The 112,710-nt window shown below is 65.5% G+C and carries 104 protein-coding genes, 2 tRNA genes, 1 pseudogene and 2 riboswitches (1 of these 109 cut by a window edge); of the genes and pseudogenes, 53 read left to right on the top strand and 54 right to left on the bottom strand.

Going from position 1 to position 112,710, the window contains the following annotated elements:
* The 4 genes from SJY20_RS11235 to SJY20_RS11220 all read left to right on the top strand — a co-directional run.
* Nucleotides 1–1,792, top strand: partial view of a TonB-dependent receptor gene (locus SJY20_RS11235; protein ID WP_380787014.1) — the 3' portion only. Its footprint begins 1,394 nt before the window's first position; 1,792 of the gene's 3,186 nt are visible here — the last part of the coding sequence; its start codon lies off the left edge, out of view; it ends in the stop codon at nt 1,790–1,792.
* 120 nt (nt 1,793–1,912) lie between these two features.
* Nucleotides 1,913–2,632: a SapC family protein gene (locus tag SJY20_RS11230; protein WP_380787013.1), complete on the top strand. Its 720-nt coding sequence runs from the start codon at nt 1,913–1,915 to the stop codon at nt 2,630–2,632.
* A gap of 5 nt (nt 2,633–2,637) precedes the next feature.
* Complete coding sequence (locus SJY20_RS11225) at nt 2,638–3,669, top strand: cupin-like domain-containing protein (RefSeq protein WP_380787012.1); 1,032 nt, start codon at nt 2,638–2,640, stop codon at nt 3,667–3,669.
* A gap of 13 nt (nt 3,670–3,682) precedes the next feature.
* Nucleotides 3,683–5,164: a tryptophan halogenase family protein gene (locus SJY20_RS11220; RefSeq protein ID WP_380787011.1), complete on the top strand. Its 1,482-nt coding sequence runs from the start codon at nt 3,683–3,685 to the stop codon at nt 5,162–5,164.
* Here the strand turns inward: SJY20_RS11220 and SJY20_RS11215 are convergent.
* Genes SJY20_RS11215 through SJY20_RS11205 form a run of 3 tightly spaced genes read right to left on the bottom strand, consistent with a single transcriptional unit; the run spans nt 5,146 to nt 7,734 of the window.
* Nucleotides 5,146–5,535 carry a VOC family protein gene (locus SJY20_RS11215; protein ID WP_380787010.1) on the bottom strand — a complete coding sequence of 130 codons (390 nt, stop codon included), beginning with the start codon at nt 5,533–5,535 and terminating at the stop codon, nt 5,146–5,148. The two genes, SJY20_RS11220 and SJY20_RS11215, sit on opposite strands and share 19 nt — an antisense overlap.
* Before the next feature lie 40 nt (nt 5,536–5,575).
* On the bottom strand, nt 5,576–6,610 hold the full coding sequence (locus SJY20_RS11210; protein ID WP_380787009.1) for an SMP-30/gluconolactonase/LRE family protein: 1,035 nt from the start codon (nt 6,608–6,610) through the stop codon (nt 5,576–5,578).
* Nucleotides 6,607–7,734, bottom strand: coding sequence for a Gfo/Idh/MocA family protein (locus tag SJY20_RS11205; RefSeq protein ID WP_380787008.1), 1,128 nt, complete (start codon nt 7,732–7,734; stop codon nt 6,607–6,609). Before SJY20_RS11205 ends, SJY20_RS11210 begins: the two co-directional genes overlap by 4 nt.
* Before the next feature lie 200 nt (nt 7,735–7,934).
* On the opposite strand from SJY20_RS11205, the gene SJY20_RS11200 reads away from it, so the two are divergent.
* From SJY20_RS11200 to SJY20_RS11190, 3 genes are all read left to right on the top strand, one after another.
* Nucleotides 7,935–9,011 carry a LacI family DNA-binding transcriptional regulator gene (locus tag SJY20_RS11200; RefSeq protein WP_380787007.1) on the top strand — a complete coding sequence of 359 codons (1,077 nt, stop codon included), beginning with the start codon at nt 7,935–7,937 and terminating at the stop codon, nt 9,009–9,011.
* A gap of 88 nt (nt 9,012–9,099) precedes the next feature.
* Nucleotides 9,100–10,878 carry an IlvD/Edd family dehydratase gene (locus tag SJY20_RS11195; protein ID WP_380787006.1) on the top strand — a complete coding sequence of 593 codons (1,779 nt, stop codon included), beginning with the start codon at nt 9,100–9,102 and terminating at the stop codon, nt 10,876–10,878.
* A 52-nt stretch (nt 10,879–10,930) separates the two neighbouring features.
* Entirely contained in the window at nt 10,931–12,352 is a 1,422-nt protein-coding gene (locus SJY20_RS11190) for a sugar porter family MFS transporter (protein ID WP_380787005.1), read from the top strand.
* Between the two features lie 67 nt (nt 12,353–12,419).
* On the opposite strand, the gene SJY20_RS11185 is transcribed toward SJY20_RS11190, so the two are convergent.
* Entirely contained in the window at nt 12,420–14,534 is a 2,115-nt protein-coding gene (locus tag SJY20_RS11185) for a GDSL-type esterase/lipase family protein (protein WP_380787004.1), read from the bottom strand.
* Nucleotides 14,535–14,554: 20 nt separating this feature from the next.
* Nucleotides 14,555–16,651 carry an alpha-glucuronidase family glycosyl hydrolase gene (locus SJY20_RS11180; protein WP_380787003.1) on the bottom strand — a complete coding sequence of 699 codons (2,097 nt, stop codon included), beginning with the start codon at nt 16,649–16,651 and terminating at the stop codon, nt 14,555–14,557.
* A gap of 135 nt (nt 16,652–16,786) precedes the next feature.
* Here SJY20_RS11180 and SJY20_RS11175 point away from each other — a divergent pair, with 135 nt between their 5' ends.
* Genes SJY20_RS11175 through SJY20_RS11165 form a run of 3 tightly spaced genes read left to right on the top strand, consistent with a single transcriptional unit; the run spans nt 16,787 to nt 21,683 of the window.
* Nucleotides 16,787–19,162: a glycoside hydrolase family 3 N-terminal domain-containing protein gene (locus SJY20_RS11175; protein ID WP_380788667.1), complete on the top strand. Its 2,376-nt coding sequence runs from the start codon at nt 16,787–16,789 to the stop codon at nt 19,160–19,162.
* A complete protein-coding gene (gene manD, locus SJY20_RS11170) occupies nt 19,162–20,373 on the top strand; it encodes a D-mannonate dehydratase ManD (RefSeq protein WP_380787002.1) in 1,212 nt (403 codons plus the stop codon). Before SJY20_RS11175 ends, manD begins: the two co-directional genes overlap by 1 nt.
* 38 nt (nt 20,374–20,411) lie before the next feature.
* Nucleotides 20,412–21,683, top strand: coding sequence for an MFS transporter (locus SJY20_RS11165; protein ID WP_380788665.1), 1,272 nt, complete (start codon nt 20,412–20,414; stop codon nt 21,681–21,683).
* Here the strand turns inward: SJY20_RS11165 and SJY20_RS11160 are convergent.
* From SJY20_RS11160 to SJY20_RS11145, 4 genes are all read right to left on the bottom strand, one after another.
* Complete coding sequence (locus tag SJY20_RS11160; protein ID WP_380787001.1) at nt 21,680–22,474, bottom strand: DUF2189 domain-containing protein; 795 nt, start codon at nt 22,472–22,474, stop codon at nt 21,680–21,682. The genes SJY20_RS11165 and SJY20_RS11160 overlap by 4 nt on opposite strands.
* Before the next feature lie 81 nt (nt 22,475–22,555).
* Entirely contained in the window at nt 22,556–23,038 is a 483-nt protein-coding gene (locus SJY20_RS11155) for a TspO/MBR family protein (protein WP_380787000.1), read from the bottom strand.
* 77 nt (nt 23,039–23,115) lie between these two features.
* Nucleotides 23,116–23,826: a CbtA family protein gene (locus SJY20_RS11150; RefSeq protein ID WP_380786999.1), complete on the bottom strand. Its 711-nt coding sequence runs from the start codon at nt 23,824–23,826 to the stop codon at nt 23,116–23,118.
* Between the two features lie 13 nt (nt 23,827–23,839).
* Nucleotides 23,840–24,055, bottom strand: a complete 216-nt coding sequence (locus tag SJY20_RS11145; protein WP_380786998.1) for a CbtB-domain containing protein — start codon at nt 24,053–24,055, stop codon at nt 23,840–23,842.
* Between the two features lie 66 nt (nt 24,056–24,121).
* On the opposite strand from SJY20_RS11145, the gene SJY20_RS11140 reads away from it, so the two are divergent.
* A complete protein-coding gene (locus SJY20_RS11140) occupies nt 24,122–24,664 on the top strand; it encodes a histidine phosphatase family protein (protein ID WP_380786997.1) in 543 nt (180 codons plus the stop codon).
* On the opposite strand, the gene SJY20_RS11135 is transcribed toward SJY20_RS11140, so the two are convergent.
* Both SJY20_RS11135 and SJY20_RS11130 read right to left on the bottom strand, forming a co-directional pair.
* Entirely contained in the window at nt 24,661–25,437 is a 777-nt protein-coding gene (locus tag SJY20_RS11135) for an ABC transporter ATP-binding protein (RefSeq protein ID WP_380786996.1), read from the bottom strand. The two genes, SJY20_RS11140 and SJY20_RS11135, sit on opposite strands and share 4 nt — an antisense overlap.
* Nucleotides 25,431–26,438, bottom strand: a complete 1,008-nt coding sequence (locus SJY20_RS11130; protein ID WP_380786995.1) for a FecCD family ABC transporter permease — start codon at nt 26,436–26,438, stop codon at nt 25,431–25,433. The genes SJY20_RS11135 and SJY20_RS11130 overlap by 7 nt, the downstream gene beginning before the upstream one ends.
* A gap of 96 nt (nt 26,439–26,534) precedes the next feature.
* Here SJY20_RS11130 and SJY20_RS11125 point away from each other — a divergent pair, with 96 nt between their 5' ends.
* On the top strand, nt 26,535–27,362 hold the full coding sequence (locus tag SJY20_RS11125; protein WP_380786994.1) for an ABC transporter substrate-binding protein: 828 nt from the start codon (nt 26,535–26,537) through the stop codon (nt 27,360–27,362).
* On the opposite strand, the gene bluB is transcribed toward SJY20_RS11125, so the two are convergent.
* The 6 genes from bluB to SJY20_RS11095 form a co-directional block, all read right to left on the bottom strand.
* Nucleotides 27,359–27,985, bottom strand: coding sequence for a 5,6-dimethylbenzimidazole synthase (gene bluB, locus SJY20_RS11120; protein ID WP_380788664.1), 627 nt, complete (start codon nt 27,983–27,985; stop codon nt 27,359–27,361). The genes SJY20_RS11125 and bluB overlap by 4 nt on opposite strands.
* The gene (gene cobO, locus SJY20_RS11115; protein ID WP_380786993.1) at nt 27,979–28,587 is read right to left on the bottom strand and encodes a cob(I)yrinic acid a,c-diamide adenosyltransferase; all 609 of its coding nucleotides are present in this window, start codon (nt 28,585–28,587) and stop codon (nt 27,979–27,981) included. The genes bluB and cobO overlap by 7 nt, the downstream gene beginning before the upstream one ends.
* Nucleotides 28,587–32,360 (bottom strand): cobaltochelatase subunit CobN, encoded by a 3,774-nt coding sequence (cobN, locus tag SJY20_RS11110; RefSeq protein WP_380786992.1) that lies wholly within the window; start codon nt 32,358–32,360, stop codon nt 28,587–28,589. Before cobN ends, cobO begins: the two co-directional genes overlap by 1 nt.
* The gene (gene cobW / locus SJY20_RS11105) at nt 32,360–33,403 is read right to left on the bottom strand and encodes a cobalamin biosynthesis protein CobW (RefSeq protein ID WP_380786991.1); all 1,044 of its coding nucleotides are present in this window, start codon (nt 33,401–33,403) and stop codon (nt 32,360–32,362) included. Before cobW ends, cobN begins: the two co-directional genes overlap by 1 nt.
* Nucleotides 33,404–33,438: 35 nt before the next feature.
* A complete protein-coding gene (locus SJY20_RS11100) occupies nt 33,439–35,364 on the bottom strand; it encodes a TonB-dependent receptor plug domain-containing protein (protein WP_380786990.1) in 1,926 nt (641 codons plus the stop codon).
* A gap of 181 nt (nt 35,365–35,545) precedes the next feature.
* Nucleotides 35,546–35,770, bottom strand: a riboswitch (cobalamin riboswitch).
* A gap of 78 nt (nt 35,771–35,848) precedes the next feature.
* Nucleotides 35,849–35,925: transfer RNA gene (locus SJY20_RS11095), tRNA-Arg, on the bottom strand.
* A gap of 59 nt (nt 35,926–35,984) precedes the next feature.
* Here SJY20_RS11095 and SJY20_RS11090 point away from each other — a divergent pair.
* On the top strand, nt 35,985–36,713 hold the full coding sequence (locus tag SJY20_RS11090) for a queuosine precursor transporter (protein ID WP_380786989.1): 729 nt from the start codon (nt 35,985–35,987) through the stop codon (nt 36,711–36,713).
* 162 nt (nt 36,714–36,875) lie between these two features.
* Here SJY20_RS11090 and paoC read toward each other — a convergent pair whose 3' ends face one another.
* The 6 genes and pseudogenes from paoC to SJY20_RS11060 form a co-directional block, all read right to left on the bottom strand.
* On the bottom strand, nt 36,876–39,083 hold the full coding sequence (gene paoC / locus SJY20_RS11085; RefSeq protein ID WP_380786988.1) for an aldehyde oxidoreductase molybdenum-binding subunit PaoC: 2,208 nt from the start codon (nt 39,081–39,083) through the stop codon (nt 36,876–36,878).
* Between the two features lie 4 nt (nt 39,084–39,087).
* Nucleotides 39,088–40,050, bottom strand: a complete 963-nt coding sequence (locus SJY20_RS11080) for an FAD binding domain-containing protein (protein WP_380786987.1) — start codon at nt 40,048–40,050, stop codon at nt 39,088–39,090.
* Nucleotides 40,047–40,691 (bottom strand): aldehyde dehydrogenase iron-sulfur subunit PaoA, encoded by a 645-nt coding sequence (gene paoA, locus SJY20_RS11075; protein WP_380786986.1) that lies wholly within the window; start codon nt 40,689–40,691, stop codon nt 40,047–40,049. The genes SJY20_RS11080 and paoA overlap by 4 nt, the downstream gene beginning before the upstream one ends.
* A 153-nt stretch (nt 40,692–40,844) precedes the next feature.
* A complete protein-coding gene (locus SJY20_RS11070) occupies nt 40,845–42,146 on the bottom strand; it encodes a cell wall hydrolase (RefSeq protein ID WP_380786985.1) in 1,302 nt (433 codons plus the stop codon).
* Nucleotides 42,147–42,169: 23 nt separating this feature from the next.
* A pseudogene (gene cysK / locus SJY20_RS11065) lies at nt 42,170–43,091 on the bottom strand (cysteine synthase A).
* On the bottom strand, nt 43,088–44,440 hold the full coding sequence (locus SJY20_RS11060; RefSeq protein WP_380786984.1) for an MFS transporter: 1,353 nt from the start codon (nt 44,438–44,440) through the stop codon (nt 43,088–43,090). Before SJY20_RS11060 ends, cysK begins: the two are co-directional and overlap by 4 nt.
* Nucleotides 44,441–44,715: 275 nt before the next feature.
* Here SJY20_RS11060 and pdhA point away from each other — a divergent pair, with 275 nt between their 5' ends.
* Nucleotides 44,716–45,777, top strand: coding sequence for a pyruvate dehydrogenase (acetyl-transferring) E1 component subunit alpha (pdhA, locus tag SJY20_RS11055; RefSeq protein ID WP_380786982.1), 1,062 nt, complete (start codon nt 44,716–44,718; stop codon nt 45,775–45,777).
* Nucleotides 45,777–47,198, top strand: coding sequence for a pyruvate dehydrogenase complex E1 component subunit beta (locus tag SJY20_RS11050; protein ID WP_380786981.1), 1,422 nt, complete (start codon nt 45,777–45,779; stop codon nt 47,196–47,198). The genes pdhA and SJY20_RS11050 overlap by 1 nt, the downstream gene beginning before the upstream one ends.
* Nucleotides 47,199–47,252: 54 nt before the next feature.
* Here the strand turns inward: SJY20_RS11050 and SJY20_RS11045 are convergent, their stop codons facing one another.
* From SJY20_RS11045 to SJY20_RS11035, 3 genes are read right to left on the bottom strand one after another with little or no spacing between them, the layout of a single operon-like run.
* The gene (locus tag SJY20_RS11045; RefSeq protein ID WP_380786979.1) at nt 47,253–47,981 is read right to left on the bottom strand and encodes a TadE/TadG family type IV pilus assembly protein; all 729 of its coding nucleotides are present in this window, start codon (nt 47,979–47,981) and stop codon (nt 47,253–47,255) included.
* Entirely contained in the window at nt 47,981–48,589 is a 609-nt protein-coding gene (locus SJY20_RS11040; RefSeq protein ID WP_380786977.1) for a TadE/TadG family type IV pilus assembly protein, read from the bottom strand. The genes SJY20_RS11045 and SJY20_RS11040 overlap by 1 nt, the downstream gene beginning before the upstream one ends.
* Nucleotides 48,586–50,439 (bottom strand): TadE/TadG family type IV pilus assembly protein, encoded by a 1,854-nt coding sequence (locus SJY20_RS11035; protein ID WP_380786975.1) that lies wholly within the window; start codon nt 50,437–50,439, stop codon nt 48,586–48,588. Before SJY20_RS11035 ends, SJY20_RS11040 begins: the two co-directional genes overlap by 4 nt.
* Nucleotides 50,440–50,501: 62 nt before the next feature.
* Between SJY20_RS11035 and SJY20_RS11030 the strand changes: the two genes are divergently transcribed.
* The gene (locus SJY20_RS11030) at nt 50,502–51,191 is read left to right on the top strand and encodes a squalene/phytoene synthase family protein (RefSeq protein ID WP_380786974.1); all 690 of its coding nucleotides are present in this window, start codon (nt 50,502–50,504) and stop codon (nt 51,189–51,191) included.
* A gap of 48 nt (nt 51,192–51,239) precedes the next feature.
* Nucleotides 51,240–51,710, top strand: a complete 471-nt coding sequence (locus tag SJY20_RS11025) for an EF-hand domain-containing protein (RefSeq protein ID WP_380786972.1) — start codon at nt 51,240–51,242, stop codon at nt 51,708–51,710.
* On the opposite strand, the gene trmFO is transcribed toward SJY20_RS11025, so the two are convergent.
* On the bottom strand, nt 51,649–53,037 hold the full coding sequence (trmFO, locus tag SJY20_RS11020) for a methylenetetrahydrofolate--tRNA-(uracil(54)-C(5))-methyltransferase (FADH(2)-oxidizing) TrmFO (protein WP_380786971.1): 1,389 nt from the start codon (nt 53,035–53,037) through the stop codon (nt 51,649–51,651). The genes SJY20_RS11025 and trmFO overlap by 62 nt on opposite strands.
* A 58-nt stretch (nt 53,038–53,095) precedes the next feature.
* Here trmFO and SJY20_RS11015 point away from each other — a divergent pair, with 58 nt between their 5' ends.
* Nucleotides 53,096–53,527: a DUF488 family protein gene (locus SJY20_RS11015; protein WP_380786970.1), complete on the top strand. Its 432-nt coding sequence runs from the start codon at nt 53,096–53,098 to the stop codon at nt 53,525–53,527.
* Nucleotides 53,528–53,933: 406 nt separating this feature from the next.
* Here SJY20_RS11015 and rpoD read toward each other — a convergent pair whose 3' ends face one another.
* The 4 genes from rpoD to SJY20_RS10995 all read right to left on the bottom strand — a co-directional run bounded on the left by rpoD (nt 53,934) and on the right by SJY20_RS10995 (nt 58,870).
* The gene (rpoD, locus tag SJY20_RS11010; protein WP_380786968.1) at nt 53,934–55,967 is read right to left on the bottom strand and encodes an RNA polymerase sigma factor RpoD; all 2,034 of its coding nucleotides are present in this window, start codon (nt 55,965–55,967) and stop codon (nt 53,934–53,936) included.
* Nucleotides 55,967–57,826: a DNA primase gene (dnaG, locus tag SJY20_RS11005; RefSeq protein WP_380786966.1), complete on the bottom strand. Its 1,860-nt coding sequence runs from the start codon at nt 57,824–57,826 to the stop codon at nt 55,967–55,969. The genes rpoD and dnaG overlap by 1 nt, the downstream gene beginning before the upstream one ends.
* Before the next feature lie 126 nt (nt 57,827–57,952).
* A complete protein-coding gene (locus tag SJY20_RS11000) occupies nt 57,953–58,417 on the bottom strand; it encodes an endonuclease domain-containing protein (protein ID WP_380786964.1) in 465 nt (154 codons plus the stop codon).
* On the bottom strand, nt 58,418–58,870 hold the full coding sequence (locus SJY20_RS10995) for a GatB/YqeY domain-containing protein (RefSeq protein WP_380786962.1): 453 nt from the start codon (nt 58,868–58,870) through the stop codon (nt 58,418–58,420).
* Nucleotides 58,871–59,009: 139 nt separating this feature from the next.
* Between SJY20_RS10995 and carA the strand changes: the two genes are divergently transcribed.
* From carA to SJY20_RS10970, 5 genes are all read left to right on the top strand, one after another.
* Complete coding sequence (gene carA, locus SJY20_RS10990; RefSeq protein WP_380786960.1) at nt 59,010–60,281, top strand: glutamine-hydrolyzing carbamoyl-phosphate synthase small subunit; 1,272 nt, start codon at nt 59,010–59,012, stop codon at nt 60,279–60,281.
* On the top strand, nt 60,278–60,595 hold the full coding sequence (locus SJY20_RS10985) for a hypothetical protein (RefSeq protein ID WP_380786958.1): 318 nt from the start codon (nt 60,278–60,280) through the stop codon (nt 60,593–60,595). The genes carA and SJY20_RS10985 overlap by 4 nt, the downstream gene beginning before the upstream one ends.
* Nucleotides 60,595–63,927 carry a carbamoyl-phosphate synthase large subunit gene (gene carB / locus SJY20_RS10980; RefSeq protein WP_380786956.1) on the top strand — a complete coding sequence of 1,111 codons (3,333 nt, stop codon included), beginning with the start codon at nt 60,595–60,597 and terminating at the stop codon, nt 63,925–63,927. The genes SJY20_RS10985 and carB overlap by 1 nt, the downstream gene beginning before the upstream one ends.
* A gap of 74 nt (nt 63,928–64,001) precedes the next feature.
* Nucleotides 64,002–64,478: a transcription elongation factor GreA gene (gene greA, locus SJY20_RS10975; RefSeq protein ID WP_380786954.1), complete on the top strand. Its 477-nt coding sequence runs from the start codon at nt 64,002–64,004 to the stop codon at nt 64,476–64,478.
* Between the two features lie 2 nt (nt 64,479–64,480).
* Nucleotides 64,481–65,119 (top strand): rhomboid family intramembrane serine protease, encoded by a 639-nt coding sequence (locus SJY20_RS10970; protein WP_380786952.1) that lies wholly within the window; start codon nt 64,481–64,483, stop codon nt 65,117–65,119.
* A gap of 146 nt (nt 65,120–65,265) precedes the next feature.
* Here SJY20_RS10970 and SJY20_RS10965 read toward each other — a convergent pair whose 3' ends face one another.
* The 5 genes from SJY20_RS10965 to SJY20_RS10945 all read right to left on the bottom strand — a co-directional run bounded on the left by SJY20_RS10965 (nt 65,266) and on the right by SJY20_RS10945 (nt 67,194).
* Nucleotides 65,266–65,496, bottom strand: a complete 231-nt coding sequence (locus SJY20_RS10965) for a DUF4170 domain-containing protein (RefSeq protein WP_380786951.1) — start codon at nt 65,494–65,496, stop codon at nt 65,266–65,268.
* Nucleotides 65,497–65,559: 63 nt separating this feature from the next.
* Nucleotides 65,560–66,003 (bottom strand): hypothetical protein, encoded by a 444-nt coding sequence (locus SJY20_RS10960; RefSeq protein WP_380786949.1) that lies wholly within the window; start codon nt 66,001–66,003, stop codon nt 65,560–65,562.
* Between the two features lie 45 nt (nt 66,004–66,048).
* The gene (locus tag SJY20_RS10955) at nt 66,049–66,354 is read right to left on the bottom strand and encodes a DUF3618 domain-containing protein (RefSeq protein WP_380786947.1); all 306 of its coding nucleotides are present in this window, start codon (nt 66,352–66,354) and stop codon (nt 66,049–66,051) included.
* Nucleotides 66,351–66,704, bottom strand: coding sequence for a phage holin family protein (locus SJY20_RS10950; protein WP_380786945.1), 354 nt, complete (start codon nt 66,702–66,704; stop codon nt 66,351–66,353). The genes SJY20_RS10955 and SJY20_RS10950 overlap by 4 nt, the downstream gene beginning before the upstream one ends.
* 4 nt (nt 66,705–66,708) lie before the next feature.
* Entirely contained in the window at nt 66,709–67,194 is a 486-nt protein-coding gene (locus tag SJY20_RS10945) for a hypothetical protein (protein WP_380786943.1), read from the bottom strand.
* A gap of 191 nt (nt 67,195–67,385) precedes the next feature.
* On the opposite strand from SJY20_RS10945, the gene eno reads away from it, so the two are divergent.
* Both eno and SJY20_RS10935 read left to right on the top strand, forming a co-directional pair.
* Nucleotides 67,386–68,666 carry a phosphopyruvate hydratase gene (eno, locus tag SJY20_RS10940; protein ID WP_380786941.1) on the top strand — a complete coding sequence of 427 codons (1,281 nt, stop codon included), beginning with the start codon at nt 67,386–67,388 and terminating at the stop codon, nt 68,664–68,666.
* Between the two features lie 28 nt (nt 68,667–68,694).
* On the top strand, nt 68,695–69,018 hold the full coding sequence (locus tag SJY20_RS10935; protein WP_380786939.1) for a septum formation initiator family protein: 324 nt from the start codon (nt 68,695–68,697) through the stop codon (nt 69,016–69,018).
* 3 nt (nt 69,019–69,021) lie between these two features.
* On the opposite strand, the gene SJY20_RS10930 is transcribed toward SJY20_RS10935, so the two are convergent.
* Entirely contained in the window at nt 69,022–69,561 is a 540-nt protein-coding gene (locus tag SJY20_RS10930) for a hypothetical protein (RefSeq protein ID WP_380786937.1), read from the bottom strand.
* A gap of 274 nt (nt 69,562–69,835) precedes the next feature.
* Complete coding sequence (locus tag SJY20_RS10925; RefSeq protein ID WP_380786935.1) at nt 69,836–70,660, bottom strand: alpha/beta fold hydrolase; 825 nt, start codon at nt 70,658–70,660, stop codon at nt 69,836–69,838.
* Between the two features lie 132 nt (nt 70,661–70,792).
* On the opposite strand from SJY20_RS10925, the gene SJY20_RS10920 reads away from it, so the two are divergent.
* A complete protein-coding gene (locus SJY20_RS10920; RefSeq protein ID WP_380788662.1) occupies nt 70,793–72,517 on the top strand; it encodes a DUF885 domain-containing protein in 1,725 nt (574 codons plus the stop codon).
* Between the two features lie 139 nt (nt 72,518–72,656).
* Here the strand turns inward: SJY20_RS10920 and SJY20_RS10915 are convergent, their stop codons facing one another.
* Nucleotides 72,657–74,054, bottom strand: a complete 1,398-nt coding sequence (locus SJY20_RS10915) for an MFS transporter (protein WP_380786933.1) — start codon at nt 74,052–74,054, stop codon at nt 72,657–72,659.
* A 57-nt stretch (nt 74,055–74,111) separates the two neighbouring features.
* Here SJY20_RS10915 and SJY20_RS10910 point away from each other — a divergent pair, with 57 nt between their 5' ends.
* Nucleotides 74,112–76,241, top strand: coding sequence for a prolyl oligopeptidase family protein (locus tag SJY20_RS10910; protein WP_380786932.1), 2,130 nt, complete (start codon nt 74,112–74,114; stop codon nt 76,239–76,241).
* Nucleotides 76,242–76,299: 58 nt separating this feature from the next.
* On the opposite strand, the gene SJY20_RS10905 is transcribed toward SJY20_RS10910, so the two are convergent.
* The 6 genes from SJY20_RS10905 to SJY20_RS10880 form a co-directional block, all read right to left on the bottom strand.
* On the bottom strand, nt 76,300–76,854 hold the full coding sequence (locus tag SJY20_RS10905; RefSeq protein WP_380786930.1) for a glycine zipper 2TM domain-containing protein: 555 nt from the start codon (nt 76,852–76,854) through the stop codon (nt 76,300–76,302).
* A gap of 60 nt (nt 76,855–76,914) precedes the next feature.
* Nucleotides 76,915–77,196 carry a hypothetical protein gene (locus SJY20_RS10900; RefSeq protein ID WP_380786928.1) on the bottom strand — a complete coding sequence of 94 codons (282 nt, stop codon included), beginning with the start codon at nt 77,194–77,196 and terminating at the stop codon, nt 76,915–76,917.
* Nucleotides 77,197–77,299: 103 nt separating this feature from the next.
* On the bottom strand, nt 77,300–77,992 hold the full coding sequence (locus SJY20_RS10895; RefSeq protein WP_380786926.1) for an inner membrane-spanning protein YciB: 693 nt from the start codon (nt 77,990–77,992) through the stop codon (nt 77,300–77,302).
* On the bottom strand, nt 77,989–78,924 hold the full coding sequence (gene ftsY, locus SJY20_RS10890) for a signal recognition particle-docking protein FtsY (protein ID WP_380786924.1): 936 nt from the start codon (nt 78,922–78,924) through the stop codon (nt 77,989–77,991). Before ftsY ends, SJY20_RS10895 begins: the two co-directional genes overlap by 4 nt.
* On the bottom strand, nt 78,921–80,174 hold the full coding sequence (mtaB, locus tag SJY20_RS10885) for a tRNA (N(6)-L-threonylcarbamoyladenosine(37)-C(2))-methylthiotransferase MtaB (protein ID WP_380786922.1): 1,254 nt from the start codon (nt 80,172–80,174) through the stop codon (nt 78,921–78,923). The genes ftsY and mtaB overlap by 4 nt, the downstream gene beginning before the upstream one ends.
* Nucleotides 80,175–80,222: 48 nt before the next feature.
* A complete protein-coding gene (locus SJY20_RS10880) occupies nt 80,223–81,839 on the bottom strand; it encodes a putative bifunctional diguanylate cyclase/phosphodiesterase (RefSeq protein WP_380786920.1) in 1,617 nt (538 codons plus the stop codon).
* Between the two features lie 318 nt (nt 81,840–82,157).
* On the opposite strand from SJY20_RS10880, the gene ffh reads away from it, so the two are divergent.
* The 4 genes from ffh (at nt 82,158) to rimM (ending at nt 84,962) form a co-directional block, all read left to right on the top strand.
* Nucleotides 82,158–83,684 (top strand): signal recognition particle protein, encoded by a 1,527-nt coding sequence (gene ffh / locus SJY20_RS10875; protein WP_380786919.1) that lies wholly within the window; start codon nt 82,158–82,160, stop codon nt 83,682–83,684.
* Between the two features lie 116 nt (nt 83,685–83,800).
* The gene (rpsP, locus tag SJY20_RS10870; RefSeq protein WP_380786917.1) at nt 83,801–84,265 is read left to right on the top strand and encodes a 30S ribosomal protein S16; all 465 of its coding nucleotides are present in this window, start codon (nt 83,801–83,803) and stop codon (nt 84,263–84,265) included.
* A gap of 51 nt (nt 84,266–84,316) precedes the next feature.
* On the top strand, nt 84,317–84,469 hold the full coding sequence (locus tag SJY20_RS10865; RefSeq protein ID WP_380786916.1) for a hypothetical protein: 153 nt from the start codon (nt 84,317–84,319) through the stop codon (nt 84,467–84,469).
* Between the two features lie 16 nt (nt 84,470–84,485).
* Entirely contained in the window at nt 84,486–84,962 is a 477-nt protein-coding gene (gene rimM, locus SJY20_RS10860; protein WP_380786915.1) for a ribosome maturation factor RimM, read from the top strand.
* Between the two features lie 106 nt (nt 84,963–85,068).
* Here the strand turns inward: rimM and SJY20_RS10855 are convergent, their stop codons facing one another.
* On the bottom strand, nt 85,069–85,974 hold the full coding sequence (locus SJY20_RS10855; RefSeq protein ID WP_380788660.1) for an NAD(P)/FAD-dependent oxidoreductase: 906 nt from the start codon (nt 85,972–85,974) through the stop codon (nt 85,069–85,071).
* A gap of 86 nt (nt 85,975–86,060) precedes the next feature.
* Between SJY20_RS10855 and SJY20_RS10850 the strand changes: the two genes are divergently transcribed.
* From SJY20_RS10850 to rplS, 4 genes are read left to right on the top strand one after another with little or no spacing between them, the layout of a single operon-like run.
* Nucleotides 86,061–86,333, top strand: coding sequence for an AbrB/MazE/SpoVT family DNA-binding domain-containing protein (locus SJY20_RS10850; RefSeq protein ID WP_380786913.1), 273 nt, complete (start codon nt 86,061–86,063; stop codon nt 86,331–86,333).
* Between the two features lie 10 nt (nt 86,334–86,343).
* Nucleotides 86,344–86,709, top strand: a complete 366-nt coding sequence (locus SJY20_RS10845) for a type II toxin-antitoxin system VapC family toxin (RefSeq protein ID WP_380786911.1) — start codon at nt 86,344–86,346, stop codon at nt 86,707–86,709.
* The gene (gene trmD, locus SJY20_RS10840) at nt 86,706–87,437 is read left to right on the top strand and encodes a tRNA (guanosine(37)-N1)-methyltransferase TrmD (RefSeq protein WP_380786909.1); all 732 of its coding nucleotides are present in this window, start codon (nt 86,706–86,708) and stop codon (nt 87,435–87,437) included. The genes SJY20_RS10845 and trmD overlap by 4 nt, the downstream gene beginning before the upstream one ends.
* Nucleotides 87,434–87,826 carry a 50S ribosomal protein L19 gene (gene rplS / locus SJY20_RS10835; RefSeq protein WP_380786908.1) on the top strand — a complete coding sequence of 131 codons (393 nt, stop codon included), beginning with the start codon at nt 87,434–87,436 and terminating at the stop codon, nt 87,824–87,826. The genes trmD and rplS overlap by 4 nt, the downstream gene beginning before the upstream one ends.
* A 154-nt stretch (nt 87,827–87,980) precedes the next feature.
* Here the strand turns inward: rplS and hspQ are convergent, their stop codons facing one another.
* The gene (gene hspQ, locus SJY20_RS10830) at nt 87,981–88,370 is read right to left on the bottom strand and encodes a heat shock protein HspQ (RefSeq protein ID WP_380786906.1); all 390 of its coding nucleotides are present in this window, start codon (nt 88,368–88,370) and stop codon (nt 87,981–87,983) included.
* A 134-nt stretch (nt 88,371–88,504) separates the two neighbouring features.
* On the opposite strand from hspQ, the gene SJY20_RS10825 reads away from it, so the two are divergent.
* Nucleotides 88,505–88,594 (top strand) — tRNA-Ser (locus SJY20_RS10825).
* A 166-nt stretch (nt 88,595–88,760) separates the two neighbouring features.
* On the opposite strand, the gene SJY20_RS10820 is transcribed toward SJY20_RS10825, so the two are convergent.
* Complete coding sequence (locus SJY20_RS10820; RefSeq protein WP_380786903.1) at nt 88,761–89,135, bottom strand: DUF3768 domain-containing protein; 375 nt, start codon at nt 89,133–89,135, stop codon at nt 88,761–88,763.
* Between the two features lie 38 nt (nt 89,136–89,173).
* Nucleotides 89,174–89,752, bottom strand: a complete 579-nt coding sequence (locus tag SJY20_RS10815; RefSeq protein WP_380786902.1) for a tyrosine-type recombinase/integrase — start codon at nt 89,750–89,752, stop codon at nt 89,174–89,176.
* A 601-nt stretch (nt 89,753–90,353) separates the two neighbouring features.
* On the opposite strand from SJY20_RS10815, the gene SJY20_RS10810 reads away from it, so the two are divergent.
* From SJY20_RS10810 to SJY20_RS10785, 6 genes are all read left to right on the top strand, one after another.
* Nucleotides 90,354–90,917, top strand: a complete 564-nt coding sequence (locus tag SJY20_RS10810) for a hypothetical protein (protein ID WP_380786901.1) — start codon at nt 90,354–90,356, stop codon at nt 90,915–90,917.
* Nucleotides 90,918–91,041: 124 nt separating this feature from the next.
* Nucleotides 91,042–91,383 carry a hypothetical protein gene (locus SJY20_RS10805; protein ID WP_380786899.1) on the top strand — a complete coding sequence of 114 codons (342 nt, stop codon included), beginning with the start codon at nt 91,042–91,044 and terminating at the stop codon, nt 91,381–91,383.
* A 646-nt stretch (nt 91,384–92,029) separates the two neighbouring features.
* On the top strand, nt 92,030–92,521 hold the full coding sequence (locus tag SJY20_RS10800; RefSeq protein WP_380786898.1) for a hypothetical protein: 492 nt from the start codon (nt 92,030–92,032) through the stop codon (nt 92,519–92,521).
* Nucleotides 92,522–92,705: 184 nt separating this feature from the next.
* On the top strand, nt 92,706–93,578 hold the full coding sequence (locus tag SJY20_RS10795) for a hypothetical protein (RefSeq protein ID WP_380786897.1): 873 nt from the start codon (nt 92,706–92,708) through the stop codon (nt 93,576–93,578).
* Between the two features lie 109 nt (nt 93,579–93,687).
* Nucleotides 93,688–93,993: a hypothetical protein gene (locus SJY20_RS10790; protein WP_380786895.1), complete on the top strand. Its 306-nt coding sequence runs from the start codon at nt 93,688–93,690 to the stop codon at nt 93,991–93,993.
* Between the two features lie 252 nt (nt 93,994–94,245).
* A complete protein-coding gene (locus SJY20_RS10785; protein ID WP_380786893.1) occupies nt 94,246–94,713 on the top strand; it encodes a hypothetical protein in 468 nt (155 codons plus the stop codon).
* Nucleotides 94,714–94,773: 60 nt separating this feature from the next.
* Here SJY20_RS10785 and SJY20_RS10780 read toward each other — a convergent pair whose 3' ends face one another.
* A complete protein-coding gene (locus SJY20_RS10780; RefSeq protein WP_380786891.1) occupies nt 94,774–95,331 on the bottom strand; it encodes a hypothetical protein in 558 nt (185 codons plus the stop codon).
* Between the two features lie 818 nt (nt 95,332–96,149).
* Here SJY20_RS10780 and SJY20_RS10775 point away from each other — a divergent pair.
* Both SJY20_RS10775 and SJY20_RS10770 read left to right on the top strand, forming a co-directional pair.
* Nucleotides 96,150–96,866 carry an IS6 family transposase gene (locus tag SJY20_RS10775; protein ID WP_380786890.1) on the top strand — a complete coding sequence of 239 codons (717 nt, stop codon included), beginning with the start codon at nt 96,150–96,152 and terminating at the stop codon, nt 96,864–96,866.
* A 386-nt stretch (nt 96,867–97,252) separates the two neighbouring features.
* Nucleotides 97,253–97,504 (top strand): alpha/beta fold hydrolase, encoded by a 252-nt coding sequence (locus SJY20_RS10770; protein ID WP_380786888.1) that lies wholly within the window; start codon nt 97,253–97,255, stop codon nt 97,502–97,504.
* A gap of 290 nt (nt 97,505–97,794) precedes the next feature.
* On the opposite strand, the gene SJY20_RS10765 is transcribed toward SJY20_RS10770, so the two are convergent.
* Nucleotides 97,795–98,631, bottom strand: coding sequence for a helix-turn-helix transcriptional regulator (locus SJY20_RS10765; RefSeq protein ID WP_380786886.1), 837 nt, complete (start codon nt 98,629–98,631; stop codon nt 97,795–97,797).
* Nucleotides 98,632–98,728: 97 nt separating this feature from the next.
* Here SJY20_RS10765 and SJY20_RS10760 point away from each other — a divergent pair, with 97 nt between their 5' ends.
* The 4 genes from SJY20_RS10760 (at nt 98,729) to pnuC (ending at nt 104,010) form a co-directional block, all read left to right on the top strand.
* The gene (locus SJY20_RS10760) at nt 98,729–99,622 is read left to right on the top strand and encodes an SDR family oxidoreductase (protein WP_380786885.1); all 894 of its coding nucleotides are present in this window, start codon (nt 98,729–98,731) and stop codon (nt 99,620–99,622) included.
* A 231-nt stretch (nt 99,623–99,853) separates the two neighbouring features.
* Nucleotides 99,854–99,963: riboswitch (TPP riboswitch) on the top strand.
* 62 nt (nt 99,964–100,025) lie between these two features.
* On the top strand, nt 100,026–102,302 hold the full coding sequence (locus tag SJY20_RS10755) for a TonB-dependent receptor (RefSeq protein WP_380786883.1): 2,277 nt from the start codon (nt 100,026–100,028) through the stop codon (nt 102,300–102,302).
* Between the two features lie 8 nt (nt 102,303–102,310).
* Complete coding sequence (locus tag SJY20_RS10750) at nt 102,311–103,441, top strand: phosphotransferase enzyme family protein (RefSeq protein ID WP_380788658.1); 1,131 nt, start codon at nt 102,311–102,313, stop codon at nt 103,439–103,441.
* Nucleotides 103,441–104,010 carry a nicotinamide riboside transporter PnuC gene (gene pnuC, locus SJY20_RS10745; protein ID WP_380786882.1) on the top strand — a complete coding sequence of 190 codons (570 nt, stop codon included), beginning with the start codon at nt 103,441–103,443 and terminating at the stop codon, nt 104,008–104,010. The genes SJY20_RS10750 and pnuC overlap by 1 nt, the downstream gene beginning before the upstream one ends.
* A gap of 737 nt (nt 104,011–104,747) precedes the next feature.
* Here pnuC and SJY20_RS10740 read toward each other — a convergent pair.
* Nucleotides 104,748–104,921, bottom strand: coding sequence for a hypothetical protein (locus tag SJY20_RS10740; protein WP_380786880.1), 174 nt, complete (start codon nt 104,919–104,921; stop codon nt 104,748–104,750).
* A gap of 458 nt (nt 104,922–105,379) precedes the next feature.
* Here SJY20_RS10740 and SJY20_RS10735 point away from each other — a divergent pair, with 458 nt between their 5' ends.
* The 5 genes from SJY20_RS10735 to SJY20_RS10715 all read left to right on the top strand — a co-directional run bounded on the left by SJY20_RS10735 (nt 105,380) and on the right by SJY20_RS10715 (nt 109,216).
* On the top strand, nt 105,380–105,901 hold the full coding sequence (locus tag SJY20_RS10735) for a sterol desaturase family protein (protein WP_380786878.1): 522 nt from the start codon (nt 105,380–105,382) through the stop codon (nt 105,899–105,901).
* 14 nt (nt 105,902–105,915) lie between these two features.
* Nucleotides 105,916–106,683, top strand: coding sequence for a fatty acid desaturase (locus SJY20_RS10730; RefSeq protein WP_380786876.1), 768 nt, complete (start codon nt 105,916–105,918; stop codon nt 106,681–106,683).
* Nucleotides 106,680–107,441, top strand: a complete 762-nt coding sequence (locus SJY20_RS10725; RefSeq protein ID WP_380786874.1) for a sterol desaturase family protein — start codon at nt 106,680–106,682, stop codon at nt 107,439–107,441. The genes SJY20_RS10730 and SJY20_RS10725 overlap by 4 nt, the downstream gene beginning before the upstream one ends.
* 97 nt (nt 107,442–107,538) lie before the next feature.
* Nucleotides 107,539–107,973 (top strand): pyridoxamine 5'-phosphate oxidase family protein, encoded by a 435-nt coding sequence (locus SJY20_RS10720; protein ID WP_380786873.1) that lies wholly within the window; start codon nt 107,539–107,541, stop codon nt 107,971–107,973.
* A gap of 127 nt (nt 107,974–108,100) precedes the next feature.
* On the top strand, nt 108,101–109,216 hold the full coding sequence (locus SJY20_RS10715) for a Gfo/Idh/MocA family protein (protein WP_380786871.1): 1,116 nt from the start codon (nt 108,101–108,103) through the stop codon (nt 109,214–109,216).
* A 54-nt stretch (nt 109,217–109,270) separates the two neighbouring features.
* Here SJY20_RS10715 and SJY20_RS10710 read toward each other — a convergent pair whose 3' ends face one another.
* Both SJY20_RS10710 and SJY20_RS10705 read right to left on the bottom strand, forming a co-directional pair.
* Complete coding sequence (locus SJY20_RS10710) at nt 109,271–110,119, bottom strand: GyrI-like domain-containing protein (RefSeq protein WP_380786870.1); 849 nt, start codon at nt 110,117–110,119, stop codon at nt 109,271–109,273.
* Nucleotides 110,120–110,274: 155 nt separating this feature from the next.
* Nucleotides 110,275–112,530: a TonB-dependent receptor gene (locus SJY20_RS10705; protein WP_380786868.1), complete on the bottom strand. Its 2,256-nt coding sequence runs from the start codon at nt 112,528–112,530 to the stop codon at nt 110,275–110,277.
* Between the last annotated feature and the right edge of the window lie 180 nt (nt 112,531–112,710).

Raw genomic sequence — 112,710 nt, 5'->3', positions numbered from 1 at the left:
CGGGTTCCCGCAGCAGTCGGAAACCATCAACGACTGCACCGCAACCAATGGCGGCCGCGGCGGCAACTGCAACAACCAGCTGGATCTCGGCGATCTTGGCACGCAGATCGCGCGCCGGATCACCTCCAAGCAGGAAGCCAGGATCAACCAGTTCAACGGCGAACTGGGCTGGGATCTGGGCGAAGGCAGCCGTTTCGTGGTCGGCAGCAACTACATCGATTCGAAGACCCGCTCGGCCAGTTTCAACTCGCAGCAGCTGTTGGGCGATTGGGGCATCACCGACACCGGGCTTGTCAGCAAGCTCGCGGGCGACCTCGTCAAAACCTATTGCATGACCTGCAAGTTCGACAAGTACGATCCGGCGTCGACCGGGTCGGCGCTGGTCGCATTCCGGGCCGATGCCGTCGACCTGTTGAACGTCTTCGGGCCTTATTATGCGAACGTGCCGGGCCGGGCCGACGTCTTGCAGGGTTCGTCGGACGATACGGTGGGTGAGAAGACCTTAGCGGCCTATGGTCAGCTTGCCTGGGCCGGCGATCTCGGCGGACGCAAGGCCAATGTCCTGATCGGGGTTCGCTACGAACAGACCTGGGTCAAGTCGCTCAGCCTCCAGTCGATTCCGACCGCGCTTGCATGGCAGTCGGACAACGACTTCACCGTCCTCGGCGGACCCGCCGGTGGTGCGGTCGTCGTGAAGTCGAAGTACAATAATCTGCTGCCGTCGCTCGATTTCAACGTCGAAGTGCTCAATAACGTGGTGGCGCGCACCTCGTTCAGCCGGACGCTGGCACGTGCGGACTATGGCAATCTGTTCGCGTCCGTAACGGCCAACGCGCCGAACCGTCCGACCGCACTCGGTGCGGCTCCGGCGCCGGCAACCCGGCAGGATCCGTCGCTGTTGCCGCTGGAATCCGACAATTTCGATGTGTCGTTGGAATGGTACTACAAGCCTACGAGCTTTGTCTCGGCCGGCTTCTTCTACAAGAACGTGCGCAACTTCATCGGCAACCAGATCACCAACGGGAACCTGTTCGGGCTCCGCGATCCTGGGTCGGGCGCGGCGGGGTCGCGGTCGGGTGTCGCGCAGGCCTATCTGCGGAACAACGGGATCACGCAGACCGACCGTAACCTGTTCGCCTATACCGCACTGCTTCAGCAGAATGGTGGAAACCAGGCAGCGGCTACCGCAGCGTTCCGCGGTGCGCTTGATCCTGCCACGGGCGAAATCAACGATGCGGTCTACAATCCGCTCGCGCTCGCGGTCGACCTGGTCGGCGATGCCAACGATCCGCTCGTCAACTTCGCGATCAGCGGTCCGGTCAACAACAAGGAAGGCAAGATCCACGGGTTCGAAGTCGCCTGGACCAACTTCTTCGGTGACACCGGCTTCGGCTTCGCGGTGTCGTATACGAAGGTCAACGGCGACGTGAACGTCGATCCCTATGCCGATCCGAACGTCAACATCTTCGCGTTGACCGGCCTCGGCGACAGCGCCAACCTGACCGCGATCTATGACAAGCACGGTATCTCCGCCCGCGTGTCGTACAATTGGCGCGACAAGTATCTCGCCGCCACGAACCAGGGCGGCAACCGCAACCCGTTGTTCACCGCGGCCTTCGGTACCCTGGATGCGAGCCTGAGCTACGACATCACGCAGGACTTCTCGTTGTCGCTCGAGGCGGTCAATTTGACGAGCGAACCGTTCCGTCAGTACGCCCGCACCGAAACCAACCTGGTCTATGTGCAGGAGCTCAAGCCGCGCTTCTATCTCGGCGCGCGCTACCGCTTCTGATCAAGCTGAGCATCGGACTGGACCTCGGGTCCGAAAAACTAAGGCCGCCGCGCGATATGCGGCGGCCTTGTCCCTCGCCACCACGCTGGTAGAGTTGACGACCAACCAGGACCGGAGCGGATGACCCCCGTACAGATCAACAATATCGACCACGCCGACTTGCGCGTCAGCCCGCGGGCGGGCGGCGCGTTTGGCGACTCCGCCAACCAGGCGGTGGTGTTTCCGGCAGAGTTCGAAGAATTGCAGCGCGAATTCGCGATCATCTTTCGCCGTCGGGACGAGGGGCTGCAGGCCTATGCCCTGCTAGGGCTCGACCGCGACGAGAACCTGTATCTTTCGGGCGACTATTGGACGAGCCGCTATGTCCCCGCCAGCCATCAGCGGGGTCCCTTTTCGATCGGCATGGTCCGATCCGACGAGGATGACGCCAGCGAACCGATGCTGCATGTCGACATCGACGACCCGCGCGTCGGCGATGACACCGGGCTGCCGCTGTTCCTCGAACATGGCGGCAATACGCCGTATCTCGACCACATCGCCGGCGTGCTGCGCTTGCTGTACGAGGGGCTGGAGACCGCGTCGGCCGCGTATGCGGCGCTCGATGAGGCCGGCCTGCTCGCGCCGGTGACGCTCACCGTCGATGTCAGCGAGGAGCGCCGCTATACCGTGCCCGACGTGCTGGTGGTCGATATCGAACGGCTCGCCGCGCTGACCGGGGAGCCGCTCGAGCGGCTGCACAGCTCGGGCGTGCTCCGTCTCGCGATTCTCGCCGCCGCGTCGCTCGGCAACATCCAGCACCTGATTGCCCGCAAGCAGACGCTTGTGGCCGCGGACGGCTGATCGCGATGTCCACGGTTACCCGCCGTACGCGCGTGATCGAGGCGGCCGACGCGCGGACGTTGCCCGTCGCGGCGCTGATCGCGGAAGGTCGCCCGGCGATCCTGCGCGGTCTGGCGCGCGATGTGCCGCTGGTTGCCGAGGGGCATCGCGGTGCCGATGCGGCGATCGCCTGGCTCAAGCAGTTCGACGGCGGCCGGCCCGTGACGGCCTATCTCGGCGACCCCGCGATCGGTGGCCGCTTCAGCTACAACGCCGATTGCACCGCGCTCAATTTCGTCCGCGAGCGCGGCTCGCTCTCGGCGTATCTCGACCAGATCCTCGCCAGTCTGGACGATCCTGCTGCGCCTGCCGTCTATATCGGCTCCACCGACATCGATCAGTATCTGCCCGGTATCCGCGCGCAGGCCGCGCTTTTGTTCGGCGATCCCGAACTGGTGGAGCATCCCCCGCTGGTCAGCATCTGGATCGGCAACCGGACGATCGCGTCGGCGCATTACGACATGTCGAACAACATCGCGGTCGCCCTGGTCGGGCGCCGGCGCTTCACGCTGTTCCCACCCGATCAGGTCGCCAACCTCTATCCGGGCCCGCTCGATCCGACGCCCGCGGGGCAGGTCGTCTCGATGGTCGATTTCGACGCCCCCGACTTCGCACGCCACCCGGGTTTTGCCGATGCGTTGGCTGCGGCCGAGGTGGCGGAACTGGAGCCCGGCGATGCGCTGATCTACCCTGCTTTGTGGTGGCATCAGGTCGAGGCGCTCGATCCGTTCAATGCGATGATCAACTATTGGTGGAACACGTCGCCGCGGTTCATGGATACGCCGCAGAATACGCTGCTGCACGGCCTGCTCAGCCTGCGCGACCGGCCGGATCACGAGAAGCAGGCCTGGCGCGCGATGTTCGAGTATTACGTGTTCGGTTCGCCCGACCGGCCGACGGCGCATTTGCCAGAGGTTGCGCGCGGCGATCTCGCGCCGATGGATGCGCAGCGCGCGCGCGGCCTGCGCGCCAACCTGCTGCGTCGACTCAATCGCTGATCCTGGAGGACCTATGACCGAGACTGGGGTGAAACGGGTGGTGATCGCCGGCGGCGGGACGGCGGGCTGGCTCGCAGCCGCGGTGCTGTCGAGACAGCTGGGAATGATCCTCGACATCACATTAGTCGAGTCCGAGGAGATTGGCACGATCGGCGTCGGCGAGGCGACGATCCCGACGATGCGCGCGTTCCAGGGCCTGCTCGGCGTCGACGAGCAGGAGTTCATGCGCGCGACCAAGGCAAGCTTCAAACTCGGCATCGCGTTCGAGGGCTGGACGAGACCCGGAGACCGCTATGTCCATTCGTTCGGGACCGTCGGCAAGTCGACCTGGATGGGCGATTTCCAGCATTTCTGGCTGGAAGCGCAGGCCCGCGGCGATGCCGGCGACATCGGCGACTATTGCTTCGAACTGCAGGCCGCCGAGGCGGGCCGGTTCGCCACCGACGATCGATCGCAGCTCAATTACGCCTATCATCTCGACGCCAGCCTGTACGCGCGATTCCTCCGGACGCGCGCGGAAGCCGACGGGCTGAAGCGCGTCGAGGGCAAGATCGCCAAGGTCGAGCAGGATCCGGAAAGCGGCAATATCCGCGCGCTGGTGCTCGAGTCCGGCACCCGGATCGAGGGCGACCTGTTCATCGATTGCACCGGCTTCGCGGCACTGCTGATCGGCAAGACGCTCGACGTAGGCTTCGAGGATTGGGGCCATTGGCTTCCGACCGACAGCGCGTTCGCGGTGCAGACCACCGCGGTCGCGCCGGCCCGCCCCTATACGCGGGCGATTGCGCACGGCGCGGGGTGGAGGTGGCAGATCCCGTTGCAGCACCGGGTCGGCAACGGCCTCATCTACGCGAGCGCACATCTGTCGGACGACGAAGCGCGCGCGCAATTACTGCGTGAGGTCGAGGGTGAGGTGCTGATCGAACCCAGGAAAATCCGCTATCGCACTGGGCGTCGGCTGCGCGCGTGGGAGAAGAACTGCATCGCGCTGAGCCTGGCCGGCGGATTCGTCGAGCCGCTCGAATCCACCACGCTGCACCTGATCATGACCGGGCTGACGCGGTTGATGCAGCAATTTCCGTCCGAGGGGATCAGCGCGGCGGTGGTCGACCGCTACAATGATCAGTCACGCCGCGAACTGGAGGCGGTGCGCGACTTCATCGTCCTTCACTATCATCTCAACCAGCGCGACGAGCCGTTCTGGCGCGAGCGCCGCGAGATGACGATTCCCGATGCCCTGCAGACCAGAATCGCGTTGTTCGAGGACGCAGCGCAGACCTATCAGGGCGGGGACGATCTGTTCCGTACAGATTCATGGCTGCAGGTCATGCTGGGGCAGGGGCTACGTCCGCGCGCGCACCATCCGATGGCGCGGATCATGCCGCGGGAGCAGCTCGGCAGGGCGCTGGGCGATATCAAACGCAATATTACCGCAGCGGTGGCGAAGCTTCCGCAGCATCAGGCGTTTCTCGACCGTTACTGCGCCTCGGGCTGATCCCCGTCCTGATCGGAGTCCTGATCGGGCTCCCATAGCTCGATCGGATTGCCTTCGGGATCGTGAATGCGTGCGAAGCGACCGACGCCCGGCATGTCCCATTCGGCGTTGGTCGTCACTTCGATGTCGGCCGAACGTAGCGTCGCGCACAGTCCGTCGAGATCGTCGACGCGCAGGTTGAGCATCCACTGCCGACCGGCGGGAAGTTGGTCGGTGTCCGCTGCGAACGGCGCGAAGACGCTGGGGCCGGCCTGCGTGTCCCATGACCCGTAGGGCGCGGACCCGACGCCGAGATGTTCGACATACCAGTCGCGCATAGCGTCCGGGTTTGCCGCGCGGAAGAAGAAGCCGCCTATCCCTGTGACGCCCATGAAAGCCTCCTGATGGTTCGAAGAAATCGGTCGTTCGGGTTCAGCGTAGCAGGCCGCTCGTGCGCGTCTTCACGCAGGCGAGCATATCGTGCGAGGTCAGGAACAACGTTGCGCCATCCGCACCGCCGAAACAACAATTGGCGATCGTCTGGCCGGTCGAGATGATGCCAAGCAAGCGACCTGCGGGCGTGAGCACGTGGACGCCGCCGGGGCCAGCCACGAAGACTCGGCCGGCGCGGTCGGTGACCATGCCATCGGGCAGCCCCGAACCGCCCGCCTTCTGCTGCGCGCGCATGTCGCTGAACAGGCGAGGTTTGCCGACGGCGCCGCGGGCGTCGAGCGGATAGGCGAGGACTTCAGGGCGGGTTTCGTCAGACAGCGCCAGATACAGCGTGCGCTCGTCCGGCGACAGCGCGACGCCGTTGGGTCGGCGATGCGTGCCGTCGAGCAGCGCGAGCGTGCCGTCGGGATCGAGCCGGTAAACGCCCTGGAAATCGAGCTCGCGCAGCGGCGAATGATCCTGGTCCTTCAGGCCATAAGGCGGATCGGTGAAATAGATCGTGCCGTTGCGCGAGACGATGACCGTGTTCGGGCTGTTGAACCGCTTGCCATGATAGCGACCGACCAGGATGGTCTTGCGCCGCGTATCCAGATCGACGCGGGCGATCGCACGGTTGCCGCTGTCCGCCATCACCAGCCGCCCGGCCGGGTCGATCGCCAGCGCATTGGCGCCGGCTTCGTTGAAGGCGTCGGGGATCGGGCCTTCCAGCCCCGAGGGCCGCATGAACACGTCGATGCCCTGGTCGGGGCGCCATCGCCACATCGTGTTGCCGGGGACATCGCTGAACAGCAGCCAGTTCTTGCGGCGGACCCAGACCGGACCCTCTGCCCAGCGATAGCCTTCGCCGAGGACCTCGACGGGTGCGGTCGCGTCGATGATCGCATCGAGCGCCGGATCGAGCCGCTGGATGCCGCCAACGCGGCGCCGCGCGGGCACCGCCGCACGGGTTGCTGCTGCCACGGGAAGCGCGGCGGCCGCGGTTAGGATCTGGCGGCGGGAGAGGGGGGCGGTCATGCGGCGGCCAGCGTAACGGTGCGGCCTTCGCGCGCGGCACGGTAGATCGCTTCGATGACGCGCATGTCGGCAAGTCCCTCCTCACCGGGGACGATCGGGGTGCGACCGGCCTTGATGCAGTCCGACAGATGGTCGAGCTGCCCGACGAACTGGTTCGCCAGCGGCGCCGGCAACACCCGCGGTGTGGTCTGGCCGTCCTTGCGGATCGTCATGCGCTGGCCCTCATAGGGGGTGGCGGGTTCCATATCGATATACCCCTTGGTGCCGATCACCCGGTAGCCATTATGGTTCGAGCTGTAGCTAGACACGCAGTTCGCGATGATCCCGGACGGGAAGCGCAGCATGAAGTCGATGCGGTCCTCGACGGTGCGGAAGCGCGGATCGCTGCGATCGGTCGATTCGATCGCGCTGACCTGCACCGGTTCCTCGCCGGCCAGATAGCGTGCGGCATTGAGGCTGTAGATGCCGATGTCCATCAGCGATCCACCGCCCGACATCGGCTTGTCCAGCCGCCACTGGTTCGGTTGTGCATCGAAGCCGTGCTCGGCGGTGATGATCCGCGTCGGTCCGACATGGCCGCCGCGAGCCAGTTCGATCGCGAGGCGGTTGTAGGGTTCGAAGCGCGAGCGGTATCCGATCATCAACAGTCGCTTTGCCTTGTGGCAGGCGGCGATCATCGTCCGCGCTTCGGCGACGCTGGTGGCCATCGGTTTCTCGCACATCACGTGCTTTCCCGCCTGTGCGGCGCGGACGACATATTCGGCGTGGAGACTGTTGGGCAGCACGACATAGACGATGTCGATGTCGGGATTGTCGCGGATCTTGTCGAAATCGGCATAACTGTACCGGTTTCGCTCGGGAATGGCGTATTCGGCACCGTATCGCGCGAGCTTCTCGGGGGTGCCGCTGACCAGGGCGACCAGCCGCGAATGCGCGCAGTTCGCGAACTGCGGCATGATCTGGCGGGTCGCATAGCTGCCGAGACCGACGATCGCATATCCAAGTTTCCGCTGCGGGCCGGATTGTGCGGGGGCCTGCGCCGAGGCGGTGCCGGTGTTCAAGGCGACCAGTCCGGCGCCCATCGCCAGCAATATGTCGCGACGGTTGGTATCTTCGATGCGCATGCGTCTCTCCCCTAAGGTCGGCGCCGGCTTTACCGGTCGCACTCTACGATAGCGCTATCGCAGACCAACACCACGCCTTTTCGCTGCGAAGTTGCAATGGCCGTTTCCTTGCTCCGGAAACTGTTGCGTGCGGATACGAATAACTGCTCGAAAGTCTCTGGGGCTTGCCGATCATCGCGGTTACGCTAACGTCACCAGATATGAGTGCGTCCTCGACTACCGCCATCAAAACCTCCCGCCGTGCCGGCAGTGCCCCGACGATCAGCGACGTCGCGCGGCTTGCCGGGGTTTCGCCGATGACCGTGTCGCGCGTGATCAACGGCGAGAGCAACGTTCGCCCGGCAACGCGCGAACTCGTCAACACCGCGATCTCGACGCTGAGCTACGCGCCCAACTCGGCCGCGCGGAGCCTGGCGGGTGCTGGCCAGATTCGTATCGGCCTGCTCTACAGCAATCCGAGTGCTGGTTTCCTTAGCGAGTTCCTGCTCGGCAGCCTGGACCAGGCCGCGCGCAGCGACGTCCAGATCATCGTCGAGAAATGCGAACTGGGCGAGCACGAGATCGAGGTCACGAAACACCTGATCGCGGGCGGGATCGACGGCATCGTCCTGCCGCCGCCGCTGTGCGAAGCGAGCGCGGTGCTCGACCTGCTCGAGGCTGCCGACATACCGACCGTCTCGGTGGCCAGCGGGTTGCCGTCCGAGGACATCCTGGCGATCCGGATCGATGACCGCGAGGCCGCGCTGACGATGACCCGGCATATCATGGCGCTCGGTCATCGACGGATCGGCTTCATCACCGGCAATCCCAATCTGTCCGCCAGTGCACGACGGCTCGAGGGCTATGCCGCGGCGTTGCAGGAATTGGGGATCGGCGTCGACGACGCGCTGATCACGAACGGTCTCTATACCTATCGGTCGGGCCTCGACGCGGCGGAGCAGCTGCTGGCGTTGTCGGACCCGCCGACCGCGATCTTCTCGTCCAACGACGACATGGCCGCGGCCACCGTCGCGGTCGCGCACCGCCGCGGGCTCGACGTGCCAGGCGACCTGACGGTCTGTGGGTTCGACGATACCACGCTGTCGACCGCGATCTGGCCCGAACTGACCACCATCCACCAGCCGATCGCCGACATGTCGCGTGAAGCCGTCCAGATGCTGGTCGCGGCGATCCGCCGGCCCAAGGGCGTCGACCTGTCCGAACGACATCGATTGCTCGACTACACGCTGATCCGCCGCCAGTCGGACGCGGCGCCGCGGCGGCGTCCTACCGACTGACGCGCTTGACGCGACCGATATAGATGGTAGCGATAACACCTAAAGCGTAGGCCGATCATCCGTCATGAGCCTGCCAGGAGAGTTTCGCGTGCAGCGTCAACCGGTTCGCCCCTTCCGTTCCCGCGACTGGTTCGCCGATCCGTCGCGGTCCGACATGACCGCGCTCTACCTCGAACGGTTCATGAATTACGGGCTGACTCCGGCCGAGCTGCGATCGGGACGGCCGATCATCGGCATCGCGCAGACCGGCAGCGACCTATCCCCCTGCAACCGCATCCATATCGATCTCGCCCGGCGGGTGCGCGACGGGATCCGCGATGCGGGCGGGATCCCGATGGAGTTTCCGGTTCATCCGATCTTCGAGAATTGCCGCCGGCCGACCGCGGCGCTCGATCGCAACCTGGCGTATCTGGGGCTGGTCGAGACGCTGTACGGCTATCCGATCGACGCGGTCGTATTGACCACCGGGTGCGACAAGACGACGCCGTCCGGGATCATGGCGGCATCAACGGTCGATATTCCCGCGATCGTGCTGTCGGGCGGGCCGATGCTCGACGGCTGGCATGACGGCGAGCTGGTCGGATCGGGTACCGTGATCTGGCGCTCGCGGCGGAAGCTGGCGGCGGGCGAGATCGACGAGGAGGAATTCCTGCAGCGCGCGACCGACAGCGCGCCGTCGGCCGGGCACTGCAACACGATGGGCACCGCATCGACGATGAACGCAGTCGCCGAGACGCTGGGCCTGTCGCTGCCCGGCTGCGCGGCCATTCCCGCACCGTACCGCGAGCGCGGGCAGTTCGCGTACGAGACCGGGCGCCGCATCGTCGACATGGCGTATGAGGATTTGCGCCCCTCGAATATCCTGACCCGCGAAAGCTTCCTCAACGCGATCCGCGTCGTCACCGCGATCGGCGGGTCGTCGAACGCGCAGCCGCATATCCACGCGATGGCGAAGCATGCCGGCATCGAGATCACCGCGGCGGACTGGTCCGAGATCGGTTACGACCTGCCGCTGCTGGTCGATGTGCAGCCAGCGGGGCGGTTTCTGGGCGAACGGTTCCACCGCGCGGGCGGCGTGCCCGCCGTGCTGAGCGAACTGCTGGGCGCGGGCAAGCTCGATGGCGATTGCCTGACGGTGACGGGGCACACGCTTGCCGAGAACATCACCGGGCGCGTCGCCACCGACCGCGAGGTGATCCGCGCGTTCGATACGCCGCTGAAAGAGCAGGCCGGGTTCCTGGTGCTGTCGGGCAATCTGTTCGACGTCGCGATCATGAAGACCAGCGTGATCTCGCCGGCGTTCCGCGACCGGTATCTGCAGCACCCTGGCGCCGAGGACGTGTTCGAGGCGCGGGCGATCGTGTTCGAGGGATCGGACGACTACCACCACCGAATCAACGATCCCGCGCTCGATATCGACGAGGGCTGTATCCTGGTGATCCGCGGCGCCGGGCCGATCGGCTGGCCGGGTTCGGCCGAGGTCGTCAACATGCAGCCGCCCGATCATCTGATCCAGCGCGGCATCATGACGTTGCCGACTTTGGGCGACGGGCGGCAGTCGGGAACGTCGGACAGCCCGTCGATCCTGAACGCCAGCCCCGAGAGCGCGGTCGGCGGCGGCTTGTCGTGGTTGCGCACCGGCGACGTGATCCGCATCGACCTGAAGGCCGGCCGCTGCGACGCGCTGGTCGACGCGGACGAGATCGCGCGGCGACGCGATGGTCCGCCACCGCCGATTCCGGCGAGCAACACGCCGTGGGAAGAACTGTACCGCGAAAAGACCGGGCAGCTGTCCGATGGCGCGGTGCTGGATTTCGCGGTGAAGTATCGCGGGATTGCGGCTAAGACTCCGCGACACAATCACTAGGTTTCTACAGTAACGCACCAATAGGCCGATATAACGGCAGGGGAGAGGGACGATGACGGATACACGCACAACTGGGGGCGGGTCGGTAAACCACGGCTTCATCGCGGCGATCGTCGTGGTGGCGACGATCGGCGGCTTCATGTTCGGCTATGATTCGGGCGTGATCAACGGCACGCAGAAAGGGCTGGAGGCCGCATTCGGGCTCGGGCGGCTCGGCATCGGCGTCAACGTCGGCGCCATCCTGGTCGGCTCGGCCGTGGGTGCTTTCACCGCCGGGCGACTGGCCGACGCGATCGGGCGCCGCAACGTGATGATGATCGCGGCGGGGCTGTTCCTGTTCAGCGCATTGCTGGCGGGTGCGGCGACGGGCTCGGCGATCTTCATCTTCGCGCGCATCATCGGCGGGCTCGGCGTCGGCGCGGCGAGCGTGATCTCGCCGGTCTATATCTCCGAAGTCACCCCGGCATCGATCCGCGGGCGACTGTCGAGCGTGCAGCAGGTGATGATCATCTCGGGGCTCACCGGTGCATTCGTCGCGAACTTCGCGCTGGCGCGGTACGCCGGTGGTTCGACGGCCGATTTCTGGCTGGGCTATGCGGCCTGGCGCTGGATGTTCTGGCTGCAGGCGATTCCCGCGGCGATCTACTTCCTCGCGCTGCTGACGATCCCGGAGAGCCCGCGCTTCCTGGTCGCGAAGGGTCGCGACGAAGAGGCGCGCACGGTGCTGACGAAGCTGTTCGGCGGTGCCGAGGCCGATCGCAAAGTCGTCGAGATCCGCAACTCGTTGGCCGCCGATCACCACAAGCCCAAGCTGAGCGATCTGGTCGACAAGACCACCGGCAAGATTCGCCCGATCCTGTGGGCGGGCATCGGCCTGGCCGTGTTCCAGCAGCTCGTCGGCATCAACGTCGTGTTCTATTACGGCGCGGTGTTGTGGGAAGCGGTCGGCTTCACCGAGGACAACGCGCTGCAGATCAACATCCTGTCGGGCGTGCTGTCGATCGCGGCGTGCCTGTTCACGATCGCGACCGTCGACAAGATCGGCCGGAAGCCGCTGCTGCTGGTCGGTTCGGCCGGCATGGCGGTAACGCTGGCGGTCGTCGCCTATGCGTTCTCGACCGCGGTGACGGGTGTGGATGGCGCGGTGTCGCTGCCCGGGCATAACGGCCTGATCGCGCTGGTCTCGGCCAATCTGTACGTGATCTTCTTCAACGCCAGCTGGGGCCCGGTGATGTGGGTGATGCTGGGCGAGATGTTCCCGAACCAGATCCGCGGATCGGGGCTTGCGGTCGCCGGGTTCGCGCAGTGGATCGCCAACGCGGCGATCTCGGTCAGCTTCCCGGCGCTGGCGGTGTCGCCGGGTCTGGCGGTCACCTATGCGGGCTATGCGTTCTTCGCGTTGCTGTCGTTCTTCTTCGTGAAGGCGCTCGTCAACGAGACCGCGGGTCGTGAGCTGGAGGACATGGCTGGCTGATCGCCGGCCGCCTGTCGCCTACGAAAAGGGGGCAGCGGATCATCCGCGGCGCCCCTTTTTTTTGCACTCAGCCGCAGGAGACGGGGGCGGGGCCGTTGCGTGCGGAGACGGCGGGTGGCCCGGCCAGCGACGGCGTCGGGCCGGGCTGCGCGAGGTCGATCGCGGCGGCGTAATAGGGATCGGCCTCGGCTTGCTGCAGCGTCACGAAGCGGAAGCCCATCGAGCGGTATAGATCGAGCAGCCGGGGCATCATGTGTGCGTCGAACGATCCGACGTGCATCAGCAGGATATAGGGGACGTCGCGGCCAAGCTGCGCCTTGGCGCGGGCACGTGATGCGAGAGCCGCGCTGCGGGCGTCAGCGAGGAAGCTGGTCTCGAGTTGCGTGATTGCCACGGTGTCGCGCTTGGCCGCGCACGCGGCGTAGGGCGCGTTCCATTTGAAGTCGTCGAAGCTCATCGTGACGGCCGCGACGCGGTAGCCGGCCGCCTTCAACGACGCGCGTTCCGCGTCGCGCACTAGGGGTGTGCTGCCCTCCGACAGGAAGGGATAGCGGAACCAGTGCCAGTCGGTGCCCTTCGCCGCGACGGCGAGCGGGGCTTCGTTGCGGGCGACATCGGCGGCGAAGGCGGTGGCGCCGACGGTATCGAGATTGCCGTGCGAGTAGCTGTGGTTGCCGAGCGGCAGCCCGGCGGCGCGCCAGGCGGCGATCGCGCGCGCGGAATCGTCCGGCGTGTCGAGCCCGAAGCCGGCGTTGAAGAAGCCGAATGCCGGTGCCTTCGCGGCGGCGAGTGCGGCGGTGATGCCGTGGATCACGTCGACGCGGGTCTGGCCGGGCGTGAGCGGGCCGTGGGCGGGGATGTCGTCGAAGGTGAAGGCGATCGCTGGGCGTGAATCTGCCCGGGGTACGACCGGCACCGGGGCTGATGCCCCGAAGACCGGCTGTGCTGCTCCCCCGAACAGCGACAGCGGTATCGCGTTGCCCATCACGCTGTAGCCTGCCTCCGATGGATGGAGGTGGTCGCCGGAATCATAGGCGGGCGGCAGTCGGTCTGGGTGGGCGGGGTCGCGCATGAGGCGGTCGAAATCGATCACGGCGTCGAACACGCCCGATCCGCGGATGAACGCGTTGATCGCTTGGCGGTCGGCTTCGGTCTCGGCGCCGGGGTGGTAATAGGTGTTACCGCCGAACGGCATCACGGTGCCGCCGATCACCTTGATGCCGTGCGCGTGCGCGCGGGCGACGACCTGCGCGTAGCCGGCGGTGACCTGCGCGACGATGGCGGCATGTTGGGCTGGCGTGGCGGGCGCCTCGCGGGTGAGGACGCCCAGATCGTTGACGCCTTCGAGCATGATCGCCCAGCGCACGCCGCTGCGCGCGATCACGTCGCGGTCGAACCGCGCGACGAGGTTGGGGCCGAGCCCGTCGAGCAGCATGCGATTGCCGCCGATCCCGGCGTTGACGACACCGATCGCGCGCGTGGCGGTGGTGGCGCGGAGGCGCGCGGCGAGGATGTCGGGCCAGCGCGTGTTGCGCTCGGGCTTGACCCCGTAGCCATCGGTGATCGAGTCGCCGATCGTGACGATGGTGCCGGCGTTAGCGCTGCCGGCGACCTCGACATCGGCGAGCGCGTACCAGTGCGTGGTCGTCGCTGCGCCGGTCAGGTCTGGGTCGGCGACATGATCGCCCGCCAGCGTGAAGCTGGTCGCGCGCGATCCGGGATGGCCGGTCTGCGGGGCGGCGGCGTCGGGCAGGTACAAGGTGATTGCGAGATCGGAGCCGGGGGCGGCGGTCAGCGCGACGGGGTCCGAATAGATCTCCGCACCGGCCGGGATCACCGCGCCGGGCCGCCCTGCAAAGGTCAGGCTGACCCCGCGGTCGATTTTAGGCGTACCCAGCGCGATGGCATGCGCGACATGGCCGGCGCCGATCGCAAGCGGACGCGTGCCGAACGCGTTAGACAGGCGCACCCGGACCTGCTCGCCGCCCGCCGACAGCCGCACGACCTGCCGCAGCGTGATCGCCGCGGCGCGGTCGGCGGGCAGCGCGTTGTCGCCCTCGACCACCATCTGCGACGATCCCCAGCTGCCGATCCAGTGCGGCGCGCGCCTTGTTTCGCGCGCGTCGGCGCCTGCTACCGTGAGGGCGGAGACGGCCAGAGCGGTCGGGAGCCATTTGATCATGTGTGTGCCCTTGTGCTGCGTCATTGCGGGTTGCCGGGTGCGTGGGGAAAGCGTTGCGCTTCGTACCAGGCGAGGTCGTGGGCGGGGGGTGCCGCCCCGGTCGGTAGCGACAGGCCGTTGATCGACATCCAGTAGGCGAGGCTCGCATCGCGCCACCAGCTCGCCTCGCGCTCCTGCACCGCGAGGTAGGTCGCGGTCTTCTGCCAGCGCTCGGCATCGACCTGCGGGCGGAGTGCGTCCCATTGGCGGCGCATCCCGGCGACGTAGCCGATGCCGGAATCGTAATGATGGACGAGCTCGGCCCACAACGTTCGGCCCGATGCCATCGGTCGGGTCCAGGGGACGTGATGGAACCACAACAGCTCGCGCTCGGGCGTCGTAGCGGGGTCGGTCAGGCGGCGTGCGACCGGCGGGGCGTATTGCGCGATCGCGTTGCTGCCCGTCACGGTGCGGTCGAAGCCGATGCCGGCCTTGTCGGCCTTGTGATAATAGACCGGGTTCCATTCGGGGCGCTTCAGGTCGGCGACCCAGGGGCCGGGGCCGTAGTGATGGCCGGTCGCCATGACGTGTGCGAGGCCGAGGGGGGTCATGTAGTCAACGACCGCTTCGCGCGAGCCGCTCATCATCGCGACGACGGGGGCGACCAGTGCGGGCGAGAACGTCATTGCCGCCCATTCGCGCGCGACCGCGTCGGGATCGAGCGTCGGGTCCCACGCCATCCGCCCGAACGCGTACCAGTTCGCCTGGTTGAAGGTGGAGCCCGCCCAGTCGCGGTCGCGGCCGATGTTGGCGACGCCCGCCATCCCCGACAGCTGTTTAGCGACGGTCGATCCTGGCCCTTTCGCCATCGTGTCCGATTCCAGCGTCTCGGCGAACAGCGGGCCGAGATAGGCGAGGTGCGTCGCGAAGCCGAGATATTCCTTGGTGATCTGGAATTCGATCATCAGCGGCGTCTTCGGCATCGCGCCGAACAGCGGATGGAACGGTTCGCGCGGCTGGAAGTCGATCGCGCCGTTTTTGACCTGGACGATGACGTTCGATGCGAACTTGCCGTCGAGCGGCTTGAACTCGGTATAGGCCTGTTTCGCGCGGTCTTCGGGATCAGTCTCGGCGTAGACGAATGCGCGCCACATCACGATGCCGCCGTGCGGTCGGACCGCGGCGGCCAGCATGTTGGCGCCATCGGCATGGCTGCGGTGATAGTCGCGCGGGCCGGGCTGGCCCTCGCTGTTGGCCTTGACGAGGAAGCCGCCGAAGTCAGGGATCGCGCGGTAGATTTCGTCGGACTTGGCCTTCCACCACGCCGCGACGGCGGGGTCGAGCGGGTCGGCGGTCTTCAATCCGCCCAGCTCGATCGGTGCGGAGAAGCGCGCGGACAGATAGACCTTGATCCCGTACGGCCGGAACACGTCGGCGAGTGCGGCCGCCTTCGCGATGTACGGCGCGGTCAGGCTGTCGGCCTTGGCGTTGACGTTGTTGAGGACGGTGCCGTTGATGCCGATCGAGGCGTTGGCGCGCGCGTAATCGGTGTAGCGCGGGTCGTGAAAATCGGGGAGGGTCCACCAGTCCCAGAGCGACTGGCCGGCATAGCCACGCTCGACCACGCCATCGAGATTGTCCCAATGGTTCAGCACGCGCAGTTTTATGCGGGGCGTCGAGGACAGATCGACGCGATCGAGACTGCCGCCGGTCTGGAGATGGCGCAGCAGCGCGAAGCTGCCGTACAGCACACCGCGATCGCTGTTGGCGGTCACCAGCGTAACTGGGCGGCCCTTCAGCGTGACGCTGCGGATCAGATAGCCCTCGTCGCCCAGCGGCGCGGTCGGCAGATGCAGCGCGGTGACGTCGCGGTCTGCGGCGGTGACGAGCACGATGGCGGGAGTCGCGGTCTGCGCTACCCCAGCGGGGGCGGACAGGCCGGCGATACCGCGGCGCAGTTCGGCGGCGGCCACGGTCAGTGTCGGGGTGGTGCCACGGGCGTCAATTGTGACGAAGCCAAGGTTGGTGCCGACCGAGCGGTATCGCATCCACAGATCATAGCCGTCCTCGGCCTGCGCGATCGTGGGCGACAGGACCAGCATCATCGCCGCCAGCCATAGCCGAACCAATGCCCGCATCATCATCGTCTCCCATGGGTTCGCATTGACATCGCGACCCTTTGTCCAACATGGTATCGCTATCACGACGACGGCATCGACAGCAATGCCGCGCTACGATTGGAGAATTGGGTGCCGGGTATTTCACACGATCGTATCGCGACGACGCGGCGCGGCCTGCTGCGCTGGCTTGGCACGGCGTCGGTCGCAGCCCTGACCCCCGGCGTCGTCCACGCCGCAACGCCGCGCGAAATCTACCGCGATCCTGCTGCGCCGGTCGACCTGCGGGTCCGCGACCTGATGGCGCGGATGACGCTGGAGGAGAAGGTCGCGCAGACGATATCGCTATGGGGTACCAAGGCGGATGTCATGCGCACCGGGGGCACCGAGTTCGATCCGGCCAAGGCGAGCGCGGCCTATCCGGCGAGCTTCGGCCAGGTGACACGGCCATCGGACCTGCGTGGCGGACCATCCGTTGCGGCGGTCGCCGGCGGGACCGGTGCACGGTTCCGCGGTACGGCATCGACGATCGCGTTCGTCAACGCGGTGCAGCGCTGGGCGCGCGACCAGACCCGGCTGGGCATCCCGGTGATCTTCCACGAGGAGTCGCTGCACGGCTATATGGCGCCGGACGCGACGATGTTTCCGCAGGCGATCGGGATGGCGGGGACGTTCGACCGCGAACTGATGCGGCGGGGGCAGGCGGTGATCGGTCGCGAGGTGCGCGCGCATGGCAGCCACCTGGCGCTGTCGCCGGTCGTCGACATCGCGCGCGATCCGCGCTGGGGCCGGATCGAGGAGACGTTTGGCGAGGACCCCTATCTGTGCGGCGAGATGGGTGTCGCCGCGGTCGAGGGGCTGCAGGGCGACAGCGGGACGCTGCAGCCGGGGAAAGTGTTCGCGACGCTGAAGCACATGACCGGGCACGGCCAGCCACAGGCGGGTAACAATATCGGGCCTGCGCCGATCGGAGAACGCGAACTGCGCGAAAGCTTCTTCCCGCCGTTCCGCGCGGTGGTGACGCGGACCGGGATCGGCGCGGTGATGCCGTCGTACAACGAGATCGACGGCGTGCCGAGCCACGCCAATCACTGGCTGCTGGGGGGCGTGCTGCGGGGGGAATGGGGGTTCAAGGGCGCGGTCGTCAGCGATTACGGCGCGATCGAGGAGCTAGAGACGATCCACCATGTCGCGCGCGACCGGAGCGAGGCGGCGCGGATGGCGCTAACCGCAGGCGTCGACAGCGCGTTGCCCGATGGCATCGCGTATCGCACGCTGCCGGCGCAGGTTCGCGCCGGGACGGTACCCGTGGCAGCGGTCGATGCGGCCTGCGCCCGGATCCTGGCGCTGAAATTCCACGCTGGGCTGTTCGAACAGCCGATGGTCGACGCGCGGGTTGCCGAGCGGCTGACGGGCAATGCCGAGGCGCGCGCGCTGGCGCTGGACGCGGCGCGAAAATCGATGTGCCTGCTGACCAACGACGGCATTTTGCCGCTGACCGCCAAGGGCAAGATCGCGGTGATCGGCCCCAATGCGGCGGTCGCGCGACTTGGCGGCTATTCGGCACCGCCGCGGCAGACGGTGTCGTTGCTGGAGGGTGTGCGGGCGCTGGTCGGCAGTGCGGCGGAAATCGTCCATGCGCAGGGGGTATTCATCACCCAGAGCGAGGATCGGTCGGCGGACGAAGTGTTGCTGGGTGATCCAGCGCGCAACCGGACGCTGATCGCCGAGGCGGTCGAGGCGGCGCGCGGTGCCGACACGATCATCCTCGCGATTGGCGATACCGAGCAGACCAGCCGCGAGGGATTCGCCAGGAACCATCTCGGTGACCGCACCACGCTGGACCTGCTGGGCGAGCAGAACGCGCTGTTCGATGCGTTGAAGGCGCTCGGCAAGCCGATCGTCGTCGCCGCGATCAACGGCCGTCCGCCGAGCTGGCCTAACGTCGTGGCGCACGCCAACGCGATCCTGGAGTGCTGGTATCCGGGGCAGGAAGGCGGCACCGCGATGGCGGAGGCGCTGTTCGGGCGGATCAATCCGGGGGCAAAGTTGCCGGTCACGGTGGTCCGCGAAGTCGGGCAGGTGCCGTTCTATTACAACCGCAAGCCATCGACGCAGCGCGGGTATCTGTTCTCCGAGGTGACGCCGTTGTTCCCGTTCGGGCATGGGCTCAGCTACACCAAGTTCGAGATCGGCACGCCGCGGCTGTCCGCTGCGACGATCGGTCGTGCGGGCTCGGTCACTGTCGAGGTGGATGTCGCCAATATCGGCGCGCGGACCGGGGACGAGGTGGTGCAGCTCTACGTCCACGACTTGGTCGCGTCGGTGGCGCGGCCGGTGCTGGAGCTGAAGGGGTTCGAGCGCGTCACGTTGGCGGCGGGCGAGCGGCGGACGGTGCGCTTCACGCTGGGGCCGGATGCGTTCGCTTTGTGGGACATCGACATGCGCGAGGTGGTCGAGTCGGGTCAGTTCCACATCATGGCCGGGCCTGATTCCGCCAACCTCAAGACCGCGATGCTGGAGATCGCCTGATGCCGAAGATCGTCAATGCCCGCGTCATCGTCACCTGCCCGGGGCGCAACTTCGTCACCCTGAAGATCGAATGCGACGACGGCACCACCGGGGTCGGCGACGCCACGCTGAACGGCCGCGAACTGAGCGTTGCGAGCTACCTGGCCGACCATGTCGTGCCCTGCCTGATCGGTCGCGATGCGCACCGGATCGAGGATATCTGGCAGTATCTCTACAAGGGCGCGTATTGGCGGCGCGGTCCGGTGACGATGTCGGCGATCGCCGCGGTCGACACCGCGCTGTGGGATATCAAGGGCAAGATCGCGGGCCTGCCGGTGTACCAGCTGCTCGGCGGGGCCAGCCGCGAGGCGTGCATGGTCTATGCGCATGCGAACGGCACGACGATCGCGGACACGATCGCGGTGGCACTGGCCGAACAGGCCAAGGGCTACAAGGCGATCCGGCTGCAATGCGGTGTGCCGGGGCTTGCCTCGACCTACGGCGTGGCGAAACACGGCAAGCGCTATGAGCCGGCCGATGGCGACCTGCCGAGCGAGAGCGTGTGGTCGACCGAAAAATATCTGCGGGTCGTCCCCGAACTGTTCAAGGCGGCGCGCGAGGCGCTCGGCTGGGATGTGCACCTGCTGCATGACGTCCACCACCGGCTGACGCCGATCGAGGCGGGGCGGCTCGGCAAGGACCTGGAGCCGTACCGCTTGTTCTGGATGGAGGATCCGACCCCCGCCGAGAACCAGGATGCGTTCCGCCTGATCCGCCAGCATACGACCACGCCGATCGCGGTGGGCGAGGTGTTCAATTCGATCTGGGACGCCAAGGACCTGATCCAGAACCAATCGATCGATTACATCCGTGCGACCATCGTCCATGCGGGCGGCCTGACGCATCTGCGCCGGATCGCGGGGCTCGCCGATCTTCATCAGGTCCGGACCGGTTGCCACGGCGCGACCGACCTGTCGCCGGTATGCATGGCAGCCGCGCTGCATTTCGGCCTGTCGGTTCCGAACTTCGGCATCCAGGAGCACATGCCGCATACTGCGGAAACCGACGCGGTCTTCCCGCATGCCTACACCTTCGAAGACGGCATGATGCATCCGGGCGACGCGCCGGGGCTGGGCGTCGATATCGACGAGGAACTCGCCAAGGGGTATGAATATAAGCGCGCCTTCCTGCCGGTTAACCGGCTCGAAGACGGCACGTTGTTCAGCTGGTGAACGCCAACGACGCCGTCCACGCCGGGGGAGAAGCCGCGATTGAGGCGATCGCCAAGCCGCGTGGTCGCGTCCGCTGGGTGATATGCGGGTTGCTGTTCGCCGCGGTCGTGCTGTCGTATATCGACCGGCTGGTGCTGGGGGTGCTGAAGCCGCAGCTGACCGCGCTCTATGGCTGGACCAATTCCGGGTACGGCGATGTCACCGGGTATTTCCAGGTCTGCTACGGCCTGGGGTTCCTGGCGTTTGGCTGGCTGATTGACCGGATCGGGCCACGGCTCGGCTATATGCTGGCGATGGGGATCTGGACGATCGGCCATTTCGCGCAGGTGCTGGCGACGACGACCACCGGGTTCGCGATCGCGCGCATCCCGCTGGCGCTGGGCGAGGCGGGAACCTATCCGTCCGCGCTGGCGGCGGCGTCGCAGTGGTTCCCGAAAAGGGAACGCGCGCTGGCGATCGGGATCTTCAACGCTGGCGCCAATGTCGGCGCGATCGTCACGCCGTTGCTGGTCTCGTTCCTGGTCGCGGGGTTGCTGCTCGACTGGCGCTGGGCGTTCCTGGTGACGGGCGCGTTCAACCTGATCTGGCTGGTGGCGTGGTGGCGCTATTACCGCAAGCCCGGCGATCACGCCCGCATCACCGCGGAGGAGCGCGCCTATATCGACGTCGAGCCGCAGGAGGATGTCGGCCGTGCCGGCTTCGCCCGCGTGCTGCGCCACCGCGAGACCTGGGCGTACATGGCAGGACGGTTCCTGATCGATCCGGTGTGGTGGACCTTCCTGTTCTGGCTGCCCGACTTCTTCCACACTCGCTACGGCTACGACCTCAAGAATTTCGGGCCGCCGCTGGTCGCGATCTACATGCTGGCGGATATCGGCGCGGTGGCGGGGGGATGGTATTCGTCGCACCTGCTGAAGCGCGGGGTCGCGACCGGGCGGGCGCGCAAGCGGGCGATGTTCGTGTGCGCGCTGTTCGCGCTGCCGGTGATGTTCGCGGCGCAGGCGAGCGACATCTGGATCGCGGTCGGCTTTATCGGGCTGGCGTGCGCGGCGCATCAGGGGTTCTCGACCAACCTGTTCGCGCTGCCCGGCGACCTGTTCCCGCGCTATGCGCAGGGGACGCTAATCGGGCTAGGCGGGTTCGCGGGCGCCGCGGGCGGGTTCATCGCGTCGAAGTCGCTCGGCCTGCTGCTCGACCGGGTCGGCAGCTATGAGCCTTTCTTCATCGCCTGCGGGCTTGCCTATCTGGTCGCGCTGCTCGTGACCCATCTGCTCAACCCGCGCTACGCAAAGGTCCGGATCGCGGGCTAGGGCCTGACCACCAGCCGGGTGTAGAGATGCCAGGTCGCATAGCCGAGCCAGGGCAGCACGACTGCGAGTCCGATCGCCAGCGGGATCAGGCCGAGCAGCAGGAGGGCGGCGACGCGCACGCCCCACCCGAACACTTCGCGCGGGTTCTTCCGCGCCGCCGCAAGCGAGGTGCGGATCGCCAGACCGGCATCGACCGGCTGGTCGACTACCATCGGGAACGACACCAAGGCGAATACGAGCGTCGCGATCGCGAACGGTGCGCCGGCGAGGTTGCCAAGGATGATCAGCGTCCAGCCCTGCTCGGTGGTGAACAACCGGCCGAACACGTCGCCGATGTGCAGCGGGGCCGAGGCGCCGAACGTCGCGTCGTAGACTGCATAAGCGGCGATCAGCCAGCCGATCATCAGCACCGCGAGCCCGGCGGTGAGCAACGCCAGCGGCACGCGGCTGCGGCCGTTCAAGGGATCGAAGAAATGCAGCCAGCCAGCATCCCGCCCCTCTTCGCGGCGGCGGGCGAGTTCGTAGAAGCCCGATGCGGCCGCGGGGCCGAGGATCGAGAGTCCGGCGACCAGCGGGAAGAACAACGGCAGCAGCGGATCGTTGAACGTGACCACGGCGGCGATCAGGCAGATGACCGGATAGAGCAGGCCGATCACGATCAAGTCGCCGCGCTTCTCGAGAAAGTCCTTCCACCCCTCCGCCAGCGCCCAGTTGAGATCGCTCGTCGTGATCCGCCGGATTTCGGGGATATCGGGCGCGAGTGGAAACGACGTGTCCGGAAGCGTAGCCATGACCTGCTCTCCTATGGGATCGTAGTCAGTTCCTTGCCGAGTCGATTCATCATACGCCTTACTTGCGGTCGTGCCTAATGATCAGGCGAACGGGCGGTTCAGTCGGACGATCGCCGAGTTCAGCCATGCGGCAAAGCTGACCCACGCCAGATAGGGCAGGATCAACAGGCTGGCCTGGTGCGAGATCGGCCACAGCCCGACGACTAGCGCGACCAGCGATGCCCACAGGAACACGACCTCGACCAGCGCCCAGTCCGGACGGCGGGCGCGAAAGAACAACGGGCTCCACAAGGCGTGGAACACCGCGTTGACCGCGAACAGGATGATGACGTGCAACCGCGTGGTGGCGTCGGGCGCGGCGTTCCAGGCGATCACCGCCGACCAAGCCGCGAGCCCCAGGATGATCGTCCAGGCCGGTCCGAACAGCCAGTTCGGCGGCTGCAGCGAGGGTTTGAGGAGGTCGCGATACCACGGCCCGATCGGCGTCATCAGTCCGCCGAGAACGCCCAGGACTATCGCCACTCCGGCGGCGACGGCGATCGGCATCCACGTTGCATTGTCCATCGTGTCGGGTGTCCTGTGCGGCCTATTGATTCTGATCTGGTCGTTCCGAAGATCGAGCCCAGGTAATCCGGTGAGCGTCAGATCGCTTCGCGGAGGACCCGATCAGCGGCGCGACCGAAGACCAGCGCCAGGACCGCCCACAGGATGGCCTGGGTTGCGAGCGCACCGAGCCTGAACGTCCACAACAGCGTCGCCGGGAAATCTGGCGGGACTTCGTTGATCGTCGGGAGAGCCGCCGCTGCGATCGCCATGGCGATACCGTAGGCGAACAGGCCGGCGAGCGCGGCGTCGAACGTGCCGAGGCGGGGGCTCAGGCGTCGCGCGAGGATCACCGCGGCGCTGGCAAGCGCTATCGAGATCGCGATGCAGGCGAAGAAGGTCGCGGTACGCAGTTGGATGGTGTCGTGGAAGCCGACCGCTGGCGGGTTGGGCGGATATTTGAGCGCCGGGATCAGCGCGATCGTCACGAAGCCGATCGACCCCAGCCAGGCGCTGCCAACGCGGGCCCCGCCGTGCAGCACGCGGGCGTTCAGGGCGGCGAAGACCAGCGCGAAGATGCCGCCCAGCGCAGCCCCGTAGCAGGTCGCCGCGACCAGTAGCCCGGTCCCTCTCTGTACGGCGCGGCTGACGAGTTCGGGTTCGTCGGCGTGCATGGTGTGGCGCGCACCCTCGAACGCGATCGCGAGGTCGACCGAGGGCTCGATCGCGAGCCTGGCGAACAGCGCCGCGACGAGGCCGGCGAGCACGCCCGCGACCATGCCGACGATCAGCAATCGGCGGACGATCATCGATCAGCCGTCGTCAATGGCAGGGGAAGCCAAGCAGGTGACGGCCGTCATGGACGAACTCGTGGACGTACATGCCTTTGAACAGTGCGAAGGCACCCTGTTCGGTGCTGACGAAGTACAGCAGGATGAGCGCGATCAGGCCGCCGAAGATGGCCCAGGGGGCGATATCGGCGAAGGGAATGGCCGGCGCATCGCTGCGGCCGGTAGCGTAGATCGGTTGCGTAGCCATGGCGCCTTCCAGTCGTTAGCAGTGCAGTCCTATGCCAAGGGGTGGTCAGCAACAAGGGATGCCTTCGTGAAGCTCGTGTTGCTTTGCCACGGCGCGACCGAATCGATGCGTCGCGGCGGGTTTCCGGCGGCGGACGAAGCTGTCGAGGGCGGGGCGACCTTAAACGTCGGGTTCGATACCGTTGCGACCAGCCCGTACCGCGCGGCGCGGCAGACGGCGGCGATGCTGCATCCTGCGCCGGTGGTCGTCGAGGCATTGCGCGATATCGATCATGGCAGCTGGGCGGGGCGGAGCTTCGCCGAGGTGCATGCCGATGCGCCCGACGCGTTCGCCGGGTGGCTCGCACGGCCGTGGATGGGGACGCCCGATGGGGAAGGGTTCGCTTCGGTCTGCGCGCGCGTCGACCGTTGGATCGGGAGCCTCGACGATGCCGCGGTGCCGCAGGTCGTGGTCACGCATCCGATGGTGATCCGGGCGATACTGGCGGTGACGATCGGCATCGCGGACGAGGCCGCAATGCGGATCGATATCCCGCCGCTGTCCACCGCGGTGCTGTCACGGCACCGCGGATGGCGGTTGCAGCGGCTAGGCGGGCGGCTGTCGGACTAGGGGATGCGGTCTAGCGGGACGAGCAGCGGCTGGCCGAGCACGGTGCCGCGCCATGCCGTGATCCCGTAGGTCTCGGCGAGCGCGTGGTCGGTCAGCACCGCGCCGGGCGGACCGTCGGCCTTCAGCGTTCCGCGGTCGATCAGCAGCAGCCGGTCGCAGAACCGCGCGGCCATGCCGAGATCGTGGAGGACGATGACGACCAGCGCGCCGCGGCGTGCATGATCCTGCAGCAGCGCCATGACCTCGAGCTGGTGGCCGGGATCGAGCGAGGTCAGCGGTTCGTCTGCAATCAGCGCAGGCGCACCCGTGGCCAGCGCGCGGGCGAGCATGACCCGGGCGCGCTCGCCGCCCGACAATTCGGTGGCGGTGCGGCCGGCGAGGTGGGTGGTCCCGGTGTCGCGCATCGCCGCGTCGATGGCGGTCTGGTCCGCCGGCGTGATCCGGGAGAAGGGGCCGAGATGCGGCAGGCGACCGAGACCAACGAGGCGTTCGACCGAGAGCGGCCAGTGCACGGCGTGGTCCTGGGGCAGATAGGCGACGCGCGTGGCTAGCGCGGCGCTGGAGAGGGCGGCGACATCCTCGCCGTCGATCGTCACGCTGCCGGAATCAGGCGTCAGCAGACCGAGCAGCGCGCGTGCGAGCGTCGACTTGCCGGCTCCGTTGGGACCGACGATGCCGACCAGCGCGCCGCCTTCCAGCGCCATCGAGATGTCGTCGACCACGCGCGTTCCAGCGAGGCTGACCGACAGCGCGTGCGCAGCGATCGTCACCACAGGCGGCGCTCCTTGAGCAGATAGTGGATGAAGACGGGCACGCCGAGGAACGCGGTCAGCACGCCCAGTTTCAGCGGCGAGGTGGTTGGGATCAGCCGCGTGCCGATATCGGCGAAGGTCAGTAGCACGGCACCGGCGATCGCGGAGGGCAGGAGCACCGCCGACGGGCTGCGATCGGTCAGCGGGCGGACCAGATGCGGCACGATCAGCCCGATGAAGCCGATGCTGCCGGCCACCGCGACCGCGCCGCCGACGCCGATCGCGATCCCCAGCATCAGCCGCAGGCGGACGCGCGACAGGTCGACGCCGAGCGTGCGCGCGGCATCTTCACCGAGTGACAGCGCGTCGAGCGCGCGGGCGTCCCACAGCAGCAGGGCCATGCCGATCGCCACGCACGGCAGTGCGATCCAGACGTCTGCGAAGGCGCGATCCTCGAGGCTGCCGAGCAGCCAGGTGGTGATCTCCATCGCCGCGAACGGGTTGGGCGCGAGGTTGAGCGCGAGGCTGATACCGGCGCCCGCCAGCGTGGCGATGGCGATGCCGGCAAGGATCAGGCTCAGCGGGCTCTCGCCGCGCCGGGACAGCCAGACCAGCGGCAGCAGCGAGACGAGCGCAGCGGCGATCGCGAGCAGCGGCAGCGCGATCGGATGCGCCGTGGCGAGCTGCCAGTAGATCGCGACGACCGCGCCGAGTGCCGCGGCACTCGACACGCCGAGGACCCCGGGGTCGGCAAGCGGATTGCGCAGATAGCCCTGCATCGACGCGCCGCCGAGGCCGAGCATCGCGCCGATCAGCAGCCCGAGCAGCGCGCGCGGCACCCGGAGCTCGAACAGGATGGCGCGGACCATCGGGTCGCCCTGTCCGGTCAGTGCATCCCACAGCACCGACGGCGACAGCCGGGCCGGGCCGAACAGCAGCGAGGCGCATCCGGCAACGATCGCCAGGACGATCAGCAGGGGAAACAGCCACGCGGCATTGCGCGCGGGGGCAGCTTTGGGCACGGCAGACCTCGTCAAGATCGGTCAGACCCGTCACGAAGGTGTCCCGGGTGTCGCACGATCGATAGCTGGCTTGTCGGAGGAAACCTAGTGCGCGCCATGCCTGTGATTGCGATCGCCGCGCTTGCGCTTCTTGCAGCCGCGCCAGCTCCGGTTGCGCCGAAGCGGGTGGTGTCGCTCAACATGTGCGCGGACCAGTTGCTGGTGGCGCTGGCCGATCCGGGGCAGATCGCCGCGCTGACCGAATGGGCGCGCGATCCGGAATTGTCGGCCGTCGCGGTGCAGGCGCGCGCATTCCCGTTCACGCATCGCACCGCCGAGGAGGTGATGGCGCTACGTCCCGACCTCGTCATCGGCGCGCCGTTCCGGACCAAGGCGGTGCTCGCGCCGCTGAAGGCGCAGGGCGTCCGGATGGTCGAACTCCCCAAGGGCGAGGGGGTGGAGGGCATCGAGGCGTCGATCACGACGATCGCCGAGGCTGTCGGCCATCCGGCGCGGGGGCGTACGCTGATCGCGGGGATGCGACGCGAGCTGGCGCGGATCGGGCCGCCGCCCGGGCGGGGGCGGATCGCCGCCTATTACCAGCGCAACGGCTTTCTGACGGGCACGGGGACGCGCGTCGACGACATGATGCAGCGGGTCGGGCTGGTGAACCTGGCGGGGAAGCTGGGGCGGCCTGCGCTGTCGCGACTGTCGCTCGAAGAGATGGCGTTGGAGCGGCCGGACTTCCTGGTGATGGATGGTGGTACGCGGGTGGTAGCCGACCGCGGGACCGCGGCGCTGCACCATCCCATCCTCGACGCCGCGGTTCCGGCGTCACACCGGTTCTACATACCGCAGTCGCTGACGGTATGCGGCAGTCCCGCGTTTCCGCGCGCGGTGGCGATGCTGGCGGAGCAGGTCCGCGCGGCGGACCGGGCACGCTAGCGCGGACGCCGTTCGCGCGCCTGCCAACCGAGGCGCTGCAGCTCGGGTTCCTCGGTATCCTGTTCGGGACAGCCCAGGCACAGGATCGCGATCAGCGACCAGGACGGATCGGCGCCGACCATCGTCCGGACCGTATCGGGATCGAGGATCGAGACCCAGCCCAGGCCGATCCCTTGCGCGCGGGCGGCGAGCCAGATGGTGTGGATCGCCATCACGCAGGAATAGCGTAGCATCTCCGGCATCGTCGCGCGGCCGAGGCCGTGGCCGGCGGCCGGTGCCTCGTCGCAGAAGACCGCGATCGCGGATGGCGCTTCGCGGAGGCCGTGCAGTTTCAGCGCGCGATAGGCGGTCGCGCGATCCGGATCGTAGGCGCGGGCCGCGGTTTCGCTGGCGGCATCGACATGATCGGCAAGCGCCGCGCGCTGCGCCGGGTCGAGCAGCACGAACCGCCAGGGCTGGGCGTTGCCGACCGACGGCGCGAGATCGGCGAGGTGGAGCAGCCGATCCACCGCGCCCGGCGGCAGCGCGTCGCGGCGGAACCGGCGGACGTCACGCCGCCACGCGAACAGCGTTTCCAGCTGTTCGCCAAACGCCGCGTCGAAGGTCGGCGGTCCGCTCAATATTCGATGCCGGCCTGCGCCTTCACGCCCTGTTCGCGGAACGGGTGCTTGACCAAGGTCATCTCGGTGACGAGGTCGGCGATGTCGATCAGCGCCTGCGGGGCGTTGCGGCCGGTGACGATGACGTGCTTGTCGGCGGGCTTGTTCGCCAGCACCTCGAGCACTTCGTCGAGCGGTAGGTAATCATAGCGCAGCACGATGTTGAGTTCGTCGGCGAGCACCATCTTGTAGGCGGGATCGGCGATCATCCGCTTGACCTCTTCCCAGCCTTCGCGGGCGACCTCGATATCGCGGGCGCGGTCCTGGGTGTCCCAGGTGAAGCCTTCGCCCATCGGCTTGAACTCGACCAGGTCGGGGAAGCGGTCGAACACCGGTTTCTCGCCGGTTTCCCACGCGCCCTTCACGAACTGGACGACGCCGACGCGCATGCCGTGGCCGATCGCGCGCAGCACCATGCCGAGCGCGGCTGAGGTCTTGCCCTTGCCCTTGCCGGTGTGGACGATCAGCAGGCCTTTCTCGAGCGTCTTGCCCTCGACGATGCGATCGTGCGCGGCCTTGAGCTTCGCCATCTTGGCGTTGTGGTCTTCGTCGGTGCGTACGGCCATCATGATGCTCCTGAAAGGTCGGCGAGCACGATGCTCGCGCTGTTCGATTTGGGTTTCCACAGGCCGCGGTTCAGCGCTTCGGCGAGCCGTGCCGCGGTTTCTCGCAGCGCTGCGGGGTTCGCGTCGGCCATGAAGTCGCGGACGTGTTCGTCCTCGATAAAGGCCGCATAGACCGCGTCGAAATGATGGTCCTTCACCGCGCTCGTGGTGGCGGCGAAGGCGAAGAGATAGTCGACCGACGCCGCGATCTCGAACGCGCCCTTGTAGCCGTGGCGCATCACGCCCGCGATCCATTTGGGGTTGGTTACGCGCGCGCGCACGACGCGGCCGATTTCGTCGGCGAGGGTGCGGATCACCGGGCGTTCGGGGCGGCTGTGGTCGTTGTGGTAGGAGACCGGGGCGGTGCCGCGCAACTGCTCGACCGCGGCGGCGATGCCACCCTCGAACTGGTAGTAGTCGTCGCTGTCGAGCAAATCGTGTTCGCGGTTGTCCTGGTTCTGGACCACCGCGTCGACGGTGGCGAGACGGGTCTCGAACAGGTCGCGTTCGCGGTCGCCTTCGATGCCGGCGCCGTATGCATAGCCGCCCCATTCGAGGTAGATGTCCGCCAGATCCGCTCGGTCGTGCCAGAGTTTCTCGTCGATCATCGCCTGCAGCCCGGCGCCATAGGCTCCGGGTTTGGAGCCGAAGATGCGGGTGCCGGCACGGCGGGCGGCGGTGCCGGGGTCGGTGCCGGCGTCGATCATCGCGGCGGTTTCGCGGCGGACGCGGGCGGCGGCGGGGTTTTCGGCTTCGGATTCATCGCGGGCGTGGACTGCGCGGGCGGCGGAATCGACGAGGTCGATCTGTTCGGGGAAGGCGTCGCGGAAGAACCCCGAGATGCGCAACGTGACGTCGACGCGGGGGCGGCCGAGCTCGGTGATGCTGATGATCTCGAACCCGATCACGCGGCCCGAGGTCCAGTCCCAGCGGGGCCGCGCGCCCATCAACGCTAGCGCCTGCGCGATGTCGTCACCGCCGGTCCGCATGTTGGCGGTGCCCCAGGCGGAGAGCGCCATCGCTTTGGGGTATTCGCCCTCGCGTTGGAAATAATCCTCCACGAGCAACGCGGCGGAGCGCTGGCCGAGGTCCCAGGCGACTGCAGTGGGGACTGCGCGGGTGTCGACCGAGTAGAAGTTGCGGCCGGTGGGGAGGACTTCGGGGCGGCCGCGGGTTGGGGCGCCGGAGGGGCCGGGGGCGACGAAGCGGCCGTCCAGGCCGGCGAGGATGGCGGTTTTCTCGGCTGGGCCGCAGGCGTCGACGCGAGGGGCTAGGTTGTCGCGGATGTTGGCCAGAACGGCCGTGGTGTGCGTACCTTGTTCCCCCGCGAAGGCGGGGGCCCAGACTGGGCCTCCGCCTTCGCGGGGGAACAAGGCGGTGACGAGATCGGCTGCCAGCAGTTCCAGCCGCTCGACAGTGTCGCCTTTGGTCCGCCATGGATCGTCGCTGACTGCGGCCAAAACCTCCGGACGCGCGCCCTCCCAGACATCACCCATCACACAGTCGAGCGGGTCGAACTTCAGCTCCAGATCGTCCGCCATCGCGCGCAGCAGCGAGGCCTGGCCCGGCGTGTCGTAACCACGCGGAGTCCGCGCCAGCGCTACCAACAGGTCGCGGCGCAACCGCCCTTCCGGCGACTGCGTGAACACATGCAGACCGTCGCGGATCTGCATTTCCTTCAGCTCGCAGAGATAGGTGTCGAGCGCGGCGAGTGCGTCGTCGCCTTCGCCGATCATCCCGGCATCGGTGTCGAGCCCGGCGCCCTGGGCGAGATCGAGGATGTCGCGACGCAGGCGGTCGACGCGGCGTGGGTCCATGCCCGCGGCGAGGTAATATTCGTCGACCAGCGCCTCGAGCTGCTTGAGCGGGCCATAGCTCTCGGCGCGGGTCAGCGGCGGGGTGAGGTGGTCGACGATCACCGCGCCGATCCGGCGTTTCGCCTGCGTGCCTTCGCCGGGATCGTTGACGATGAAGGGATAGAGCTGCGGGACGGGGCCTGCGCAGATTTCCGGGAAGCAGGTGTCCGACAGGGCGAGTGCCTTGCCCGGCAGCCATTCGAGATTGCCGTGCTTGCCGACATGCACGACCGCCTGCGCGCCGAAGCTGCGGTCGAGCCAGACGTGGAAGGCGAGATAGGCGTGCGGCGGCGGCAGCGCCGGGTCGTGATAGGTCGCCTTGGCATCGATGTTGTAGCCGCGTGCCGGCTGCACCGCGACCGCAACATGCCCGAACCGGTGGACCGCGAGCTGGAACGCGCCGTCCCGTACGAACGGCTCCGCGGCGGGTTCGCCCCAGCGCTCGGTTATCGCGGTCCGGGCGGCGGCGGGGAGGGCGGCGAAGGCGTCGGCGTAGTCGGCGAGCGACAGCGTTTCGCGGGCGCGGCCGACCGAGCCCAGATCGTTGGTCCGGCCGGCGAGCATCGTGTCCATCAGCGTGGCGCCGTCACGGGGCGCGCCATCGACGGCATAGCCTGCCTCGCCGAGCGCGGTCAGGATCGCCGCGGCGCTGGCGGGCGTGTCGAGGCCGACGCCGTTGCCGATCCGGCCGTCGCGATTGGGGTAGTTGGCGAGCACCAGCGCGACGCGGCGATCCCCGACCGGGGTCTGCCGCAACATCGCCCAGTTCGCCGCCAGCCTTGCCACGAAGTCGACGCGGTCGGGGACCACGCGGGGGACGACGATGCCGCATTCGGTGCGCGCGTCGAACCGCTCGGCGGCCTTGAATGCGACGGCGCGGGTGAAGATGCGGCCGTCGACCTCGGGCAGCGCGACGTTCATCGCGAGGTCGCGCGGGCCGAGACCGCGGGCGGATACCGACCAATCGCCCTGTTCGACACCGGCGAACGCAACTTGCAGGATCGGGCAATCGGCGCGTTCCAGCACCCCGGACACGCGGTTCTCGCCCGGGGAGGTGGCGGCGAACGCGGTCGCGTTGACGACGACGTCCGGTGCGGTCGCGTCGATCAGCCCGCCGAGCCAGTCGACCGCATAGGGTTCTCTCAGCGAGCGGACATGCGCGGCCAGCACGTTGAGGCCGCGGGCGCGAAACGCCGTGGTCATCGCGTCGACGGCGTCCATGGTCCCCGCGGCGACCAGCGCGCGGTAGAAGACGAGCAGCGCGACCGGACGTCCCGCGACCCAGTGCGCGCGGGCGTCGTCGAGCGTCGGTCGCTCGATCCCGGCGACGTACAGCCCGGCATCGGGGAGCGGTACCGGATCGTCGGGCACGCCGACCTCGCGTCCGATCAGCCGTGCGGCGGTCTTGAGGAAGCCGGTCGCGTTGGCGACGCCACCCTGGCGGAGATAGTCGCGCAGGCGCTGGAGGATGTCGGCCGATACCGTCGAGGCGGCATCGAGCGCCGGGTCGACCTCGTGCCCCTCGGCGACCGCGGCGAAGGCTATGCCGTGCGCGCGGGCGACCGCGGCGATCTCGTCGACGCCGTAGGGCCAGTAGCTCTTGCCGCCGAGCAGCACGACGCAGACGAAGCGGGCGTGCGCGACCACCTGTTCGACATAGAGGTCGACGGAATAGGGGTGCTTCAGCTGCAGCAGGTTGGCGAGCCGGACGTTCGGGCGGCCGTGTTCGCCGCTGCCGATAATCGCGGCGGCGCGGGCGAAACAGGCGAGGTCGCTGTCCGCCACCGTCAGGATCACGATATCGCCCGGCGACTGGGCGAGGTCGATCGCCTCGTCGCCGTTCGATACCGTGCCCGGGGTGGCGGCCAGCAGGTGCATCAGCGGATGCCGGCCCCCAGCGCGCCGCGCAGCTCAACCGATATTGCCGCCTCGTCGAGACCCTTTTGCCCGATCACGACGAGGTGCGAGCGCCGCGGTTCGTCGTCGCGGAACGGGCGGTCGAAGTAATGCTGCACGCGGGGACCGACCGCCTGGATCACCATCCGCGCGGGCTTGCCGTGGACCGCGACGATGCCTTTCACGCGCAGGATGTCGTGGTGCTCGATCAGGCGGGAGAGTACGCGCAGCAGCGGCTCGACGCTTTCCAGTTCGGTTCCGCCGATGACGAAGCTGTCGAAGTCGTCATGGTCGTGCTCGGCCTCGCCGTCGTGGACCGAGGGGCGGGCGTCTAGATCGTCCTCTGCCGCCGCGGTGATGCCGAGCAGCGCGCCGACATCGACTGCGCCGTGATCCGCGCGGACGATCTTCACGCCGTCGCGCATCTGTTCGCGGATCTGGTGTTCGACCCGCGCCAGCACGACCGGGCTGACCAGATCGGCCTTGTTGAGCACGACCATGTCGGCACAGGCGAGCTGGTCGTCGAACAGTTCCTCGAGCGGGCTGTCGTGATCCAGCGACGGGTCCGCCGCACGGGCGTCGGCCAGCGCGGCCTCGTCGGTGGCAAAGCGCCCGGCGGCGACCGCATCGGCGTCTATCAGCGTGATGACGCCGTCGATCGTCGTGCGGGTGCGGATGTCGGGCCACTGGAACGCCTTGATCAGCGGTTTGGGCAGCGCGAGGCCCGAGGTCTCGATGATGATGTGTTCGGGCGGGTTGGTGCGGTCGAGCAGCTTCATCATCGTCGGCAGGAAATCGTCGGCGACGGTGCAGCAGATGCAGCCATTGGCGAGTTCGACGATGTCGTCCTCGGGGCAGGCGGCGTCGTTACACCCCTTCAGCAGCTCGCCATCGACCCCGACATCGCCGAATTCGTTGACGATCAGCGCGAGGCGGCGGCCCTTCGCGTTCTGGAGAAGGTGGCGGATCAGCGTGGTCTTGCCGGCGCCCAGGAACCCGGTGACGATCGTAGTTGGTATCTTCATGCGTCTTGTCCTCGTTCGATGCTCACGCAGGATGATCAGAAGTTCGCACGGATCCCGCCATAAGCCGCGCGGCCGGGGGTCGCGAAGCTGAACACCTCTTCGTAATCCTCGTTCGTGACGTTCTCGATCCGGCCGAACACCGAGAGGCGATCGCTGAGCTTATAGTCGGCGTTCAGGTTGATCAGGACATATTCCTGCAGCGAGACGCGGACCGGGACGTAGCTCGGATCGGTAAAGGCGACATCCGCCTGGCGACCATTGTAGCGCACCGTCAGCGTGCCGGAGAAGCGCTTGTCGGGGCTGAACACCGTGGTGTTGACGCTGGCGACATGCTTCGGGCGGCGTACCTCGATCAAGCCGTCCTCGCGGGCGTGCAGCCAGGTATAGGCGAGATCGAAGCGAAGTTGGTCGATCGGCCGCGCGGAGGCGAAGACCTCGACGCCGTGCTGGCGCGACAGCGTGTCGCGGTTGTCCGGCGTCGCGACGAAATCGGGGGCGGGGTAGGTGGTGTAGATCTCGTTCTCGAGCTTGCTGTCGAAATAGGTCGCGCCGATCGTCGCGCGGGTGCCGATCTCCTGGTCGACGCCCGCTTCCCAGCCCTTCGACTTCTCGGGCTTGAGGTTGGGGTTGCCGATATAGCGGCCGTCGGAATAGCCGAAGAGTTCGGAATAGCCGGGGTTCTTGACGCCGGTACCGTACGCGCCGCGTGCGCGAAGGCCGAACGGCAGGCGGTAGCCGGCCTGGAGGCGATAGGTGGTGGTGTCGGCGAAGCGGTTGTTCTGGTCGCGGCGCAGCGATGCGCCGACGGTCAGCGCGTCGATCGTGCCTTCATACTGGCCGACGAAGCCCCAGTTCTCGGTCGAACGGCGGCCTTGAAATGCGAATTCGGACGGCGTGGTGTTGCGGAACTGCTCGCGTTCGAAATCCACCGCGCCGGTGATGCGGCTGACCAGCTTGCCGGTGTCGAGCCGGTAGCTGCTCTCGAACGATCCCTTGTAGCGCTGTCCCTTGTCGCCGAAGTCCAGGCCGGCGGCGGTATAGCTTTTCCGCGTGGTGTCGGCGAACTGGCCGGTCAGCGCATTGGTCCAGCGGCCGTCGGCGAGCGTCAGTTCGGCGCGGGCGAGGCCATAGAATGCGTCGTTGCGGAAATGCACGCCGGGGCTGTCGACTGTGTACCCGAACAGCGGGCCGTCGAGCGCCGAGTTGTTGGTCTGCGCATCGGTGTAGCTGTAGCGGCCGACGCCGGTCAGCTTGAAGATCGCGGACGGCGTCCAGCTGACCTTGGCGCTGGCGCCGATGCTGGTCGATCCGATGTCGCGATCGCCGTCGCGCGCGGTCGGCGTGCCGTCGGTGCGGTAGAGCGAACTCGACAGTGCATAGTCGAGCGTGTCGCTGGCGCCGGCGAAGCGCGCGCCGCCCGATGCGGTGCCGAACGATCCGCCCTCGGCGCGTAGGGATATGCCGGGCGCCTCGCGGCCGGTCAGCGTGATGTACTGGATCACGCCGCCGATCGCGTCCGAGCCGTACAGCGCGGACTGCTGGCCGCGGAGAACCTCGACCTTGGCGGCTTCGTCGGTGATCAGCGTGCCGAAATCGAACTCGCCATTATACGGATCGGACGCCTTGATGCCGTCGATCAGGACCAGGACATGGTTGCTCTCGCTGCCGCGGATGCGGACCTGCGTCATCCCGCCGATCGCGCCGGTGCGGCTGACCGCGACGCCGGGAACGTCGCGCAGCACATCGGACAGGATACGGGTCTGGCGCTGCTGCAGCGCATCGTTGTCGATCAGCGTGATCGAGGCGGGCAGGTCGCGGACCTGTGTGCCGTCGCCCGAGCGCGAGGCGGTGACGACGATCTCGTTCCCCTCCGCATCGCGCGTCGGCAAGGTTGGATCGCTCTGCGCGAGCGCGGGCGTGGCGGCGACGAGCGCCAGCATTGATACGAAAATGGTCTTCATGAACAGGTCCCCCGCGTCGTTTCGACGACGCGACTGGGGTCGTTCTCGCGTGCGCGAACGTCGGAGCCGACACGACCGAACGGACGCGAACGCCCGGCTGCCTCGCCCCCGCCTGCGACCCCGGCCGCAAGTTCGTCGCTCGAACGGAGTTCGTCCGTGCCTGGGCCATCCCCTGGACCAAAGCATGAGCGACAGCGCCGGCAGGTCTCCTGGCTCACGGGTCGATGCTCGATACGCGCCTTCCCAGGTCGATGGACCCAGTGGCTGCCCGGCGCGAACGCCGGGCGTGCATATCTCGCTATCCGCTTACAGTTGCAGGGACAGCCGCGGCGTTGGACAGGCGAGCCGTCCGCACCGCATTCCGCAATTAAGCCTCTTTCGAGGCACCGGCGCAATCATTCGGACCGCGGGTCTCACCGTGGTCCGACGCTCGCCCTATCGCAAAGTTCGGCGGCGGCCAATCGGATTTGAAACGTGGGGGAATTGGCGCGCCCGGAGGGAGTCGAACCCCCGACCGAGGAGGTAGAAGCTCCTTGCTCTATCCAACTGAGCTACGGGCGCGCACGATGGTCGATTAGCGCGGATTGCACGGGCTTGGAACCGCGATCATAGTCGTGACCATGAAAGACCAGCCCATACCCGTGGCGGCGAGCGCGGCGCAGTTTCGCTACTACGATTTCGTGATGGCCGCGTTCGTGACGATCCTGCTGCTGTCGAACGTGATCGGCGCGGGCAAGGTCGCGGTCATCCATCTGCCGGTCGTGGGCGACTGGCCGTTCGGAGCGGGAATCCTGTTCTTCCCCGTCAGCTACGTGATCGGCGACGTGCTGACCGAGGTTTATGGTTACGCGCGGGCGCGGCGCGTGATCTGGGCGGGGTTCGCCGCGGTGGTGTTCATGGCGTTCATGGCGTGGATCGTGGTGGCGCTGCCGCCGGCACCGACATGGACCAACCAGGCGGCGTACGCGACGGTGTTCGGGCAGGTGCCGCGGATCGTGGCGGCGAGCGTCTGCGCGTTCTGGGCAGGCGAGTTCGTCAATTCCTATGTGCTCGCGCGGATGAAGGTTTGGACCGCAGGCCGGCATTTGTGGTCGCGGACGATCGGGTCGACGGTGCTGGGCGAGGGGGTGGATAGCCTGATCTTCTATCCGCTCGCGTTCTGGGGGGCGGCGGGATGGACGCCGGCGTTGGTCGTCACGGTGTTGTTCACTCAGTGGGCGCTGAAGGTGGGGTGGGAGGTCGTGCTGACGCCGGTTACCTACGCTGCGGTGGGGTGGTTGAAGGCGCGCGAGGGGGTCGATGTGTTCGACCGGGATACGGACTTTTCGCCGTTTCGGACCGGGGTCTAGGCACGGGAGGCACCGTCGTAAAAGCGACTACCCCGGCGGAGGCCGGGGCCCAGTTGGAAAGAGTGTCGTAACGAAAGAGCGCGCTTCGTTACCTTCGTCCCTCAACTGGGCCCCGGCCTCCGCCGGGGTTGTGTGCGGGGTGGCGTCACCCCATAAACACGCTCACGCGACCAGGGGCAGTTTCGCCAGATGCTTGTCGAGCGTGATCGGATAGTCTCGCACCCGCACGCCGGTGGCGTTGTAGATCGCGTTGGCGATCGCGGCGCCGACGCCGCAGAGGCCGAGTTCGCCGACACCCTTGGCCTTCATCGGCGAGGAGAATTCGTCGACCTCGTCGAGGAACACGACTTCCTGGTGCGGGATGTCGGCGTGGACCGGCACTTCATACTGGGCGAGGTCGTGGTTGACGAAGAAGCCGAAGCGCTTGTCGACCGCGAGTTCCTCCATCAGCGCGGCGCCGACGCCCATCGTCATCGCGCCGATCACCTGGCTGCGCGCCGATTTCGGGTTGAGGATGCGCCCGGCGGCGCAGACCGCGAGCATGCGGCGGATGCGGACCACGCCGGTGTACATGTCGACACCGACCTCGACGAAATGACCCGCGAAGGTCGACTGCTGGTACTTCTTGCCCAGGTCGCCGTATTCGATCGCGTCCTCTGCCGAGAGCCCGGCGTCGCCAGCCGCTTCCGCTAGCGAGATCGAGCGGTTGCCTGAGCGCACCTTGCCGTCGGCGAACTGCACGTCGGCCGAGTTGAACCCGGCCTTGAGGGCGATCGCCTCGCGCAGCTTCATGCACGCCGCATAGACGCCGGCGGTCGAGTTGTTCGCGCCCCACTGGCCACCCGAGCCGGCCGAAGCCGGGAAGCTCGAATCGCCGAGCAGCACGGTCACCTTGTCCATGTCGACGCCCATCGTCTCGGCAGCCGTCTGCGCGATGATCGTGTAGGTGCCGGTGCCGATATCGGTCATGTCGGTGGCGACGGTGACGATGCCCTTCCTGTCGATGCCGACCCGCGCCGCGGACTTCATCAGCATGTTGTTGCGGAAGCCCGCGGCCATGCCCATCCCGACCAGCCAGTTGCCGTCGCGAACCTGTGCCGGCTTGGCGTTGCGCTTGACCCAACCGAACTTGTCGGCGCCCTGTTCCAGGCACTGAATCAACTGGCGATGCGAGTAGCGGCGCTCTGGCTTCTCCGGATCGACCTGCGTGTCGTTGAGGACGCGGAATTTCACCGGGTCCATGCCGAGCTTCTCGGCCATCTCGTCCATCGCGATTTCGAGCGCCATCAGGCCGGGCGCTTCGCCCGGTGCGCGCATCGCGTTCCCCTCCGGCAGGTCGAGCACCGCGAGGCGCATCGACGTCAGGCGGTTGGCGCCTGCATACATCAGCCGGGTCTGCGACACTGCGGTCTCGGGACCGCCGCCGGGCAGATCGCCCGAACCGCTTTCATGCGCGATCGCGGTGATCATGCCGTCCTTGGTCGCGCCGATGCGGATGCGCTGCATCGTCGCGGGACGGTGGGTGGTATTGTTGAACATCAGCGGCCGCTGCAGCGCGACCTTGACCGGACGGCCCGCCGCCTTGGCACCTAGTGCGGCCATGATCGCATCGGTACGGACGAACAGCTTTCCGCCGAAACCGCCGCCGATATAGGGTGCGATCAGGCGGACGTTCTCCTTGGGGATGCCGAGCGTCTTGGCGACGTCGCCCTTGCCCCATGCGATCATCTGGTTGGAGGTCCAGAGGGTGACCTTGTCACCGTCCCAGGACGCCATCGTCGCATGCGGCTCCATCATCGCATGGCTGTGGTCGGGCGTCGTGTAGCGCGAATCGATCGTCACCGGCGCCTTGGCGAACGCGGTCTCGAAATCGCCTACGCGGTCGACCGGCGGCTTGTCCTTGCCGTCTGCGTGGAGCGGCGCGGTCTTGAGTTCCGACACAAGGTCGTAGCGACCCTTGGTGCGGGCATAGTCGACGCGGACGAGGTTCGCGGCGGCGCGCGCTTGTTCGAAGGTCTCGGCGACGACCAGCGCGATCGCCTGGTGGTAATGCTGGATTTCGGGACCACCGAGCAGATTGGCGGTGTTGAAGCTGCCCTTGGTCAGCTTGCCGGCATTGTCGGCGGTGACGATCGCCAGCACGCCGGGTGCGGCCTTTGCAGCCGCAAGGTCGATCCGCGTGATGCGGCCGGTCGCGATCGCCGAGCCGACGACATAGCCATACGCCTGGTTGGGGACGGCATCGTGATGCTCATAGGCGTAGGGCGCGGTGCCGGTGGTCTTGAACTTGCCGTCGATGCGGTCGTGGGGGTGGCCGACGACCTTCAGCTGGTCGATCGGGTTGGTCGTCGCGGGTGTGTCGAACTTCATGGGATCAGGCCCCCTTTGCCGTATGCGCTTCGGCGATCACGGCGGCGAGCGTGCGCTCGACCAGCGGAAGCTTGAAGGCGTTGTCGTTGGTCGGCTTGGCATCGGCGAGCAGTGTTGCCGCTACCGCCTTCGGACCGGTACGCAGCTGCGCCTCGGCCGTTTCCATCCGCCAGGGTTTCGGGGCGATCCCGCCGATCGCGACCCGGCCGCTGCCGTCGCGCTGGATCACCGCTGCGACCGAGACGAGCGCATAGGCGTAGGACGCGCGGTCGCGGACCTTGTGATAGATGTGCGTGCCGCCGATCGGCTTGGGCAGCGTGACCGCGGTGATCAGCTCGCCCGGCGTCAGCGCGGTCTCGATATGCGGGGTGCTGCCCCAGAGGCGGTGGAAGTCGGCCATCGGGATCGTTCGGGTCTGGCCGCGCGGGTCGATCGTCTCGACGCTGGCATCGAGGACGCGCATCGCGACCGCCATGTCGCCCGGATAGGTAGCGATGCAGGCGTCGCTGGTGCCGACGATGCCGAGCTGACGGCTGTAGCCGCCGATCGCCGCACAGCCCGAACCCGGCTTGCGCTTGTTGCAGGCCTGGTTGGTGTCGTAGAAATACGGGCACCGGGTCCGCTGCAGCAGATTGCCCGCGGTGGTTGCCTTGTTGCGCAGCTGGCCACTGGCGCCGGCGACGATCGCACGGCTGAGCACGCCGTAGTCGCGGCGGACGCGCTCGTCCGCGGCCAGCGTGGTGTTGGAGACGAAGGCGCCGACCCGCAGCCCGCCGTCCTTGGTGGGCTCGATGCGATCGAGCTTGAGGTCCTGGACGTCGACCAGATGCGCCGGTGCCTCGATCTCGAGCTTCATCAGGTCGAGCAGGTTGGTGCCGCCGGCGATGAACTTCGATCCGGGACGCGCGACGACGGCCTTGGCGGCGTCGGCCGGCGTCTTGGCACGTTCGTAGGTGAAGGGCTTCATGCCTTGGCTCCCGCGACGTCCGCCATCGCTTCGAGGATGTTGGAATAGGCGCCGCAGCGGCAGATGTTGCCGCTCATCCGCTCGCGCATCTCGGCGTTGCTGGCCTCGAACCCGCCGGTCAGGCTGGCGCTGGCATGGCTGGGGACGCCGGCCTTGATCTCGGCGAGCACCGCGACCGCCGAGCAGATCTGGCCCGGCGTGCAATAGCCGCACTGATAGCCGTCATGCTTGACGAACGCCGCCTGCATCGGGTGCAGCTTCTCGGGCGTGCCGAGACCCTCGATGGTCGTGACCGAATCGCCCTCGTGCATCACCGCGAGGCTGAGGCAGGAGTTGATCCGCTTGCCCTCGACGATCACCGTGCAGGCGCCGCACTGGCCGTGGTCGCAGCCTTTCTTGGTGCCGGTCAGGTGCAGATTCTCGCGCAGCGCATCGAGCAGCGTGGTGCGCGTGTCGACGTCGAGCGTGCGATTGGTGCCGTTGATCTTCAGCGAGACCTTCATCGTCACCGGCTGTTCGACGACCGGTGCCGCGCGCTGTGCGTCCGCCCCGCCGAGCGGCACGGTGGTGAGCGCGGCGGTTGCCGCACTGCCGGCGAGGATGCCGCGCCTGGAAATCGCCGTGTCGACCGGGGTCTGCATAATGGTGTCCTTGATGTGCTGGCGTCGGTGCGCGTGTTCGCGTCGCCTGCATGCCGATCACCGGCCCCTTGCGTGGAACCGGCTGTCATTGTGGGATATAACGCACGACATCGCAATTCGATACGCGCATGAAAAAGGAACTCGTAAAGCGCCTTAGCGGCTGTCCTGACCCGTCGCTGTCGTCGGCGTGGGCTTCGGCGTCGGCGTCGGAGCAGACGTGGAGACCGGCGCGGGCTTCACCGGCTTGCGGCGCACCCCATCGAGCTCGGGCACCGGCGGCGCGGGCGCGTCATCGGCGTCTGCATCCGGCAGCGGTTGCGCGGCGGTTGCGCGCATCAGCTGGCGCTTCATGCATTGGCGGCCGGCGACGGGTTTGAACTGGACGCAATTCCATAGCGTCTTTTCGTAGCCGGCGGCGCGATCGCGCAGATAGCTGAACGACAGCGCGGCGATCTGTTCGTCGTTGAGCGGCAGGCCGAAGCCCATGTCGCTGGGATCCGTCCAGCCCATCACCTTGCACCGCGGGCGGTCGCCGCATGCCTTCAGCGCGAGCGCGGCGAAGGTGTCGGGGTGGCTCGGGTCGAGCGTGGTCAGGAAGCTGTTGGGATCGGACGGCAGGGGTGCGAGGCCGCGCGCGTTGAGCGTAAGCCCCGCGAGCGTCGCCTCGCCCTCGGCGTTGACGGCCAGCGCGGTGCCCATGCCGTGCGCATCGGACAGGCGGGCAAGCTTGGGGATGATCGGCTCGCCGCTCAGCACGTGGCGGGTGAACGCCGCGGGCGTGCCCCACCAGCCGGTCCAGCGGAAGAACAAATGGGTGTGGACCGCAGCGACCTTGTCGAGGCTCGACTGCCAATAGGGGACCACCCAGTCGGTATGGTAATGCGTCGCGTAGCCGACCGGCGCGTAGACCGAGCCGGCGAGGGCCGCGACGGCGATCTCTCGCGCACGCTTCCAGCCGGGTTCGGACGGCCGACGGGTCAGCGCGCCGTCGCAGGCGAAGGTGAACTGGCAACCGGTGCTGCGATCCGATCCTTCGAACACGACGCCGCACACCGTCTTCGGGAAGGCGGGGTGACGCAGCCGGTTGAGGATGACCTGCGCGACCGCCTGTTCGCCGACGGCATCGTCGCCGGCTTCGTAGAGCAATGCAGCGGCGAGGCAGTCGGTGGCACGCGCGAGATCGTCGGGGGCACCGGCGAAAATGAACGGACGCGCTGCCGGATTGGGCTCGGTCGAGAACGGCACGGTGGCGTTGAACGAGCGAGCGTCCTGGGGCGCCAGGTTGACGAAGCGCACGGGTTCGACCGGCGGCAGTTCGGCCTGCGGCACGACGCGCGTACGCGGCACCACGACCTTTACGGGCGGGGTGATCGTCGGGGGATTGGCGATGACGAGGAGCGGGCCGGCGATCGCGAGTGCTGCGATGCCGGCCAGGCCCGCGCGCAGGATCGTCATCCCGCGCGCCGAAAGAGAGGCTGTCACTGTTCGGGGAGGAAGTCCGGAACCGACAGATAGCGCTCGCCGGTGTCGTAGTTGAAGCCGAGCACGCGGACGTCGTCTGGCAGGTCGGGCAGCTTCTGGAGGATCGCCGCGAGCGTCGCGCCCGAGCTGATGCCGACCAGGATGCCTTCCTCGCTGGCGGAGCGGCGGGCCATGTCCTTGGCGACCGCGGCGTCGACCTCGATCACGCCGTCCAGGCACTGGGTGTGGAGGTTGCCGGGAATGAAGCCCGCGCCGATGCCCTGGATCGGGTGTGGCCCGGGCTGACCGCCGGCGATGACCGGCGAGGCGGCGGGTTCGACTGCGAAGACTTTCAGGTTGGGCCAGACCTTTTTAAGGGTCTCGGCGACGCCGGTGATATGACCGCCGGTGCCGACGCCGGTGATGATCACGTCGATCGGCGTGTCGGCGAAGTCGGCGAGGATTTCCTGTGCGGTGGTACGGACATGGACGTCGATGTTCGCACCGTTCTCGAACTGCTGCGGCATCCAGGCACCGGGGGTCTGCTCGACCAGTTCGAGCGCGCGTTCGATCGCGCCCTTCATGCCCTTTTCACGCGGGGTCAGATCGAAGCTTGCGCCGTAGGCGAGCATCAGGCGGCGGCGCTCGAGACTTCATGCTCTCGGGCATCACCAGGATCAGCTTGTAGCCCTTGACCGCGGCGACCATCGCGAGGCCGACGCCGGTGTTGCCGCTGGTCGGTTCGATGATCGTGCCGCCGGGCTGGAGCCGGCCGTCCTTCTCCGCCGCCTCGATCATCGCGACCGCGATGCGATCCTTGATCGAGCCGCCCGGGTTGGAGCGTTCGGACTTCACCCAGACTTCGGAATCGGGGAACAGCCGGTTGAGGCGGACATGCGGCGTGTTGCCGATCGTCTCGAGGATCGAGTTGGCCTTCATGGCTTGGCTTCTCCGTGCTGAGGTTCGGTCTCTAGGATCTCTGGGGGATCAAAGGTTTTGGCGCGGCCAAGTTCCGGGAACAGTCGCGCCCAGCCGATCGTGATCGCAATAGCACCGACGCCGCCGAACACCACTGCGCCAACCGGGCCGAGCAGCGAAGCCATCACGCCGCTCTCGAATTCGCCGAGCTCGTTCGACGCCGAGATGGTGAGCTGCGACACCGCGCTGACGCGGCCGCGCATCGCATCCGGCGTGTGCAACTGGATCAAGGACTGACGGACATAGACCGAGATCATGTCCGCCCCGCCCGCGACGATCAGCGCGACGAGGCTGAGGACGAAGGCGGGCTGGATGGGGATGCCAGCGACGCCGCCGGGCGCGATGCCGAGCAGGGTCACGATCGGAGTCGCCACGCCGAAGGTAAGGATTGCGAGGCCGAACACGACGACTGCGATCAGCATCTTCACGCCGACGTTGGTGCTCATGGGGCGGAACGAGAACCAGATCGCCGTGATTGCCGCGCCGATGCCCATGCCGGCCGCCAGTACGCCGAGGCCCTGCGAGCCGACGTGGAGGATGTCGCGCGAATAGACCGGGAGCAGCGAGGTCGCGCCGGCGAGCAGCACCGCGAAGAGGTCCAACGTGATCGTGGCGAGGACGAGGCGGTTGCGGCGGACGTAGGTGAAGCCCTCGATAATGCGGGCGAGGGGGCGGTGGTCGGTCTGCGCGGCGGGCTGCGGGACCGGGCCGATAAGGAACATGAAGAGGAGGGCTACGACGAACAGGATCGTCGCGACGCCGTAGGCCACCTCCGGGTGGATCGCGTAGAGGAGGCCCCCGACGCTCGGGCCGGCGATCGTCCCGACTTGCCACGCGATCGAGCTGATCGCGATCGCGGTCGGGAGCACCGCGCGGGGGACCAGGTTGGGGGCCAGCGCGGAATAGGCCGGGCCGGAGAAGGCGCGGGCGACGCCGAACGCTACCGCGGCGACGAACAGCACGCCGAGCGTGAGGTGCCCGGACCATGTCAGCAGCCACAGCGTCGCTGCAGTGAGTACCAGCAGAGCGGTCGTGCCGCGGACGATCCAGCGGCGGTCGAAGCTGTCCGCGACGAGCCCAGTAATCGGGGTCAGCAGGAACAGCGGCACGAATTGCGCGAAGCCGATCATGCCGAGCATGAAGGCCGCCTGGCGGATGTCCATCGTCTCGCGGGCGATGTTGTAGACCTGCCACCCGATCACGATCGACATCGCGCTGACGGCTATCGTGCCGGTGAAGCGGGACAGCCAATAGGCGCGGAAATTCGCGATCCGTAGGGGATGCTGGGGAGAGTCTGTCGTGGGGGCCATTGCGGTCGGCTTTAGGCGTTAGCTGGCGCGCGGGGCAACCGGAGCTTTGCTTGGGGTGGGGATAGCGTCGTCAGCGAAGCGAGTTTGTTTCCCCGCGAAGGCGGGGACCCAGACTGGGCTCCCGCCTTCGCGGGAGAACAACGAGGCTGGCGACGGGGACCCACCCCATCCCACACCCCGCAAACCGCCATACCCCAGACGGGAATTGATGTTCCGCCCCGTCCGCGCCTATAGGCTCCCTCAACTCCCCTACGGAAAACGAGGTTTCCCACATCGTGGCCAAAGCCCCCACCCCAGTTCAGCAGGCGCGTCCGCTCGCCGAGCCCCCGATTCCCAACCGCGAGCGTCCCGCGGAACCAAAGCCGTACGAAGCGTCGAAGGAAGAGCTGCTCGACTTCTACAAGCAGATGCTGCTGATCCGCCGTTTCGAGGAAAAGGCCGGGCAGCTGTACGGCCTCGGCCTGATCGGCGGCTTCTGCCATCTGTATATCGGCCAGGAAGCGGTCGCTGTCGGCCTGCAATCGGGCCTCGACGGCGAAAAGGACTCGGTGATCACGGGCTACCGCGATCACGGCCACATGCTCGCCTACGGCATCGATCCCAAGGTCATCATGGCCGAGCTGACCGGGCGCGGCGAAGGTATCAGCCGCGGCAAGGGCGGTTCGATGCACATGTTCTCGACCGAGAAGAAGTTCTACGGCGGCCACGGCATCGTCGGTGCGCAGGTGTCGCTCGGCACCGGCCTGGCGTTCTCGCACAAGTATAACGAGGATGGCGGCGTCGCCATGGCGTATTTCGGCGACGGTGCTGCGAACCAGGGCCAGGTCTACGAGAGCTTCAACATGGCCGAGCTGTGGAAGCTGCCGATCATCTATGTGATCGAGAACAACGGCTATGCGATGGGCACCAGCGTCAACCGCTCGTCCGCCGAGGACCAGCTGTATCGCCGCGGCGAATTGTTCCGCATCCCGGGTATCCAGGTCGACGGCATGGACGTGCTGGCGTGCCGCGGTGCCGCCGAGGAAGCGCTCGCCTGGGTCCGTGCCGGCAAGGGTCCGATCATCCTAGAGATGAAGACCTATCGCTATCGCGGCCATTCGATGTCCGACCCCGCCAAGTACCGCAGCCGCGACGAGGTCCAGGCGGTGCGCGACAAGTCCGACCCGATCGATCACGTCAAGAAACTGCTCGATGCGCAGGGCGTGACCGAGGCCGAGCTGAAAACCATCGAGCAAGAGATCAGGAAGACCGTGAACGAATCCGCCGATTTCGCCGAGCAGACGCCCGAGCCGGATCCGTCCGAGCTCTATACCGACGTCCTGGTGGAGACATACTGATGGCGATCGAGATCAAGATGCCCGCGCTCTCCCCGACGATGGAAGAGGGCACGCTGGCCAAGTGGCTCGTCAAGGAAGGCGACAGCGTCAAGTCGGGCGACATCCTCGCCGAGATCGAGACCGACAAGGCGACGATGGAGTTCGAGGCGATCGACGAAGGCACGATCGGTTCGATCAGCGTCGCCGAGGGTACCGACAACGTGAAGGTCGGCACCGTCATCGCGACGATCCTCGAAGAGGGCGAGAGCGCGAGCGACGCCAAGCCGACCGAGGCACGCTCCGGCGATGCGGCCAACGCGGCGCCGAAGGAAACGCCGTCGGACGACAAGGCGCCGCCGGTTCCCGAAGGCGCGTCGCCTGCCAAGGCCGAGAGCGGCACGCAGCAGCTGGTCGCGTCGGCCGAGAAGGTCGGCAAGACGGACCCCGCGATTCCGGAGGGCACCGAGATGGTCAAGACGACCGTCCGCGAAGCGCTGCGCGACGCGATGGCCGAAGAGATGCGCGCGGACCCGCGGGTCTTCGTGATGGGCGAGGAAGTCGCGCAGTATCAGGGCGCGTACAAGGTTACGCAGGGGTTGCTCGAGGAGTTCGGCGACAAGCGCGTCATCGACACGCCGATCACCGAATACGGCTTTGCCGGCATCGGTGCGGGCGCCGCGATGGGTGGCCTTCGCCCGATCGTCGAGTTCATGACCTTCAACTTCGCGTTGCAGGCGATCGACCACATCATCAACTCGGCGGCCAAGACCAACTACATGTCGGGCGGGCAGATGCGCTGCCCAATCGTGTTCCGCGGACCTAACGGTGCCGCGAGCCGCGTGGGCGCGCAGCATTCGCACAACTTCGCGGCGTGGTATGCCAGCGTCCCCGGCCTGGTCGTGATCGCGCCCTATGACGCCGCAGACGCGAAGGGCCTGCTCAAGGCCGCGATCCGCACCGAGGATCCGGTCGTGTTCCTCGAGAACGAGCTGATGTACGGCCGCAGCTTCGACGTGCCCAAGCTCGACGACCATGTCCTGCCGATCGGCAAGGCGCGGATCATGCGCGAGGGCAAGGACGTCACGATCGTCAGCTATTCGATCGGCGTCGGCATCTCGCTCGAAGCGGCGGACCTGTTGGCCAAGGACGGAATCGAAGCGGAGGTCGTCGACCTGCGCACGCTGCGTCCGCTCGATACGGACACGGTGCTGAAGAGCCTCAAGAAGACCAACCGCATGATCATCGTCGAAGAGAATTGGGCGACCTGCTCGATCGCGTCGGAGGTGATCTCGGTGGTGATGGAGCACGGCTTCGACGACCTCGACGCACCGGTGCTGCGCGTGACGAACGAAGACGTGCCGATGCCGTACGCGGCGAACCTCGAGAAGCTGATGCTGGTCGATGTCGCGAAGGTCGTAAAGGCTGTCCGGAAAATCGTATAATGGCAATACTCAGGCCTGCGGCGCGTTACGACACCGCCGCAGGCTTCTCTACACTCAGCTTGAGTAGCGGTTACAGGTCGATTTGGCCGTTGTTGCCATGTTGCCTGCGTTGAGTATCCGGTTATCCGTCCGCTGCCGGACGTTATAGGCGCTGTTGAACCGTATCGTGATCGGACCAAATAGCGACTGGGATACCAGCGGCTGATATTGATACACGGCTTCGACAAACATGACGGCGGACCCGGTGGACGCAGCGATCTGTCGGGGGACCGGTCCCATCCCGGCCGGTGTTTCGACCGTTCCGTTGGTCGGCGTCGATTTGCTGTCGGAACTTGGCGTGGTCATCTCGCTGCCGTCTGCGATGATGGCGCCGTTAGCGCTTTTCGGACGACCATAGCTCGAACTGACTGCGAGCGCGCCGGTGCAACGTTGCCAACGGATCCATTGGCGTCCCGCAGTACTGGATGGTTCCAAGTCGGACAGGATGATGCGGCCGTACTGGTTGAAATTGATTCGGTCACCGAGCAATTTGGCGCCTGCGAAGACTTCGTTGACGTCCGCTTCGTCAAGGGCTGCGGCGGGATCGCTTACCGCGCCGGCCCGTCCAGCATTGTCCGCCGTGGCAGCCGCAATCTGGCCCAGCCGCAGGTTCGCCAAGGCGAGATTGGCCGTTTCCGTGCCATAAAGGCCGAGGGTGAGGACAACCGGAAGCGTGATTGCAAATTCGAGAAGAGCGACGCCCGAACGATCAGCGCCGAAGCGAAGGAAAGAACGTTTGATCATCAACCACATACCTTCGCCGGCGAACCGCGCCCGGCATAAGGCTGGTTGCGCATCATCGTCCGTATCTGCCGTGTTACGGTGTTCGGCCAGCCGAGCAGCCGGGACATTGGTGTGATCCGGTCGTATCGGATGGTTACTTCGAAAAACAGGACGTCGTCGGCATCGCCCATCCCAGCCTGTCCGGCGTCAGTGTCGAAGGTCCCGTTGGGATTGGTATCGATCCAGCAATCTCCGGGATCATAAACGCCATTGCCATTCTTGTCATCGACCAAGGTCTCTGGCTTGCCGACGCCGGAGAACTGCCGGTAACTCTTGCGGACGATCGATATCTTGTCGGCGGAGATCAGGGGCGTCATTCCATTATAGATGATCTGATCTATCTGTGCGTCGGTCCGGTCGCCAATAGTCGCCTGACGAGCGGCATCCTGCACCGAACCCTGCAGCATGCTGTCGACATACAGGGTATGGCCAAAATCCAGGAATGCCAGGATCACGATCATCATCGGCAGCAAGATCAACGCAAATTCGACCGCGGTCGCGCCGCATTGATTCCGCCGCAGCCCCATCAGTGGCAGTCCGCTCCGCCACCGCCCCGCGCTGAAGGTCATCGCGTCAGCCTCAGCGACCCGATCGTGTTCCCGATATCCACGAACTGCTGGATCAGCGAAGCGCGATCCGCCACCGTTTTTGCCTGTCCCGGATTGCTGGCGCACTCGGTAAGCGTGCTCGTTAAGGTTGATGCAAAGGCAACTACCCAGATATCGACACGCGCTGAATTTCCGTTCTCGTCCCGCATTGTTTTGGCGGCACTACACATCATGCGGAATCGACGGTCATGCCGGGCAGTCAAATCAGTGATATTTGCTGAGGACGAACCAGTAATGCGTTTGTCCATACGCTCGACGCCGTACATCGAATATGTGTCGTAATTAGGCTCCATTTTACCGTCAGTCATAAAGATAACGAACCGATTAACCGGCATGTTGTTGTAGGTCGATGGCGTGTCGGCCCCGAAAATACCAAGGGGTGAAATCATGCGAGCCCCCCAGCGCATTCCGTTATCGTGATACGTGGACCCTGCCGCAACCAAAGTATTGAGATATGTATTCAGATCGCCGCGAGTCCAGCTCTGTAAGCGTTTAACAGGGCTAGGGCACGCGTCGCTGGGCTGATACTGGTACTGGTACGGATAACTCGAATAATTCTCCCAGTATACATCGGGCCAATACGGTGCCCATTTCGTTTGGTCGTTAGTTGTCGGTATGAGATTGATGTTCATGTCCATCGCAGCATCGGGAATGCCGCCGGTGTAGCTTCCGGTAATTGTGGACGTGGTTTGCCGCTCCTCGATGCATCCGTTCCATGACGACGTGCTTCCATCGATTTCGCTAGGCGTTGTCACGGCGCCTCTGAGAAAGGCACTAACGTTGTAGGTCATCGGCTTATACGTCCAGCTTTGGAACGTCTGCGTTGGGGGGGCTCGGTTGTACGTGGTCGTGGTCGTTTTCTTGTTGCCGGTACAGGTACCGCCGTTGGCGCTGGTCCATGCGCCCGATCCAACCGTATACACGACGTCGACGACGGTCTTCGTGTCACCATTGACCTGCTCGCTATGGCTGTCATTGTAGCCTGACGCCCGCGCGGTCGTGATGTTGCAGAGAAACTGTGCCACCCCGGTAACGCGAATAGCCTCGTTGGTCACAACCGGTGAACCGAACTGATTGAAAGCGGTGCTCTGCGTACTGGTATAGTTGGCTTGCCGGGAATTATACGTATAGTTTCCGCTTACCATGTAGTTTGGGTTCGCCGCCATGATCTCACGTCCGACGTTGACGTTGGACGAGTATGGTACGACCGAATAGCGAAGTCGGAGTCCGTTGGCCGCAAGTTCCGCCTGTACGGGCGCAAGGGCATCGTAGAATGCCAGGACCGCATCCTTCAGCGAATCCAGCTTGTTCTTGGTGTCGGTGCTCGTCGCCTTGTCGCCCATGGATCCCGTGGTGTCGAGGACGAGCACGACGTCGGTATTGACGAAATTTTGCGACGCTTGGCACGTGACCGCGACAGGCAGGGTTTCGAAGCCGAAAATGCGCATCAGCGTTGTCGGGATCGTGGTTTGGGCGACGATCTTGATTACGCCGTTTGCGGGCATCGTGACGGTGGGCGTAAACGTGGCGACGTCGAATTCGCCTTGCCGATAGTTAAAGTTGAAAAAGCGAATGGCTTCGTCGCGCACCGCTTGGTTGAAAACATTGCCTACCAGTACCCGGCGCCCGGCCAACGTGCCTGCATCGCATGCCTGCTGCATCCGATTTTTGGCAAGATAGGCGCGCGAGACATCGACGGCCGATCCGAGCATGCCGGCGATCGGAATCAGCGAAAAGCCCATGATGACCAAGGTGTTGCCGCCGCGGTCAGCCAAAAGGCGTTTGAAAGAGCGCGCGAAGTTCGCCAGCATTTCAGGGTACCCAGGAATTCAGTTCCATGGGCAATCTGCCTGTAAAACGTTAGGAAATCGTGATGTCCCTCGAAAGCGGGTCGCCTGCACAGGCCGAACGCGCTCTGGTCCTCTTCTATGCCCCGCGGTCCGCGCATGCCGGGATCGCGGCGCTGCTGGCGCTCGACGATACGCTCGGCGGGATCGTGCGGTCGACGCGGGAGCCGATCGTTGGGCAGATGCGGTTGACGTGGTGGCACGAGGCGCTGACGAAGCTGGATACCGCGCCGCCGCCTGCCGAACCGGTGTTGCAGGCTTTGGCGGCGTCCGTGGTGACGTCGGTGAGCCCGGGGGAGCACGGCGCCGTGCTGGCGGCGATGATCGACGGGTGGGAAGTGTTGCTCGAACCGGAGATCGACGATGCGGCCATCACGACGTTCGGGAGGGAGCGGGGCGGGCGGCTGTTCGCGGTGATGGCCAGGCTGTGCGGTGTCGAGGATGCGCGGATCGCGGTGGCGGGTGAGGGGTGGGCGCTGGCCGACCTGTCGCGGCGGATGAGCGATCCGGCGGCGGCGGACCGGGTTCGGGAGCATGCGCTCGAACGGCTCGACGCGGCGCTGCCCGGTGCGGGGGGCGGGACGTGGCCGCGTGATGCCCGGGCGATGGGGGCGCTGGCGCTGCTGGCGCGGGCCGACCTGAACGCGGCGACGTCGGCGGCGGGCAGCCCGCGACGGATTGGTCGGATCCTGATCCATCGGCTGACCGGGCGCTAGCCGTCCCCTGCCGGAGTGGTAGCCTCCGCGCAGGAACAGGAGGCGAACATGTGGCGATATGTGGCGGGCGGGGCGGCGGCGTTGGCGGTGGTGGCAGCGGGGTGGTTGCTAGCGGGGAGCAGCGCGCGGCCCGACCCGGTGTTGCCGGCTCAGCCGCGATCGCTCCTAGCGGCGCAGGCTGGGACCGCAGCCGACCCACTGCCCGTCGCCGCACCCGAGGCGACCGAGCGATCACGCGAGCAGAAGCGGTTCGATCGCTTCGACAAGGATCGCGACGGCAAGGTCACGCGCGAGGAATACCTTGCGGCGCGCCGGAAAGCCTATGCGAAGCTCGACGTCGACCATGACGGGCGACTGTCGTTCGACGAATGGGCGGTGAAGGCGATGAGCAAGTTCGCCGGGGCCGACAAGGACTCGACCGGCGCGATGACGCCGGCCGAGTTCGCGACCACAGCAGTTACGCGAAAGCCGCAGGCTCGGGCGAAGTGTCCGCCGGCTCAGGCTCCGGAGGAGAGCTGATTCCAGATTCCATCGGCGATCCGAGCCACTGTGCGAGCGCGGCGCGGCCGCGATCGGTGTACATGCGCTTGCGATCGGTCTTCTTGGTGCGGCCGGGGATCGGCGGGAAGAGGCCGAAATTAACGTTCATCGGCTGATAGGTCTCGGACTCCGCCGCCCCCGTGATGTGCGCCAGCAGCGCGCCCAACGCGGTCGCGTAGGGCAGCGGGGCGAGCGTCTCGCCCTTCAGCTCGGCGGCGGCGAACTTGCCTGCCATGAGTCCGATCGAGGCGCTCTCGATATAGCCTTCGCAGCCGGTGATCTGGCCGGCGAAGCGGATGTTGGGACGCGATTTCAGCCGTAGCGTCTCGTCGAGCAGGTCGGGCGAGCGGATGAAGGTGTTGCGGTGGAGGCCGCCGAGGCGCGCAAACTCTGCGTTCTGGAGCCCCGGGATGGTGCGGAACAGGCGGACCTGATCGGCGTGCTTCAGCTTGGTCTGGAAGCCGACGATGTTCCACAGCGTGCCCTGCGCGTTGTCCTGGCGGAGCTGGACGACGGCATGCGGCCAGCGCCCGGTCTTGGGATCGTCGAGCCCGACCGGCTTCATCGGCCCGAACCGAAGCGTGTCGAAACCGCGTTCCGCCATCACCTCGATCGGCATGCAGCCGTCAAAATAGGGGGTGTCCTTTTCCCAGTCCTTGAACGGGGTCTTCTCGCCCTCGACCAGCCCGGTGTGGAAGGCGAGATATTCGTCCTTGGTCATCGGGCAGTTGATGTAATCCTTGGTCTCGCCCTTGTCCCAGCGGCTGGCGAACCAGGCGATGTCCATGTCGATCGAGTCGCGGTGCACGATCGGCGCGAGCGCGTCGAAGAATGCGAGCGCCTCCTTGCCGGTCGCTTCGCCGATACCTTCGGCGAGCGCGGGGGCGGTGAGCGGGCCGGTGGCGACGATGGCCGGCCCGTCGGGAAGCACGTCGACGCGTTCGCGGACCAGCGTGATGTTGGGATGGTCGGCGATCGCCTGCGTGACGCTGGCCGAGAAATTGTCGCGGTCGACCGCGAGTGCGGAGCCGGCGGGGACGCGGTGGAGGTCGGCCTGGCGCATGATCAGCGAGCCGAGCGTGCGCATCTCCTGATGCAGCAGCCCTACCGCGTTGCTCTCGGCGTCGTCGGACCGAAAACTGTTCGAGCAGACGAGCTCCGCGAGGCCGTCGGTCTGGTGCGCCGCGGTGCCTTCGCCCGAGCCGCGCATTTCTGAAAGGCGGACTTTGACGCCGGCTTCGGCCAGCTGCCAGGCGGCTTCGGATCCGGCGAGGCCGCCGCCGATGATGTGGATGTCGTGGGTCATGACGCCCAGATAGGCGCGCGCGCTTGTCCTGTCAGGCCCGCAATCCCACTTCGGCGCGATGAAGATCTATACCATCGGCTATGAAGCCACGACGATGACGGAGTTCCTGGCGGCGTTGACGCGGGCCGGGGTGAAGCGGGTGATCGACGTCCGCGCGCTGCCGCTGTCGCGACGGCCTGGGTTCTCGAAGACTTCGCTGGCGGCGTCGCTGGGCGAGGCGGGGATCGGTTATATCCATCTGAAGGCGCTGGGGACGCCCAAGCGCGGGCGCGATGCGGCGAAGAAGGGCGACGTCGCGACGCTGACCGCGGTGTATGACGAGCAGCTGGAACTGCCCGAGGCGCAGGCGCAGGCGGCGATCATGCTGGGGCTGGCGGCGGAGATGCCAAGTGCGCTGCTGTGTTACGAGCGGGACCCGTGCCATTGCCACCGGACGCTGTTGCTGGGGGCGGTGGGTGAGGGGTGTGAGGTTGTCGATTTGTATGCGTAGCGGGCGCTGATCGTCATCCCGGGCTTGTTCCGGCATCCATAGGTCCACGTACCCGAAAAAGGCCCGTGATTCCGCGGACAAGTGGACCCCGGAACAAGTCCGGCGTGACGGGAATGGTGGTCACAACCGTCCACATATCCACCCCGGCGGAGGCCGGGGCCCAGTTGGGTAGGCTTACCTGACGGAACGCCGTCCGCTGTAACGTAAGTCCGCCAACTGGGCCCCGGCCTTCGCCGGGGTGGAGATGAGTTTGGGACCTTCGCTCACCCCGCGCCGTCATCCCGGGCTTGACCCGGGACCCAGGGTTTCGGGCGATGCCGTTTGGGGCTCTGGGTCCTGACTTTCGTCAGGATGACGGAGGGAGCAGATAAAAAAACGGCCGCGGAGTGATCCGCGGCCGTTTGCCTTACTGGTCGAGGAAGCTGCGCATCTTCCGTGAGCGCGACGGGTGCTTCAGCTTTCGCAGCGCCTTCGCCTCGATCTGGCGGATGCGTTCGCGGGTCACGCTGAACTGCTGGCCGACTTCCTCGAGCGTGTGGTCGGTGTTCATGCCGATCCCGAAGCGCATGCGCAGCACGCGCTCCTCGCGCGGCGTCAGCGACGCGAGAACCCGCGTGACGGTCTCCTTGAGGTTCGCCTGGATCGCGGCATCGACCGGGATGATCGCGTTCTTGTCCTCGATGAAGTCGCCGAGATGCGAATCCTCCTCGTCGCCGATCGGCGTTTCGAGGGAGATCGGCTCCTTCGCGATCTTCATGACCTTCCGTACCTTTTCCAAAGGCATGGAGAGTCGTTCTGCCATTTCCTCCGGAGTCGGCTCGCGGCCCTGCTCGTGGAGGAACTGGCGGCTGGTGCGGACCAGCTTGTTGATCGTCTCGATCATGTGGACCGGGATACGGATGGTCCGCGCCTGGTCCGCGATCGAGCGCGTGATCGCCTGGCGGATCCACCAGGTCGCATAGGTCGAGAACTTGTAGCCGCGGCGATATTCGAACTTATCGACCGCCTTCATCAGGCCGATATTACCCTCCTGGATCAAATCCAGGAACTGCAGCCCGCGGTTGGTGTACTTCTTCGCGATCGAGATCACGAGGCGCAGGTTGGCCTCGACCATTTCCTTCTTGGCGATACGCGCCTCGCGCTCACCCTTCTGGACCATGTTGACGATCCGGCGGAACTCGGTGAGCGCCATGCCTGTCTGCTGCGCGATGTCGGCGATCTCGGCGCGGATGCGCTCGACGGCCTCGCCTTCGTTGGTGACGAACGCGGTCCATTTCTTGTCGAGCTTGCCGAGCGACGCGATCCAGTTCTCGTCGATCTCGTGGCCGATATAGCGATCGAGGAAGTCTTTCCGCGGGACCTTGTGACGCTCGGCGAGGCGCAGCATCTGGCCGCCCAGCGCGGTCAGGCGGCGGTTATAGGCATAGAGCTGGTCGACCAGATATTCGATCTTGGCGTTGTGGAACTGGACGCTCTCGACCTCGGCCGTGAGTTCTTCACGCAGCTTCTGGTACTTGCGCTCCTCGGCCGCGGGGAACTCGCCGCCGGCACCCATCGCGTCGACGCGGGCCTGCTGCAGCTTGCCGAACTTCTTGTAGAGCGCGGTGATGCTGGCGAAGCGCTCGAGCGCGATCGGCTTGAGCTGCTCTTCCATCTGCGCGAGGCTGAGGGTGTTGTCCTCTTCCTCGTCGTCGCTCGGGCGCGGGGTACGGCGCTCGCCGCCCTCCTCGTCCTCTTCGTCGGCAGAGGCCTCTTCGGGCTCGGCCTCTTCCTTGAACGACGGGCCGGCATTCTTCTCGGAAATCTCGCCGTCGCCCTCTTCCTCGCCGTCGGCGAGGTTCTCAGGGGACGGGTCCTTCGACAGCATCGCATCGAGATCCATGATCTCGCGCAGCTGCATCGTGCCCTCGTTGAGCGCGGTCGACCAGTCGATGATCGCGTTGAAGGTGATCGGCGATTCGCACAGGCCGAGAATCATGGTGTCGCGACCGGCCTCGATCCGCTTGGCGATCGCGATCTCTCCCTCGCGGCTGAGCAGCTCGACCGCGCCCATCTCGCGCAGGTACATCCGCACCGGATCGTCGGTGCGGTCGATCGTCTCTTTCTTCTTCTCGATCGCCGGACCGGTATCGGCCTCCGCATCGGCGGCCTCCGGCTCGTCGTCGTCTTCCTTGGCGGGCTCGGCTTCGCCGTCCTCGCCGGCTTCCTCGTTGTCGACGATGTTGATGCCCATTTCGGACAGCGCCGCGCTCATGTCCTCGATCTGGTCGGAGGACATCTCGCCCTGCGGCAGCGCTTCGTTGAGCTGATCATAGGTGATGTAGCCGCGCTTCTTGGCGCGGGCGATCACCTTCTTGATCGACGCATCGTTCATGTCGATCAACGGCGCATCGCCGGTTTCAACAGTTTCGGCGGGTTCCGCCATGTTCGCCTTAGCCATCAATCGCCCTCGGTACCCAACGCTCGGGCGTCTTCGTTCGACTGTACAAGATTTGCAAGTCGGACTTCCAACGCCTGTTTCTCTTTTACCAATGCCATCTGTCGCTCAAACGCGGCAGCAGAAAGAGTCACCTCTTCCTTGTTGACCATCGCTAACGCCGCATCGACCTCCGGTCGCGCCACCATGATCGCGATTGCTTCATCGAGATCGGATCGGACGCGGGCCGGATCGGCCGCTTTCTGCGTAAACGAAAATGGCGTCGTATCGGCTCTCAACAGGTCACTCACGACTGAATTGAAACCGTCCCTCGCCAATATGGTGAGAAGACGCGCGCTATCAAGCGTCTGCTCCTCAAGCGCAATATCGACGACGGCATCAAACAGGCGCCCAAGCTCGCCATTCATCGCAGGTAGCGAGCCCAATATCTCCATATGGCGCGTGACCTCGACCGGATGACGGAGGAGTCCGGCTAGTACCGGCTTCGCAAGTACGTGATCTATTCCCGTGATGCGGAATGCCTTCGCATCCTCGGTCACTGGCAGAGGCGGAGGCGTCCAGCCGCCCTTGGGGCGTTCGCCAAGGGGAGCAAAAGGAACGCGGACCGGTTTGAAATGCTCATAGAAGCGGTTCTTGAAGTCCGCCTGATATTCCTGCTTCACCGATCCGTCGGCGATACCGTCGGCGAGCTCGAACAACCGGCGCTTGAGGCCGGCACGCTGTTCGGGCGTGTCGAGCGCCTCGGCAGCGAGTTCGGAGGCCCAGAGGCGGTCGACAAGGGGCTCAGGCGCCTTCAGCAGCGCCTCGAACGCCTGCGGACCCTGGGTGCGGACGAGGTCATCGGGATCCTGGCCCTGCGGCAGCGTCACGAACGACAGGCTGCGGCCCGGCGCCAGCATCGGCAGCGCACGGTGCGCGGCGCGCAACGCCGCCTTCTGCCCGGCACCGTCGCCGTCGAAGCAAAGGATCGGCACGTCGACCATCCGCCACAGCCGTTCGAGCTGCGCCTCGGTCAGCGCGGTGCCGAGCGGCGCGACCGCTTCGCCGAACCCCGCTTGGGCCAGCGCGATCACGTCCATGTACCCCTCTACCACCAGCACGCGGCCCGATTTCCGCGCGGCAGGGGCGGCGCGGTCGAGATTGTAGAGCGTGCGCCCCTTGTCGAAGAGCGGGGTGTCAGGAGAGTTGAGGTATTTGGGCTCGCCACCGTCGAGCACGCGGCCGCCGAACGCGATAACCCGGCCGCGCGGGTCGCGAATCGGGATCATCAACCGGCCGCGGAAACGGTCGTACGGGTCCTTGCCCTCGACGCTGATCAGCATGCCGGATTCGACCAGCATCGGGTCGCCATACTCCTTCAGCGCGGCCTTCAGCTTGCCGCGGCTGTCGGGCGCGAACCCCATGCCGAAGGTACGCGCGGTCTCGGCGGAGATGCCGCGCTTGTCGAGCAGCGCGCGGGCCTCGGTGCCGGACAGGCCGTGCAGCTGTTCGGTGAACCAGGTGGCGGCGTCGGCCATCACCTCGTGCAGCCCCTTGGCGCGCTCGGCGCGTTCGGTCGAGGCGCGGTCCTGTTCGGGCATGTCGAGCCCCGCGGCCTGCGCGAGTTCCTTGACCGCATCGATGAAGGGGAGCCCGCGCTGGTCGGTCATCCAGCGGATCGCGTCACCATGCGCCGAGCAGCCGAAGCAGTGGTAGAAGCCCTTGTCGTCGTTGACGTAGAAGCTCGGCGTCTTCTCGTTGTGGAACGGGCAGCAGCCTTTGGACTCGCGACCGGCCTTGGTGAGCTTGACGGTCTTCGCGATCAGCGAGGTCAGCGAGGTGCGGGCTCTGAGCTCATCGAGGAATTGCGGGGTGAGGCTCATTCGCGCGCATATAGCCCAACGTGGCGTTTTGGGGGAGAGCGCATTGCTTCGGAAGAAGGTTTTGTTCGCGCGGAGGCGCGGAGGACGCGGAGGCGCCGCGGTTGCCGCGGAGCGAGGGGATGACGCTTATCTGCTCCCCCTCCCGCTTGCGGGAGGGGGCTGGGGGGTGGGCTCGCGCTCAAGATCACGCGCCGCGGTCAAGATCGTCTCCAGCACGCCGTCCATGTTGCTCGTCAGATCATTGTTCCAGAAGCGTATTACGCGGTAGCCGGCCGTTTCGATCGCGCGAGTACGGGTGGCATCATAGTCGACCGCGTCGGCATGCTGGCTGCCGTCGAGCTCGACGACCAGCCGGTGCGATCTACAGGCGAAGTCCGCCTTGTAGCCGGCGATGGGGAGTTGCCTCGTGAACTTCAAACCGTCGAGTTGGCTGCCTTTTAACCGCCGCCACAGCATCGCTTCGTGCAGAGTAGAATTATTTCGGAGCGCGCGGGCCTCCTCGGTCGGTCGGCCCAGCCGAAAGCGCGGGCCCACCCCTCGGTCCCCTCCCGCTTGCGGGAGGGGAGGCAGAAGAGGGGCGGCTTTGGTCATTTACGAAAGCGCAGCCTTCACCAGCCCGCTGGCCTTGCTCATATCCAACTCGCTCGCATGCCGCGCCTTAAGCTCCGCCATCACCCGCCCCATGTCCTTCATCCCCGCAGCCCCCAGTTCCGCCTTGATCGCCTCGATCGCCGCGCTGGTCTCCGCTTCGCTCATCTGCTGCGGCAGGAAGCGTTCGATCACCGCGACCTCGGCGGTCTCCGCATCGGCGAGTTCCTGGCGGCCGCCCTTGGTGAACATGTCGATCGATTCCCGGCGCTGCTTGACCATCTTCTGCAGCACTTCGATCACCAGCGCGTCGTCGTTCTCCGGCGCCTTGCCGGTCCGCGCCTCGATGTCGCGGTTCTTGATCGCGGACTGGATCAGGCTGACCGCGTTGCGGGTCTCCTTGTCGCCGGCCTTCATCGCGGTGATCTGGGCGGCCTTGATGTCGTCGCGAATCATGTACTGGTCTTTCAGGCAGTTCGGTGTCGCCGGTTCCGATAGCGTAACGACGCCGGGTTTAACAGATTGACGCTCCGGCGCAGGGGGCTTAGCGGACGCGGCTTAGCGACATCATCGAGTTTTCGGAGTGCCCAGCCTCATGGCCGACACCAAGCCTATCGTCATGCCTGAAGGCGCCACGGGCGTCCTGGTCCTCGCCAGCGGCGACGTGATCTGGGGACGCGGGTTCGGCGCCGAAGGTACCGCGGTCGGCGAAGTGTGCTTCCATACCGCGATGACCGGGTATCAGGAGGTCCTGACCGATCCGTCCTTCGCGGGGCAGATGATCTGCTTCACCTTCCCGCACATCGGCAACGTCGGCGCGAACCCCGACGACGTCGAGGCCGACGATCCCCATGCGCTCGGCATCATCGTCCGCGAGGACGTCACCGGGCCGAGCAATTTCCGCGCGGTCGAGAACCTCGACGGCTGGATGAAGCGGCATGCGCGGATCGGACTGTCGGGCGTGGATACGCGCGCACTGACACGGCGCATCCGGGTGGGCGGCGCGCCAAATGGGGTGATCGCGCATTCGGCTTCGGGGGCGTTCGATATTGCTGCGCTGCTGGAGATGGCGCGCGGCTGGCCGGGGCTGGAGGGCATGGACCTCGCCAAGGCGGTATCGACCGAGACGCATTATGGCTGGGGCGCCGACGCTCCTGGTGGCGTCTGGAAGCTGGGCTTCGGCTATGCGGACTCCCCCTCCCGCCTGCGGGAGGGGCTAGGGGAGGGCTTGGCCGATAGCGATGGCGCCGGTGGACACGCCCTCCCCCAACCCCTCCCGCAGGCGGGAGGGGAGCAGAAGCCCCATGTCGTCGCGATCGATTACGGCAGCAAACGCAACATCTTCCGCAACCTTGCTGACGCCGGCGCAAAGGTATCCGTGGTCCCCGCCACCGCGACCTTCGAGCAGGTGATGGCGCTCGAGCCCGACGGCATCTTCCTGTCGAACGGCCCCGGCGATCCCGCGGCGACCGGGGAATATGCGGTGCCGGTGATCCGACAGCTGCTCGACACCGGCAAGCCGCTGTTCGGCATCTGCCTGGGCCACCAGTTGCTCGCCCTCGCGGTCGGCGCGACCACCACCAAGATGTTCCAAGGCCACCGCGGCGCCAACCACCCGGTCAAGCGGCTGAGCGACGGGACGGTCGAGATCACCAGCATGAACCACGGCTTCGCAGTCGAACGCGACAGCCTACCGGCTAACGTCCGCGAGACGCATGTGTCGTTGTTCGACGGCTCGAACGCGGGGCTGGAACTGACCGACCGCAACGCGTTCAGCGTTCAATATCATCCCGAGGCGAGCCCAGGGCCGCAGGACAGCTTGTATCTGTTTGAAAAGTTCGTCGGATCGCTGGTTAGAACGGCATGATTCAAGCGATGCCACCACCGGCGGCTTATCATTGCGTCAAACCGGACGCGCCGGAAGCTGCCGGAGCAAAAATACTAGTCACCGTAAGTGGTGAGGTTGCGACGATGGCAGCATTTCTTACCGAAGCGAAAAAATGGCCCAGTTTCAAACTTGAGGCCGATGCCCGATCGAACGGCATTCGCTTCGTCCGCCTGACCGGTTCAAGTTCGACGCCGTACCGAGATATCGGTGGCCTGATCTACACTGCTCAGCCCCGGCAACTGACCGTCACGATGAATTCTGAGCCGCCAATCTGCGGTATGGAAGAAAACTAATGCCAAAACGCACCGACATCTCCTCGATCCTCGTCATCGGCGCAGGACCCATCGTCATCGGCCAGGCGTGCGAGTTCGATTATTCGGGCACGCAGGCGATCAAGGCGTTGAAGGAGGAGGGCTATCGCATCGTCCTGGTCAATTCGAACCCCGCGACGATCATGACCGATCCGGAACTGGCCGACGCGACCTATGTCGAGCCGATCACGCCCGAGATCGTCCGAAAGATCATCATCAAGGAGCGGCCCGACGCGGTGCTGCCGACGATGGGTGGGCAGACCGCGCTCAACACTGCGCTGGCGCTGTTCAACGACGGCACGCTGGCCGAGTTCGGCGTGCAGATGATCGGTGCGGATGCCGAGGCGATCGACAAGGCCGAGGATCGGCTGAAGTTTCGCGATGCGATGGACAAGATCGGGCTGGAAAGCGCGCGCTCACGGATCGCGCATACGCTGGCGGAGGGGATCGAGGCGCTCGAGTTCACCGGGCTGCCCGCGATCATCCGGCCGAGCTTCACGATGGGCGGCAGCGGCGGCGGCATCGCCTACAACCGCGACGAGTTCATGGCGATCGTCGCCACCGGGCTCGACGCGTCGCCGACCACCGAGGTGCTGATCGAGGAATCGCTGCTCGGGTGGAAGGAATATGAGATGGAGGTCGTCCGGGACCGGAACGACAACTGCATCATCATCTGCTCGATCGAGAACGTCGATCCGATGGGCGTCCATACCGGCGACTCCATCACGGTCGCGCCGGCGCTGACGCTGACCGACAAGGAATACCAGATCATGCGCAACGCATCGATCGCGGTGTTGCGCGAAATCGGTGTTGAAACAGGCGGTTCGAACGTCCAGTTCGCAGTCAATCCGAAGGACGGCCGGCTCGTCGTTATCGAGATGAACCCGCGCGTGTCGCGGTCGTCGGCGCTGGCATCGAAGGCGACCGGCTTCCCGATCGCGAAGGTCGCGGCGAAGCTGGCGGTCGGCTACACGCTCGACGAGATCACCAACGACATCACCGGCGCTACCCCTGCGAGCTTCGAGCCGACGATCGACTACGTCGTTACCAAGATCCCGCGGTTCGCGTTCGAGAAGTTCAAGGGCGCCGACAATTTGCTCGGCACCGCGATGAAGTCGGTCGGTGAGGTCATGGCGATCGGCCGGTCGATCCATGAATCGATGCAGAAGGCGTTGCGCGGGCTGGAGACCGGGCTGTCGGGCTTCAACAACGTCGAGCATCTGGCCGGCGCACCCCGCGGCGAGATCGAGGCGGCGCTGGCTCTGCCGACGCCCGACCGGTTGCTGGTCGCGGCGCAGGCGTTGCGCGAGGGCTTCACGGTCGCCGAGATCCACGCGATCACCTTCTACGATCCGTGGTTCCTCGAGCGGATCGCCGAGATCATCGCGGCCGAGGCCGAGGTGATGCAGGACGGCCTGCCGATCGACGCGCCCGGCATGCGCCGGTTGAAGGCGATGGGGTTCAGCGACAAGCGGCTCGCCTGGCTCGCACTGCAATCCGCCAACCTGCGCGGGATGAGCCGTGGCATCGCGCGCGGATCGGGGCTGGTGCACGAGGTAGTCAAGGCGATGACCGGCGGCGTCACCGAGGACGAAGTCCGCGCCCACCGGCTCAAGCTGGGCGTGCGCCCGGTGTTCAAGCGGATCGACACCTGCGCGGCCGAGTTCGATGCCAAGACACCGTATATGTATTCGACCTACGAGGCGCCGTCGTTCGGCGAACCGGAGAGCGAGAGCGAGCCGACCGATCGCCGCAAGATCGTCATCCTCGGCGGCGGGCCGAACCGGATCGGGCAGGGGATCGAGTTCGATTATTGCTGCTGCCATGCCTGCTTCGCGCTTGCCGACGCGGGCTATGAGACGATCATGGTCAACTGCAACCCGGAGACGGTGTCGACCGACTACGACACCTCGGACCGGCTGTATTTCGAGCCGCTGACCGCCGAGGACGTGCTGGAGATCCTTCACGCGGAGCAGCAGAACGGGGAGCTGGTCGGCGTGATCGTGCAGTTCGGCGGGCAGACCCCGCTGAACCTGGCGCGCGCGCTGGAGGCGGCGGGGATCCCGATCCTGGGGACGACGCCCGACGCGATCGACCTGGCGGAGGACCGCGAGCGGTTCGCCGCGCTTATCACCAAGCTCGGCCTGCGCCAGCCTGCCAACGGCCTCGCGCGCAGCCGCGACGAGGCGGTCGCGGCGGCCGAGCGGATCGGTTATCCGGTGCTGATGCGGCCGAGCTATGTGCTCGGCGGCCGGGCGATGGAGATCGTCGATACGCTCGGGCAACTCGACAACTACATCGCGACCGCGGTGCAGGTGTCGGGCGATTCGCCGGTGTTGATCGACCAGTATCTGCGCGACGCGATCGAGGTCGATGTCGATGCGATCTGCGACGGCACCGACGTGGTGGTCGCTGGCGTGCTGCAGCATATCGAGGAAGCCGGCGTCCATTCGGGCGACAGCGCCTGTTCGATCCCGCCTTACTCGCTGTCGGCGGAGATCATCGCCGAGATCGAGCGGCAGACCGTCGCGCTCGCGCATGCGCTATCGGTGGTCGGGCTGATGAACATCCAGTTCGCGGTTAAGGACGGCTTGGTCTATCTGATCGAGGTCAATCCGCGCGCGTCGCGGACCGTGCCGTTCGTCGCCAAGGCGATCGGCGTCCCGATTGCCAAGATCGCATCGCGCGTGATGGCGGGCGAGAAGCTTGCCGACCTGCCGCCGATCGACCGGCACATCGATTATTACGCGGTCAAGGAGGCGGTCTTCCCCTTCAACCGCTTCCCCGGAGTCGATCCGGTGCTGTCACCGGAAATGAAGTCCACCGGCGAAGTCATGGGAATCGATCCCGATTTCACGCTTGCGTTCGCCAAGGCGCAGCTCGGGGCTTCGACCATCCTGCCCAAGAACGGCACGGTGTTCGTCAGCGTTAAGGACGGCGACAAGACGATGATCGTCGAGGCGGTGAAGGCGCTGGTCGAGACCGGCTTCACGATCGTCGCGACCGCGGGAACGGCGGATCACCTGCAGCGCGCCGGCCTGCCGGTCGAGCGCGTCAACAAGGTGGCGCAGGGGCGACCGCACATCGTCGACCGCATCAAGGACGGCGAGATCGCGCTGATCTTCAACACCACCGAGGGGTGGCAGTCGCTTAGGGATTCGCAGCCGATCCGGGCTTCGGCGCTGAAACAGCGGATTCCGTACTTCACCACCGCACCCGCGGCACTGGAGGCGGCGAAGGCGATCAAGGCGCTGACGACACGCAGCCTTGAAGTACGGCCGTTGCAATCCTATTATTCGCAGTCGCACACCTGATCACGACATAATTGCGAGTGGTGCGGGCGGATCCTGACGGGTCCGCTCGGGAAATGGAATTTGGGGACGAAGACATGGCGACCGTCGAAAAGATGCCGATGCTGCAGGAAGGCTATGAGACGCTGAATGCGGATCTCAAGCGCCTGAAAGCCGAACGTCCGACGATCGTCGACGCGATCGAGGAAGCGCGTGCGCATGGCGACCTGAGCGAGAACGCGGAATATCATGCCGCCAAGGAGCGCCAGGGCCAGGTCGAGGCGTCGATCTCGGACATCGAGGACAAGCTGTCGCGCGCGCAGATCATCGATCCGAAGGACCTGTCGGGCGACAAGGTGGTGTTCGGCGCGACCGTCACGCTGCTCGACGAGAACGACAAGCCGGTGAAGTACCAGATCGTCGGCCAGACCGAGGCGAACGCCAAGTCGGGCCGCATCTCGTACAATTCGCCGCTGGGCCGCGGGCTGATCGGGCGGAAGCTCGATGAAGAGGTCGAGGTGACAGTGCCGTCGGGCGATCGCTATTACGTCGTGTCGAAGATCGAATTTATCTGACCATGGCGTTCCTGGAGGCGCGGACGACGGCGATCTTGACGATCGCGACGCTGGTCGCCTCGGGAGCGATCCTGCTGACCGGATCGCTGCCCTGGTGGGCGGTGAATGCCGGATTCATTCCGTTGCGGGTCGATGCGGCGTTCGCGGCGTCGGCGCATGCGTTTGCGGTGCCGGTGTGGGCGACGCCGCTGACCGCGACGCTGATCCATGGCGGCTTGGCGCATGTGGCGCTCAACATGGTGATGCTGGCGTTTTGCGGGATTGCGGTTGAACGCGCGATTGGATCGGTCGGCGTCGTCGTACTGTATCTGATCGGTGCTTATGCCGCGGCGCTGGGCCATTTCGCGTTCGGACCGCATTCGGTCGCGCCGATGATCGGCGCTAGTGGCGCGATCTCGGCGATCGTTGGTGCGTATTCGCTGTTGTACGGCGAGCGGCAGGCGAAGGCGATCGGGCCGGTGCCGGCAGGCGTCGTGCACGTCGCGTGGCTGGCCGCGGCGTGGATCGGGATCCAGCTGCTGACCGGGCTTGCGGGATTTGGCGGCGGGGCTGCGATTGCGATCGGTGCGCATATCGGGGGGTTCGTCGCGGGACTGATTCTGGCGCGGCCGTTGTTGTTGTGGCGGTATCGGGCGGCTTAGTCCTTAGGACGCCGATCCTGTCCACTCCGTCATCCCGGGCTCGTCCCGGGATCCAGAGCCACCAACGCCAGCGCCCGTAACCCTGGATGCCGGGACGAGCCCGGCATGACGGGGGTGGGGCCGGCGATGGCTCCACCTCTGCTAGCCTAGACCGTCGGTTGCGCCGACAGGCTTGGCTCCATCAGCCGGTGGAGGTGGACGACGACGAATTTCATCTCGGCATCGTCGACAGTACGCTGCGCTGCAGCGCGCCAGGCCTTCTCGGCGCTGGGGTAGTCCGGGAACACGCCGACGAACTCGATCGCGTCGAGATCGTTGAAGTCCAGCGTGCGGGGATCGGCCACGCGGCCGCCGAATACGAGGTGGAGCTTGCTCATGCGCCTGCTTTCCTGGTTGAGGGTCGCAGGGCTCCTAGCGCGTCCGGCGGCCCGATTATAGCCTTAGCCGTCGGCGTTTTGCTTGGCGCCCTTCGCGGCTGCAGCACCGGCGGTCGAGACCGCCTGGACGACACCCTCGACCAGGCCACGGACCTGTTCGCGCGCGCCGTCCTTGGTCAGGCCGCGCGTTTCGAGCTCGGCCTGACCGGCTTCGCGCGCTGCCTGGACGGCGGATCGGGCCGTATCGCTGATCCGCTGGCCAACCGGGGCAAGCAGTTCCTTCTCGCGCTGCGACCGCGGCAGCAGAGCGCCTGCGATCAGGCCGACGGCCAGACCGCCGACGAGAATGCCGACCGGGCTGGATTCTAGGCCGTGCACAGCGTCCGACGCCTTGTCGACACCGGTATGATAGGCGTTCGAGACGGTTTCGCGTGCGGTGTCGAGACCATCGCGCAGACGGGTGGTCGTGTCATGTGCGTTGGTGTCGTGGTCGGTGGTGTTGGGCATGATGCTGTCCTTTGTGCGCGGAGGCATGAATGGAATGATCAGTGTCTAGAGAATGCCGTCTGGATCGATCTGGTCGCGCGACTTGCGGCGGAACAGCGCGGCGATCCGGTGGCGGGCCAGGAACAGCCCGGCGAGCGCGGTCGCGCCAGCCACGGTCCCGGGATTGCGCTTCAGGGTATGCGCGCCGCGATCGGCGATCACCGATCCCGCCTCGGTCATCTCGCGCGCGGCCTTGCGGGCGAGGGTGCGCGGGTTCAGCCGCTCCTGTAGTTGGCCCAGCGTCTCGGTCACCCGGTCACGGGCCTGCTGGCGCTCGAGTTCGGCCTGCGCGACGGAAATAGGGTCGGTCATGGCTCTATTCCCGTGGCAGGCGTCAGCTTCGATTTACCGATCAAGCCGAGGATAACGGCAAGTGCCATCACCACGCCGACGACGATCAGCGTCGCCCAGCCCGGGCCGACCAGCGGCGTCAGCGTCATGATCGCGCCAACCAGCAGCGCGATCAGGGCGGCAAGCGCCAACACGGCCGCGACGACGAAGAACACCGCCGCGGTCTTGTACGCCGCCAGCGTGATCCCGAACTTCGCCTTGTAGACCGCGATCTCCGCACCGGCGAGCGCACGCGTCTCGCCGGCGAGACGCGTCACCATCGCGGGCAGCGTCTCCGCTTCGTCGGTCAGGAACGGTACGGGATCGGGCAACGGATCAGTTCCCCGAGGTCGGCGTGGTGTCGAGACCCGACTGGATCAGACGCGCCACGACGAAGCCGAGTGCGGCGGCAGCGCCGATCGCGATCCCGGGGCTCTTGCGCACCAGTTCGCGGGCGTCGTCGACGAGCTCGTCGATGTCCTTCGCCTTGACCTGGTCCGAGAAGCCGGTGACCGAGCTGGCGGCGTTGCGGGCATAGCCGCCATATTGCGCGCCGAGCTTCTCGTCGACCTGTGCGGCCGCGTCGTTCAGCAGCTGCGCGAGCTGGTCCAGCGCGCCGCCGGCCTTGGCCTTGCCGTCCTCGGCGAACAGGCGCGCCTTGTCGGCAGCCTGCGTACCGTAATTGCCGACGGCGTCCTTGATCGCGGTCTTGGCATCACCGGTCGCTTCGGCGATCGGAGCGCCGTCATTGTCGATCGTCGCGCCCTTTGCCGGCGCGGCCTGCTTGAAATCGTCCTGAGCGGAGATGTCGTTGTCACTCATGGGCTTTGCGGAGTCTGGCATGACAATCCCTTTCGTATAAACCGTTACGGCCTCAACCCCGTCGCCCGATACACGTTCCCTGTCGCGGCCATTATCGTGGCCGTGACGGTGGTACGATTGCCCGATTAGGCGCGAGGCGATAAAGCCCGGGCCGACGGCCCGATCGGCCGAAAGCGTAGGAGCCTGCTCACGTGACTGCAATCATCGACATCCATGCCCGTCAGATCCTCGACAGCCGTGGCAACCCCACGGTCGAGGTCGACGTGCTGCTCGAGGATGGCAGCTTCGGCCGTGCGGCGGTGCCGTCGGGCGCATCGACCGGCGCGCACGAGGCGGTCGAGCGCCGCGACGGCGACAAGAGCCGCTGGGGCGGCAAGGGCGTCGACCAGGCGGTCGAGGCGGTCAACGAAGAGATTACGGATACCGTGCTGGGCATGGATGCCGAGGACCAGGCCGATCTCGACCGCGCGATGATCGAGCTCGACGGGACCGACAACAAGGGCCGGCTGGGCGCCAACGCGATCCTTGGCGTCAGCCTGGCGGTGGCGAAGGCGGCTGCCGAGGCGCGCGGGCTGCCGCTGTACCGCTATGTCGGCGGCGTGCAGGCGCATCTGCTGCCGGTGCCGATGATGAACATCATCAACGGCGGCGAGCATGCCGACAACCCGATCGATTTCCAGGAATTCATGATCGTGCCGGTCGGCGCGACCAACATCGTCGAGGCGGTGCGCTGCGGCTCGGAGATCTTCCACACGCTGAAGAAGGGCCTGCACGACAAGGGCCTGTCGACCAGCGTCGGCGACGAAGGCGGCTTCGCACCGAACATCGGCAGCACCACCGAGGCGCTCGACTTCATCATGTCGAGCGTCGAGAAGGCGGGCTACACGCCCGGCGAGGACGTGATGCTCGCGCTCGATTGCGCCGCGACCGAGTTCTACAAGAACGGCAAGTACGACATCTCGGGCGAGGGCAAGATCCTCGACAGCCACGCGATGGCCGAATACCTCGCCGACCTGACGCGCCGCTATCCGATCTTCTCGATCGAGGACGGCATGGCCGAGGACGATTGGGAGGGCTGGAAGGCGCTGACCGACATGATCGGCGACAAGGTTCAGCTGGTCGGCGACGACCTGTTCGTGACCAACCCGGTCCGCCTGAAGCGCGGCATCGACGGCGGCATCGCCAACTCGCTGCTGGTCAAGGTCAACCAGATCGGCACGTTGACCGAGACGCTGGAGGCGGTGTCGATGGCGCAGCGCGCGCGCTATACCGCGGTGATGAGCCATCGCTCGGGCGAGACCGAAGACGCGACCATCGCCGACCTCGCGGTCGCGACCAATTGCGGGCAGATCAAGACCGGCAGCCTCGCGCGCAGCGACCGGCTCGCCAAGTACAACCAGCTGATCCGCATCGAGGAAGAGCTGGGCGACGCCGCGCGCTATGCGGGGCGCAGCATCCTGATCGGGGGCTGACCCCGGGAGACCGGAACGAGGACTGGGAATGGCACGCGCGACGAAGAGCTCGAAATTCCGCAAGACGATGCGCAAGGCGGTATGGCCTGCGGTCGGCCTGACGCTGATGGCGTTCTTCGGCGCGTATGCCGTGCTCGGCCCGAACGGGATGTTCGCGTACGGCGACTACAAGCGACAGCTGGCGGTGCGCGAGAAGAACTACGCCGCGCTCGACCGCAAGCGCGAGGTACTGAAGAACCGGGTGGCCTTGCTCAATCCGGATCATGCGAACCCGGACATGGTCGACGAGATGGTGCGAAAAGAACTGAACGTCGCGCATCCCGACGAGGTGATCGTACCGCTAGGGAACTGAAGCTCACCACCACCGAGCATAGGCGGGGCACGCGAACACCGTCTGCGGTCCGGAACGCCGGGCACGGGCGGGAATCCATACCCGGACGGCCTCGTAACTGGCCTGGCGTTTGAGCGAGACGCAATAGGGCCAGGGTCTCCGAAGCCGCCCTGCCGCCGTCAGGACGTCGTAGTCGCGCGTTGATATCCAGATCTGGTCGTACTGTCCTTCAGAACCGATCCCGAGAAGGGGGCTGCCCTTGGCCAATCCTACTGAGCGGACCGGGAAGGCGACGGCAACGACGGGTTCGCGTGACCGCCAGAACAAGACGGTGTCGAGAAGCAGGTAGGCGACCGTGTTTCCAACGATGGCTCCGCAGAAGAACCCGAAGGCGCCGTAGATCATGCGCGTCGTGCAGGGGCGCGTCTTGATCTTGTGGCGCCCAATCGCCGCCTCCACGGCACCGATCGTCACCCCGATCCGGAGCCCTACCATGCCACCAAGCGTCACTACCGCAACGACGAACAAGGGGTTGATCGTCGAAACGATGATGGTCGAGGTCACGTTTATCGTCACGACCCACGCTACGAAGACTGTAGCCGTAACTCCGATCGCGCCCCGATAGGCTCTCCGGGACGGCAATCGCCTGGCCCGATACGGCGGCGTGTTCGGTATCGCGGTCATCGGCTTGGTGTGCGCGGGACCGGTAAAGATTTCTTGCGCAGCGTGATGTTGGATCGCCGCTTTGTCATCCCGTGATTGACCCGGGACCCAGGGTTACGGGCGTTGGCGTCCGTAACCCTGGGTCCTGACTTTCGGCAGGCTGACGAAGAGGAGCTTATCGTCCCAAGAATGTCAGCAGGTCATTGGTGAAACGGTCGCTCTCCGTCACGGTCAGGCCGTGCGGGGCGCCGTCGTATTCGACGAGCTGCGAGCCGGCGATGCCCTTGGCGGCGGCGCGGCCGGTGGGGTCGATGGGGACGGTCTTGTCGCTGGTGCCGTGGACGATCAGCGTGGGGACGCGGAACGCCGCTAGGTCGGCGCGGAAGTCCGTATGGCCGAACGATTCGGCGCAGGCGAGGGTCGGCTTCAGTCCGGCCTGCATCGCCAGGCGCCAGGCCCAGTCGACGACTTCGTCGCTGACCGGCGAGGTGATGAACCCGACGCCGAGGAACTGCTGCAGGAAGGTGCGGAAGAACGCCGGGCGGTCCTTCTTGATGCCGTCGCCGATGCTCCGCAGCTGCTCCTCGGGCACGCCGTGCGGGTTGTCCTCGGTCTTGAGCATGTACGGGACAACCGACGAGATCAGGCCGGCGGCGATGACGCCCTTGCCGTCGTGACGGCTCATGTAGCGTGCGACCTCGCCGCCGCCCATCGAGAACCCCACCAAGGTCGCTTCCTCGGTCGCGCCCGTCGCTTCGAGCACATCGGCAAGATCGTCGGTCAAGGTGTTGTAATCATAGCCGGTCCACGGCTGCCCCGAGCGCCCGAAGCCGCGGCGATCATAGGCGATCGCGCGGAAACCGGCTTCGGCGAGCGCCATCGCCTGCGCGTCCCAGCTGTCCGACGACAACGGCCAGCCGTGGATAAGGACGACCGGGCGTCCGCTGCCCCAATCCTTGACGTAAATGTCGGTACCGTCGCGGGTTTTTATATAGGGCATGCTGGCTCCGTCTCTTTGGAGTTGGTCGCTGGTTAACGGATGGCGATGGCCCGCGTTCCCGTGCTGGCGCTGCCGCCCGGCGTCTGCCAGCATCGGTCGGACGACGAACTGGCGACGAATCAGGAGAATGGAATGCGGCTCGGTCTTGCACTGTCGGTGGCGGCGCTCGCCTTGGTGGGCGCCACCGTGCCCGAGCGTCCGTCGATCGCCGCGAGTCCCGCCACCGGCTGGGCGGGGTTCCGCGACGGCTTCATTGAAGGCTGGTTCAGGATCGACCCGGCAAACGCGGTGTATCAGGGTCGGCATGATTTCGACGGCGGTCTTGGCGACTGGAGCCCGGCGGGGCTGAAGGCGCAGGGCGATTTCCTGCGTACGGCGATCGCAAAGGCGAAGGGCTTCACCGCGCTGGCCGGCGCGGATGCGTTCGAGCGCGATTACCTGGTGAAGGTCGCGGAAGGAAAGCTGTTCTGGCTGGAGGACGCCGACCAGCCGCACACCAACCCGGCCTGGTATGTGAATGCCGGGCTCGACCCCAACGTCTATGTCGCGCGCAACTATGCGCCCGCGCCGGTGCGGCTGAAGGCGCTGACCGCGTTCCTGGAGAAGGTGCCGACCGCGGCGGCGAATATCCGTGCGAACCTGCGCACGCCGATGCCGCTCAGCTACATCAATTTCGGGACGGCGGCGTTCAACGGCTTCGGCGATTACTACACTGGGGACGCGAAGGCGGCGTTCGCGAGCGTGAAGGATCCGGCGGCGCAGAAGCGGTTCGATGTCGCCGCGGCGGCGGCGTCGAAGGCGATGAAGGGGCTGGGCGCTTGGCTGGAGGGCCAGCGCGGTACCGCCACGCAGGGGTTCGCGCTGGGGCCGGACCGGTTCTCGCGGATGATCCTGTCGACCGAGGGTGTCGATACGCCGCTGCCCGAACTGGAAGCGATCGGGCGTGCCGACCTGAAGCGCAACCAGACCGCGCTCGCCGAGGCCTGCGGCATCTATGCGCCGGGGGCGACGATCCCGGCCTGCATGGCCAAGATGAACGCCGACAAGCCTGCCGACGGTCCGGTGGCGGAGGCGCGCCGGCAGATCCCGGACCTGCGGAAATTCGTGATCGCGCATGATCTGGTGACGATCCCGGGGACCGAGACCGCGCTGGTCGAGGAAAGCCCGCCGTATAACCGGCAGAACTCGGCATACATCGATCCGCCGGGGCCGTTCGATAAGGGCGTGCCGTCGGTGTTCTACATCTCGCCGCCGGACCCCGCCTGGACCAAGGCGGTGCAGGACGCGTTCGTGCCGGGGCAGGACGATCTGCTGTTCACGTCGGTGCACGAGGTGATGCCCGGGCATTTCCTGCAGTTCCTGCATGCGAACCGCTCGCCGTCGCTTTTCGGGCGGCTGTTCGTCGGCTATGCCTATGCCGAGGGCTGGGCGCATTACGCGGAAGAGATGATGTGGGAGGCGGGGCTGTATGCCGGCCCCGGTCCGAACGGGGCGGAGACGCATGTCGGGCAGCTGTCAAATGCGCTGCTGCGCGACTGCCGGTTCCTGTCCGCGATCGGCCTGCATGCGCGCGGGATGACGCAGGAGCAGTCGTTCCGGATGTTCGTCGACCAATGTTATCAGGACGAGGGCAACGCCCGGCAGCAGGCGGCGCGGGGGACGTATGATCCGGCGTACCTGAACTACACGCTGGGCAAGCTGATGATCCGCAAGCTGCGCACCGACTGGACCGCGACGCGGGGCGGGCGGAAGGCGTGGAAGGCGTTCCACGACCAGTTCCTGAGCTTTGGCGGGCCGCCGATCCCGCTGGTGCGGCAGGCTATGATGGGAGAGGTGAAGGCGACCGCGGCGTTCTAGAGGCGAGCCTACCCCAAAATCCGTCATTCCCGCGGACGCGGGAACCCATACTGGCTGCCGTCGCGATTCAATTTCGGCGGCATAGGATATGGGTCCCCGCCTTCGCGGGGATGACGGCGTGGGTGGAAGGCTACCCTCGTCAGCGGACCGTGGTTTGGGCGGGCTGCATATCCTCCGCCTCTTCGGTCGCCGGGTTGCGGATCGAGGGGCGGAGGCGGGCGATGCTGCACAGGCCTGCGATCAGCGCGAGGCCGGCCGCGACCAGCGGCGGGGCCATGCCGGCGCCGATCCCCATAGCGAGCAACGCCGCGACCAGCGTCGCGCCGGTGGTCTGCCCGACCAGCCGCACTGTCGACACCAGCCCGCCCGCCGCAGCGGCCCGTTCGCGCGGGGCGCTGCCGATGATCAGGCGGGCGTTTGGCGGCATGAACATCCCGAAGCCCGATCCGCACAGCGCCATCCGCCAGGCGATGTCGAAATAGCTCGGGTCGGGGGGGATAAAGGCGATCAGCAACAGCGCGACGATCGAGATGGCCATGCCGACCCCGCCGAGGATCCCGGCGGGATAGCGATCCGACAGCCAGCCCGAGAGCGGGGCGACTACCATGTTGGTCAGCGGCCACGGCGCGATCGCCGCGCCGACCTCCGCGGCACCCCAGCCGAAGCTGTGCGTCAGGCGGAACGGCGTCGACAGCAGCAGCGTCATCGAAGCGATGAACGCGGTGTAGGCGCCGATCGCCGACAGCGCGAGCACGGGGCGGGCGAGCAGGTCGATCGGCAGGATCGGCTTGGTCTCGCCGCGTTCGCGCCGGACGAAATAATAGCCGATCAGCAGGCCGGTGAGCACGATCGCCGCGGACACCACCGGGCTGCTGCCGTGCACCGCGGTCTCCGCACCGCCGATCACCAGCCCGAACATCGCGGCGCACATCACCGCGCCGAGCACATCGAACTTCTCCTCGCGCGGGACCGGGTCGGGCAGCGCGCGGCCGAGCACGAGGCTGGCGATCGCGAACGGCACCGCGCTGGCGAACACCCAGGGCCAGGGCGCGATCGCCAGCACCAGGCCGCCGAGCGTCGGCGCCAGCGCGGCCGAGCTCGAGACCACGACCGAGTTGATCCCGAGCCCGCGGCCGAGCTGCTTGGTCGGATAGATCGACCGGATCAGCGCCGACGATACGCTGAGCGCGGCGGCGGCACCTAGCGCCTGTGCCGCGCGGACGACGAGCAGGAACGGTAGGCTCTTGGCAAAGAAGCAGAGCAGGGTGGCGACCGTGAAGATCAGCTGGCCGTACTGGTACATCCGCTTCAGCCCGATGCGGTCGCCTAGCCCCGAAAACGGCAGCAACGCCATCGCCAGGATCAGCTGGTAGACGGTGACGACGGTCACCACCGCGCTGCTGTCGACACTGAGGTCGCGCGCGATCGTCGGCAGCGCCACGGTCGCGATGCCGCCGTCGATGATCGTCAGCGCGGTACCCGCCGAGATCGCGGCGACCGCAAGGTAGCGGCGGGGTTTGGGGAGACCATCTTGCATTGCGGCACCTACTCCGTCACCCCGGACTTGTTCCGAGTGATGGTAAGGGGTTCGTATATGCGCATAATGTTGGTTTCGGCGATGGTAACGCTGCTTGCGAGCACCAGCGCGTTCGCGCAGACGCGGGCGATGCCCACGATCCTCCCCACCACCACCGCGCCGATGACCAAGGACGATCCCTATATCTGGCTCGAGGACAAGGACGGTGCGAAGCCGCTCGCCTGGGTCGAGGCCGAGAACGCCAAGACGCTACCACGGCTGCAGAACGATCCGCGCTACGCGACCTTCCATGCCGAAGCGCTGGCGATCGCATCGGCCAAGGACCGGATCCCGATGCCAGACCAGCGGTTCGGCCGGATCTACAATTTCTGGCGCGACGCGGAGCATCCGCATGGCCTGTGGCGCTGGACCAGCGAGGCGGACTATGCCGCCGCTTCGCCGAAATGGACGGTCGCGCTCGACCTCGATGCGCTCGGCAAGGCCGAGGGCAAGCAATGGGTGTGGAAGGGCGCAACCTGCCTTCAGCCTGAGGAGCGGCTGTGCCTGGTCGCGCTGTCGGAGGGCGGCGAGGATGCGGTGACGTACCGCGAATTTGACCTGTCGACCGGACAGTTCGTCGCGAACGGCTTCCTGCTGCCGAAGTCGAAGCAAAGCGCGACCTGGGTCGACAAGGACACGCTGTTGGTCGCGCGCGACTGGGGTCCGGGGACCACCACCGCGTCCAGCTATGCGTTCGTGATGAAGCAGCTGAAGCGCGGTCAGCCGCTGACCGCCGCGACCGAAGTGTACCGCGGCGCCGCGACCGATCAGGGCAGCACCGCTGCGGACGTGCTGACCGACGACAAGGGCAACCGGCTGGTCGTGATCCAGCGGCGGTCGACGTTCTTCGGGGCGGACAAGCTGCTTTGGACGCCGACCGGGATCAAGCCGCTGGCGCTACCGCAACGGACCTTCCCGGTCGCGCTGATCGACGGCCAGGTGATCTTTTCCACCAGCGAACCCTGGGGCAAGGTGCCGGCCGGCGCCATCGCATCGGTGCCGATCGCCGATGTCGAGCGCGGAACGATGACGCCGACGGTGATCTTCGCGCCGAACGCACGGCAGGCGGTCGACGGCGTCGCGGGGACGAAGTCGAAGCTCATCGCGGTGATCACCGACAATGTCCGCGGCCGCGCGATGGTGTTTTCACACGGCGTGACGGGGTGGACGTCGGCGCCGCTGGCGTTTCCCGACAATGCCTCGATCGACGTGGCGAGCAGCAGCGATCGCAGCGATCACGCGTATCTGACCGTCACCGGGTTCCTGACGCCGACCTCGCTGTGGACGCTGGATGCGGCAGGCGGCGCGCCGAAATCCATCAAGACGCTGCCGGCGAAGTTCGATGCATCCGCCGACGTCGTCGAGCAGTTCGAGGCGACGTCCACCGACGGTACCAAGATCCCGTATTTCGTGGTCCACAAGAAGGGCATCGCGCTCGACGGGACGACACCGACGATCATGACTGCCTATGGCGGGTTTGAGGTGTCGATGACCCCGACCTATTCGGGATCGACCGGCAAGCTGTGGCTGGAGCGTGGCGGCAGCTATGTGCTCGCCAATATCCGCGGCGGCGGCGAGTTCGGGCCGGCGTGGCACGATGCAGGGCGGAAAACCAAGCGGCAGGTTATCTACGACGATTTCGCCAGCGTCGCGAAGGACCTGTTCGCGCGGAAGCTGACCAGCCCCGCCAAGCTCGGCATCTATGGCGGGTCGAACGGCGGGCTGCTGATGGGCGTCGAGTTCAACCAGCATCCCGATTTGTGGAAGGCGGTGACGATCCAGGTGCCGCTGCTCGACATGATCCGTTACGAGGGGATAGCCGCAGGCGCGTCGTGGGTTGACGAATATGGATCGGTGTCGGTGCCTGCGGAAAAGGCGTTCCTCGAGACGATCTCGCCGTACCAGAACATCAAGAAGGGCGTCGCGTATCCCGAGCCGTACATCTGGACGACGACCAAGGACGACCGGGTCGGGCCGCAACATGCGCGTAAATTCGCGGCGCGGCTGAAGGAATACGGCCTGCCGTATCTGTTCTACGAGGACACAGCCGGCGGCCATTCGGGCGATGCGGACATCGCGCAGGGCGCGCGGTTGCAGGCGTTGCAGATGACGTATTTCGCGCAGAAACTGATGGGGCCGGCGCAGTAGTGCTGCCCGACAAACCTCCGTCATCCCGACGTTCGTCAGGATGACGGAGGGGGGTGGATCAGCGGCAGCGGACCTGGCTGTTGTTCTGGTCTACCGCCCGGCCGGCAAGTCCGCCGACCGCGGCGCCTAGAAGGGTGCCGACGGTGCGCGAGCGGCCGCCGTCGATGACGTTGCCGAGGATGCCGCCACCGGCCGCGCCGACGATCAGCCCGGTCGTTCCGTCGCCGCGCTTGCAGTAATATTTGCCGTCCTGGCCGGCATAGACGCGGTCGTCGTTGCCCAGCACGCGCTCGCGGTAGTTCGGACCGCTGCGATACTCGCGCGCGGGGTCGTAATTCCCCTCGTCGCGCTCATCGGCATAGCTCTGGTTGTCGTAGCGCGCATCGGGCGCCTGGCGGTACGGGCCGCTCGGTCCTTGGTTGCTCGATCCCTGATATCCGCCGCGTGCGGACCGGTAGCGATCGGCTTCCTGCCGGTAGAGCTGGTATTCGCGATCGAAACGGCTCTGCGCCTGTGCAAAGCGAGCGTCGTCCGCGGTGCTTTGGGCGATCGCGGGCGCGGCGGCGGCAAGGCAGGTCGCGGCGATCAGGGAGAGGGTGACGGGCAGGCGCATCGTTCGTCCTTTCACAGCGAAATGGGGGTGGCGGCATCATGCCATCGCCCCCGCCTCAAGTCAGCGGCAGATCTGAATACGGCGATGGTTGCGCCATTCGGTGCGGCAGCGCTGCTTGTACTGCCCATAATGATGGCCATTGTTGCCGCGACCCCGGTAGCGGCGGTCGTCGCGATGATCGCGGCGGTCGTCACGGCGATCGTTGCGATAGTCGCGACGGTCGTTGCCGCGGTGATCCTGGCTGTAGCCACGGTCGTAACGCTGCGCCTCTGCGGGGGCGGTGGCGCCGATGCTGAGCGTGGCGAAGGCCAGGCCGGCGGCGATCAGATGAGTGAACTTCATGGGCGTTCCTTTCGGTCCCGACGATCGGGGCTGTTGCCGGTGATACGGTTGTGATCCGACATCGTTCCTGAACGATGTTGTCGGCTTCCGTACATCTTCGGCGTCAGCCCTCGGGCGGGAGCTCGACCGTGTCGCCGGTCTGCAGGCCGTGCTTCAGCATCATCGGGACGTTGGCGAACGCGAAGACCAAGGTGATGATGATGCATCCCGGAAACTTGTAGAGCGTCCAGACGCGAAACGCGGTGTCGGGGTTCAACGCCGCGTCGCTCCACCGCCAGACGACTTCGTTGGCGATCGCCATCGCAATGAAGAAGAAGGCCCAGTTCCGCGTGAGCTTCGCCCAGCCTTCCGCGCTGAGCCCGGGATATGCGGCGCCCAGCAACTGTTCGAGGATCGGGCGCTTGGTCAGCAGGCCGAACACCAGCAGGCCAGCGAAAATGGTGTAGACGAAGGTCGGCTTCATCTTGATGAAGCGCGCGTCGGCGAAATAGATCGTCAACCCGCCGAACACGATGACCAGGATCCCCGATATCCAGAGCATCGGGGATACGCTGCCCAGCTTGATCTTCGACACCGCGATGGCGAGGATCGTCGCGACGATGAACGCTGCGCTCGCGACGATGACGCGGGCGATCAGCAAGGCCTCGACCCGCGTCCTGTCCTCTAGCGTTCGCGTGAAGATCGACACGAGCGCGCGCATCGGCTCCGCGGGGGCCAGGAACGTGATCGCGAAGAAGACCAGCAGCGGTCCATAGTCGATCGCCATGCGCAGGCCGGGAGAGGGGGCTTTGGTCACTTTCGAATTCCCTCGACGCCGGCGATGATCCGGCTGACCTCGTTCGCGTCGAACGGGCGCAGGTCGGTCATGCCTTCGCCGATTCCGATGGCGTGGATCGGCAGGCCGTATTTCTCCGCCGCAGCGACCAGCACGCCGCCGCGTGCGGTACCGTCGAGCTTGGTCATCACCAGCCCGGTGACGCCCGCGACTTCCTTGAACACCTCGATCTGCTGCAGCGCGTTCTGGCCGGTGGTCGCGTCGAGGACCAGGACGATGTCGTGCGGGCTGGCGGGGTTGATGCGGCCGAGCACGCGGCGGATCTTCGCCAGTTCGTCCATCAACTCGCGTTTGTTCTGCAGCCGCCCCGCGGTGTCGACGATCAGCACGTCGATGCCGGTCTCGGTCGCCTTCTTGACCGCGTCCCAGACCACGCCGGCAGCATCGCCGCCTTCGGGTCCGGTCACGATCGGCACACCGACGCGCTCGGCCCAAGTGCGCAACTGCCCGATCGCGGCGGCGCGGAACGTGTCGCCCGCGGCAAGCATCACGCCATAATCCTGCTCCATCAGCAGATGCGCGAGCTTTGCGATCGTGGTGGTCTTGCCGGAGCCGTTGACGCCGATCACCAGGATCACCTGTGGGCGGGGGAAGGCGGTGACTTCGAGCGGGACGGCGACGCGCGCGAGGACCTTCTCGACCTCTTCCGCGACGATGACGCGGATGCCGAGCTCCTCCATGTTGCGCTCGAACGAGCCCTCGGCGAGCCGGGTACGGATCCGGCCAGCGGTCTCGGGGCCGAGGTCCGACGCGATCAGCGCTTCCTCGATATCGTCGAGCGTTGCATCGTCGAGCCGCGCGCCGCCGAGGCCGGCCAGGTTGCCGACCAGACGGTCGGAGGTGCGCTTGAAGCCTCCGAGAAGCTTGTCGTGCCAGGTGGGGGTCGTGCTCATAGGGGCGTGCCTGTCAGATGGGTGGCGTTGGCGGCAGTTACGGTGACCGTGACGACATCGCCGACGGTCTGCCGTTCGCCTGGTCCGAGCGGAAGGCGGATGTCGGCGAAGTTCGGTGCATGGCCGCGGTCGCCCGGACTTTCGATCAGCACGCGTTGCGCCGTACCGACCAGGCTCTGCAGCCAAGTCTGGCGCGCGTCGGCGGCGGTGTCGCGCAGGAGTGCGGCGCGCTGGCGGCGGACCTCGGGCTCGACCTGCGGCATCCGCGCGGCCGGGGTGCCGGCGCGCGGCGAATAGGGAAAGATATGCGCGTGGACGATCGCGCAGTCTGCGATCAGCGCGCGGGTATTCGCCGCCATTGCCTCGGTCTCGGTCGGGAAGCCGGCGATCAGGTCGGCACCGATTGCGAGATCGGGCCGCGCGGTTTTCAGGCGAGAGACCAGCGCGACGCTGTCGGCGCGGCTATGGCGGCGCTTCATCCGCTTGAGGATCATGTCGTCGCCGGCCTGCAGGGAGAGGTGAACGTGCGGCATGATCCGCGGCTCGCCGGTCAGCAAATCGAACAGCCGGTCGTCGATCTCGATTCCGTCGAGTGACGACAGTCGCAGCCGTTCGAGCCGCGGGACACGCGCCAGGATGCGTTCGACCAGCTGCCCAAGCGTCGGACTGCCCGGCAGGTCGGGACCATAGCTGGTCAGGTCGACCCCGGTCAGGACGATCTCGCGGTGACCGGCATCGACCAGCCCGGCAATCCGATCGACCACCGCGCCTGCGGGAACGGATCGGCTCGGCCCCCGCCCGAACGGGATCGCGCAGAACGTGCAACGATGGTCGCAGCCGTTCTGCACCTCGACGAACGCGCGGGCATGCGCGGAGAAACTGGCGGCAAGGTGCGGTGCGGTCTCGCGGACCTGCATGATGTCGCTGACCACGACCGGGGCGGCGGTGCTCCATGCGGCGGGGGTCAGCTTGTCAGCATTGCCGATCACCCGGTCGACCTCGGGCATCGCGGCGAAGCTGGCGGGATCGATCTGCGCCGCGCATCCGGTAACGACGATCTGCGCATCGGGCCGGTCGCGCCTGGCGCGGCGGATCGCGACGCGGGTCGCCTTGACCGCAGCGTTGGTGACCGCACAGCTGTTGACCACCACCATATCCCGCCCGGCGACGAGCGTGCGGATGGTCTCGCTTTCGGCGATGTTGAGGCGGCAACCCAGGCTGATCACCGCCGGCGCGGGGGCGGACGACATGGCGAGCGATCTAGGGACGGCGCGGGGGGATGTCCATTGCGGCCGCGCTTAGCGCGCCAGCCGGATGACCGGCGGTTCGTCCGAACCGGATCCGACCGGATGCTGCGCCAGCAGACGCTTTTCCGCCAGCAGCCGCCGAACCTGCGCCGCACCAAGCGGTCGGCCATAGAGATAGCCCTGACCCTTGGCGCAACCGATCGCGCACAGCCGTTGCTCGACCGCGTCGTCCTCGATCCCCTCGGCGGTGATCGGCAGGTTCAGGCTGTCGCCGAGCCGGACGATGGTGTTGACGATCGCCGCGCTCTCCGCGTTGTCGAGGATCGACGCGACGAAGCTCTTGTCGATCTTGATCCGATCGAACGGCAGCGCGCGCAGATGCGCCAGGCTGGAATAGCCGGTCCCGAAATCGTCGAGCGCCAGCGCGATACCCTGGTTCTTGAGGCTGCCGACGATCGACTGCGCGAGCGCGAGATTCTCGAACAGCGCGCTCTCGGTGATCTCGATCTCCAGCCGGCTGGCGGGGAAGCCGGTCTCGACCAGCGTCTTGATGATTTTTTGCGCCAGCCAGGCGTCGCGCAGCTGGACCGGCGAGATGTTGACCGCCAGCGTGAGGCCCGGATCCCAGTCGCGCGCCGCGCTGAACGCCTGTCGCATCACCGACAGCGACAGTTCGCCGATCATCCCGGTATCCTCGGCGACCGGGATGAAGACGTCGGGTGAAACCAGGCCGCGGGTCGGGTGTTCCCAGCGTGCCAGCACCTCGAACCCGGTAATGCGGCCGCTGGCCAGATCGACCTGCTGTTCGAAGAACGGTACGATCTGGCCCTGCGGGATCGCAGTGCGCAGCCCGGTCTCGAGTTCGGCCCGCGCCTGGATCGACCGTTCCATCGCGCGGTCGAACCAGGCGTGGCGGTTGCGGCCCGCCGTCTTGGCGGCATGGAGTGCGATATCGGCGGTACGCAGCAGCGCGTCGATCGTGGTGCAGTCGGTGTCCGAGTGAGCGATGCCGATCGAGGCGCTGGCGTGGATCTCGACGCCGCACGGACGGAACGGCAGCGACAGGTCTGAGATCAGGCGTTCGGCAACGTGATCGACGGCGTCGCGGTGCTGCGCGTCGAATGCGAACGCGCAGGCGAATTCGTCCGCACCGAGCCGCGCGACCAGCGTGCTCGATGGTACCGCATGGCGGATCGTCTCGGCGATCAGCGCCAGCAGGGCGTCGCCGATCGCGTGGCCGTGCATGTCGTTGACCTGCTTGAACTGGTCCATGTCGATCGCGAGCAGCGCCATCGGCTTGCCGCGACGCTGGCTCGTCGCGAGCAAGTCGGCCGCTTCGTCGGCAAAGGTGCGGCGGTTGAGGAAACCGGTGAGTGAATCATGGCGCGCCAGGTGCCGGGCCTGTTCGCCCGCATCGGTAAGCACGGTCAGCGCCAGCGTCATAGCACGGTAGCGGAACCAGCCGAGCAGGATCAGCGCGACGTTCAGCAGCATCGCGATCAGCAGCGTTCGGTCGACCGCACCGCCTTCGCCGATCGTCCGCAGCACCTGCCACGCGACCGCGCCGCCGGTGCCGACGAACAGCAGCACCGCTGCGCCCGTCACCGCACCGGTCAGGAACTCACTGTCCAGCTTGGCGGGCCGGAACAACGCCGGCGGTCCTGTCATCGTTACGTCGCCCTTGAAACCGCTGATGCCGACAGGCTTCGCATGGCGGATGTGTAGGAGGCGTTAAGGGCCGTAAAGAATTCGATCCGGTTTCGTCGCCAGCTCGACGAACCGCGGGATAGACGCGGTGAGGCGAGAGGCGAGCCGGCTTGCAGTCGGGGGTAGGCAAGCCGACTTGCAGTCGTGCGGGTTTTCCCCTAGGCGACGCTCCAGTTCCGTTACGGAGCGCATTGGACGAGCATCCAAGGATGCACGCTGGCCGGCGAGGTTTCGCCCGCCGGCGCTTTTGCGTTTGGTGACACGAAGAGGGTTTTGGCTATGTTCGAGAGCTTGAGCGACCGGCTTGGCGGCGTCTTCGACCGCCTGCGTGGCCGTGGCGCGCTGACCGAGGCGGACGTCCGCGCTGCGATGCGCGAAGTGCGCGTCGCGCTGCTCGAAGCCGACGTTGCGCTGCCGGTCGCGCGCGCGTTCGTCGACAAGATCACCGAAACCGCGGTCGGCCAGAACGTGCTGCGTTCGATCACGCCGGGCCAGCAGGTCGTCAAGATCGTCAACGATGCGCTGGTCGAGATGCTCGGCGGCGGCGAGGGCGCGGCGACGTCCGAACTCGAACTCGGCGTTACCCCGCCTGCGGTGATCATGATGGTCGGGCTTCAGGGCTCGGGCAAGACGACGACGACCGCCAAGATCGCCAAGCGGCTGAGCGCCGGCCAGATGGGTCGCGACCGGAAAAAGGTGCTGATGGCGTCGCTCGACGTCAATCGCCCGAACGCGCAGGAGCAGCTGGCGACGCTCGGCACGCAGGTCGACGTCGCGACCTTGCCGATCGTCGCGGGGCAGCAGCCGGTCGACATCGCCCGGCGTGCTTTGCAGGCTGCCAAGCTGCAGGGCTTCGACGTACTGATGCTCGACACCGCGGGCCGCCTGCACGTCGATGCCGCGCTGATGGCCGAGATGCAGGCCGTCGCCGAGGTCGCGAATCCGGCCGAGATCCTGCTGGTAGTCGATTCGCTGACCGGGCAGGACGCGGTCAACGTCGCGCAGAACTTCAGCGACCAGGTTCCGCTGACCGGCATCGTGCTGACCCGCATGGACGGCGATGCGCGCGGCGGTGCGGCGCTGTCGATGCGCGCGGTTACCGGCAAGCCGATCAAGTTTGCCGGCACCGGCGAGAAGCTCGACGCGCTAGAGGCGTTCCATCCGGAGCGCGTCGCAGGGCGCATCCTCGGCATGGGCGACGTCGTCAGCCTGGTCGAGCGTGCCGCGGAATCGATCCAGGTCGAAGACGCCGAGCGCATGGCCGCCAAGATGGCCAAGGGTCAGTTCGACATGAACGACCTGCGCGCGCAGCTGGCGCAGATGCAGCGGATGGGCGGCCTCGGCGCGCTAGCCGGCATGATTCCCGGCATGAAGAAGGCGCAGAACGCCGTCGCCGGGGCAGGGGGCGACAAGGTCCTCGTTCACATGGACGCGATGATCGGGTCGATGACTCTAAAGGAGCGCAACAAGCCCGAGCTGATCAACGCCAAGCGCAAGATCCGGATCGCCAAGGGCTCGGGTACGACGGTGCAGGAGGTCAACAAGCTGCTGAAGATGCACCAGGAAATGGCCGGCGCCATGAAGAAGATCAAGAAGATGGGCGGCATGAAGGGCATGATGGCGATGCTCGGCAAGGGCGGCCTTGGCGGTGGTCTCGGCGGCATCGGCAACGCGATCGGTGGCCCGAAGATGGGCGACATGATGAACCAGGCAGGCGGCGGCCTTCCGGGTGGCCTTCCGGGGTTGGGCGGCGGCAAGATGCCGCAGATGCCCGCCGGGTTCGACGATTTTCTGAAGAAGAAATAACCGTCCTTGTCCGTCACCCCAGCGAAGGCTGGCGTCTCTCGCGGCAAGGGCACGACATCAACCACAGCACCCCAGCCTTTGCTGGGTTACGTATTTAGAAACTGAAGGAAAATATCATGGCAATCAGCATTCGCCTCACGCGCGGTGGCTCCAAGAAGCGTCCGTATTACAAGATCATCGTCGCCGATGCTCGCAGCCCGCGCGACGGCAAGTTCATCGAGAAGATCGGCAACTACAACCCGCTTCTCGCCAAGGACAACGACCAGCGCGTGCAGCTCGACGCCGAGCGTGCGAAGCATTGGCTGAGCGTCGGTGCGCAGCCGACCGACCGTGTCGCCCGCTTCCTCGATGCAGCCGGCATCCTCGAGCGTTCGGCGCGCAACAACCCGAACAAGGGCAAGCCCGGCGAGAAGGCCACCGAGCGCGCCGAAGAGCGTGCGACCAAGGAAGCCGCTGCCGCCGAGGCCGCTGCTGCCGCCAGCGCTGCTCCTGCAGCCGACGAGGCACCTGCCTCCGGCAGCAACGAAGAGACCGAGCAGGTCGTCGCTGCCGAGGTCGAGGACGCAACGTCCTCTTCGTAAGCACCCGATCGGGTCGTCATGCGTTCTTGGGGTTCAACTCAGGAGCGCATGATGACCCCACCAGATCCGAGAACCGCACCCGATGACGCAGACGCCGCAAAGACCGACGGACACGTCGAAGACGCGTCCAACAAAGGCGTCTCCGCACCGGACCCCGCCGAAGGGGCCGACGACCAGCCCGGCGCCGGCTCCGCCAAAGGCTGAGCGGGACCGGTCGTCGGTGACGCTGGCGGCCGTCGTCGGTGCACACGGCGTCGGCGGCGAGGTGCGGCTGAAGGTGTTTGCCGACAGCCTGGCCGATTACATCAGCTTCAACGGCGGTACGCTGACGTTGAAGTCGGCGCGCGTCGGCAGCAACGGCACCATCGCGCGCTTCGCCGAAGTCGCCGATCGCAATGCCGCAGAGGCGTTGCGCGGGACCGAACTGACGGTGCCGCGCGCGTCGCTGCCACTGCTCGACGAGGGCGAATATTATCACGCCGACATCCTCGGCCTTGCCGTCGTCTCCAGCGATGGTGATCCGGTAGGCCGGGTCGTCGCGATCGACGATTTCGGCGCCGGCGACGTGATCGAGATCGAACGCCCCGGCGAAGACGACAAGCCCGGCAAGCGCTTCATGGTCCCGATGCGCGCCGAGGCGGTTCCGGAATGGAACGCCGAACGGCTGGTTGTGGCGACTCACTTCATCGAGGTCTGAACCGCGGACCCCGTCATCCTGACGAAAGTCAGGACCCAGGGTACCGAGCGTTGCGCTTCGTAACCCTGGATCCCAGGTCAAGCCCGGGATGACGGAGGGTTAGTGCCTACCGCCTGAGCGGCGCCTGCTCTGCCAGCATGTTCCGGATCGTGGTCGCCGCAACCCCCGCTTCGCCCATCGCATGGCTGATCTGGTCGAGCCCCTTCACGACGTCACCCGCCGCGAACAGCCCCGGGATCGACGTCCGCTGGTGATCGTCTACCTCCAGGCACCCATCCTCCGACGCCCGCGCCCCCGCCGCAACGGCGAGCTTCGACCGGATTACCGATCCCAGCGCCGGATAGACACTGTCGAACCGCAGCCGCCCCGCCGCGGTATCGACCGCGAACTGACCGCCTTCGATCCCGAAACCGCCGCAAGGCCCATCGACGCGGGCAATCCCGGCATCGTCCAGCGCCGCCGCGCAACTCGGATCAAGATCGTGGACCTCGGGCGCGATCAGCGTCAGGTCCCGCGTATAGCCGCGCAGGAACAGCGCCTCGCGCATGCCATGGTCGCCGGTGCCGATCACTGCAACACGCTTGTCGGTCACCTCGTACGCGTCGCAGATCGGGCAATAGCGCAACAGTCCTTTGGCCAGGGCCGCGTCGTGCAGATCATCCGTCATCCCTGCAGGCCGGTTGTTGACGACCCCGGTGGCGAGCAGCACGCTGCGTGCCAGTAACCGGCGTCCATCGGCGACCACCGCGAACCCCGTGTCGAGCGGCTCGATCGCCTCGACCGTCACCGCCTCGCGCACAGCACCGTATTTCTCCGCCTGCGCCAGCATATCGGCAAGCAGGTCCTTCCCCGATATGCCCTCCGGATAGCCCGCATGGTTGCGCGTCAGCGGGATCAGCGCGGCGCGGCTGCTCCCACAATCGAGCAACCGGATCGAAAGGTGGAACCGCGCCAGATAGATCGCGGCGGTAAGCCCGGCCGGCCCGGCGCCAATGATAATGCAATCGTCCATCGCCGCCAAGCGCACACCGGTGCCGGTTGTTCCTTGTTGAGCCTCGGCAATCCGCGTATATACGCGGTGTAGATACGGAGGGCGCGATGGCCAAGGAATACCGTGCGAAGGTCTTCAAGTCGGGCAATTCCGTGGCGCTGCGACTTCCGAAGGCACTTGGCCTAAACGACGGCGACGAGATGTTGCTGCGCGAGGAGGCTGGAAAGTTCGCGTTCGAACCCGTGCCGGTCGCGCGCAAGAAGATCGACCTGACGGGCATTTACGGGTCGATTCCCGATATGAAGCTGCTCACCGACGAAGACCGGATCATGGAACCGCGCGATCTCGATTGGGACGGGGCGTTGCTGAACCGTGATTGAGCCGCGGTTTATGCTCGATTCCAATATTCTCATATACCTGTTGCAGGGTAGATCGGACCTGTTGCGGGACAGGGTCGAAGCCTGTGATCCGGGCGAACTCGTGACGTCGTCGATTGCCTACGCCGAAGTGATGCGCGGCGTTCCGGATGACGATGGGTCGAAATCGGGGGCGGCGCGGCGCTTGTTTGCCACCGTCGGGATAGAGGCGTTCGGCCCCGAGGCGGCGATCGCCTATCGCCGTGTTCCGTTTCGCCGGGGACGCTTCGATCGACTGATCGCAGGACATGCGCTCGCCGCCGGACTCGTTCTCGTCACGAACAACGAACGCGATTTTGCCGACGTCCGCGGCCTTCGCATCGAGAACTGGACGCTATGACCTTCGCCGCCACCATCCTGACGCTGTACCCGGAGATGTTCCCCGGTCCGCTAGGCACCTCGCTCGCCGGCCGCGCGCTGGGCGAGGGGCGGTGGTCCTGCGAACCCGTACAGATTCGCGACTACACCACCGACAAGCATCGCTCGGTCGACGACACGCCCGCGGGTGGCGGCGCAGGGATGGTCCTGCGCGCCGACGTCCTCGCCGCTGCCCTCGATGCGCAAGCACCGGGCAGGCCGGTCCTGGCGATGACGCCGCGCGGGACACCGCTGACCCAGCAGCGCGTCCGCGATCTTGCGGCGGGTCCCGGCGTCACCATCCTGTGCGGCCGCTTCGAGGGCTTCGACGAGCGCCTGTTCGAAGGCCGCGAGATCGAAGAAGTGTCGATCGGCGACTATATTCTGTCGGGTGGCGAGATGGGTGCGCTGGTGCTGCTGGATGCTTGCATTCGGCTGCTTCCCGGCGTAATGGGCGCGGCTTCCAGTGGGGATGACGAGAGCTTCGAAAGTGGTCTTCTCGAATACCCGCAATATACCCGACCGCAGATGTGGGAAGGGCGCACGATCCCCGAAGTGCTGCGATCGGGGGATCATGCGAGGATCGCCGCCTGGCGTAAAGCCAAGGCGGAGACCGATACACGGCTAAGGCGGCCGGACCTTTGGGAGCGTCATGAGGACGCTCGGGTCGGGTCGCCCTCTGGTGCGCAGCGTACGAGGACGAAGACATGAACCTGTTGCAGACCATCGAAGCCGAGAACATCGCGAAGTTCCTGGCCACCAAGACGATCCCCGATTTCCGTCCCGGCGATACGCTGAAGGTCGGTGTGAAGGTCGTCGAAGGCGAGCGCACCCGTATCCAGAACTACGAAGGCGTGTGCATCGCGCGTTCGAACAAGGGCATGGGCAGCAACTTCACCGTGCGGAAGATGAGCTTCGGCGAGGGCGTCGAGCGCGTCTTCCCGCTGTATTCGCCCAACGTCGATTCGATCGAAGTCGTCCGCAAGGGCGCCGTGCGTCGTGCAAAGCTGTATTACCTGCGTGGCCGCACCGGCAAGGCAGCGCGTATCGCCGAGCGTCGCGACACGCGTCCTGCAAAGGGCACTGCCGCCGCCGAGTAATCGGCCCAGGCATCGCACGCGAAAAGGGCGCGGGGACCAAGGTCTCCGCGCCCTTTTTTTCGTTTGTCTCGTTATCCCAGGCTCGTCCCGGCTTTTAGGGTCGCAGTCGCTGCCGTCCGAGGCGCCCGGCCTCCCAGGCGAGGGATGCGACGCCTCAGTGCCGGTGCTGCTGCCTCAGGCGGTACCGGCCATCCTCCAGTCCCGTGAACAGCCCGGCGATCGCAGGATGGTCGACCGGCTCGTCGCTGTCGTCGGGGACCAGGTTCTGCTGGCTGACATACGCGACGTAGCTCGACTCCCGGTTCTCGGCGAGCAGGTGATAGAAGGGCTGGTCCTTCTTCGGCCGGATCTGCTCGGGGATCGCCTCATACCATTCGTCGCTGTTCGCAAACACCGGGTCGACGTCGAAGATCACCCCCCGGAAATCGAACACGCGGTGGCGGACGATGTCGCCGATCGAGAAATCGGCATGCGATACGGGCGGCGCGGCGACGGCGGCGACGACGGGGGCGGCGGCAAGTTCGGGTATGTCGTGACGGGGCATGGCCACAATCTAATGGTTCTTTTGCAGCGCACAAGCAGAACGGGCGAAGAGGTGCTTGCGCCCGCCGAACCACTGCGTTAGAGGCGCCCCTCGACCGATCGACAGCGCTGTTTCGCAGCGTCCGATGACCTCGCGGAGAGGTGGCAGAGTGGTCGAATGTACCGCACTCGAAATGCGGCGTGCCCTCGCGGGTACCGTGGGTTCGAATCCCACCCTCTCCGCCACAATTCATTGTTATGACTAGGTATTATCCCTAGAGGGGCTCCTTGCCCACTGCGTTGCCCACTTTTGGTTTGGCTTTGGGCGCACGTGTACGGTCTGTGGCGGTCGGTTCGACCTGCGAGACGATTCGCTGTGGTAGAGCGATCGAATGAAACTGGCTGGCATTGGCTAGTACTCCGACGAAAGCATAATCGTCAGAACCCGCGTCGTGACGGCAGGGTCGGCAGGATCGGGTGATCCATAACGACGGTCGCGGTCGTAGTAGTCAATCTTCCAAAGCATGCGCTCGCCGACGACCTTCAAAGCGCTGAAATCATGCTCCCCATAGAGGTCGTTGTCGGCGTTGAAGCAGTCGAAATCCCGTGCCGCTGTGAGCGCTGCCTCAACGCCAGCTTGACCCATCGCCTGCACGCCAGCGGTGACGCAGATGACGCCTGCGCGTGCATAGCGCCGCAATCCATCGTTCAGTTCGCGGACTCGTCGACGTCGGTCTTCAATATCGCATGTCGCGCGGACGCACGTGTTCCGTTCGCTTCCAGTCATGGTCGCGTCTCCAAATCCGGTGGTGAGGGTAGGGCCTGTTATATGAGGCGGATCAGCTTGCGCTGGCCATCGCGGTCGCCTTCAATGTACCGCTGGGTCGTTGCCATGTCGCGATGGCCAACGAGTTCCTGAACGTCGCGGAGCGAGCCACCGCTCCTGGCGAGAAGCCGTGCCGATCGGGTGATGAACGTGCGTCGGCCAGAATGTGAGGAGCAGCCGTCAAAGCCGATTTCTGCGTAGGTCGTTGCGAACCAGTTCACGATGCTGCGCGCGGTCATGTGAGAGCCCCGTTCTGAACTGATGACCGGGCCGTCACACGGTTGCCCGTACGCTCGTCGGAGACGTGCCAGCGTTACCTTCAGGTCTGGATGTAAAGGGATGCGGCGCGGTTTGCCGTTTTTCGCGATGCTACCTGAAACGTGGATGATGTCCGAAAGTTGCCCGTTGGCGGAGAGGACCATCGACCAGGTGATTCCGGCGATCTCGCAGGCACGTAGGCCGGCCTTGAAGCTTAGTAACACAATTGCATGGTTGCGGTGCGCATGCCGGTGGGTGCCGACGTGACGTAATAGCACGCACAAGTCGGCGCTCCCCAGCGCCTTCGCCGACTGAGGCACCTACGGTCTCCAATGTTAATACGACACGGCGTTATTGTCAAAAAGCCCGGCGCGCCTGCAGATTAAGCGCCTGGGCTTGGACTGTCCTGGCCAGCCTTGTCAGCCCAACCGACTACCGCCGCTACTGCGCGGTGCGATCGAAGATTTCCTCGACACGCGGAATCTCCACGTCTTCTCGTTCTTCGGGAATACTCGTGTATCCCAAAGCCCCAGCGTCATTCGGGAACCGCCAACGCCGGATCCTGCATCGCCAGGTTTGCAGGTTGATCGCCTTGATTACGAGGCCCGCGTCAACGATCGCGCTGAAAACTCTATCATCTAGAGCGGCAGGCTGTTTCCTCGCCTAGCCGAGGTAAGCCGGATGTCGATGGTAGCGACCCGGGGCCTGCAACTCGTGGCGGCCGACGCGGACATTCCTGCACGATGAAAGAGCTTGATGGTATGAAGCGGCGTTATAGCGCGATCCTTTACGTCAGCTTTCCGTCACAAAGCGACACTCGAGTCAGCGAACAACCGAACGACCGCTAACGCCCAATAGCGGATGTTATCGCCGTCGTGCTATCGCGACCGACAATGGCAGATTCGTAATCGGAAAGACGATATGATCACATTTTTTGCGCTGCTGCTCGCGTCAGGACAGGCTTTAATCACTGCACCGGCTTTATCGCCAACGAGCGACCAATGCGGATACGGTCCAAAAATTCTCGATTTAGGTTTCGATGCCTTCGATCAAGATGCGACTGCTGGATGGCGTACGCTTTCGATGAAACCGGGTTGTGAAGAAGCTGCTGCGAACATGATTCGAGCTTATCGAATGAATTCGGAGTCCTATCTTCCGCTCCTATATTGGCATGAGGCTCAAATAAGGGCGGAGTTGGGCCATAACGCAGCGGCCATTCCCCTAATGCAAAAATCTCGCAGACTTGCTGACCAAGATAAGTTGGGATGGAATGCATATGTCGATGCGACCATCTCATTCCTTCAAAATGATCGGATATCGTTAACGGAAGCTCGCGATCGGCTTGCCTTATTACCAAAACCAAATATGTTCGATCCTAAAAGAAGTTGGCCTCCCAATATTGGTGTTGTCGATGGGCTGATTCGTTGTTTTGGAAAAACGTATAAGATTGCTTACGGACCGGCTTGTAGAAATCAAACGAAGTAGCGCGCACAGTTTTTTTGCTCCCTGAGCCCTACGGTCAATGTCCGCTTTCCACCAAAATCAGACGCCCGCGATATTTTGGCCCTAGTAGCTTCAATGCGAAGCCATCTCGCTACAGGATTCACCGATGGCGAAATTCGGTTCGAGTTACGATCGCCTCAAGGGTGATGAACCGCAATATCTTCTCAGGGGGCCAAGGACGCTGATCGCAGAACGCGACTATGCGTTCAGCCTCTATGCGGTGGATGTCGTGGTTTCGAACGGGATGAGCGGGCGGCACGTCCTTGCGGTCCCTGTCGCGATAAGCGCGGTTTCCGTCACCGTTGGGGTCATGTTGACAGAGGAGGACTCCCGGAAGGCCGATGCAGGCGATATCGACGCTATCGCGTCTCTCGCGAACGCAGTGCAGGGCGGGTTCCGTCGGTTCCGAACATTCCCGGCAAATGAGTTGGGCCGTTTCGCCCTGTAACGCCCGAGATTGGACGTTCCTATTGAAGCTAGGTAGGACGCGACGACAGGGGGAATGTGATGATGCTTGGACTGCTCGCTCTTGCTGCATCGTCGGTTTCCCCGTGTCCCGTAGAGCGCGCTCAATATGTGCTGCGGCACCATCCCCGTTGGACGGCTCATTATCGTCAGGTCGCCAGCGCGCCAGATTGGCCGAGCGACCTCGCGCTGGCGATCCACGATCAGAAGTCAGGAGAGACGTCGTGGTGGCTGCCATGGAACGGTGGAACCGATGGGCTTCAGAACATGGCTTCAACGGAGGATGTTACAGCGAAAGGGTGGCGAGCACCTGATCCGGACGGAGGTCCTTGCCCACAGGGCAACAGGCATTACATCGGTTTCGACGCCGCCTACGACTTAATCGAGAGCGTTCCACACAGAGGCGACCCTGCACCAGCTCACATGCTTTTCCCGAACTCGGCAGGCGCAGGGGACAAAACGTTCGGCTAGAAGGCCTTCTTCGACTTAGTGGGTTGCTCTGGGAATGACCGCTAGCCACCAGGTCGCGACGTTCGGAACCGCGGACGATGGTGGAAAGCGGACGTTTCGGACCCAAAAGAAGACGGCTCCTGCATGGCGTTTGCATCTGGTCCGGTTAAGCTGCTCTGATGGACACCACACCGCCGCCCTCTCGCATCCGCAAACGGACTCGCGGCCTAACGCGCGCGGCGGTCTTGATCCTCGCTGCCATAGGGCTCTGCTGGCTTGTCGGCGGGCCAATGTTGCGATTGCTTCTCACGCCAGCCTATGACCGGCAGGTCACCAAGCGCGCTTACTCCTCCGACCGTGCGGCACTGTCCGAAGTGGAAGTAACCAAAGGGGGTTTTGGCACTGTTTGGACTACTCGTGTCTACCTTCAACCTGTTGGTCAGGAGGGTTGGACCGTATATCAGACCAAAGACAGCGACTTCACTCCATCGATGAGATGGGAGGGCAACGACACGCTCGTTATCGGACTGCCCTGTGAAAGGTTCGATCATCTTTCTAACCCTGAAGATTGGCCGCGCAGCAAGCCGGCTGAGCGTCGGCTCAAAGTTCGCTTCGAATACCTTCGCGATTGCGAAGCCTCCGCTACGGGCACCGTGCAACATCCGCTTTGATGCCACCGATGTACTGCGATAATGTCCGCAAGTGGGCGCAAGCGGACCATCGTTCTCGCCCAGCGGCGTTCGTCGTTTCTTGGGGCGGCCGTTAGAGTTAAGACAGACAAGCCAGCTCTCATAATGGACAAGGGCCTTGCCGAAGAGCAGGATCGTGCCGCGTTTAGGAGGGGAGCGGTCTTGCATGCGGACAAGTGCGATCGCGATCTCGATGCTACTGTTATCGACGGTCGCTTCCAGCGCTCAAGACCTGGTCGCGGACCAGGACATCGTCGTGATCGGGCAACGCATGCGGCTGGTCACGCTCGACTACGCGCTGAATGGCCCGCATCTCCGTCGCTGCGATATCCTGGTGTCCAGCGGGAACACGCGCGTGGATGGGATCATGTGCGCCGTGCTGCGGCGGTGCATAACGGCAGGGTATCGCGAGCCGCTGGCCGCCAAGCGCTGTATGAACGCGAGCATCGACCTGTTCGTATCGGGAAAGCGCCGCCCCCCGGAGCCTGATCCGATCGGCGCAACCGTGCCACCACCGCGGTCTCCCACGCTAGCGCCCAAAACGGCCTACACTACGCCCGCAACGCAGCCGAGCGCTGAACCCAACATCGTTGTCGAAGGCAACAGGCAGATGCCAACCGGCGGCCAGTGGCGGTTCACGAAGCTGGAAAGCGCCGGGAACGGGCATCTTACGCAACTTCGATGGGGGCGCTGCATTCCCGAAGGAGGGCTGGAGAGGATGGTGCGCTTGATGTTGAACGGCGAGGAAACGCGTAATTCCGATGGTCGGTGTGGACCGATGAAGCTCAGCTTCAAAATCGGCAGCGTTAAAGGTGAGCGGACATGCCTTTCCTCCGGGTCGCGTATGAAGACCTTGGTTCGTGGTTCTTTCAGTCGTGACAGGGTGCTCGCCGATGAGACGACATACTTGGTAGCTTCGCTGAGACAGCATCAGGATGATGAGGTCAGGGTGCCGGAAAATGACAGTGTCGCCAAAATGTACGGCGAACGAATAGGGGAGTGCTCGGCATCCGACCTGATGTCTGAAAGTGGGCGTTAGCGGACCTTCGCCGATCCGGGGCACTGAATGTCACATTGTCGTGGAAGCGGAGGTTCGTGTATCTTGGATGAGATACAACCAGATCGGAGTGTCAACTATGCTTTTGCTTATGATCGCAGCTGTTAGTTCGCCTGCTTTATCTAAGTGCGCGCTTCCCTTTGAAATTGTCGGCAACGAGGCGGCTGCGAAGGCTATCGCCCAAGTCGTCCTTGCATCGGCACCGCCCCCAGCGCCATCTAAGGATATACGCGGGTACGATTTGCACGTCGAATATCTTCGCGAACGCAATAGCTGGATCGTGTATCAGAGCCCCATCCCTACCGTCGAAGGTGTCCGATTTTTAGGCGGTGGCGGGCTTGGTATGGAAATCGCCGCTTGCGACGGCGCCGTATCCGACATCAATCGTCAGAGGTGAAACGTCCGCAACTGGGCGCTTCCGGTCCATCCGGTTGTGGCGTCCATTTCCCCGGCCGCGAGCAGGAAGCTTGGGGATCGGTTGACGGGCGGGATTCGGTAAGCGCTCGTGATCGTGCGACAGGGCAGAGAGAGGCATGGCGCGTCGAACAAACAAAATTTTGGATCGTTACCAGATGCCCCCTCTCGATCCGGAAACTCTCCGCAAAGTCGCCATTGTGGCTCTTGGCAGGGCCGAGGCCAGCCGAACTGAATGACCTTCGACGGGATGGCTCGCGGGGGCGCTCAGCGTGTCCTGCGGAAGATAGCCAATGACTTGGAGGCTGCTGCGGTTCTTGCAGAGCGCCAGATTGAAGATGAAGAGACCCCGGTCGAGTTCATCAAAATTGCTGAAGAAAAGTGGCGCTCCAACGACGGGCAACTCGAACTTCGCCGCAGGCGCTTCCGTCAGGGTACGGATATCGACCTTTACTTGGATGGCTGCCATATCAAGAAGTTCTATACGGACGGAGAGATCGGCGCGGGCCTAGGCGGCCCCGAGACGGTCCACGTTTTAAACATCTTTCCAGAACAGGCGCGGACCGAGGTGGGAGCGACCACGTACGGCCCGATTTTGCGGGCGTACGTTCGCGCAGCCGAGCCCGCGTATCATGGTCGCCCTCAAACGGTCGAGTTCGATCCGCGCCGGGCCGCTCGCCTCGACGGCTCCCACGGCACTTAACGCTAACGCCTTCACTCCCCCGTTACGTACGCTGGACCCATCTACGTCCGCTACTGGGCGTTAGCGGACGTTCCGTCGATCGCTGGCCTGAATGTCGCATTGTGGTGGAAAGCGGCCAAAGTAAAGATCGCGCAATTCACATGTTGGGAACGCGCGGGACCCAATAAAAACGCCTTCAGCCAGCGCATAGATCACCGGAAAACCCCTCCCTGGCGTAGCCCGAAAGATCGTTGCAACACCATCACCGTCACGCTGCCGGGTTAACGCTAAGCTATTGCTTCCCCGAACGATCCCACCGTACTCACACCATTTAAACCAAGCGTCCTCGTTCAGGTATGATCTAATGAACCGTCGCACCAGTACGTTACGATCATCAATGAAGTTGGTGCTGTTATACTCGCCACCCAAGTCAGCAATCCCTCCCCCAGCGGTGAAAATTCGCATCACTTCCCACCGAACCTGTTTCGGTAGATCTTTTAAAGAAGAAACCTCTCTTGATGGCTTGGTGAAAATGCACCCCGATGCTTCAAATGGCTTCGGAAAGTGCCGCTCCTTCCATGCCTCAGTTTTGACTGGTGGAGACTGAGCCAGAGTCAACAGCAGCGCCGTGAACAGCATTCCACTTCTCCGCTTCCATCGTCCATATAGGAACTAAAAAGTCTCTGCTAGTAGGCGTTACCGGACGTTTGCCTTATGGCCGCCGGCATGTCGCATCGTGGTGGAAATTAGCCGATTCACTCAGTCTGAATTGTCAGGGATCGACAAGCTTAAGGGAGCATGGAGCAAGCACGATCGGGGGTAAAAACGTTAGTACGGCTACCGATAATAGGGCGACTCTCAACCAATTAGGCAGTGCCTGACTGTCATCGCCCAAATCTAGGCTCGACTTTTTCCAGACGCACATATGAAAGTTAAATGCCAGAATATCGCGCCAATGAAGACCACCATTATTGATCCGAGCGCAAGAATGACTATATATTTTCTGATGCCACACTGGTCCGGAGTTCGAGCCGCCAAAATTATAATCGCTAGGGTTAAACCGGCGGTGCCAGTTTAAAAAAACCGAGCAAGGGGCGGTGTTGCTTCGTTCATCACAGCTCCGGTATCTACAGTCAGCTTCTTAACGAGGATGTTCGATCCGCATACTCACGGCCGGTGAACGTTCAAGATTAGCAACAGCGGTCATTCGCCGAGATCGGCTCGCGAACGTCCGGCTGGGCGGGAAGTTGCCGTTGACAAATGCCCTAGAGGCCCGATTATGTTTCATGGATAACATAGTAACACCGGTGATGCTTGCGTTTTTTGTGGCGATAAGCGCCCTAGCACTGGGCAGCGCCGCGCTCGTATGGTGGCGACATCGCTACTCGCCATCATTGCAGACGGCACTGTCAAACCAAATGCGCCGATAGTTAGGGAGGGGCGGGTAGGCATGGCGGATGCCGCGTTCCCGTAAACCTGCCACCCCGTTTCGCTACTTCAACTCGTCGCCGGATGTGATCCGGCTGGTCGTGATGATGTATGTCCGCTTCCTGCTATCGCTGCGCAACGTCGAAGATCTGCTCTTCGAGCGCGATATCGACGTCAGCCATGAGACAGTACGTCTGTGGTGGAACCGGTTCGGCCCGCTGTTTGCGGGCAAGATTCGTCGGCAGAGGGTTTCGAGCATGCGCGGGTGTCGCCATTGGCAGTGGCACCTGGACGAGATGTACGTGAAGATCGGTGGCGAGATGCGCTACCTGTGGCGTGCCGTCGATCACGAGGGCGAAGTGCTCGAGTCCTTTGTGACCACAACCCGGGACAAGGCGGCCGCTCTCAGTTTCATGCGGAAAGCGCTAAAGCGGCACGGAAGCTTTGCGATCATCACCACTGACGGGCTTCGGTCCTACAAGGCCGCGATGAACGAACTGGGCAATGCCGAGCGGCAAGAAATTGGTCGCTGGGCCAACAACCGGGTCGAGAACTCTCACCTGCCATTCCGACGACGAGAGCGTGCGATGTCGCGCTTCCGGCAGATGAAAACCCTGCAAAAGTTTGCCTCGGTCCATGCCGGCTTCCACAACCACTTCAGCCTTGAACGCCATCTCGTTGATCGGACCACCTACAAGGAACGACGCTGTACCGCCATGGCAGAGTGGCGGTGCCTCGCAAGCTGAAAACCATGCCCGCTGCGATAGCTCCGTCCAGCAGAGACGAGTTCGACTTTGGTTGACACCTCCGCTCGCGGCGATCACGCGCTCGGACTCGATACGATAGACCTGATGGGCTTCTTGTTGGGCCGCTTCGTTGCCCAGGTATGATCCTAAAGCGCCCCGGCTTGTTCCCCGGTCGATCCTCACCGGTACCGTGCCGGCGGCGGCACCGGCATCGAGAGGATCGGCTCGGTATCCTGGCCGCTGATTGCCAAGGGCATGCTGACGTTCCGCAATCCGAATAAGTTCTTTTTCTTCACCGCGAGCAAGCCAAGCCGTCACGCCGCAAAGGCGTTCCTCGCGCGCCTGAAAGCCGCAAGGCCGACCGCGATGCCGCCTTCACGCCGAAAGTGTTCCTGCGCCAGCTTAAGAAGATCGCGTCCTGGGGAGCGCAATCCCCGCAGGAGTTGGGCATCAACCTGCAGCCGGTACTCGTTGTCAATGGAGACCACGACATTATGGTCCCGAGCGAGAACTCGCGGAATCTCGCGCGCCGCATACCGGGTGCCGAACTCGTCCTCTACCCAGATGCCGGCCACGGCGGCATCTTCCAGTATCACGAACTCTTCGCCGACTGGGAGGTCGCGTTTCTCAAATCCTGAAATTCTTCGCGACATTGCGAGCATCGGCGAAGGACATTGAGCAACTACCTTTCCCAATTCACCATCCTCTTCGAGAAAGACGACAGCGCCATGCAAGGCAGGCTATCGCCATCTGCTCCCCGAAAGCGAGGCGTCCGCATCCCTCTATTGGCAACGTTCGCGAGCGGGTAGCTGGAAGTCAAAGCGGTCATCTCGCGGAGATGAACGAGCGTTCGATGTCGGAAGTGTAAAGGACGCCTGAGTGTCTGGAAGTGGGTCAAGTTGACTGGGCCGATATCCGTTGATCCTGATCAGTCTTCGCCGGCTTCCAGCAATACGCGCAGGCGTTCCGCATCCGCGGGCGATGCGGGGTTGTAGATGATCATGCCGAGTTCGGGCCGCCCTTCGACGGCGAAGGAGGAAAACTCCATCGCAAGCAGTCCGACATCGGGGTGATGGATGCGCTTCACGCCCTCGGTGTGAGCGACCACGTCGTTGTCCCGCCACAGCGCCTCGAACTCGGGGCTGATCCGGGACAGTTCGGCGACTAGGTCGGCCGTCGCCGTGCTGTTGTTGGCGCCCGCGCGCGCGGCGTCCGCGCGAAAGGCACCGACGACGTAGCGGGCGATGCCGTCCCAATCTTCGTTCCGGGCGCGGACATGGTCGCTGCCGAACATCAGCCGAAGGATGTTCCGACCTTCGCGCGGCAGCTTGGCATAGTCGGTCAGCAACAGCGCCGCCGCCCGGTTCCAGCCGACGACGTCCCACATCGCGGTCTTAATGATCGCAGGGCTCAGCACCATTCCGTCGAGCACGCGCTGAAGCCGGGGGCTGATACCATCGACCGGCTGGTAGCGCGCCTCGGGCAGGCGGCCGAGGCCGAGCATATAGATGTGCTCGCGTTCCGGCTCGGTGAGCATCAGGCCCTTGGCGATGCGGTCGAGCACGTCCGCCGATGGTGCCCCACCACGACCTTGTTCCAGCCATGTGTACCATGTCGGGCTGATATTGGCGCGGTTTGCCACCTCTTCTCGGCGCAGCCCCGGGGTACGGCGCCGTCCGCCGCCGAACCCGAACGCCGCCGGGTCAAGACGCGTTCGCCGATCGCGAAGATAGGTTCCGAGCGGGTTCGGCGTTTCGCTGGCCATGGTCGATCCTGTTACACGTTATACCACGATAATGTCACTACTTTAACACGGTCGAGGCGGTCGCGATACGTCGGCTCAGGCAACAAGGAGATTTCCCATGCGTGTGTTTCTAACCGGCGCGACCGGATTCATCGGCTCGCAGGTAGCTCAAGAGCTGCGCGATCACGGCCATCAGGTGCTTGGCCTCACCCGCTCCGACGCGGGTGCCCGTCACCTGGAAGCGGCCGGCGTCGAAGTCCATCGCGGCGACCTGGAACAGCCCGAGACGCTCGCGAGTGGCGCTGCGGCGGCCGACGCGGTGATCCACTGTGCGTTCGACCATAATTTCGAGACTTTCTTCGAGAACACCAAGAAGGACGAACGCAACATCGCGGCGATGGGCGACGCGCTCGCGGGAACCCGGAAGCCTATCCTGATCACATCGGGCGTCGGCATCGGTACGCCGCTCAACGGCGGCCCGGCGACCGAGGACGTGCTCAACCCGCGCCATGCCAACCCGCGCATCGCGACCGAACTCGCGGGTGCGGCGTTGATTGCACGCCGCATCGACGTGCGCACCATCAGACTGCCGCAGGTGCACGACACTACCAAGGCCGGGCTGATCACCCCGCTGATAGCGGAGGCGCGTCGTGCGGGCGCGGTAGCGTATCTCGGCGAGGGGCACACACGCTGGGCCGCAGCGCACGTCAGCGACGTGGCAAGGCTTTACGTACTGGCATTGGAGAACGGGGAGCCGGGCGCGCGTTACCACGCCTCGGTCGAAGAGGGCGTCACCGCACGCGCCATCGCCGAGGCGATCGGAAAGGGAACCGGGCTGCCCGTCCGCTCGGTCGCAGCCGACGAGGTCCAGCGCTATTTCGGCTGGATGGCACCGTTCGCAGGTCTAGACATGACCGCATCCAATGCCTGGACGCGCGCGCGCCTTGGATGGCAACCGACGGGTCCTGACCTGCTCACGGACCTCGCCGCGACGGATTTTTCGGCGCTCTAAGGCTTGATCAACGGCCATCGCTCGCTGGCGTGCCGAGCCGGCGAGCGACGACGTACGCCGTTTTCCGAGATGACGGGATCGTCGATGCCAATTCGAGTGGTGATGCCTACGCGCTACCGAGGCGAAGGGATGTCCGTTCGGGTAGTGTCTGAACTTTCGCGAATGGCGACTTCTAAGTCGCGATTTATAGCGCCGATAAAAGTTTCCACACGCGACCGAACAGCCTAGACGGCGCCATCCCCGGGGGGCCGCTGATGCGCGGCTGAGAGGTGGGCCGCAGCCCATGACCCGCTGAACCTGATCCGGTTGATACCGGCGTAGGGAGGGTTGGCGGCGCGTCCGTCGTCCCTCCGTGTGGAGTGGACCCGAGACGATGCCGGCTGTGATCCCGTGTTATGAAGTGATGTTGAGGCGCAGCGCGTTGGCGCTGGCGGCGGGGCTGTTGGCGATGCCTGGCGCCGCCTGGGCGCAAGACGCCGACGACCAGAATACGGACATCCGGGTGGTCGGTCACCGCGACCCCGAGGGGCTGTTGCCCGATCAGACCGTTCCCAATGCGGTAAGCGCGATCTCAGGCGATTTCATCGTCAAGCAGGCACCGACGCTCAATGCGTTCCAACTCGTGAACCTGTTGCCCGGGGCAAACGTGTCGTCGAGCGATCCTTACGGCCTCTCGACGAGTTCGAGCCTGACGTTGCGCGGGCTTGGGCAGGACGAGATCGGCGTGCTGATGGAGGGGGCGCCGCAGAACGACATCGGCTATTACTACGCCTATCCCTCGCAGTTCGCCGATCCCGAGAATCTGAAGCAGATCGCGCTTGCGCCGGGCGGCGTGGACATCGACGCGCCGACCGTAGTCGGAGCGGGCGGGTTGCTGTCGCTTTCGCTCGACGATCCGCGCGCGCGGGCAGGGGCGCTGGTGGACCTGTCGCTTGGATCCTACGCCGCACGGCGCGCCTTCGTGCGGGTGGATAGCGGCACGATCGGCAAGACCGGGCTGAAGGCGTTTCTCTCCTACTCGAACACCCGTGCCGACAATTGGCGGGGCGCGGGGTATGATACGCGCCAGCATGTCGACGCCAAGCTGCTGAACGAATGGGGCGACGGTAACCGTGCCAGCCTCGCGCTGTCGTTCAACGACGCCAACAGCTCGAGCTATCCCAGCCCGACACTCGCCGACTGGAAGGCGGAGGGGCGGAACTTCAACTACAATGCACAGTACACCCCCGGGAACACGAACTACTGGCGGCTGTATCGCGCGCCGTTCCGCAACCTGTACGCGTCGGCGCCGGTCCACCTGAAGCTCGGCGATCGGCTCGCGCTCGACAGCACGAGCTATCTCCAGTTCGGCTATGGCAACTCGCCGTACGGTACCGAGCTCGCTACGACGGGCAATTACCTCGGCACCGAAGCGCTCGGCCCGATTGCGTTGCCGGGCGCCGTCGATGGGGTCGCGACGGTCTTGGGCAATTACACCGGCGACCAGGCCCGCGCGGGCAACGTCACCAAGCTGACCTATCAGGCGGGCGCGCACCGCATCACCGCCGGCCTGTGGTTCGATCGCGGCACCGACCGCGTCACGCAATCCTACACGTCCATCGGCGCGGACGGCGAGCCGATCGACCGCTGGGGCTACCGTGCCAAGGCGATCCGCACCGCCGACGGCCGCCTTCTCGCCTATGAGAACCAGCGCACCGTCACCATCACCAAGGCGTTCTTCATCGCCGACCAGATCGCGGTGACGCCGCGATTTGCGGTCGATGTCGGGTTCAAGGGTGTCGATGTGCTGCGCAACGGTCGCACCTATCTGCCCGGCCCGCAGGGCAAGGTGCGCCGCGACGGTTTCGCCGCGCTGCCGCGCGCGGCTGTGCATTATGCCCTCGACGACCGGCAACAGCTGTTCGCCAACATCACCACCAACTTCCGCCCACCCAACGAGTTCACGCTCTACAACAGCTATTATGCCGGCGAGGTCGTCACGGCCGGAACCGATGCGCTCAAGAACGAATATTCGGTTTCGGATGAGATCGGCTATCGCTTCATTGGGCCAAGCTTCTCGGCGTCGGTGACGGGCTTCCATTACAAGTTCCGCAATCGGCAGCTTGCAACGGTGGTCGACAGCGGCGGTGCGCAGGTCAGTTCCACGCTGAACGCCGGTGGGCAAACCTCCTACGGCGTCGATGCGGAAATCGATTATCGTCCGGCGCACGGTGTCAGCGTCTATCTCTCGGGCGAATATCTACACGCGCGGATCGACGACGATCTGCCGGTCGGCGGGGATTTCCTGCCGACCAGGGGCAAGCGCGCTGTGTCGAGTCCGACCCTCCAGTTCGGCGGCGGCGGCACGTATGACGACGGGCGCCTGTTCGGCAGCATCGCCGGCAAATATGTCGGGCGCCAATATGCGACGTTCATCAACGACGAGAGCATCAAGGGCTATGCGACGCTCGATCTGTCGATCGGCGTACATTTGGCGGACTGGATCGACGGCAAGCGCACCGATCTGCGTATCAATGCCATCAACGTCACCGATCCTCACGTCCTGTCGGGCGTCCAGGCGGTCAGCACCAACGCGCGGGACGTCGTGGGGCGAGGCGGCACGATCATTTCGGGGTCTGCACCGGCCTATTATATCGGGAGCGGCGCGGCGGTGATGGCGACCGTGTCGCGCGGGTTCTGAGCATGGCCGTGGCTGAAGGCGCCGGGCATCTGGTTCACGGTATGGGCATCGACCTGGAGGCGCCGACCTGGCCCGCCATCACGGACGACGAAGCGGCGGGGGTCCTGGTCCAGTTCCCCTCTGCCGGACGTATTCAGGGGCTGCGCTGGCATTCGCCGCGGCCGTTTTCGGCAGCGACCCTGATCGATACCACGCGCGGGTCGTTCCTGCTCAAGCGGCACGATCGACAGGTGCGGTCGGTATCGGGGCTGGCGCAGGAGCACGCCTTCATCGCGCATCTTGCCGCCGCCGGGCTTGCGGTTCCGCAGGTGGTGCCGGCAGCTGACGGCACTAGCGCGATCGCAGTCGGTCAAGGCACCTACGAACTTCATCGTCGATCGGCGGGCGCCGATCTGTATCGCGAGAGGCCATCCTGGACGCCGTTCCTGTCGCCCGCACATGCGCACGCGGCCGGCGTCGCGCTCGCGCGGTTGCATGAGGCGTCGCGCGGGTTCGAAGCGCCGGCGCGCACGGTCCAGCCGCTGGTCGCCAGTTTCACCATCCTCCCCGCGACCGAGCCGATGGCTGCGGCGGAAGCCTATGTCGCGGCGCGCCCGGCGCTGGCCGCGTTTCTGGCGGGCCGGCCATGGCGGGGACAGCTGGCGTCCCTGTTCGCGGCGTCGGCAGACGGCCTCGCTTCCCGCTTCGCCGGTCACAATCCGCTATGGACGCATAACGACTGGCATCCCTCCAACCTGCTCTGGGCGCCAGACGGCACAGTGCAGACAGTCTTCGATTTCGGACTGGCCGACCGGACGTCTGCGGTACACGACCTGGCCACCGCGATCGAGCGGACCGCCATCGCGTGGCTGAGGCTGGGGCAGGGCGACGCCATCGCCGACCCGGACGCCGCATTGTCGCTGCTCGCGGGGTATGCGACGATCCGCCCGCTCTGCTGCCACGAAATCGAGACCATCCTTCGCCTGTTGCCGCTGGTGCATATCGAATTCGCGTTGTCGGAAATCGCGTATTTCGCCGGCGTCCTCTGCGATCCCGCAGCAGCGGCGCTTGCCTGGGACGGGTACCTTGTCGGCCATGCCGAATGGTTCCTGTCGGCGTCGGGGCAGGATTTCCTGGCGCGCATCGGCGGGCGTGTCTGATGTCGATGCTCGAAATCGTCGCGGTCGTCGTTAGCTTCGCAGCGATCTGGCTGACGGCCAAGCGCAACATGCTGTGCTGGCCGCTGAACCTCGTCGCGTGCGCGCTGTATTTCAAGCTGTTCCTTGATGTGCGGCTCTACGCCGACATGGTATTGCAGGCCGTCTTCGGCATCGGCATCCTCTATGGCTGGGTGGTCTGGGCACGCGGCAGACGCGATACCGGTTTGGTCGATGTGATGGCGCTATCGCGATTTCAGGCTTGGCTGGGGCTAGGGGCGGGCGCGATCTGCGCCGTCGCAATCGGCTGGTACACCAGCCACCATACCGACGCGGCGCTCCCGTGGATGGATGCCACGCTCAGCAGCTTCAGCCTCGTCGCGCAATATTGGACGGCGCGTCGCCACCGCGAAAGCTGGTTACTCTGGATCGCGGTGGATATCGCATATGTCGGGATGTTCGTGGTCAAGGGGCTGATGCTGACGGCCGGGCTCTATGCGGTGATGATCGCGCTGGCGGTTGCGGGTTACCGAGAGTGGCGGGCGCGACAGGTTGGGTACGACGGGCGATAAGCCTGGACAGGCTTATGGGTGAAAGACCATTCGGGCACGACGATGTTGGCGCAGCTTAACGTCGAGTGCAGAGTGGCGTCGAACGACTGCAAAAGGCTGGGCCGTACTGCGGCGTACTCATATGATTATGTAGTCGTTTCTGCTCGGGGAAACGAAGTACTTGAATGGTCCCCCACGCGGTTCTTACCATGCGCTGACCATTTCGCGGGCCGCGTCCTTTCGCTCGGGCCGGACGGACCGCTTCGTCTCCTTCTGCTCGACGATAGCTCAATCCCGACCCGTCGTCCTGACGCGATTTCGCCCATTCGAACTCCGGCCACGTCGTAGCCGCAAAGCTTGCTATTGGTCGCGAAGTCGAACAGCGGTCGTACAGGGCGTTGCTAGTCGGCGAAAAGCGGATCGGCCATACCTGCTGGTGTTTCAGGAGGCGATTTGCGCCCAGAAGCCCTCCCTTATTTCAAGGGCGGCGGTTTCGAGCGGCATCGATTGACGGATGCCTTGGAGCATGAGACGATCGGCTTCCCTCCTTAGCTAATCGCCAAAACTACCCCCGCACGCCGAGTTGGGCACCCCAAGCCGCCATCCGTTCAACTGCCGAGCCTCGTTCACTCGTCCAGCTGTCTGGCCTGCCCAACCATCGCCTTCAGCGTCAGCGCGTCCTGGGTCGCGTGGTCGTCGATGTCGTTGTTGAAGTAGATCCATACGTCCCGCCCCTAGCCAGCTTGCGCGATGCCGGCCTAGCCCCAAGTGTGACGAGCAAGCGGAAGCAACAGGATCTCGGGCGGCAGGCCTTCGAGGTCGCGGACCGCGTCGAACCCGAACCAGCGCTCGCCGCAGCCGAGCGGATATACTGACCAGTTGGCGATCGTATCCCATTGCTGCGGGCGATAGCGCTTGCGCGAAACGAACATGCCGTCGCGACGCTCGTCCGCAACTTCTTTCTCGCGCGCGATGACGTGGATGCGCGTTTTAGGGAAATTCCGCCTCGTACGACGCATTCGTGAGCGTTCGCCGCATCTTGCTGATGGCTACTGGGTGGCTTCGCCGCCGCCAAGGTCAACACCGACGGTTCTCGAACCTCGTCGCCGGTACAGCCCGTCGCCTGCGTATCAGCGCGCCCGGCTGTACCGGCGTACGCAGCGAACAAAAACGGTCTCGCCCCCCCCGCGACGGAGGCCGTCACGGCGTAACGGCTTTGTTTCGGTCCGCCGGTCAAGAAGCAAGAGAAGCCCGCATTCAACGCCTCCAATGAGATTTTATGCGCATATGTTTTAACCCATCCCCTCGCATCGCCGCACTGCACAGTCTATGTGGGCATCATGCCGAAGACGCTCAGTTTCTTCCCTACCTCCCTTGGTGCTCAGGGCTGATGACCTGGCTGGAAAAGCTCGGGATCGTCGTGGCGATGGTCCTGTTCATGGAGTGCTTCGCGTGGGCGGCGCATCGCTATGTGATGCACGGCTGGGGCTGGGGCTGGCACAAGTCGCATCATGAGGAGCATGAGGGCTGGTTCGAGAAGAACGATCTCTACGCGATCGTCTTCGCGGTCGTGCCGATGGTGCTGTTCGTCGTCGGGCTGTGGTGGGAGCCGTTGTGGTGGGTCGCGCTCGGGATCACCGTCTATGGCGGCATCTACGCGTTCGTGCACGACATGCTGGTCCACCAGCGCGGCGGGTTCCGCTGGGTTCCCAAGCAGGGCTATTTCAAGCGGCTGCTGCAGGCACACCGCCTCCATCATGCGGTCGAGGGCAAGCACGGGACGGTCAGCCACGGCTTCCTGTTCGCGCGCAAGCCGGCGGTGTTGAAGGCGCAGTTGCGCGCCAATGCGGACCCGCAGCGCCGCGCCGCGCGTCCGGTCGACGTCCCCGCGACACCCGCAGCGGACCGGTGAGCGCGGCGTTCTCCGTGCCAGCCGACCGTGCCCGGCGACAGACGTGGGTCGGCGTCGCGCTGGCCGTCGCGATCATGTCGGCATGGCTGGCGATCCACATTACCGCGATCTTCTTGTGGCACTGGAGCCTAGCTGCGCTGCCGCTCGCCGCGGTGGTGGTGCTCGTCCAGACCTGGCTCAGCACCGGGCTGTTCATCGTCGCGCATGATTCGATGCACGGCGCGCTGGCGCCGGGGCATCCGCGCCTCAACCGGCTGATCGGCGCGACCTGCCTGTCGCTCTATGCCTGCCTGTCCTATGCCGCGCTGCTGCCGCGGCATCATCTTCATCACGAGCAGACGGGTAGGGACGGCGATCCCGATTTTCACGGCGGCGATCCGAGCCTGGTCGGCTGGTTCGGCCAGTTCTTCCGGACCTATTATTCGCACGGCCAGATCGTCCGCATCACGCTGGTCGCGCTGGTCTACACGCTGCTGCTCGGTGCGCCGCTCGGCAATATCGTGCTGTTCTGGGCGGTCCCGGCGCTGGGTGCGGTGGCGCAGCTGTTCGTGTTCGGCACCTGGCTGCCGCACCGCGAGCGCGACGAGCCCTTTGCCGACGACCACCGCGCGCACAGCCTTACGGTCGGCAAGACGGTCTCGCTGCTGACCTGCTTCCATTTCGGCGGCTATCACCACGAACATCATCTGTCCCCCGGGACGCCGTGGTGGGGGTTGCCGGCACGACGCCGCAGCCTCGCGGCCAATTCCGCCGATCGGCAGTCCGCGGGCGCCCGCGCATGACACTAGCGATCATCCTGTCCGCGCTGGCGATGACGGTGATCGTCGGCGTCCGCTACCTCCTCGTTTCGGGCGCGTTCGCCTGGGTGACGCGGCGTAAATATCCGGGGCTGTACCTCGGCCTCGATCCGCAGGTCCGCCGCGAGATCGTCTGGAGCCTCGCGTCCGCAGCGCTCTACGGCATTCCCGCGGGCATCGTTGCCTGGGGCTGGCAGCATCGCGGCTGGACTTTGGTCTACAAGGACATCCACGCCTATCCGCTCTGGTACTGGCCGGTCTCGGTGTTCGCGTACTTGCTGCTCCACGACGCCTGGTTCTACTGGACGCATCGCTGGATGCACCGGCCGGCGCCGTTCAAGCTCGCGCATGCGCTGCATCACGCCAGCCGCCCGCCCACCGCATGGGCGGCGATGGCGTTTCATCCGATCGAGGCGCTGACCGGCGCGGTGGTCATTCCGCTATTGGTCTTCGTCGTCCCGATCCACATCAGCGGTCTCGCGGTCGTGCTGACGATCATGACCGTGATGGGTGTCACCAACCACATGGGCTGGGAGATATTCCCGCGGTTCATGTGGCAAGGGCGTCTCGGCGGCTGGCTGATCACCGCCAGCCATCATCAGCGCCATCACGAACTCTACGCCTGCAACTACGGGCTGTACTTCCGCCACTGGGACCGGCTCTGCCACACCGATCGCGGCATAGGCGACTTTGCGCGCGAGCATGCGCGAGCTGCGCGCAAGGTCAACCCGCAACCGTCATAGCCGCATCGACCAGCTGCCCCGCGCGACCAAATCGCACCGCGATCGTTGGACTGGTTCGGGCGCACCGATCCACCCCGTGCCCGGAAGGAACAGCATGATGGCGGACCTCGATCTTCACGACCTGTCCAAGAAGATGGCGAAGCTCGACTTCACGATGATGGCGACGCGGCCGCCCGACGGCACGATGACCGCGCGCCCGATGAGCAACAACGGCGATGTCGACTACCACGGCGACAGCTACTTCTTTGCGTATGCGGACTCGCGGAAGATCGCCGACCTCCGCGCCGACCCGCACGTCCTGCTCAGCTACACCGGTGCAGCCGGCATGCTCGGCGGCCCGCCGCTGTTCGTCACGGTCGAGGGCAGGGCCACGCTGATCGAGGACAAGCAGGCGTTCGCCGACCATTGGACCAAGGATCTCGACCGCTATTTCCCCGAAGGCATCGACACCCCGGGCGTCGTGATGATCCGCGTCGATGCAAAGGCGATCCGCTATTGGGACGGCGCCGACGAAGGCACGATCTCGGTCTAGGATCGCCCGGCAACCGCCGAAAAGCGACAGGGCGGGGGGCGATTACGGGCCCCCCGCCCGACGTCCGTGCAACGATCCCGCCCGCTCCTCGTTCGTCGTGCATCCCCATCGATATCGAAGGATCGACATGTTCGGACTCACCAAGAAGGTGCGCTACGCCGTCGTCGGCGGCGGCCAAATCTCGCAGCAGGCGTTCATGCCGGGCATCGCGCGCACCAACAATTCTGAACTCGCCGCGCTCGTCACCGGCGACCCGGTCAAAGCCGACGAACTCGCCAAGCTCTATGGCATCAAGGCGTGGTCGTACGACCAATATGGCGAGCTGCTGACGTCGGGCGAGATCGATGCCATCTACGTCGCCACGCCGAACTTCCTGCACATGCAATATGCCGTGCCCGCGCTGGAGGCCGGCATCCACGTCCTCCTCGAAAAGCCGATGGCGTCGAGTGTTGCAGAGGCCGAGCAGATCCTGGCCGCGCAGCAAAAGGGCGGCGCAAAGCTGATGATCGCGTATCGCCTCCACCACGAACCGGGCACCGTCGAGATGATCACCCGCGCCCGCAACGGCGACTTCGGCGACCTCCGCAGCTTCGCATCGGTGTTCGCGCAAGACGTCGCGGAGGCCAATTCGCGCGGCCATAACGGCTATTGGGGCGGCCCCGTCCCCGACATGGGCACCTATCCGCTCAACGCGGTCCGCAATCTGTTCGGGCAGGAACCGATCGCGGTGCACGCCGTCGGTACCAAGGCCCCCGATCGCGGGTTCAATTTCCACGACACCGTCGCCGTCACGCTGCGCTTCCCCGACGAACGCCTCGCCCAGTTCAGCGTCAGCTACGCCACCGCCTCGTCGGAATTCTTCGAACTCATCGGGACCAAGGCGAGCATCCACGCCTCGCCCGCGTTCATGTTCGGGCCGAAGATCGGCATCGCCTATGTCGAGAAGACGGCCAAGGGCAGCAAGGAGCACGGCTTCGATCCGGTCGAGCAGTTCGGCAACGAGACGCAGTATTTCTCCGACTGCATCCTGAACGACGTCCATCCCGAAGCCGATGGCGACGAAGGCCTGCGCGACATGCGCGTCCTCGCCGCCATCGAGCAGTCGTTGACGACCGGCGAGACCGTGACACTGGAACCGCTCGCGCGGACTCGGCACGTGCAACCGGATCAGGCGCTGAAGCTCAAGCCCGCAAAGGAGCCCGGCGAGGATGAGATGATCAGCATCATCCCGCAGTCGGCGTAACCGCGCAGCCGGGCGGGTCGCCAAGGTAGCGGCCCGCCCGGTTACCGCGCGGGATCACCGTAGCGGCAGGAACACGTCGGTGATCGCGTCATGCGCCGGCACCAGCGGAAAGAATTTCAGCCGCTGGCAATAGAGCGGAAAGTCGCGCAACTCCTCGCCGCTGGCCGGCAGCCAGTCGCGGTAGAGGAAAAGTGCCGCGGGCTCGAGGTCGTCCCCGGCCGTTCCGAGCAACCGGAGCGATGCTACCCGGCCACCGGGGATCGACCCGGCTTCGACCCCGTCGTCATTCGGCGGAATCGCGCGATCGCTCCCGACGCAGATCTGCATGCGGAACTCGGCGGCCGGCGTCGATCGCGTATCCGTCGGGAAGACGCCGAACAGCGGCAGGTCCGGGTCGGTGAGCCCGTTTGCCCGCCGCCACGCGGTGAACCGCGCGACGGTGGCGTCGATCGACGACGGCTCGCCCACGTGAGTCATCATCGCCACCGGCGTCGCGGGCACCTCCCGGATCGTGACATCGCCGAATGAAAACCGCTGCATGACCTTGCCCCTTGCCTGGTGAAACGATGAGAACGCCGTATCCAGCGCCGCCCAGTCCGGCGCGCCACGGAACGCCGACGGCGCCTGGCCAAAACGTCGACGGAAGGCGCGGGCGAACGCGTCCGGCGCGTCATAGCCTGCCTCCAGCGCGATCTCCGTCACGCTGAGCGCAGGCGAGGTGGCCAGGCGGCGGGTGGCGCGTTTCAGCCGGGCAAGCTGGACGTAGCGGTGCACCGACAGGCCGAACATTGCCGTGAACTGGCGGTGGAAATGGAATTTGGAAAAGGCGGCGATCCCGCTCAGGGCATCGAGGTCGAGCGTGTCGTCCAGGTGCCGGTCGATATGGTCGAGCACGCGGACCATGCGCGAGCGGTAGGTGTCGGCCGGCTCGGATCGGGCGTTCTTCATGCCTCGTTCTTAGCGCGGCGAACGAGGCCTGCTCGACCGATCTTGCTGTCTTGCCCACAGCATCGCGAAGAACGCCATCGACCGCCCCGCGGCGATCGATGGCGTCGCGATCAGAAGCGCCGGCGGATCGTCCCGAACACCTGCCTCGGCGAACCAGCCTGCATCGTGTTGTTGAGCGACGACGCATTGTTGAAGAACTGGCCCGAGCCCAGCGCGGCGATGTATTTCTGGTCGGTCAGGTTCACCGCGTTGACCTGGACTTCCACTCCGGCGAGCGCGCTCGTCGTGGGGAAGCGATAGCCGATAGCGGCGTCGAACAGCGTGTAACCCTTCACCGTCACGTCGCCGGTATAAGTGACGTTGCGCCGCGAAGTGAAGGCACCTGCGACGTTCCCGAAAACCGTGCCGTCGTCATAGTTGATCTCGCCCTTCGCCAGATGCGCGGGGGTGTCGACGGTGCGGACGCCCCTGGTCGCGACGAAGGCGGTGCCGTTGACGGTGTCGTCGTCATAGGTGCTGTCGTTGTACGAATAGGACGCGATCAGCGAAAGCGGGCGGCTGACCTGATAGGTCGCGCCGACTTCGACGCCGCGGCTGGTCACGCTGCCGACGTTCTGCAGGATGCTCGGGTTGCCGAGGATGTTCGCGCCGCTAAACGCCGCGAGCAGGCGGTTCTTGAACTTGACGTCATAGCCCGCGATCACGCCGCGAAGCTTGCCGAGGTCGAACCGCCAGCCGCCCTCGATCGTGCGCGAGGTCTCGGGCTTCAGCGTGTCCCGGATCGCCTCGAAGCCGACTTGCGTGGTGCCGAACGGTCCGCGGAACGAACTGATATAGGCGCGCATGTTCTCGGCATAATTCGCGAAGAACTCCTGCCGGCCGGCCCGATAGGTCGCGCCGACCTGCGGCTGGAACCAGTCCTTCGCCGCGATCCTGCCGTTAATCAACGGGGTGCCGAACGTCGTCGTGATGCCGTTGGCGACGCGCGCGCCCTTGAACCCGCCGGCGATCGTCAGCGCGTCGAACACTTTCCAGCTGTCGCTGACGAAATATTGGTTGGTGACCGTCGTCAGGTCGGTCAGGAAATCGCTACGGAACGGGTTCTTCAGGAAGTCGGTGACGTCCGGCTGGTTGGTCAGGCTCGCCGCATAGTAATTGCGGTCGGTGCTGGCGCGGTTGTCCTCGTGCCAATAGCCGATCTGCAGCGTGTGGGCGCCGAGCTTGGCAGTCGCGTTGGCGATCCCGCCGTCACGGTTGATCCCGTATTCGGTGGTCCGCACCGACAGCGCGAAGCCGTCCGGCGAGAACACCGCGGGGGTGTAGATGCCGCCGCTGCCCTTGTCGTAATGATGGTAATAGGTCGCGCTGGCGTCGAGCCAGTCGGCGATCGGCACGTCCAGCGTCATCGCGCCGAGCCAGTCGCGACGGACGCCGCCGCTGTCGTAATAGGTGTCGTTGACGTTGGTGTACGGCGTCGGGAACGCGACCCCGGCGGTCGGGAAGGGCAGCGCGCGCTTGGCGGCGGCGGCGGTCTGGTTCGCGCTGACCTGCGACAACAGGATCGCGGTCGCATAGTCGGGGCGCAGGAAATCGAGGCCGTAGCCGATCCGACCTAGCGTGGCGGGCGACAGATCGGCGTAGTTGCGCTCCTTGTGCAGCGAATAATTGAGCCAGCCGGTCAGCTTTGCGTCGCCCAGCTTCTGGACGATCTTGCCGTTCACCTTGGTGTCGGACTGGTTGCCATATCCCTTCCACTTGCCCGCATCGTGGATCACGCCCGACACCGACAACAGCGTGCCGGTGGACAGTTCGCCGCTGTCGAGCCGGCCGTAGAGATGCACGGTATCGTACATGCCGTACGTCAGCGCGACCTCGCCGCCCATCACCTCCGACGGCGCGCGAGACACGAACTCGAGGTTGCCGCCGAGGTTGCTGGTCGATGCGATGCCGAGCGAGCCGGCGCCCTGCGACACGTCGACGCGCGCGATGTTCTCGGCGGCGATCGCGCGGCTGACGTGCAGGCCGTTGTGACCGTTGTAGAACATGTCGCCGAGCGGCACGCCGTCCAGCGTATAGCCCATCTGGCTCTGGTTGAACCCGCGCACCGACAGCCGCGTGCCGAGCTCGTAGCTGCCGAACGGATCCGAACTCTGCAGCGCGACGCCGGGCAGCCGCGCTACGGCTTTGAGCGGCGAACTGCCGGGCGGCAGGATCTCGATCGCCTTGCGCGATACCGTCTGTTCCTGGCGGACCTTGCCGGTGCCATAGACGACGATCTCGCCGCCCGTGTCGCCGTTGGTGTCCGGCGCGTCCTGCGCAGGCTCGGCTGCGCTCTGGGCAAAGGCGGGGCAGGCGACAGCCAGCATCGCGCTCGCCGAAGCTAGCAATAGCGTCTTCAAAATCACTGGGGGTCCCGCCTGGTCAGATTGTGCGCGTCGCCGCTCGGGCGACGATCGTTGCCGATTGACTAGGCTGCGACCGGGATGGTTTGATGACGGCGGCGCTACGGATTTATGACGGTTGGCGCGGATGTCGCGCGCCGGTTA

Origin of the sequence: Sphingomonas sp. R86521, assembly GCF_042466235.1 — a bacterium.
Taxonomy (GTDB): Bacteria; Pseudomonadota; Alphaproteobacteria; order Sphingomonadales; family Sphingomonadaceae; genus Sphingomonas.
This window is presented reverse-complemented; position numbering and strand designations above follow the sequence as displayed.

What these genes read in the sequence shown, in the direction of transcription:
- SJY20_RS11035 (WP_380786975.1), bottom strand. Translation starts at nt 50,439, where the DNA reads ATGCTGGCGAACTTCGCGCGCTCTTTCAAACGCCTTTTGGCTGACCGC.
- SJY20_RS10865 (WP_380786916.1), top strand. Translation starts at nt 84,317, where the DNA reads ATGACCCCACCAGATCCGAGAACCGCACCCGATGACGCAGACGCCGCA.
- SJY20_RS11150 (WP_380786999.1), bottom strand. Translation starts at nt 23,826, where the DNA reads ATGATCGTCCGCCGATTGCTGATCGTCGGCATGGTCGCGGGCGTGCTC.
- SJY20_RS10960 (WP_380786949.1), bottom strand. Translation starts at nt 66,003, where the DNA reads ATGCCCAACACCACCGACCACGACACCAACGCACATGACACGACCACC.
- hspQ (WP_380786906.1), bottom strand. Translation starts at nt 88,370, where the DNA reads ATGCCCCGTCACGACATACCCGAACTTGCCGCCGCCCCCGTCGTCGCC.
- SJY20_RS11215 (WP_380787010.1), bottom strand. Translation starts at nt 5,535, where the DNA reads ATGGGCGTCACAGGGATAGGCGGCTTCTTCTTCCGCGCGGCAAACCCG.
- SJY20_RS10955 (WP_380786947.1), bottom strand. Translation starts at nt 66,354, where the DNA reads ATGACCGACCCTATTTCCGTCGCGCAGGCCGAACTCGAGCGCCAGCAG.
- SJY20_RS10920 (WP_380788662.1), top strand. Translation starts at nt 70,793, where the DNA reads ATGCGGCTCGGTCTTGCACTGTCGGTGGCGGCGCTCGCCTTGGTGGGC.
- greA (WP_380786954.1), top strand. Translation starts at nt 64,002, where the DNA reads ATGGCGACCGTCGAAAAGATGCCGATGCTGCAGGAAGGCTATGAGACG.
- SJY20_RS11225 (WP_380787012.1), top strand. Translation starts at nt 2,638, where the DNA reads ATGTCCACGGTTACCCGCCGTACGCGCGTGATCGAGGCGGCCGACGCG.
- SJY20_RS11155 (WP_380787000.1), bottom strand. Translation starts at nt 23,038, where the DNA reads ATGGACAATGCAACGTGGATGCCGATCGCCGTCGCCGCCGGAGTGGCG.
- ftsY (WP_380786924.1), bottom strand. Translation starts at nt 78,924, where the DNA reads ATGAGCACGACCCCCACCTGGCACGACAAGCTTCTCGGAGGCTTCAAG.
- SJY20_RS10965 (WP_380786951.1), bottom strand. Translation starts at nt 65,496, where the DNA reads ATGAGCAAGCTCCACCTCGTATTCGGCGGCCGCGTGGCCGATCCCCGC.
- SJY20_RS10755 (WP_380786883.1), top strand. Translation starts at nt 100,026, where the DNA reads ATGTTGAGGCGCAGCGCGTTGGCGCTGGCGGCGGGGCTGTTGGCGATG.
- SJY20_RS11000 (WP_380786964.1), bottom strand. Translation starts at nt 58,417, where the DNA reads ATGACCAAAGCCGCCCCTCTTCTGCCTCCCCTCCCGCAAGCGGGAGGG.
- SJY20_RS11190 (WP_380787005.1), top strand. Translation starts at nt 10,931, where the DNA reads ATGACGGATACACGCACAACTGGGGGCGGGTCGGTAAACCACGGCTTC.
- SJY20_RS11145 (WP_380786998.1), bottom strand. Translation starts at nt 24,055, where the DNA reads ATGGCTACGCAACCGATCTACGCTACCGGCCGCAGCGATGCGCCGGCC.
- SJY20_RS10735 (WP_380786878.1), top strand. Translation starts at nt 105,380, where the DNA reads ATGACCTGGCTGGAAAAGCTCGGGATCGTCGTGGCGATGGTCCTGTTC.
- SJY20_RS11070 (WP_380786985.1), bottom strand. Translation starts at nt 42,146, where the DNA reads ATGACGATCCTGCGCGCGGGCCTGGCCGGCATCGCAGCACTCGCGATC.
- SJY20_RS10855 (WP_380788660.1), bottom strand. Translation starts at nt 85,974, where the DNA reads ATGGACGATTGCATTATCATTGGCGCCGGGCCGGCCGGGCTTACCGCC.
- SJY20_RS10985 (WP_380786958.1), top strand. Translation starts at nt 60,278, where the DNA reads ATGATTCAAGCGATGCCACCACCGGCGGCTTATCATTGCGTCAAACCG.
- SJY20_RS10780 (WP_380786891.1), bottom strand. Translation starts at nt 95,331, where the DNA reads ATGCTGTTCACGGCGCTGCTGTTGACTCTGGCTCAGTCTCCACCAGTC.
- ffh (WP_380786919.1), top strand. Translation starts at nt 82,158, where the DNA reads ATGTTCGAGAGCTTGAGCGACCGGCTTGGCGGCGTCTTCGACCGCCTG.
- SJY20_RS10795 (WP_380786897.1), top strand. Translation starts at nt 92,706, where the DNA reads ATGCGGACAAGTGCGATCGCGATCTCGATGCTACTGTTATCGACGGTC.
- SJY20_RS10705 (WP_380786868.1), bottom strand. Translation starts at nt 112,530, where the DNA reads ATGCTGGCTGTCGCCTGCCCCGCCTTTGCCCAGAGCGCAGCCGAGCCT.
- SJY20_RS11230 (WP_380787013.1), top strand. Translation starts at nt 1,913, where the DNA reads ATGACCCCCGTACAGATCAACAATATCGACCACGCCGACTTGCGCGTC.
- SJY20_RS11080 (WP_380786987.1), bottom strand. Translation starts at nt 40,050, where the DNA reads ATGAAGCCCTTCACCTACGAACGTGCCAAGACGCCGGCCGACGCCGCC.
- SJY20_RS11220 (WP_380787011.1), top strand. Translation starts at nt 3,683, where the DNA reads ATGACCGAGACTGGGGTGAAACGGGTGGTGATCGCCGGCGGCGGGACG.
- SJY20_RS10800 (WP_380786898.1), top strand. Translation starts at nt 92,030, where the DNA reads ATGGACACCACACCGCCGCCCTCTCGCATCCGCAAACGGACTCGCGGC.
- SJY20_RS11210 (WP_380787009.1), bottom strand. Translation starts at nt 6,610, where the DNA reads ATGACCGCCCCCCTCTCCCGCCGCCAGATCCTAACCGCGGCCGCCGCG.
- SJY20_RS11180 (WP_380787003.1), bottom strand. Translation starts at nt 16,651, where the DNA reads ATGCGGGCATTGGTTCGGCTATGGCTGGCGGCGATGATGCTGGTCCTG.
- carA (WP_380786960.1), top strand. Translation starts at nt 59,010, where the DNA reads ATGGCCGACACCAAGCCTATCGTCATGCCTGAAGGCGCCACGGGCGTC.
- SJY20_RS10740 (WP_380786880.1), bottom strand. Translation starts at nt 104,921, where the DNA reads ATGTTCGTTTCGCGCAAGCGCTATCGCCCGCAGCAATGGGATACGATC.
- SJY20_RS11160 (WP_380787001.1), bottom strand. Translation starts at nt 22,474, where the DNA reads ATGGCTACGCTTCCGGACACGTCGTTTCCACTCGCGCCCGATATCCCC.
- SJY20_RS10715 (WP_380786871.1), top strand. Translation starts at nt 108,101, where the DNA reads ATGTTCGGACTCACCAAGAAGGTGCGCTACGCCGTCGTCGGCGGCGGC.
- SJY20_RS10725 (WP_380786874.1), top strand. Translation starts at nt 106,680, where the DNA reads ATGACACTAGCGATCATCCTGTCCGCGCTGGCGATGACGGTGATCGTC.
- trmD (WP_380786909.1), top strand. Translation starts at nt 86,706, where the DNA reads ATGACCTTCGCCGCCACCATCCTGACGCTGTACCCGGAGATGTTCCCC.
- SJY20_RS10765 (WP_380786886.1), bottom strand. Translation starts at nt 98,631, where the DNA reads ATGGCCAGCGAAACGCCGAACCCGCTCGGAACCTATCTTCGCGATCGG.
- paoC (WP_380786988.1), bottom strand. Translation starts at nt 39,083, where the DNA reads ATGAAGTTCGACACACCCGCGACGACCAACCCGATCGACCAGCTGAAG.
- SJY20_RS10760 (WP_380786885.1), top strand. Translation starts at nt 98,729, where the DNA reads ATGCGTGTGTTTCTAACCGGCGCGACCGGATTCATCGGCTCGCAGGTA.
- cobN (WP_380786992.1), bottom strand. Translation starts at nt 32,360, where the DNA reads ATGCACCTGCTGGCCGCCACCCCGGGCACGGTATCGAACGGCGACGAG.
- SJY20_RS10790 (WP_380786895.1), top strand. Translation starts at nt 93,688, where the DNA reads ATGATCGCAGCTGTTAGTTCGCCTGCTTTATCTAAGTGCGCGCTTCCC.
- SJY20_RS11025 (WP_380786972.1), top strand. Translation starts at nt 51,240, where the DNA reads ATGTGGCGATATGTGGCGGGCGGGGCGGCGGCGTTGGCGGTGGTGGCA.
- SJY20_RS10970 (WP_380786952.1), top strand. Translation starts at nt 64,481, where the DNA reads ATGGCGTTCCTGGAGGCGCGGACGACGGCGATCTTGACGATCGCGACG.
- SJY20_RS10775 (WP_380786890.1), top strand. Translation starts at nt 96,150, where the DNA reads ATGCCGCGTTCCCGTAAACCTGCCACCCCGTTTCGCTACTTCAACTCG.
- SJY20_RS11050 (WP_380786981.1), top strand. Translation starts at nt 45,777, where the DNA reads ATGGCGATCGAGATCAAGATGCCCGCGCTCTCCCCGACGATGGAAGAG.
- SJY20_RS10880 (WP_380786920.1), bottom strand. Translation starts at nt 81,839, where the DNA reads ATGACAGGACCGCCGGCGTTGTTCCGGCCCGCCAAGCTGGACAGTGAG.
- SJY20_RS10710 (WP_380786870.1), bottom strand. Translation starts at nt 110,119, where the DNA reads ATGGTCCGCGTGCTCGACCATATCGACCGGCACCTGGACGACACGCTC.
- SJY20_RS11060 (WP_380786984.1), bottom strand. Translation starts at nt 44,440, where the DNA reads ATGGCCCCCACGACAGACTCTCCCCAGCATCCCCTACGGATCGCGAAT.
- manD (WP_380787002.1), top strand. Translation starts at nt 19,162, where the DNA reads ATGCCGAAGATCGTCAATGCCCGCGTCATCGTCACCTGCCCGGGGCGC.
- SJY20_RS10845 (WP_380786911.1), top strand. Translation starts at nt 86,344, where the DNA reads ATGCTCGATTCCAATATTCTCATATACCTGTTGCAGGGTAGATCGGAC.
- trmFO (WP_380786971.1), bottom strand. Translation starts at nt 53,037, where the DNA reads ATGACCCACGACATCCACATCATCGGCGGCGGCCTCGCCGGATCCGAA.
- rpoD (WP_380786968.1), bottom strand. Translation starts at nt 55,967, where the DNA reads ATGGCTAAGGCGAACATGGCGGAACCCGCCGAAACTGTTGAAACCGGC.
- rplS (WP_380786908.1), top strand. Translation starts at nt 87,434, where the DNA reads ATGAACCTGTTGCAGACCATCGAAGCCGAGAACATCGCGAAGTTCCTG.
- SJY20_RS10900 (WP_380786928.1), bottom strand. Translation starts at nt 77,196, where the DNA reads ATGAAGTTCACTCATCTGATCGCCGCCGGCCTGGCCTTCGCCACGCTC.
- SJY20_RS10935 (WP_380786939.1), top strand. Translation starts at nt 68,695, where the DNA reads ATGGCACGCGCGACGAAGAGCTCGAAATTCCGCAAGACGATGCGCAAG.
- SJY20_RS10910 (WP_380786932.1), top strand. Translation starts at nt 74,112, where the DNA reads ATGCGCATAATGTTGGTTTCGGCGATGGTAACGCTGCTTGCGAGCACC.
- SJY20_RS11185 (WP_380787004.1), bottom strand. Translation starts at nt 14,534, where the DNA reads ATGATCAAATGGCTCCCGACCGCTCTGGCCGTCTCCGCCCTCACGGTA.
- SJY20_RS10720 (WP_380786873.1), top strand. Translation starts at nt 107,539, where the DNA reads ATGGCGGACCTCGATCTTCACGACCTGTCCAAGAAGATGGCGAAGCTC.
- SJY20_RS10995 (WP_380786962.1), bottom strand. Translation starts at nt 58,870, where the DNA reads ATGATTCGCGACGACATCAAGGCCGCCCAGATCACCGCGATGAAGGCC.
- pnuC (WP_380786882.1), top strand. Translation starts at nt 103,441, where the DNA reads ATGTCGATGCTCGAAATCGTCGCGGTCGTCGTTAGCTTCGCAGCGATC.
- carB (WP_380786956.1), top strand. Translation starts at nt 60,595, where the DNA reads ATGCCAAAACGCACCGACATCTCCTCGATCCTCGTCATCGGCGCAGGA.
- SJY20_RS10805 (WP_380786899.1), top strand. Translation starts at nt 91,042, where the DNA reads ATGGCGAAATTCGGTTCGAGTTACGATCGCCTCAAGGGTGATGAACCG.
- SJY20_RS10820 (WP_380786903.1), bottom strand. Translation starts at nt 89,135, where the DNA reads ATGACTGGAAGCGAACGGAACACGTGCGTCCGCGCGACATGCGATATT.
- SJY20_RS10945 (WP_380786943.1), bottom strand. Translation starts at nt 67,194, where the DNA reads ATGAGTGACAACGACATCTCCGCTCAGGACGATTTCAAGCAGGCCGCG.
- SJY20_RS11100 (WP_380786990.1), bottom strand. Translation starts at nt 35,364, where the DNA reads ATGAAGACCATTTTCGTATCAATGCTGGCGCTCGTCGCCGCCACGCCC.
- SJY20_RS11125 (WP_380786994.1), top strand. Translation starts at nt 26,535, where the DNA reads ATGCCTGTGATTGCGATCGCCGCGCTTGCGCTTCTTGCAGCCGCGCCA.
- dnaG (WP_380786966.1), bottom strand. Translation starts at nt 57,826, where the DNA reads ATGAGCCTCACCCCGCAATTCCTCGATGAGCTCAGAGCCCGCACCTCG.
- SJY20_RS10915 (WP_380786933.1), bottom strand. Translation starts at nt 74,054, where the DNA reads ATGCAAGATGGTCTCCCCAAACCCCGCCGCTACCTTGCGGTCGCCGCG.
- cobW (WP_380786991.1), bottom strand. Translation starts at nt 33,403, where the DNA reads ATGAAGATACCAACTACGATCGTCACCGGGTTCCTGGGCGCCGGCAAG.
- SJY20_RS10785 (WP_380786893.1), top strand. Translation starts at nt 94,246, where the DNA reads ATGACCTTCGACGGGATGGCTCGCGGGGGCGCTCAGCGTGTCCTGCGG.
- mtaB (WP_380786922.1), bottom strand. Translation starts at nt 80,174, where the DNA reads ATGTCGTCCGCCCCCGCGCCGGCGGTGATCAGCCTGGGTTGCCGCCTC.
- SJY20_RS11090 (WP_380786989.1), top strand. Translation starts at nt 35,985, where the DNA reads ATGAAAGACCAGCCCATACCCGTGGCGGCGAGCGCGGCGCAGTTTCGC.
- SJY20_RS11015 (WP_380786970.1), top strand. Translation starts at nt 53,096, where the DNA reads ATGAAGATCTATACCATCGGCTATGAAGCCACGACGATGACGGAGTTC.
- SJY20_RS10925 (WP_380786935.1), bottom strand. Translation starts at nt 70,660, where the DNA reads ATGCCCTATATAAAAACCCGCGACGGTACCGACATTTACGTCAAGGAT.
- SJY20_RS10905 (WP_380786930.1), bottom strand. Translation starts at nt 76,854, where the DNA reads ATGCGCCTGCCCGTCACCCTCTCCCTGATCGCCGCGACCTGCCTTGCC.
- SJY20_RS11200 (WP_380787007.1), top strand. Translation starts at nt 7,935, where the DNA reads ATGAGTGCGTCCTCGACTACCGCCATCAAAACCTCCCGCCGTGCCGGC.
- SJY20_RS10850 (WP_380786913.1), top strand. Translation starts at nt 86,061, where the DNA reads ATGGCCAAGGAATACCGTGCGAAGGTCTTCAAGTCGGGCAATTCCGTG.
- rpsP (WP_380786917.1), top strand. Translation starts at nt 83,801, where the DNA reads ATGGCAATCAGCATTCGCCTCACGCGCGGTGGCTCCAAGAAGCGTCCG.
- SJY20_RS11045 (WP_380786979.1), bottom strand. Translation starts at nt 47,981, where the DNA reads ATGATCAAACGTTCTTTCCTTCGCTTCGGCGCTGATCGTTCGGGCGTC.
- cobO (WP_380786993.1), bottom strand. Translation starts at nt 28,587, where the DNA reads ATGGCCGTACGCACCGACGAAGACCACAACGCCAAGATGGCGAAGCTC.
- SJY20_RS10810 (WP_380786901.1), top strand. Translation starts at nt 90,354, where the DNA reads ATGATCACATTTTTTGCGCTGCTGCTCGCGTCAGGACAGGCTTTAATC.
- SJY20_RS11030 (WP_380786974.1), top strand. Translation starts at nt 50,502, where the DNA reads ATGTCCCTCGAAAGCGGGTCGCCTGCACAGGCCGAACGCGCTCTGGTC.
- paoA (WP_380786986.1), bottom strand. Translation starts at nt 40,691, where the DNA reads ATGCAGACCCCGGTCGACACGGCGATTTCCAGGCGCGGCATCCTCGCC.
- SJY20_RS11205 (WP_380787008.1), bottom strand. Translation starts at nt 7,734, where the DNA reads ATGCGCATCGAAGATACCAACCGTCGCGACATATTGCTGGCGATGGGC.
- SJY20_RS11040 (WP_380786977.1), bottom strand. Translation starts at nt 48,589, where the DNA reads ATGACCTTCAGCGCGGGGCGGTGGCGGAGCGGACTGCCACTGATGGGG.